83 protein-coding genes, 2 tRNA genes and 2 riboswitches are annotated in these 85,206 nt (G+C 48.2%); of the genes, 35 read left to right on the top strand and 50 right to left on the bottom strand.

Translation table 11 applies throughout. From position 1 onward, the window contains the following. Positions 1-773 precede the first annotated feature (773 nt). From G358_RS0121740 to G358_RS0121720, 4 genes are all read right to left on the bottom strand, one after another. Positions 774-847, bottom strand: a tRNA-Gly gene (locus G358_RS0121740). A gap of 28 nt (positions 848-875) precedes the next feature. After that, a tRNA-Pro gene (locus tag G358_RS0121735) sits at positions 876-952 on the bottom strand. A gap of 150 nt (positions 953-1,102) precedes the next feature. After that, entirely contained in the window at positions 1,103-3,223 is a 2,121-nt protein-coding gene (locus tag G358_RS0121730) for a putative bifunctional diguanylate cyclase/phosphodiesterase (RefSeq protein ID WP_019639374.1), read from the bottom strand. 243 nt (positions 3,224-3,466) lie between these two features. Next, positions 3,467-4,426 (bottom strand): aldolase catalytic domain-containing protein, encoded by a 960-nt coding sequence (locus G358_RS0121720; RefSeq protein WP_205621559.1) that lies wholly within the window; start codon positions 4,424-4,426, stop codon positions 3,467-3,469. Positions 4,427-4,630: 204 nt separating this feature from the next. Between G358_RS0121720 and G358_RS0121715 the strand changes: the two genes are divergently transcribed. The 3 genes from G358_RS0121715 to G358_RS0121705 are packed head-to-tail and all read left to right on the top strand — an operon-like array spanning position 4,631 to position 7,098. After that, positions 4,631-4,885: a FeoA family protein gene (locus G358_RS0121715; protein ID WP_019639371.1), complete on the top strand. Its 255-nt coding sequence runs from the start codon at positions 4,631-4,633 to the stop codon at positions 4,883-4,885. Continuing rightward, a complete protein-coding gene (feoB, locus tag G358_RS0121710) occupies positions 4,882-6,903 on the top strand; it encodes a ferrous iron transport protein B (protein WP_019639370.1) in 2,022 nt (673 codons plus the stop codon). Before G358_RS0121715 ends, feoB begins: the two co-directional genes overlap by 4 nt. A 30-nt stretch (positions 6,904-6,933) precedes the next feature. Next, positions 6,934-7,098, top strand: a complete 165-nt coding sequence (locus tag G358_RS0121705; RefSeq protein ID WP_019639369.1) for a FeoB-associated Cys-rich membrane protein — start codon at positions 6,934-6,936, stop codon at positions 7,096-7,098. Positions 7,099-7,143: 45 nt separating this feature from the next. Here the strand turns inward: G358_RS0121705 and G358_RS30645 are convergent, their stop codons facing one another. The 7 genes from G358_RS30645 to ilvB all read right to left on the bottom strand — a co-directional run bounded on the left by G358_RS30645 (position 7,144) and on the right by ilvB (position 15,493). After that, entirely contained in the window at positions 7,144-8,283 is a 1,140-nt protein-coding gene (locus G358_RS30645) for an ATP-binding protein (protein ID WP_033404310.1), read from the bottom strand. A gap of 308 nt (positions 8,284-8,591) precedes the next feature. Next, positions 8,592-8,999 (bottom strand): hypothetical protein, encoded by a 408-nt coding sequence (locus G358_RS0121695; RefSeq protein WP_019639367.1) that lies wholly within the window; start codon positions 8,997-8,999, stop codon positions 8,592-8,594. A 241-nt stretch (positions 9,000-9,240) separates the two neighbouring features. Beyond that, on the bottom strand, positions 9,241-10,320 hold the full coding sequence (gene leuB, locus G358_RS0121690; protein WP_019639366.1) for a 3-isopropylmalate dehydrogenase: 1,080 nt from the start codon (positions 10,318-10,320) through the stop codon (positions 9,241-9,243). Between the two features lie 290 nt (positions 10,321-10,610). Next, entirely contained in the window at positions 10,611-11,714 is a 1,104-nt protein-coding gene (locus G358_RS0121685; protein ID WP_019639365.1) for a glycerol dehydrogenase, read from the bottom strand. Between the two features lie 358 nt (positions 11,715-12,072). Beyond that, the gene (ilvC, locus tag G358_RS0121680; protein ID WP_019639364.1) at positions 12,073-13,065 is read right to left on the bottom strand and encodes a ketol-acid reductoisomerase; all 993 of its coding nucleotides are present in this window, start codon (positions 13,063-13,065) and stop codon (positions 12,073-12,075) included. 188 nt (positions 13,066-13,253) lie between these two features. Further along, entirely contained in the window at positions 13,254-13,748 is a 495-nt protein-coding gene (gene ilvN / locus G358_RS0121675) for an acetolactate synthase small subunit (RefSeq protein WP_019639363.1), read from the bottom strand. Further along, positions 13,748-15,493 (bottom strand): biosynthetic-type acetolactate synthase large subunit, encoded by a 1,746-nt coding sequence (gene ilvB / locus G358_RS0121670; RefSeq protein WP_019639362.1) that lies wholly within the window; start codon positions 15,491-15,493, stop codon positions 13,748-13,750. The genes ilvN and ilvB overlap by 1 nt, the downstream gene beginning before the upstream one ends. 1,242 nt (positions 15,494-16,735) lie before the next feature. Between ilvB and G358_RS0121655 the strand changes: the two genes are divergently transcribed. Next, on the top strand, positions 16,736-17,191 hold the full coding sequence (locus G358_RS0121655) for a GNAT family N-acetyltransferase (protein ID WP_019639359.1): 456 nt from the start codon (positions 16,736-16,738) through the stop codon (positions 17,189-17,191). A gap of 8 nt (positions 17,192-17,199) precedes the next feature. On the opposite strand, the gene G358_RS0121650 is transcribed toward G358_RS0121655, so the two are convergent. The 5 genes from G358_RS0121650 to G358_RS0121630 form a co-directional block, all read right to left on the bottom strand. Beyond that, on the bottom strand, positions 17,200-17,508 hold the full coding sequence (locus tag G358_RS0121650; protein WP_019639358.1) for a hypothetical protein: 309 nt from the start codon (positions 17,506-17,508) through the stop codon (positions 17,200-17,202). Positions 17,509-17,707: 199 nt separating this feature from the next. Further along, positions 17,708-18,067, bottom strand: a complete 360-nt coding sequence (gene rplT / locus G358_RS0121645; protein WP_019639357.1) for a 50S ribosomal protein L20 — start codon at positions 18,065-18,067, stop codon at positions 17,708-17,710. A 31-nt stretch (positions 18,068-18,098) separates the two neighbouring features. After that, on the bottom strand, positions 18,099-18,299 hold the full coding sequence (gene rpmI / locus G358_RS0121640; protein ID WP_019639356.1) for a 50S ribosomal protein L35: 201 nt from the start codon (positions 18,297-18,299) through the stop codon (positions 18,099-18,101). Between the two features lie 81 nt (positions 18,300-18,380). Next, a complete protein-coding gene (gene infC / locus G358_RS0121635; RefSeq protein WP_019639355.1) occupies positions 18,381-18,875 on the bottom strand; it encodes a translation initiation factor IF-3 in 495 nt (164 codons plus the stop codon). Between the two features lie 257 nt (positions 18,876-19,132). Continuing rightward, positions 19,133-20,371 carry a glycosyltransferase family 2 protein gene (locus tag G358_RS0121630; protein WP_019639354.1) on the bottom strand — a complete coding sequence of 413 codons (1,239 nt, stop codon included), beginning with the start codon at positions 20,369-20,371 and terminating at the stop codon, positions 19,133-19,135. A gap of 621 nt (positions 20,372-20,992) precedes the next feature. On the opposite strand from G358_RS0121630, the gene G358_RS0121625 reads away from it, so the two are divergent. Both G358_RS0121625 and G358_RS0121620 read left to right on the top strand, forming a co-directional pair. Continuing rightward, the gene (locus tag G358_RS0121625; protein ID WP_019639353.1) at positions 20,993-21,520 is read left to right on the top strand and encodes a phosphatase PAP2 family protein; all 528 of its coding nucleotides are present in this window, start codon (positions 20,993-20,995) and stop codon (positions 21,518-21,520) included. A 51-nt stretch (positions 21,521-21,571) separates the two neighbouring features. Next, positions 21,572-22,705, top strand: a complete 1,134-nt coding sequence (locus tag G358_RS0121620) for a UDP-N-acetylglucosamine--LPS N-acetylglucosamine transferase (RefSeq protein ID WP_019639352.1) — start codon at positions 21,572-21,574, stop codon at positions 22,703-22,705. Positions 22,706-22,811: 106 nt separating this feature from the next. Here G358_RS0121620 and trmB read toward each other — a convergent pair whose 3' ends face one another. After that, the gene (gene trmB, locus G358_RS0121615) at positions 22,812-23,519 is read right to left on the bottom strand and encodes a tRNA (guanosine(46)-N7)-methyltransferase TrmB (RefSeq protein WP_019639351.1); all 708 of its coding nucleotides are present in this window, start codon (positions 23,517-23,519) and stop codon (positions 22,812-22,814) included. 438 nt (positions 23,520-23,957) lie between these two features. Here trmB and mnmL point away from each other — a divergent pair, with 438 nt between their 5' ends. The 4 genes from mnmL (at position 23,958) to G358_RS0121595 (ending at position 27,389) form a co-directional block, all read left to right on the top strand. Further along, a complete protein-coding gene (mnmL, locus tag G358_RS0121610) occupies positions 23,958-24,908 on the top strand; it encodes a tRNA modification radical SAM protein MnmL/YtqA (RefSeq protein ID WP_026342403.1) in 951 nt (316 codons plus the stop codon). Position 24,909: 1 nt separating this feature from the next. Then, positions 24,910-25,491, top strand: a complete 582-nt coding sequence (mnmM, locus tag G358_RS0121605) for a tRNA 5-(aminomethyl)-2-thiouridylate-methyltransferase MnmM (protein ID WP_019639349.1) — start codon at positions 24,910-24,912, stop codon at positions 25,489-25,491. A 56-nt stretch (positions 25,492-25,547) separates the two neighbouring features. Next, positions 25,548-25,952: a VOC family protein gene (locus G358_RS0121600; RefSeq protein WP_019639348.1), complete on the top strand. Its 405-nt coding sequence runs from the start codon at positions 25,548-25,550 to the stop codon at positions 25,950-25,952. Positions 25,953-26,456: 504 nt separating this feature from the next. Then, positions 26,457-27,389: an alpha/beta hydrolase gene (locus tag G358_RS0121595; protein WP_019639347.1), complete on the top strand. Its 933-nt coding sequence runs from the start codon at positions 26,457-26,459 to the stop codon at positions 27,387-27,389. Between the two features lie 569 nt (positions 27,390-27,958). Here the strand turns inward: G358_RS0121595 and G358_RS0121590 are convergent. Both G358_RS0121590 and recQ read right to left on the bottom strand, forming a co-directional pair. Next, positions 27,959-29,806, bottom strand: coding sequence for a B12-binding domain-containing radical SAM protein (locus tag G358_RS0121590; protein WP_019639346.1), 1,848 nt, complete (start codon positions 29,804-29,806; stop codon positions 27,959-27,961). Between the two features lie 12 nt (positions 29,807-29,818). Continuing rightward, positions 29,819-31,654, bottom strand: coding sequence for a DNA helicase RecQ (recQ, locus tag G358_RS0121585; protein WP_019639345.1), 1,836 nt, complete (start codon positions 31,652-31,654; stop codon positions 29,819-29,821). Between the two features lie 351 nt (positions 31,655-32,005). On the opposite strand from recQ, the gene rlmD reads away from it, so the two are divergent. Continuing rightward, positions 32,006-33,655: a 23S rRNA (uracil(1939)-C(5))-methyltransferase RlmD gene (gene rlmD, locus G358_RS0121580; RefSeq protein WP_019639344.1), complete on the top strand. Its 1,650-nt coding sequence runs from the start codon at positions 32,006-32,008 to the stop codon at positions 33,653-33,655. A 221-nt stretch (positions 33,656-33,876) separates the two neighbouring features. On the opposite strand, the gene G358_RS0121575 is transcribed toward rlmD, so the two are convergent. From G358_RS0121575 to G358_RS0121565, 3 genes are all read right to left on the bottom strand, one after another. Beyond that, a complete protein-coding gene (locus G358_RS0121575) occupies positions 33,877-34,935 on the bottom strand; it encodes an LLM class flavin-dependent oxidoreductase (RefSeq protein WP_019639343.1) in 1,059 nt (352 codons plus the stop codon). A 136-nt stretch (positions 34,936-35,071) separates the two neighbouring features. Then, on the bottom strand, positions 35,072-35,518 hold the full coding sequence (locus G358_RS0121570; protein WP_019639342.1) for a MarR family winged helix-turn-helix transcriptional regulator: 447 nt from the start codon (positions 35,516-35,518) through the stop codon (positions 35,072-35,074). A gap of 197 nt (positions 35,519-35,715) precedes the next feature. Continuing rightward, the gene (locus G358_RS0121565; protein ID WP_019639341.1) at positions 35,716-36,267 is read right to left on the bottom strand and encodes a TetR/AcrR family transcriptional regulator; all 552 of its coding nucleotides are present in this window, start codon (positions 36,265-36,267) and stop codon (positions 35,716-35,718) included. Positions 36,268-36,473: 206 nt separating this feature from the next. On the opposite strand from G358_RS0121565, the gene G358_RS0121560 reads away from it, so the two are divergent. After that, positions 36,474-37,517: an LLM class flavin-dependent oxidoreductase gene (locus G358_RS0121560; RefSeq protein ID WP_019639340.1), complete on the top strand. Its 1,044-nt coding sequence runs from the start codon at positions 36,474-36,476 to the stop codon at positions 37,515-37,517. A 53-nt stretch (positions 37,518-37,570) separates the two neighbouring features. Then, entirely contained in the window at positions 37,571-37,918 is a 348-nt protein-coding gene (locus G358_RS0121555) for a DoxX family protein (RefSeq protein ID WP_019639339.1), read from the top strand. 367 nt (positions 37,919-38,285) lie between these two features. Here G358_RS0121555 and G358_RS0121550 read toward each other — a convergent pair whose 3' ends face one another. The 6 genes from G358_RS0121550 to G358_RS0121525 form a co-directional block, all read right to left on the bottom strand. Next, entirely contained in the window at positions 38,286-38,747 is a 462-nt protein-coding gene (locus G358_RS0121550) for a GNAT family N-acetyltransferase (protein WP_019639338.1), read from the bottom strand. 158 nt (positions 38,748-38,905) lie between these two features. Next, on the bottom strand, positions 38,906-40,936 hold the full coding sequence (locus G358_RS0121545) for a methyl-accepting chemotaxis protein (RefSeq protein ID WP_019639337.1): 2,031 nt from the start codon (positions 40,934-40,936) through the stop codon (positions 38,906-38,908). 501 nt (positions 40,937-41,437) lie between these two features. Continuing rightward, positions 41,438-41,644, bottom strand: coding sequence for a hypothetical protein (locus G358_RS0121540; protein ID WP_019639336.1), 207 nt, complete (start codon positions 41,642-41,644; stop codon positions 41,438-41,440). A gap of 19 nt (positions 41,645-41,663) precedes the next feature. Next, positions 41,664-42,248, bottom strand: a complete 585-nt coding sequence (gene clpP, locus G358_RS0121535) for an ATP-dependent Clp endopeptidase proteolytic subunit ClpP (RefSeq protein WP_019639335.1) — start codon at positions 42,246-42,248, stop codon at positions 41,664-41,666. Positions 42,249-42,266: 18 nt separating this feature from the next. Further along, positions 42,267-42,773 (bottom strand): hypothetical protein, encoded by a 507-nt coding sequence (locus tag G358_RS0121530; protein WP_019639334.1) that lies wholly within the window; start codon positions 42,771-42,773, stop codon positions 42,267-42,269. Beyond that, positions 42,773-43,189 carry a MerR family transcriptional regulator gene (locus G358_RS0121525; RefSeq protein WP_019639333.1) on the bottom strand — a complete coding sequence of 139 codons (417 nt, stop codon included), beginning with the start codon at positions 43,187-43,189 and terminating at the stop codon, positions 42,773-42,775. Before G358_RS0121525 ends, G358_RS0121530 begins: the two co-directional genes overlap by 1 nt. Before the next feature lie 603 nt (positions 43,190-43,792). Here G358_RS0121525 and G358_RS0121520 point away from each other — a divergent pair. Then, positions 43,793-44,359, top strand: a complete 567-nt coding sequence (locus G358_RS0121520) for a DUF4256 domain-containing protein (protein ID WP_019639332.1) — start codon at positions 43,793-43,795, stop codon at positions 44,357-44,359. Between the two features lie 220 nt (positions 44,360-44,579). Here G358_RS0121520 and G358_RS0121515 read toward each other — a convergent pair whose 3' ends face one another. Together G358_RS0121515 and G358_RS0121510 are read right to left on the bottom strand one after the other, a co-directional pair. Beyond that, positions 44,580-45,005: a hypothetical protein gene (locus G358_RS0121515; RefSeq protein ID WP_019639331.1), complete on the bottom strand. Its 426-nt coding sequence runs from the start codon at positions 45,003-45,005 to the stop codon at positions 44,580-44,582. 101 nt (positions 45,006-45,106) lie between these two features. Further along, positions 45,107-45,568 (bottom strand): ferritin-like domain-containing protein, encoded by a 462-nt coding sequence (locus tag G358_RS0121510; RefSeq protein WP_420836069.1) that lies wholly within the window; start codon positions 45,566-45,568, stop codon positions 45,107-45,109. A 235-nt stretch (positions 45,569-45,803) separates the two neighbouring features. Beyond that, a riboswitch (ZMP/ZTP riboswitch) is annotated at positions 45,804-45,886 on the top strand. A gap of 59 nt (positions 45,887-45,945) precedes the next feature. On the opposite strand from G358_RS0121510, the gene G358_RS0121505 reads away from it, so the two are divergent. Next, the gene (locus tag G358_RS0121505) at positions 45,946-46,518 is read left to right on the top strand and encodes a DJ-1/PfpI family protein (protein ID WP_019639329.1); all 573 of its coding nucleotides are present in this window, start codon (positions 45,946-45,948) and stop codon (positions 46,516-46,518) included. 80 nt (positions 46,519-46,598) lie between these two features. On the opposite strand, the gene G358_RS0121500 is transcribed toward G358_RS0121505, so the two are convergent. After that, on the bottom strand, positions 46,599-46,982 hold the full coding sequence (locus tag G358_RS0121500; RefSeq protein WP_019639328.1) for a VOC family protein: 384 nt from the start codon (positions 46,980-46,982) through the stop codon (positions 46,599-46,601). Positions 46,983-47,108: 126 nt separating this feature from the next. Here G358_RS0121500 and G358_RS0121495 point away from each other — a divergent pair, with 126 nt between their 5' ends. From G358_RS0121495 to G358_RS0121485, 3 genes are all read left to right on the top strand, one after another. Beyond that, positions 47,109-47,642 (top strand): DUF4269 domain-containing protein, encoded by a 534-nt coding sequence (locus tag G358_RS0121495; protein WP_026342402.1) that lies wholly within the window; start codon positions 47,109-47,111, stop codon positions 47,640-47,642. Positions 47,643-47,781: 139 nt separating this feature from the next. Then, entirely contained in the window at positions 47,782-48,210 is a 429-nt protein-coding gene (locus G358_RS0121490; RefSeq protein WP_019639326.1) for a MarR family winged helix-turn-helix transcriptional regulator, read from the top strand. Between the two features lie 21 nt (positions 48,211-48,231). Then, on the top strand, positions 48,232-48,867 hold the full coding sequence (locus tag G358_RS0121485) for a nitroreductase family protein (protein WP_019639325.1): 636 nt from the start codon (positions 48,232-48,234) through the stop codon (positions 48,865-48,867). 74 nt (positions 48,868-48,941) lie between these two features. Here the strand turns inward: G358_RS0121485 and G358_RS0121480 are convergent, their stop codons facing one another. Both G358_RS0121480 and G358_RS0121475 read right to left on the bottom strand, forming a co-directional pair. Further along, positions 48,942-49,769, bottom strand: coding sequence for a methyltransferase domain-containing protein (locus tag G358_RS0121480; protein ID WP_019639324.1), 828 nt, complete (start codon positions 49,767-49,769; stop codon positions 48,942-48,944). Positions 49,770-49,901: 132 nt separating this feature from the next. Continuing rightward, positions 49,902-51,257, bottom strand: a complete 1,356-nt coding sequence (locus G358_RS0121475) for a hypothetical protein (protein WP_019639323.1) — start codon at positions 51,255-51,257, stop codon at positions 49,902-49,904. 191 nt (positions 51,258-51,448) lie between these two features. On the opposite strand from G358_RS0121475, the gene G358_RS0121470 reads away from it, so the two are divergent. Then, positions 51,449-51,946 carry a hypothetical protein gene (locus G358_RS0121470; protein WP_019639322.1) on the top strand — a complete coding sequence of 166 codons (498 nt, stop codon included), beginning with the start codon at positions 51,449-51,451 and terminating at the stop codon, positions 51,944-51,946. 62 nt (positions 51,947-52,008) lie between these two features. Beyond that, positions 52,009-52,641: an NAD(P)-dependent oxidoreductase gene (locus G358_RS0121465; RefSeq protein WP_019639321.1), complete on the top strand. Its 633-nt coding sequence runs from the start codon at positions 52,009-52,011 to the stop codon at positions 52,639-52,641. A gap of 113 nt (positions 52,642-52,754) precedes the next feature. Here G358_RS0121465 and G358_RS0121460 read toward each other — a convergent pair whose 3' ends face one another. Next, entirely contained in the window at positions 52,755-53,360 is a 606-nt protein-coding gene (locus G358_RS0121460; protein WP_019639320.1) for a hypothetical protein, read from the bottom strand. Positions 53,361-53,511: 151 nt separating this feature from the next. On the opposite strand from G358_RS0121460, the gene G358_RS0121455 reads away from it, so the two are divergent. The 3 genes from G358_RS0121455 (at position 53,512) to G358_RS0121445 (ending at position 55,109) form a co-directional block, all read left to right on the top strand. Next, positions 53,512-53,898: an iron chaperone gene (locus tag G358_RS0121455; protein WP_019639319.1), complete on the top strand. Its 387-nt coding sequence runs from the start codon at positions 53,512-53,514 to the stop codon at positions 53,896-53,898. A gap of 239 nt (positions 53,899-54,137) precedes the next feature. Then, complete coding sequence (locus G358_RS0121450) at positions 54,138-54,737, top strand: DUF2087 domain-containing protein (protein ID WP_019639318.1); 600 nt, start codon at positions 54,138-54,140, stop codon at positions 54,735-54,737. 117 nt (positions 54,738-54,854) lie between these two features. Beyond that, positions 54,855-55,109: a hypothetical protein gene (locus G358_RS0121445; RefSeq protein ID WP_019639317.1), complete on the top strand. Its 255-nt coding sequence runs from the start codon at positions 54,855-54,857 to the stop codon at positions 55,107-55,109. Between the two features lie 331 nt (positions 55,110-55,440). Here G358_RS0121445 and G358_RS0121440 read toward each other — a convergent pair whose 3' ends face one another. Next, a complete protein-coding gene (locus G358_RS0121440; RefSeq protein ID WP_019639316.1) occupies positions 55,441-56,358 on the bottom strand; it encodes an aldo/keto reductase in 918 nt (305 codons plus the stop codon). 124 nt (positions 56,359-56,482) lie between these two features. Here G358_RS0121440 and G358_RS0121435 point away from each other — a divergent pair, with 124 nt between their 5' ends. After that, the gene (locus tag G358_RS0121435) at positions 56,483-56,863 is read left to right on the top strand and encodes a MerR family transcriptional regulator (RefSeq protein ID WP_019639315.1); all 381 of its coding nucleotides are present in this window, start codon (positions 56,483-56,485) and stop codon (positions 56,861-56,863) included. Between the two features lie 523 nt (positions 56,864-57,386). On the opposite strand, the gene G358_RS0121430 is transcribed toward G358_RS0121435, so the two are convergent. From G358_RS0121430 to G358_RS0121420, 3 genes are all read right to left on the bottom strand, one after another. Further along, positions 57,387-58,373, bottom strand: a complete 987-nt coding sequence (locus G358_RS0121430) for a zinc-dependent alcohol dehydrogenase family protein (RefSeq protein WP_026342399.1) — start codon at positions 58,371-58,373, stop codon at positions 57,387-57,389. A gap of 266 nt (positions 58,374-58,639) precedes the next feature. Then, positions 58,640-60,616, bottom strand: a complete 1,977-nt coding sequence (locus G358_RS0121425; RefSeq protein WP_019639313.1) for a serine hydrolase domain-containing protein — start codon at positions 60,614-60,616, stop codon at positions 58,640-58,642. Positions 60,617-60,680: 64 nt separating this feature from the next. Beyond that, positions 60,681-61,259, bottom strand: a complete 579-nt coding sequence (locus G358_RS0121420) for a TetR/AcrR family transcriptional regulator (protein ID WP_019639312.1) — start codon at positions 61,257-61,259, stop codon at positions 60,681-60,683. A gap of 404 nt (positions 61,260-61,663) precedes the next feature. Between G358_RS0121420 and G358_RS0121415 the strand changes: the two genes are divergently transcribed. Together G358_RS0121415 and speD are read left to right on the top strand one after the other, a co-directional pair. Continuing rightward, positions 61,664-62,257 carry a 50S ribosomal protein L25 gene (locus G358_RS0121415; protein ID WP_019639311.1) on the top strand — a complete coding sequence of 198 codons (594 nt, stop codon included), beginning with the start codon at positions 61,664-61,666 and terminating at the stop codon, positions 62,255-62,257. A 213-nt stretch (positions 62,258-62,470) separates the two neighbouring features. Continuing rightward, positions 62,471-63,280, top strand: a complete 810-nt coding sequence (gene speD, locus G358_RS0121410) for an adenosylmethionine decarboxylase (RefSeq protein WP_019639310.1) — start codon at positions 62,471-62,473, stop codon at positions 63,278-63,280. Between the two features lie 4 nt (positions 63,281-63,284). On the opposite strand, the gene G358_RS0121405 is transcribed toward speD, so the two are convergent. From G358_RS0121405 to G358_RS0121385, 5 genes are all read right to left on the bottom strand, one after another. Further along, the gene (locus G358_RS0121405) at positions 63,285-64,529 is read right to left on the bottom strand and encodes a metal ABC transporter substrate-binding protein (RefSeq protein WP_019639309.1); all 1,245 of its coding nucleotides are present in this window, start codon (positions 64,527-64,529) and stop codon (positions 63,285-63,287) included. A gap of 32 nt (positions 64,530-64,561) precedes the next feature. Next, a complete protein-coding gene (locus tag G358_RS0121400; RefSeq protein ID WP_019639308.1) occupies positions 64,562-65,443 on the bottom strand; it encodes a metal ABC transporter permease in 882 nt (293 codons plus the stop codon). Next, positions 65,380-66,096, bottom strand: coding sequence for a metal ABC transporter ATP-binding protein (locus G358_RS0121395; RefSeq protein ID WP_019639307.1), 717 nt, complete (start codon positions 66,094-66,096; stop codon positions 65,380-65,382). Before G358_RS0121395 ends, G358_RS0121400 begins: the two co-directional genes overlap by 64 nt. Positions 66,097-66,256: 160 nt before the next feature. Continuing rightward, entirely contained in the window at positions 66,257-66,406 is a 150-nt protein-coding gene (gene rpmG, locus G358_RS0121390; RefSeq protein ID WP_084662861.1) for a 50S ribosomal protein L33, read from the bottom strand. A gap of 53 nt (positions 66,407-66,459) precedes the next feature. Next, complete coding sequence (locus G358_RS0121385; RefSeq protein WP_019639305.1) at positions 66,460-67,677, bottom strand: GTP-binding protein; 1,218 nt, start codon at positions 67,675-67,677, stop codon at positions 66,460-66,462. A 213-nt stretch (positions 67,678-67,890) separates the two neighbouring features. Here G358_RS0121385 and G358_RS0121380 point away from each other — a divergent pair, with 213 nt between their 5' ends. Together G358_RS0121380 and G358_RS0121375 are read left to right on the top strand one after the other, a co-directional pair. After that, positions 67,891-69,054, top strand: coding sequence for a permease (locus tag G358_RS0121380; RefSeq protein ID WP_019639304.1), 1,164 nt, complete (start codon positions 67,891-67,893; stop codon positions 69,052-69,054). Between the two features lie 38 nt (positions 69,055-69,092). Then, the gene (locus G358_RS0121375; RefSeq protein WP_019639303.1) at positions 69,093-69,953 is read left to right on the top strand and encodes a TIGR03943 family putative permease subunit; all 861 of its coding nucleotides are present in this window, start codon (positions 69,093-69,095) and stop codon (positions 69,951-69,953) included. A 122-nt stretch (positions 69,954-70,075) separates the two neighbouring features. On the opposite strand, the gene G358_RS0121370 is transcribed toward G358_RS0121375, so the two are convergent. Beyond that, positions 70,076-71,572, bottom strand: a complete 1,497-nt coding sequence (locus tag G358_RS0121370; RefSeq protein ID WP_019639302.1) for a copper amine oxidase N-terminal domain-containing protein — start codon at positions 71,570-71,572, stop codon at positions 70,076-70,078. 169 nt (positions 71,573-71,741) lie between these two features. Further along, positions 71,742-71,785, top strand: a riboswitch (PreQ1 riboswitch). 137 nt (positions 71,786-71,922) lie between these two features. Here G358_RS0121370 and queC point away from each other — a divergent pair. From queC to G358_RS0121345, 5 genes are all read left to right on the top strand, one after another. Beyond that, entirely contained in the window at positions 71,923-72,591 is a 669-nt protein-coding gene (queC, locus tag G358_RS0121365; RefSeq protein WP_019639301.1) for a 7-cyano-7-deazaguanine synthase QueC, read from the top strand. Continuing rightward, positions 72,588-73,082, top strand: coding sequence for a 6-carboxytetrahydropterin synthase QueD (gene queD, locus G358_RS0121360; RefSeq protein ID WP_019639300.1), 495 nt, complete (start codon positions 72,588-72,590; stop codon positions 73,080-73,082). The genes queC and queD overlap by 4 nt, the downstream gene beginning before the upstream one ends. Beyond that, entirely contained in the window at positions 73,075-73,815 is a 741-nt protein-coding gene (gene queE, locus G358_RS0121355; RefSeq protein ID WP_019639299.1) for a 7-carboxy-7-deazaguanine synthase QueE, read from the top strand. The genes queD and queE overlap by 8 nt, the downstream gene beginning before the upstream one ends. Positions 73,816-73,889: 74 nt before the next feature. Beyond that, complete coding sequence (queF, locus tag G358_RS0121350; protein ID WP_019639298.1) at positions 73,890-74,387, top strand: preQ(1) synthase; 498 nt, start codon at positions 73,890-73,892, stop codon at positions 74,385-74,387. A 77-nt stretch (positions 74,388-74,464) separates the two neighbouring features. Continuing rightward, positions 74,465-75,436, top strand: a complete 972-nt coding sequence (locus G358_RS0121345) for a 2-hydroxyacid dehydrogenase (protein WP_019639297.1) — start codon at positions 74,465-74,467, stop codon at positions 75,434-75,436. A 165-nt stretch (positions 75,437-75,601) separates the two neighbouring features. Here G358_RS0121345 and G358_RS0121340 read toward each other — a convergent pair whose 3' ends face one another. Together G358_RS0121340 and G358_RS0121335 are read right to left on the bottom strand one after the other, a co-directional pair. After that, positions 75,602-75,844 (bottom strand): hypothetical protein, encoded by a 243-nt coding sequence (locus G358_RS0121340; RefSeq protein WP_019639296.1) that lies wholly within the window; start codon positions 75,842-75,844, stop codon positions 75,602-75,604. 63 nt (positions 75,845-75,907) lie between these two features. Next, positions 75,908-77,437, bottom strand: a complete 1,530-nt coding sequence (locus tag G358_RS0121335) for an MDR family MFS transporter (protein WP_019639295.1) — start codon at positions 77,435-77,437, stop codon at positions 75,908-75,910. Positions 77,438-77,992: 555 nt separating this feature from the next. Between G358_RS0121335 and G358_RS0121325 the strand changes: the two genes are divergently transcribed. Next, the gene (locus tag G358_RS0121325) at positions 77,993-79,078 is read left to right on the top strand and encodes a M24 family metallopeptidase (RefSeq protein ID WP_019639293.1); all 1,086 of its coding nucleotides are present in this window, start codon (positions 77,993-77,995) and stop codon (positions 79,076-79,078) included. A gap of 484 nt (positions 79,079-79,562) precedes the next feature. On the opposite strand, the gene G358_RS0121320 is transcribed toward G358_RS0121325, so the two are convergent. Further along, on the bottom strand, positions 79,563-80,261 hold the full coding sequence (locus G358_RS0121320) for a queuosine precursor transporter (RefSeq protein ID WP_019639292.1): 699 nt from the start codon (positions 80,259-80,261) through the stop codon (positions 79,563-79,565). Positions 80,262-80,478: 217 nt separating this feature from the next. Here G358_RS0121320 and G358_RS0121315 point away from each other — a divergent pair, with 217 nt between their 5' ends. Further along, positions 80,479-82,167, top strand: a complete 1,689-nt coding sequence (locus tag G358_RS0121315; RefSeq protein WP_019639291.1) for a methyl-accepting chemotaxis protein — start codon at positions 80,479-80,481, stop codon at positions 82,165-82,167. Between the two features lie 100 nt (positions 82,168-82,267). On the opposite strand, the gene cobS is transcribed toward G358_RS0121315, so the two are convergent. The 3 genes from cobS to cobT are packed head-to-tail and all read right to left on the bottom strand — an operon-like array spanning position 82,268 to position 84,938. Further along, positions 82,268-83,275, bottom strand: coding sequence for an adenosylcobinamide-GDP ribazoletransferase (cobS, locus tag G358_RS0121310; protein ID WP_019639290.1), 1,008 nt, complete (start codon positions 83,273-83,275; stop codon positions 82,268-82,270). After that, a complete protein-coding gene (gene cobU, locus G358_RS0121305) occupies positions 83,272-83,862 on the bottom strand; it encodes a bifunctional adenosylcobinamide kinase/adenosylcobinamide-phosphate guanylyltransferase (RefSeq protein WP_019639289.1) in 591 nt (196 codons plus the stop codon). Before cobU ends, cobS begins: the two co-directional genes overlap by 4 nt. Next, positions 83,859-84,938, bottom strand: coding sequence for a nicotinate-nucleotide--dimethylbenzimidazole phosphoribosyltransferase (gene cobT / locus G358_RS0121300; RefSeq protein WP_019639288.1), 1,080 nt, complete (start codon positions 84,936-84,938; stop codon positions 83,859-83,861). The genes cobU and cobT overlap by 4 nt, the downstream gene beginning before the upstream one ends. Positions 84,939-85,206: the final 268 nt, after the last annotated feature.

The following is an 85,206-nucleotide window of genomic DNA, read 5'->3' as shown; positions in this document are numbered from 1 at the left end:
AAGGGGATCGGCTGGCCCCAGTTCTTTGATGAGTTTACGAAGTGCCGCCGCCGAATGTGGAATGCTCCCGTAATAGCGAGGGGCTTCCCCGGTTGAATCCGCAATGGCCACCGAAATTTTTTCTTTGGATACATCTAAACCGACGAATTTTGTGATAGACTGCATAGTATCAGCTCTCCTTTGCTATGTAGCTCTGAAATGGTTGGTCTTTCCACTTTCCATTTTAACCTACGAGATGTAGCAATGTGGAGGGCTGTCTTTTGTTTACGTTCATCATAGCTAGAATCAAACAACAGAATCCAATCTTTGTAAGGAATAACATTCTCCAAAACCGAAGTTACGTGGTTTTCCAGCGTGACTGCGTGGCCATTCGTAAATACTTCGTATAGGATGCAGAAATCTGTAAATGTTCTGCAGGGTGAAGGGCAATATAGGCGGTATTTTCAGGACTGGGGCTTTCACTGTAATTTTCGGGTAATTAAATCATGACCACCCGTTCAAAGGGTGGTTTGCTCTTGGGATATAGCCCCCTGTTGCCAAACTGCGCCTAAAGACGCTAGCCTGACCACAAATCTGTTCAGACTCAGTGTTATCTGTCACTTTCACTTTTTCGATTCCCATATTTATACTTTAACTTCGCATGCTTCTCAAAGATCATTAACGAACCCTCCACCCGCATAGCGGGTCGTTTTTTGTTTCGCGCGTTTCACGCACTCAACTGGCTAAAGCCTAAAAAATCAAAAAAACTGCCAGAGGCAGTTATTGTTTACATATGGAGCGGGTGATGGGAATCGAACCCACGCTATTAGCTTGGAAGGCTAAAGTTCTACCATTGAACTACACCCGCATTTATAGCTGCATTGTAAAATGAAATATGGTCGGGACGACACGATTTGAACATGCGACCCCCTGGTCCCAAACCAGGTGCTCTACCAAGCTGAGCTACGTCCCGAAGCTTCAACAGAGTTTGTTACTCACTTGTGAAGACAAAAATAAATATACCACTTCTGATAGATCAATGCAACAGCAAATTTATTACAAACAGCATTCCAATCAGCCATTCTCCTGCGTGATAAAAACTAAAATTAAAAGCTCCGCCGCCTTACCCGGCAAACCGGGTAAGGAAGCGACGCTCGAACAGCCTGGCAGGAACAGGTTTACTGAATAAGTACCCTTGCCCCTCATGACAGTTCTGGAGCTTGAGAAATTCAAGCTGCTCCTGACTTTCCACACCTTCAGCCGTCACTTTCAGTTTGAGGTGATGAGCCATCGTTGTAATCGTTGAAACAATTGCCGCGCCGTTTCCGTCGAGCATCACTTCTTTTACGAAGGAACGATCGATTTTAAGCCGGTCGATCGGCAGTGTCTTTAAATAATTCAATGAGCTGTAGCCTGTACCGAAATCATCAATGCTAATATGAACGCCCAACCGCTTCAGCCTGTGCAGTTGATCAAAGGCGGTGTCGATATCAAAGGTCATGCTTTCGGTAACCTCTAGCTCCAAATATTTGGCATCCAAGCCCACTTCCTGCAAAATACAATCCACCTTCTCGGCCAGGTTATGCTGCCGGAATTGCCGCATGGATAAATTAACCGAAATACATACAGGCTCATACCCGTCCATCTGCCATTTTTTATTATATTGGCATGCTGTACGAAGCACCCATTCCCCGAGCGGAACTATAAGTCCGCTATCTTCAGCAACCGGAATGAACTCTCCAGGGGAGAGCAGGCCCTTTCGCGGATGATTCCACCGTACCAGCGCTTCCATCCCGACCACACGTCCGGTTTCAAGGCTGACCTGGGGCTGGAACTCAAGAAAAAATTCCTCCCGATCCAATCCTTTGCGCATATCATTTTCCAGCTCTATTCTGGATTGAGTCCGTTTTTTAATCGAAGCGGTATAGCGAGCGAACTCCATTCCCTGCTCCTTGCCGTTATGCACCGCCATATCCGCATTTTGAATGATCTGATCCACGGAGCTACCATCATGAGGATAAATAGAAAGCCCCATGCTTAGGGAAATATGATACTCCGTTTCTTCTATCGTCATCAAAGGATTTATCGATTTAAGAAGCTGAAGCGCTCTGATCTCAATAGCCCGATGGTCCAAATATTCTGGAATCGTTACAGCAAACTCATCTTCCCCCATGCGATAGACGCCTTCCTCGGGCAAACAGCGCCGGCTTAGGCGCGCGCCTACCTCTGTAAGCAGCTTGTCCCCGGCCCGATAACCAAACGAATCATTAATCGCCTTAAAACGATTTATATTGATGACAGCAACTCCGGTACAAAGCCCTGCTTTTCCTTCAGGAGACAAATGAAGCTCCAACTGCTCCTTTAAACGGCGGAGATTCGGCAAATTCGTTAAGTCATCGTGATAAGCCATATGCATCATTTGCGCCTCAGCAAGCTGCTGGCCCCGAAACGGCTCCTCAATCGTCAGGCGGTACACCCCTTTTAACACGTAATAATAAGCCAGTCCCTTGAGCCACTCCCCTGATAAATGCGCAATCCCGTTACCGAAAGGATCAGCAGCCGTTAATAAAATATGCCCTATCGTCAAAAATAAAAGCGCGCAGACGATCGTCAACGCCGCAGGCGGACGCTCCTTCCGATATCTGTACAGTATCGCGAATATTCCTAGGCCATATAAAAATGGCACCACGATCCATACCGCCTGCTTGACCGTTTCCTGCGCCTGAGCGCCAAGCAGCTGAGGGAGCTCATACTGGAACATCTCTAAGACTCCGATTCCGGCAACCAATACAATAGCTGCCGAAGCGAAAGCGGCTGCTTTATGGATTCTGGACACGCGCTTGTCTGGAACGCTGAATATTAAGAGCATTCCTACTGCGCCAATCAGATGGGATATGAACAAAAACCATACGGAGAGCTCATATCCAGGCATAAAGCCAAACAAAGACACACCGCAAAAAGAAGCGATATGCATCATATCCAATACGCCCACCATAAAGAATAATACCGCTGAGTACAAACGCTGTTTCGACAACTTGTCCGTGAATAGCATCCAGCCTTGCGCGAATATAGCAAATGCAACGGCCCCATTAATTAGCCCGGCCAGTAAATACATCCCCTCGCGCCCAACCGTTGAAGAAAAAGGGGACTGAACAACCGTAGAAAGATAAACGACACCCAGCAGCAATAATAAACCGAGTGTCCCCATGATGATTGTTATTTTTTCTTCTTTCCTTATTCGCATTAGCGCTCAACCCCCGGAAATAGTATATACGGTGTCCAGTCATGATGTACTTGGCGGAACTAAGTATTATCCCGATGGTTAATATATTTCTGAATAAGAAATATTTCTACATTTTTCGTTTCATTTCCTGCTCCTCTCACAAAAAAACTGCTCAAAATACGATGTTTGCCGGGAGGGATAAAAAAAAGCACCCCCGGCATGTCTTTTTGTAATAAAAAGAGCAGCCGAGTGGTGCTTACAAATTTATTTTTTCTCAAAGCTCACTTCCGGTGTGGTCAGCTTATCATAAAAGTCAACCGCCTTATCCTTATCCGCTGAAGCCCGAAGCGCCATGGCGGATCGTGGATGCTCATCCAAAGTACCCGTAATCATGTACGGGATCAAATATCCCCACTCTTCCTTCTCGCGGAGTGGAATCATCAGTTGCTCCAAAATATCGAGAACTGGCCGAAGCTTATATTTCGTATTCTTCAAATGAGTGACAAGCAGCTCCGTAGGGCAGTTCCCTGCCGCCCGGCCCATGCCGTATACGGAAGCATCCAGCAATTCTACGCCCTGATCGGCGGCAACTAACGTGTTGGAGAAGGCCAGCTGCATATTGTTGTGCGTATGAACTCCTAGGCGCTTGTTAGGCAAGTGCGTCTTAAACTTCGTAATCAGATGCTCCATGTCCTTGTAATCCAGACTGCCGTACGAGTCAACGATATATACGACATCCACGACGCTTTCCTTGATCATCTCGAACGCTTCCAGTAATTCATGCTCCATCACATTGGACAAGGCCATAATATTAATGGTCGTTTCATAACCGCGATCATGGAATACCTGCACCAGTTGCAGAGCCTTATCCACGTCTTTAACATAGCAAGCGACACGAATCAAATCGAGGAGACTTTCACTGCGAGGCAAGATGTCGTTCTCATCAACACGGCCGATATCAACGAGAGCGGATAGCTTGGTGTTCCCCTTTTGCGGGATGACAGTCCGTAAAAATTCATCGTCCAGAAAACGCCAAGGCCCTGCCTCATCTGCCCCTTTCAGCAGTTTTGGCGAGTTTTTATAACCGATTTCCATATAATCAACGCCAGCTTCGTTTAAGCCAGCATACAGCTTCTGCACAAATTCAACGCTAAAGTCCCAGTTATTTACTAATCCTCCATCCCTAATTGTACAATCCACAATTTTACACTGATTAACCTTCATCATTACCGATTCCCTTCCTCATATGTTTTACTATCCATCTTACTTTAATAGAAATAAAAAAGTAAAGTAATTATTGTCATGATATAAATCACAGTGAGTAAGTGATACGTCATGATATATTAGCTTCATATTCTAATTGAGATTGATTCTCAATACCTATTGGTTGAATATAATGAATCAGCCATTCTAACAAAGGAGCTGAAAATGGTGCTATATGGCAACACTAGCTGCAGCTGCCTGCTAAAGCTTCAACCTGGCGAGTCGGGATGCATACGGCATTTCGGACATATGGATCCTATTTTAAAACAGCGTCTCGCCGATCTCGGTGTGACTGAAGGTGCTGACATTACAATAATGAGATACAGCTTTTGGGGAGGTCCCGTTACTTTAGAGTGCGGCGGTCAACTGATTGGCATTCGTAAACATCAGGCCGCACATATCGAGGTGGCGATATCATGATCCAGGCTGCTCTAATAGGCAATCCGAATACCGGAAAGACGTCTTTATTCAACAAGCTAACCAGTTCATATGAATATGTAGGCAACTGGTCTGGTGTTACCGTCGAAAAAAAAGTAGGCCAACTTCGCGACAAAACAGGCCAGCTCACAGATCTTCCTGGAATTTATACCTTGCTTCCCATTACCCGGGATGAAGGAGTGGCCGTCTCTTACCTAGTAAATGAATCTCCAGAGCTGCTCGTCAATATCGTCGATGCTTCCCAACTGGAACGTAACTTACAGCTTACAATTCAAATATTGGAATACGGCAAACCGGTCATTTTGGGCTTGAATATGATCGATGTGGCCAAATCTAACGGCCTTGCCGTTACCCCTGAAGTGCTGGCTGAACGGCTGGGTATTACCGTTATCCCTTTAGTTGCCCGCACAGGGGCCGGCACAGACTTTTTATTAGAACAAATCAGTTTGCCCCATCATGATTCTCCGCAATTTAATTTAAACTACGGCGACCGGCTGGAGAAGGCGATTTCACTTATTTCCCGGGAATTGATGACTTCACCTCCGCAAAACACAGATATCTCCTCGTACCGCTGGTTAGCTATACAAATACTAGAGAATAACCCCGTTGTGATTTCATCTCTTTCTTCCTACGCCAATCTGAATCAATTACTCGCCATACAGAAGAACGTAAGAGAAGAGTTCATAAGTGAGGGAATGACGGAGTCACTTCATGATCATATACGTTCAATACGGGCTGAGTACATTCACCAGGTTTGTTCAGAAGCTGTTGACGCTTCCGGCAAAAAACCTCATAGCTTGACCGAAAAAATCGACGCGATCGCAGCACATCCCTTCTGGGGAATTCCGCTTTTTCTATTTACGATGCTGATTGCCTTCAAGCTGACCTTCGACTGGCTGGGGGACCCTTTATCGGATTTGCTGGATGGGTTTATTAGCGGGGCATTCAGTCAATCTGCAACACAACTGCTTATTGCTGTCGGCGCTTCTTCCTTCACCCAATCACTTATTATTGATGGGATCATTGCCGGAGTCGGAGGTGTACTCGTCTTCCTCCCGCAAATATTCATATTATTTTTAATGATCTCTTTTATTGAAGATTCCGGTTATATGGCCCGCATCACGGTAATGATGGACAGATTAATGCAGCTAGCAGGCTTGAACGGGAAGGCGATGATTCCTTTTATCATTGGATTTGGCTGCAACGTTCCCGCCATAATGGCTTCGCGCAGCATTGAACAACCCAAAGAGCGCACCTTGACCATGCTGCTGATTCCGCTCATGTCCTGCTCAGCCCGGCTGCCTGTATATGCTTTATTTGCGGGGATTTTTTTTGTTAGGCAGCAGGCGGTCGTAGTTCTGTCCCTCTACGTACTCGGGATCGCTCTCACTTTGCTTCTGGCCAAGTTATTCTCTTTAACTCTGTTTAAGGATAAACACTCCTTCTTCCTCATTGAGCTTCCGCCCTACCGTATGCCGCAGTCCGCCACATTGCTGCGCAGCACATGGGAGAAAGGGAAAGGCTTCCTGCGAAAGGCGGGGACATTCATTCTCGGGGGAACCGTACTCATCTGGCTGCTGACATATTTCGGACCGGGCGGCAGCAACGTAGACATGGATCAAAGTTATCTTGCAGTGCTAGGCGGCTGGTTCGCAGCGATTCTTCAGCCTATCGGCTTCGGAACCTGGCAGTCGGGAGCCTCGCTCGTTACCGGATTTATGGCTAAGGAAGTTGTTGTATCCACCATGAACATCATTTATCATGTGCCGGATATGCCAGGCCTGCAGCATCAAATCGCACAGTTCTTCACACCGCTTCAAGCTTACAGCTTCATGACATTCGTGCTCCTCTACACGCCATGTCTTGCCACTGTCGGGGTACTGCGCAAAGAGACTTCATCGTGGAAATGGACGCTATTCTCCGTTGCCTATTCACTCCTGCTCGCCTACACGATCTCCTTCATCATCTACCAAGGGGGCAGGCTAATCGGATTTGTCTAAATCTGATAGCATGGAAAGGAGTTTTTTATATTGATCGATATTATCATCATTGCAATTGTGTTTGGATATGCCGGCTGGGCCATTTATAAAGGTGTGAAAAAAAGCAAAAAAGGCGCCTGTGCCTCCTGCTCCCAGCAGAAATCCTGCTCGGCAGTCTGCGATAATTCTACAGCACCTTCTTCAGAACAAAAATAATTATTCATTGCACAATTGCGTTGTATTCTTTAGGAGATCAGCTTGCTACGGCCGGTCTCCTAAAGATTGAACAAATTGATGTGAGACAATTGGAAGCGCTATCACAAAAACTGTCCCCACCCCCTTCATACTATCCACCAGAATGTTTCCTTTATGATTTCTAATAATTCGGTAACTTACAGACAAACCTAGACCAGTTCCCTTTTCTTTTGTCGTAAAAAATGGATCGAACAGCCGGCTTAACAGCCCTTTATCCATGCCCTTACCGTTATCCTGTATGGAAATATGAACATAGTTGCCTGACAGCTTGGAATTAATATGAATAGCTCCGGCGTGCTCAACATCTACTTCCTCAATAGCATCCATCGCATTTTTGATAATATTCAGGAGGACTTGCTTAATTTGCTTCATATCAATCGATACATACATTTCTGCGTCTGAAACCTCCAGATGGATTTCGCATCCTTTCATAAGCGCCTCACTTTCGGTAAGCAGCACGACTTCCTTTAATAAGGACGATACGCCGATCACGCTCTTCTGCGGAGCCGAAGGCTTAGAGGAATTAAGAAATTCATGAATAATATCATTAGCACGATCGATTTCCGCCAAAATAATCCGTGCATACTCGTCGCGGCCAAGTTGAATAAGATGGGGACGTAAAAGCTGAATAAATCCACGGATTGCCGTTAATGGATTACGAATTTCATGGGCAATTGCCGCCGAAATTTTACCGAGCATAGCAAGCTTGTCATTCTGATATGCGGTTTGTTCAATTTGCTTGTAATCAGATACATCCTTCACACTAAGCAAATAATCTCCGTCCATCTCATCGCTGTAGGTAATCGTAATTAACCAGTGACGGCCGTATTCATCAATGAGCTCATGGTATTTTTTGCGGTGAAAAATAGTTTCCCTATAGATTCGCAATATCTTTCTCTTCTTGAATCGACTTAGGTGCGGGTGACGCAGCATCTGCAGCAAATTACATCCGATCAATGATTGGCGAGGCATCTCCAGCAGTTTGGCCATTTGTACATTGATAAACGTTAATACTCCTTCGCTATCAAACAGCATGATTCCGCTATCGAGATTTTGCAGGACATTCTCATACTTGTTCTTTACAAGCTGCGTCGACTGAAATGCTTTGACAGACTGCAGCAAAGTTTCTTGAAACTCACTTAACAAGTTGATTCCCCCTTTTCCTACAATGGTATTCCTGCCAATTCGACATCTTTCAACCGCTAACAGGCCTTCCTTGCTCTCTGGATTAAGGAGCACACTTTCCCTCTTACTCTCCCTGCCTTGATGAAGCCTGTCCAACTGTTGGCACAATTTTTAATCCGAGGCGACTGATAACTTAATCACTATAATCATAGTAAACTTTTCCAATTTGCGTCAATCAGAGATACTGTCGAAAAAGGATAGATCAGCGCTAAAGTTCACAAATAGAAAATAAAATAGTCCCCCCCAGGAGACTATTTCATACTTTAGTCCTATTTGTTATAATGGAGCCTGGCCTTGCGTCGGCTCATCACTGCAAGCCGCTTTTTCAGCTCGCCTTCCCATTTCGTATCCTTAATCCCTTTTGCAACCGCAAGAAGGTCCAGTGCCATGTCAATCTGACTCTGTACGATATCAAGAGGATCTTCATCCTCCACATTTACGCAGTTCCCAAAAATCGTCTCTTCATCCTCCATAATAAAGTCGCCAAAGTCGATTTCTGATACACCATCACCATGTGCATATTCCGCCAATATCTCGTACTCATGTTCCACTTTATAATGAACCTCGACCCTATGGCATACCGGACAAAGCAGCAGGGGAACATTATGAACCTGCGTACGATAATGCTTCAATGTCCCTTTAGTACCAACCATGCTGGCCCCACAGCAAAAACTCATTCCCCATCACCCTTTCCCGATCAGATTTCGGTTATATTAAGGTATCACTTATAATACGTGAAGCTTCCTATAATTTATTCGTGATCAGTTCTGTAGATTCCTTCGAATGAATCAAAATTATAATTTATTGTCCCCATCAATTATAAAATATGCTATTGGGTAAGGCCAGTTCAGTAAAGAAAAAGCCCCCCGTCATTTGGCAAGCCAGACAAGGGGCATAAATTATGCTGCAGAAAACTTATTATTTACGAATCGCCGCTACAATCAGGTCGCCCATTTCTTTGGTTCCGACCGCTTTGCTCTTGTCGACCGCGATGTCTCCGGTGCGATGTCCAGCGTCCAGCACCTCGGCTACCGCTGCCTCAATGGCGTCCGCAGCTTCAGCATAGCCGAAAGTCAAGCGGAACATCAAGGCCAGGGACAGAATCGTAGCGATTGGGTTGGCCAGGTTCTGTCCAGCGATGTCAGGCGCAGATCCATGTACCGGCTCATACAGCCCGAAGCTCCCTTCTCCAAGGGATGCAGACGAGAGCATGCCGATGGATCCGGTTAACATCGCCGCTTCATCGCTCAGAATGTCGCCGAACATATTCTCTGTGACGATTACGTCAAAGCTGGAAGGGCGGCGCAGCAGCTGCATTGCGCAGTTGTCAACAAGCACATGCTCTAGTTCAACGTCCGGGTACTCTGGAGCAACCCGGTTAACGACTTCACGCCATAAGCGAGAAGTTTCCAGAACGTTAGCCTTATCGACGGAAGCCAGTTTCTTCCGGCGCTTCTGGGCTATTTCAAACGCCTGACGCACGATGCGTTCCACTTCGTTCACATTGTAAGCGCAAGTGTCTACAGCTTCCTGTCCGTTCTCGGTCTCGCGGCGGAACTTCTCACCGAAATAAATGCCGCCCGTCAGTTCGCGGACAACCATCAGATCGGTTCCTTCGAGCACTTCCGGCTTCAGCGTGGAGGCATCTTTCAAGCAGTCGAATACGACTGCCGGACGAAGGTTTGAGAACAGCCCGAGCGCTTTGCGGATGCCAAGCAGCCCTGTCTCCGGACGCAGCTCCTTCGGATTGTTATCCCATTTCGGTCCTCCAACCGCACCAAGCAAAACCGCGTCTGCACGCTGACAAATTTCCAAAGTCTCCTGCGGCAGCGGAGTTCCTTTCTCATCAATCGCAATCCCTCCGAAAAGAGCATGCTCTGTTTCAAAACGATATCCGAACAGTTCCTCAGTACGTTTTAATACTTTCTCTGCTTCAGCTACGACTTCCGGGCCAATTCCATCGCCTGCGATGACGGCAATTTTCTTCACTTCTGTCATGACTTACAACTCCCTCTCATTCTCTATGCTCTTCCGTCAATACGAACATTCCTCTACTTCAGTTGTAACATAACGACTGAAGATAGACCAAGATATAGAATCTATTAATGCTATAGGTTTTAACTATAACAGATATTATCTAATTATATAATGGCAAAAGGGATTAACTGGGCTCTGGGCTTTGCCTCGTTAATCCCTGCTCGATCTTTTTTTCGCTTCAGCGCTGCATAGTCTGGTTAAATCGCTTTGGCGCTAAATATTCCGGTAGTACCCCCATAGTCCGGTAAAAATTAGTCATGATATGTCTCGGCTATAGCGTTCGCTGCCACAATCGCCTGATAAACTTCGTCCGGTGTTACCGGAAATGGCATATTGCCCATTGTATCCCCTTCGGCACAGGCGTCAACCGCTACTTGCCGCCATTCTGCTTCCACGAATTTCGAGACGCCAAGATCTTTTAATGTCAACGGCAGCCCTACCTCTTTTACGATGTGAATAACTGTTTCAAGCTCTTCCTCAGGGGCATTCTCAAGCACAAGCTGAGTTAGCAGGCCGAAGGTGACCTTCTCCCCATGCTGTGCCTTATGCAATGAGGGAACGGCCGTCATCCCGTTATGAATCGCGTGAGCCGCCGCCAAGCCGCCCGACTCCGCACCGACACCGCTCAAATAAATCGTTGCTTCAATCGTATCCTCGACCGCTCTGGTCGCCACGCCTTGTTCCACCGCGCGCTGTGCTTTGACTGCGTTCTCGATCAATGTTTCATAGCATAACCGGGCCAAACCCAACCCTGTCGTCGATGGCTTCATCAATGCAAGGTTGTCGCCATAGGCCTGATAACAAGCCCGTGCCTCAAAATATGTTGCCAGCGCATCTCCAATTCCGGCCGCGAAAAAACGCGGAGGGGCTGCGGCCAATAAGCCGATATCCGCTAATACGATATCCGGATTGCTTGGCAGAAACAAATATTCATCGAAAGAACCATCCTTCTTGTAAATGACTGCCAAAGCGGTGCACGGCGCATCCGTCGAGGCGATTGTAGGGAATATGACGACTGGCAGATGCTCATAATATGCCGTCGCCTTCGCGGTATCGAGCGTCTTCCCGCCGCCAATGCCGACGATGATGTTAGCTTCGGACCCGCGAGCCAGTTGGCGATGGCGGTTAATCTCTTCCTTCGTGCATTCGTAGTTAAATTTTTCGAATACCGCTTTATTGCCGCCTTCCTGGATCGATTTTCCCGCCTCCTGCCGGGCACGCTCCAGAATAAACTCGTCGCATATAATATAGGCGCTGTCACCGAAAAACTTCATGTACTCGTTAAAGCTGGAAAGGAGCTCTCTGCCAGAAATATATTTTTTAGGGGAAGTGACTGATTTAACGTTGTTCTTCATGCTTGTCTGATCTCCTTTGGTTAAATTGCTGCTGCGATTCCTCCTTAAGATAAACTATTCAGCGTAGATTTAATCATGCGCCCGCTAATTGCGGTAATTTCGAGGCACTTATGAGGCATTTATGCGGGATTGGTGAGCGTTGCTGAGGCGGTCATAAAGTTAATAGGTCACTTTAGAAAAACATGGCGCTGTAGGATGCAGAATATGTTGCAGCAGGATGCAGTTTACGCTGCGTGATTCATTTTTATGGAGGTGTAGTGAAAGGAAGTTGCAGTGATCGAGTTCCCCTGCTTTTAAGACGAACAAAAAAAGCTGCAGAGATTGCTCTCCGCAGCTTGATTCAAATACGTATGAATAATTACTTCTTGATCCAGTGCATCAGACCGCGAAGCTCCTCACCAACCACTTCGATCGGATGGTTAGCTTCGTTGCGGCGGGTAGCCGTCAAGAATGCACGATTGGATTGGTTCTCCAGGATGAAGTCACGTGCGAATTTACCTTGCTGGATATCGGACAGTACTTCTTTCATCGCTTTCTTCGTTTCTTCGGTTACGATGCGAGGTCCTGTAACATAGTCACCGTACTCAGCTGTATTGGAGATGGAGTCGCGCATTGTCGCAAGGCCGCCTTCATAGATCAGGTCAACGATCAATTTCAGCTCATGCAAGCACTCGAAGTAGGCCATTTCTGGAGCATAGCCAGCTTCTGTTAACGTTTCGAAGCCTGCTTTGATCAGGGCGCTTACGCCGCCGCACAGAACCGCTTGTTCACCAAACAGATCCGTTTCCGTCTCTTCGCGGAAGGAAGTTTCGATAACCCCTGCACGAGTACAGCCGATGCCTTTAGCATAAGCAAGACCGATTTCTTTCGCTTTGCCAGTCGCATCTTGGTGGATAGCGATCAAGCCAGGAACGCCGAAGCCTTCAACATACGTACGGCGAACCATGTGGCCTGGCGACTTAGGAGCAACCAGAAGCACGTCGTTGTCTTTGGAAGGCACGATTTGTCCGAAATGAACGTTGAAGCCGTGCGCGAACAAGAGTGCAGCACCTTTCTTCAAGTTCGGAGCGATTTCACTATTGTATACAGCCGCTTGAGTCTCATCCGGCATCAAAATTTGAACGACGTCAGCACGGCTTGTCGCTTCAGCAACGGACAATACTTCAAAGCCGTCCTCTTTCGCTTTGTCGAAGGACTTGCCTTCGCGAAGACCAATAACGACGTTCAGTCCGCTGTCACGCAGGTTTTGAGCGTGAGCATGACCTTGGCTTCCGTAGCCGATAATCGCAATTGTTTTTCCTTTCAATACGCTAAGCTCTGCATCTTTTTCATAGTACAAAGTAACTGCCATTTGTTATAGCCCTCCTAAAATTTACGGGTCCGCCGTTAGCGGGCTCCCTTATATTAGTTCTATCCCCATGGTGAGCGGGTGCTTCAAAGGACCGCCAACTGCTGCCGGGCTGATCCTCTCAAACCCCCGCTCACCGAAGTGGAAATAAAGTTGAAGCTAAGTCGTTGTTTGTTACTGCTTAGTGCTGCCTAAGCGTTCCCGCGAACCATCGCGGTTACTCCTGTACGGGACAGCTCCTTGATTCCATACGGATGAAGCAGCTCAATCATGGCGTCGATTTTCTCCGTGTCGCCTACAACCTGTACAATCATGCTGTTAGTGCCGATATCGACAACCGCGGCGCGGAATGTCTCAACGACCCCCATAATCTCCGGACGCTCCGCCGGCTCTGACTTTACTTTAATCAGTGCCAGTTCACGGCCAACCATCGGCTTGGAGCTAAGGTTAACCACTTTAATAACATCGATGAGTTTATACAATTGTTTCTCAATTTGTTCCAGCGTCTTGTCGTCGCCCTGGGTCACGATGACCATCCGGGACAATCCTTCTTCCTCGGACTGGCCCACAGTGATGCTCTCGATATTGTAGCCGCGCCGACCGAAGAGGCCGGAAACGCGCTGCAGAACGCCTGGCTGATCATTCACTAATACGGCTATTGTATGGCTTGTCATTGTCGTCGTCATTATTCACAGTCCCCCATCAGCATTTGATCAATGGTGGAACCCTGGGTAACCATCGGATATACGTTTTCCTCTTTGCTGACCACGAATTCCACCAGCACAGGTCCCGGCGTCTCCATCGCTTCCTTCCAGGCTTGCTTGGCTTCTTCCTTGTTCGAAGCACGCAATCCCTTCACGCCGTATGCCTCTGCCAATTTCACAAAATCCGGGCTGCCGGCCAGATCGATATGGCTGTAACGGTTCTCGTAAATGAGCTCTTGCCACTGGCGCACCATGCCAAGCACCTGGTTGTTGATCACGACAACCTTGACTGGAATGTTGTGAATCGCGCAAATCGCAAGCTCCTGAGCGCACATTTGCATACCGCCATCACCGTTAATGGAAATGACCAGACGGTCCGGGTGCGCCATTTGCGCCCCGATGGCTGACGGGAATCCAAAGCCCATTGTGCCCAGCCCCCCGGAGGTGATCCAGGAGCGCGGATGATTGAACTTGTAATACTGGGCCGCCCACATTTGATGCTGGCCTACGTCCGTCGTTACGATTGCGTCGCCCTTTGTCGTATCATTCAGCAGTTCGATTACCCATTGCGGCTTCAGCTCCGTATCGGAATCCTTGTACTTGTAAGGCTTATCGGCCTTCCACTGGCTGATCTGGCTTCTCCAGGCATCCGCTTTGTCGCTGCGACTCACTAACGGGTTGAGGAGTTCGAGTACCGTCTTCACATCGCCTACGACCGGAATTTCTGTTTTCACGTTCTTGCCAATTTCCGCCGGATCGATATCGATGTGTACTACTTTAGCATGAGGAGCAAATCCGTCAAGCCGTCCGGTAACGCGGTCATCGAACCGGGCCCCGATATTGATCAGCAAATCGGATTTTTGGATGGCCTGGTTAGCTGTATACGTGCCGTGCATTCCCGGCATGCCCATCCACAAGGAGTTGCCGCTTGGGAATGCGCCCAAGCCGAGAAGCGTTGTCGTGATCGGGATTTCCGTCCGGGTAACGAACTCAAGCAGTTCTTCATGGCCACCGGAATAGACGACCCCGCCGCCGGCGAGAATGACCGGACGCTCCGCTTCTTTGATCGCAGCCGCTACCTTCTCCAATTGATGATGGTTCGGAACGACCTTTGGATTGTAGCCGCGAAGATCAATGGTCTGAACCGGTTCGAACAAGGTCTTGTTCGCGGACACGTCCTTCGGAATGTCGATCAATACCGGCCCTTTGCGTCCCGTGTTGGCGATATGGAACGCTTCGTGAATGACGCGCGGCAGCTCTTCTACACTGCGCACCAAGTAGCTGTGCTTCGTAATCGGCATCGTGATCCCGGTAATATCCGCTTCTTGGAAGGCATCCGTTCCGATCAGGCTGGATACGACGTTTCCGGTAATGACCACGAGAGGAACCGAGTCCATAAACGCCGTCGCAATACCGGTGACTGTGTTCGTCGCCCCCGGTCCCGAGGTTGCAATACATACGCCTACTTTGCCGCTTGCCCGTGCATAGCCGTCGGCCGCATGAATCGCTCCCTGCTCGTGTCTTGTCAGCAAGTGATGGAAATCCTTAAAACCATACAGCGCGTCGTAGATATACAATACGGCCCCGCCCGGGTAACCGAAGACGCATTCGACACCTTCTAGCACCAAGCTCCGAAGCAATATTTCTGATCCCGTAATGACTTCAGGTTTCATCCATTTCTCTCGTAATTGTTCTGTAGACTGCACTGCTGGTATTTGCGCACTCATCAGTCATCCTCCTTCCAAAATTTAAGTATTTCTAAAGAAATACAACAAAAAAACCTTCCGCCCGCCAGAACAGTCTCCTGTTCCGAGGGACGAAAGGTTATCGCTTCCGTGGTACCACCCATTTTCACCTGACACTTCACAGTGCCAAGCCTTGACGAGTAGGGACAACTATGGCCCTTACCCGTGGTCTCTAACGCAGACCTGACGATTTTCCCTAATAGGCTTGCGACGGACACATTGTCTTGATTTGGTCGTTCCGTTGCTTCGCTTTTCAGGAAAACAGCTCCGAGGTGAGCTCGCATTTAAGGGATATTGGTGGGTGGTCGCAGCAAATCCATCCACTCTCTGAGCAAAGAGCCCCTAAACCTTCGTCCTCTTCATCGCCGATACACTATAAATGTTAAAAATGTTTAGACACATTATATGATTAGTTCACACGTGGAGTCAATACCCTTTTGCCACTTGTTTTGACTTCGACTTCAAAAAAGGCCCCGCCGCTATGCTAAATTGCAACATAACAGCAGAATATATAACCTGGAAATCCAGCCCTTTCCGTTAGTTTAATTATACTCCTATACTCAACTTTCGCATATACTCAATTTTCGCAGGTTTCACAGCTTTCTCAGATTGAAATCTGCAAACAAGACTAATAAAACCGGGCAGAGTTGGGATCTGTTGCTTGACTTTACGTTATAAGGATGCCCAAGGCTCATTACCTGCTTTTATCGTGTGCGCTGTGATTTGGTCATCCGATCATCGAGCAATTGTGCCAAGTAGTTGCTGCTTCAACAGCCGTCTGGTCCAGTGTGAGGGTGTAGCAGCTTGATGTAGGGATTCTGTATGAAAACAGTCAGCACCCTCTCTTTTCACGGGCGTGGAATAGCCTTATGCAGAGAATGTATATGAAAAATCAAACATAAACACGCTCGTGACAGCCACATGCAGGACTTTGTATGAAATATCGTACATAAACACTCGCGTCGCGTCCAGCTCTAGGAATTGTATATGGAAAATCATGCACAATCACGCGCATAGCAGCTTAACCCAAGCAGGACAGAACTGAAATCCTGTGAGCTATGTTCGCCGGCATTTACGGGCACGGCTGAATTACCCAACAAAACTTCGTCCAGCGGCTCGTCATTATGAATCATTGTATAGCTACTTGGAACCCATTTCCCCTCCCTGTTCATATGATATACTATTATGCCCTAAAATACGCAGCGCAAGGAGGATTGCGAGTGAATGATCCGATATCGAAGACCCAAACAAGATGATCCTGTTATTCACAGTCTGATCAAAAAGGAGCTTGTCCCTCATTCGAGCTTATCTCGTCATGAATTGGAAAGAGCAATCAAAGATATTCCTAAGAGGCTTTCGCGTGGTGTAACGCTTGTCGCATCGCCCTATTATGAAGCCGATCCCGTAGCATTCATCCATTTTATGCTGCACGGCAAGCTGCTGTGCATTGATATGATGGCCGTTACATCCCAGCAGCAGCGCAAACGTCATGGGAAGACACTAATGGCGCATGCTGAAAACTTCGCCGGATCCCGAGGCTGCACCAGGGCCAAAGTTTTAGTGGACCAGGACAACGTCCGGGCCCACCTTTTCTACCAAAAACTAGGCTATGAAACTGTTCGTTATGTTCCCGTATCCAGATGCTTTGAACTGGAAAAAAAGCTGTTTCTTCGTACCTGACCAAGTTATTAAAAGTAGCCGCCGTATGGGTAGCCGAATCCTCCGTACCCTCCGTACCCCCCATACCCATAACCATAGCCGTATGGGTAGCCGCCATAACCGTAGCCATAAGGACCTGTTCCGATGGCCAGCAGGTCAAACAAAACAAGCGGGACAATGGCCTTCGTCTTCACTTTTTTACCAGGCTGGCGAACAAGAAGGCGGTTGCCGCTTATTTTTACCAGCTTGCCGGTAACGATGGTTCCATCTTTTTTAACAGCGGTAATGGATTTGCCAAGCCATTTTTCGGCTTCTTTTTTCGTAACCGATCTGCTCATCCGTATCTACCTCCTTGAATACAGTTTGCTGATGCACACGAGACAATACGAGCGTGACTCGCCCCTAAAGACATTTGCTTTGTCTTCATGCCAGTGTATTCAATATGGCCCCTGTTCGCTTCCACCATTGCCTGATGAGAATAAAAAAACAGGCACCCCAAATGGGACACCTGTTGTGCGTTATGCTGAGTACTATAGTTTAGGCATTGATTTTCTCTTTAGCTACTGCAGCCAAAGAGTTAAATGCGTTCAGATCATTTACTGCAAGATCAGCCAGCATTTTCCGGTTGATGTTCACCTCAGCCAGTCTCAATCCATGCATCAATTTGCTGTAGGACAGTCCGTTCAGACGAGCTGCAGCATTAATACGTACGATCCACAATCTGCGGAAATCGCGTTTTTTCGTGCGACGGTCACGGTATGCATACAGCAGGGATTTCATAACCTGCTCGTTAGCTGTTTTGAAAATACGGTGTTTCGAGCCAAAGTAACCTTTAGCAAGCTTCAATACTTTTTTATGACGACGACGAACAACGAATCCGCCTTTTACTCTTGCCATATCAATAAACCTCCCAGAAAAGTTGTGTTAATTATTTCAGATTTGCAAGTTGCTGTTTCAAACGTCTTACGTCCCCAGCATAAGCTACAGGGCTGTTCGCCAGAACGCGTTTACGACGGTTTGACTTGTGGGACAGCAGGTGGTTGCGGTTCGCTTTGTAGCGTCTAACTTTACCCGATCCTGTAATTTTAAAGCGGCCCTTCAGGCTGCTGTGGGTTTTCATTTTAGGCATGGTACTTCCCCCTCAGAGTTTATAGGTACAAGCTTCCCGGCCGTTCCAAATAGCTGGAACACCTTTGCAAGAAGCGAGCTTTTAGCTTTTCGGTGCCAAAATCATAATCATGCTGCGGCCTTCCAGCTTCGGAATCCGCTCGATCGATGAAATTTCTGCAACCTCATCTTTGACACGGTCCAGAATTTTCCTTCCGATGTCGGCATGAGCAATTTCACGACCGCGGAAACGCACCGAGCATTTCACTTTGTCGCCTTCTTTTAAAAATTTGATCACATTGCGCAGTTTAGTCTGGAAGTCATGCTCGTCAATGTTTGCACGGAACCATACTTCCTTAATATCCACTGTCTTTTGATTCTTACGGGCTTCTTTCTCTTTCTTCTGCTGCTCGTAACGGAATTTGCCGTAATCCATAATCCGGCATACCGGCGGTTTAGCCGTCGGCGCCACGTTCACCAAATCCAGATTCAGATCGATGGCCATTTGCAGTGCCTCACGGATCGGCTTGATGCCGATTTGTTCACCTTCAGCGCCTACCAAACGGACTTCTTTCGCACGTATCTCATCATTGATCAAATGTTCCTTACTGATAATTCTACACCTCCAAAATAAATCTTCGGTCAGTATGACCTGCTAAAAATAAATAAGGGATGCAGGCTGACACCCGCATCCCAAATTGATCATCAATTCATCATGAACACAAAGCATTCATAAATCATTGGATCAAAACCAGCCGACAGGATCGGACAGGTGAGAAGCAAGCGCCTCTGCTTACAATCCATTTTTATTGCATGCTTAAATAATTTAACACATATAGCGCCACTAGTCAAGTACTATCCCTGTTTGCTCTGAACTTCTTCCAGACGAACAACGCGTGTGTGCTCGGTATGGCTCCACTGCTTGTTGTTCTGCGTGAAGAACGCATAAAAAGTAATCGGCCACCATGAAAGAAGATAAACAGGAAACAACACGAGATAAGCATAAACTTTCTTGGACTTAACATCTTCCAGGATCATCGCCGCCAGGAATACAAAAACATTGGCCGCAATGGCGATGAACGAAATCCATAACGGCAAATATCCATAGAGCGTAGCGATATTCGGGCCATTAAAAAAGGATTGGTCCATCCAAATCAGCGCAGTGAGCAAAAAGGTAATGAGCACGATGTATACGTTAGCCCCGTAAAGAGCCATATCCAGCTTCACCATGCTGCGCTCTTTAATGCTCTGCCACAGAAGCGGGAAGAAATAACGGCGGGCCACCGTAAAGTGCCCCTGCATCCAGCGCAGGCGCTGACGAGCCGACGCTTTAAAAGTCAGCGGCTTCTCGTCAAACAACTTCGCGTCGTAATTGAAGACGGGGTGAACCCCTTTCTCAACACAACGCATCGTGAACTCCAAGTCCTCGACCAGGCTCGTAGCGCCCCAGCCGATCTCCTTCAGGAGCTCGGTCTCAAAGCACATGCCCGTACCGCCCAGGAAGTTTGCCAGGCCTAAATTGTGCCTCGAGAGCTGCCACAAACGGTTGCAGTACCAGTATGAAATGCCGTAAGCGGCGGTAATCCAAGAATCCTCCGGATTTTTCGTATCGATATACCCTTGAATAACGCGGGCGCCGGAGCATAAATCATTATTCATTTCGCTGAGAAAATCCGGATGGGCCAGGTTATCGGCGTCGAACATAACGACCGCATCATACTGGCGCGGCATTTTCCATAGCTGCTTCAGCATCCATTCGATCGCGTAGCCTTTGCCCCGCAAGTTCTCGTTCGTGCGGATACAGGCGGTCATGCCATGGCTGCGAACGATCTCTACCGTTCTGTCGGTACAGTTGTCACAAATGACAAATACATCATAAAGCTCTTTCGGATAATTAAGCTGCTTCAGGTTCTCCATCAACGCCCCTACAACTGTTTCCTCGTTATGGGCTGCCACGAGAACCGCAAATGATTTTGTTGGCGGGAAGTGCACTTTTTTCTTTTTTCTGTACATTCCAAACAGCGCCAAACCAAACTGATACACCCCGATCACTGCAAGTACAACCTGCAACGATATCAAAATGGTGTCCAACATGATTTCATGTACCCCCTTCGACCCCTTTAATTTTAAAACTCTTTTTTTCTCTAAGCGGGTTTTCTTTTTCTCTTGGGATGACCCTGCCCGTACTCATCGTTTTTGGTAAAATTTTATTTCTTTACTCGGCGCATTAAGATTTTCTATGACTTTGCCTCATTTGTCAAAGCCGATCTTATGCCCTTGTATCGCAAATATAAGCAAAGTAAGTCTATATTTGCATACCAGACTACCGCAATCCTGCACTGAGTGCGGTTATTTCTTATTTTCATCATTTTTGGCGATTTTTATTTCATCTGCACCTCTATTTATGAGTGTCAGCAGCTGGATGTCGATGCCTTTTGTTAACGAAAACGAGAAATGGATCATAAAAGTTTACTAAATTGCTCATTTTTCTTTAAACTTTTTTGCTATGATTTGAATCATTGTATAAGGGAAATAGGCGTAAAGTCAAAATTAGGGTAATAACTCTAAACAAAAAAAGGGCCTCCATCCTTGAAATGATCACGGAATAAAAATATGATAAGTCTAACCTGAAAATGCCTCGCTGCGTTTGACGGATTGGACCCATACCAGCTTACTGGGCCGTACTCGCGGTCAACTATAACGCGGAGGGATATTATGACTCGATTGTTACAAAAATTGAAACAGCTGGATCAGCAGCTCTTTGTAGGGATTAATGGCCGCTTACATCGCAGCTTTCTGAATTTCTGGCTCTACTACCTGACCCACTTGGGAGGGGCTACATTTACGATCTCTTCTTCGCTTCTCGTGTGGATTTTAGCGCCGAAGCCCTGGAGTACAGTAGGCCTTCAATCCTGCGTAGCCTTGGCCGCAAGCCACATTCCCGTAGCGCTAGTCAAAAAGACCTATCCGCGGGTTCGCCCTTATTTGACCCTTCCGGGTACAAAAACTTTTCGTAATCCGCTGACGGATCATTCTTTTCCTTCAGGGCATACGACCGCTATTTTTTCTGTGACGATGCCGTTTATGTTAATTGAACCACGACTTGCGTTTATTCTGGGCCCCATCGCATTTCTAGTCGGGATATCCAGAATCTACCTGGGCTTGCACTACCCTTCGGATGTGCTGGCAGGTGCTGCCGTCGGTACATTAACCGTCTTTGGCACGGTTGCATTATGGCCCTAAAGAAGATATTGTTAAGTCGTGGGAAAACCTTCCGAGAAAAGGTGAAACTAAGTGTCTAAACAAAGAGTCTTGCTTTTATCTGAAGGATTTGGAGCCGGACATACACAGGCGGCCTATGCCCTTTCCAGCAGTTTGCGCAAATTAGCACCCAACATTCAGACAAAGGTGCTGGAGCTCGGCAGCTTCCTGAATCCGAGAATGGCTCCAATCATTATTACTGCATACAAAAAAACGGTATCATCGCAGCCCCGCCTCGTCCGGATGATGTACCGGAGCAATTATAAGAAATCCTTGAATCGGCTGACTACCGCGGCGCTGCACCGGATATTTTATACCCGGACTATACAGATCATAAGGCAGCTTCATCCCGATGTCATCGTTTGTACTCATCCGATTCCAAGTGCCGTCATTTCACGGATGAAGCGGTTGGGGCTCGACGTTCCGCTCTGTACTGTAATTACAGATTATGACGCACATGGCACATGGGTCAGCCGGGAAGTAAACTGCTATCTCGTGTCTACCGTTCAAGTCAAGGAGAAACTGCTTGAACGAGGGGTAGATGAGGGCAAAATTCGGATTACCGGCATTCCTGTTCATCCAAATTTTTGGGAAAGACACAGCAAAGAGGATATCCGCCGTCACTTCGATTTGAAAGATATGCCTACAGTCCTAGTGATGGGCGGTGGCTGGGGATTCATGAAGGATGAAGCGGTCAATTCGCTGCTCGCTAAACATCGAGACAAAATTCAAATTATTTTCTGTTTTGGCAGCAATCAGAAATCATTGGACAAAATGAGGAAGGATCCCCGATTTATACATCCGAACATCCGCCTTCTAGGATTTACGAGGGAAATTGACAAACTGATGGAAGTATCCGACCTGCTGATTACGAAGCCGGGGGGCATGACCTGTACCGAAGGACTGGCTAAAGGAATTCCGATGTTATTCCACAAGCCTCTTCCCGGACAAGAGGAAGAAAACTCCCATTATTTCGAATCGCAGGGCTGGGGAACCTCAATTAATTCTCTGGATGACATTACGAAATGGATTAATCGTCTTACCGTTCACTATGAAGAGGTTGTTTTGACCAGGGAGAAAGTGCTGGAGCAAATCGCCAGCTATCACCCGATGCAAAGCGCCCAAGTAATTATGGATCTGTTGGAACAAAATGCAGTATCTTCTTAAATGGATCAAGGGAAGAGGAACTATGAAGCTGCTTGCGGCCGCTTCCCTTAGCAAGAAATCAGGCCACCGGTTTAGCCCGGTGGCCTGATTTCTTCGCTAAAACAATTTAGAACTGATCCATCTTATGCTCATGATACCGCGCCAGGGCCGCTTTCCCTACGATGACCTCGCAGCGATGAATGTTCACGCCTTGATTGACGAATTTTGTCTCATATTCGGTCATCACATGCTCTTCATTGATGCCGCCGTGATGCAAATCCAGCGAAATGTTATTCATCTGCAGCCCGCAAGCCGCAAAGGCGTTCAAAGAGAACTGGAACAGCTCCTGCGAATCCGTTTTGAAATGAATCTCTCCATTTTCGTTTAACAGTGTGCGGTATTTGTCGAGAAAGCGCGGATGCGTCAATCTGCGGCGCCCGTGTTTCTTCTTGGGCCATGGATCACTGAAGTTCAAATAAATCCGCTCTACTTCACCCGGCGCGAAAAACTCCTCGATCGACTCAATGTTGCCAAGCGCCAGCCTGACGCTCTGCGGCTCCTCCTGCCCCTGTTCCTGCCAAACCGACCGTACCTTCTCGCTGGCTCTGCGGATCAGTTCATCATACATATCCATACCTATAAAGTTAACGTCAGGATGCTTCACACTCATCCCGCTAATAAACTGTCCCTTACCCATCCCGAGCTCGATATGAATCGGGCGTGAGCTGCCAAACACTTCCGACCAGCGCCCTTTGTACTCCCGTGGTTCCAATATGACGAGATGCTGCTGCTGTTCGAGGTTTTCCCGAATTCCTTTTCTCCCGCGTAAACGCATGTCATTCCTCCGCTTTCTATAATCCATAGCTATAGCTGTGGCTTGACCACAAAGATTTGTATTACTGCAACCATTGTGCCGAAGTTCATCCCTGTTGTAAAGAGGATGTTAAGGTTGTTGGGCGACCTCTAATTGATTGTAAAATAAAATGAAGAAGGAATCTCGCAGCCGCCGGGGAGACGGTTCACAAGATTCCTTCCTCGATATATTTGGAATTGGGGTCCAAACCTAATTTTGTATTACATACAAAATAACATAATCTGTAATCCACCGCAAGAAAGTACTGCGCATTTACTTCCCATTATTCCACAAATTTTGATACAATGAATCAATGGAAGACTCAATCTGGTGCGGCTCTATGGGGCTTAACCGGGAATGATGGGAATGAGCGAAAATTTCTTCTTGCAGGCATTTTTTATGATCTATAAAGGAGTTATGATGAATATAGAACTGAGTTCTTCGCCCAAGCTATGGGCAGACAAACGCTTTCACACCTGGAATTTCGAGATGCGGGAGCAGTTTGGTGAAAAAGCATTTAAAGTAATGTTGGATGCAGGCTTCACCTGTCCGAACCGCGATGGATCGATCGCCAAGGGCGGCTGCACGTTCTGCAGCGCTCGTGGATCAGGTGATTTTGCAGGCAGCAGACGTGACGATCTTGTGACACAATTCAACAAAATTCGTGACAGGCAGCATTTAAAATGGCCGCAGGCCAAATACATCGGCTATTTCCAGGCGTACACAAATACGTATGCCCCTGTTGAAGTACTCAAAGAATATTATGAAGCCATTCTGGAGCAGCCCGGCGTGGTCGGCCTGTCCATCGCTACGCGCCCGGATTGCCTTCCAGATGATGTAGTCGATTATTTGGCTGAGCTGAACGAAAGAACCTATTTGTGGGTAGAGATGGGGCTTCAGAGCATTCATGAATCTACATCGGAACTGATCAACCGCGCTCATGATACGGCGTGTTATCTCGAAGCCGTTGAGAAGCTGCGGAAGCGGGGCATCCGCGTATGCACACATATTATTTATGGGCTGCCGCAGGAAACGCACGAGATGATGCTTGACACAGGGCGGGCCGTAGCGGCTATGGATGTGCAGGGCATCAAAATCCACCTGCTGCATTTGATGCGCAAAACGCCGATGGTCAAGCAGTATGAAGCCGGCTTGCTCCGTTTTCTGGAGAAGGATGAATACGTGAAACTGATCGCCGATACGCTGGAGCTCCTCCCTCCGGAAATGATCGTTCACCGACTCACCGGAGACGCACCGCGAGAGCTTCTCCTTGGGCCGATGTGGAGCCTGAACAAATGGGAAGTGCTTAACGCCATCGATAATGAGCTCAAGCAAAGAGACACTTGGCAGGGGAAATATTGGAGGGGGTAGCATGGGCTTTATGTCCGTACTAAGTTTTGCTCACAAGCTGGTGAGCGAGCGGCTGCAGCCGGGTAACAGCGCAATCGATGCCACGGCGGGAACAGGCCAAGACACCTTATTCCTCGCCGGGATCTGCGGACCCCGCGGCCATGTGTATGCGTTCGATATTCAAGCGAGGGCGCTCGCGCTCACCCGGCAGCGGCTCGATCAAGCGAAGCAGGACCGGCTTGCCGGGGTAACTCTGGTGCAGCGAAGCCATGCGGAGATGGAGGACGCGCTGCCGCAGCAGCTGCACGGAATGATCGGCGCGGTCATGTTCAATCTCGGCTATCTTCCTGCCGAAGGAGCTGATTCCGCCCTGATCACGCTGACGGAGAGCACCCTGCATGCGCTGCAGTCTGCCCTTCGAGTGCTGCGGTCCAAAGGGATTGTCACCGTCGTCCTCTACCCGGGACATCCGGGAGGCGATGGTGAAGCGCGCGCGGTAGAGAACTGGGCGGCTTCTCTCTCTTCTGCGGAGGGACAAGCCGTCATCTACCGGCAAATCCAGAAGCCTGCTGCGCCCTATTTGATCGCGATCGAGAAAAGGTAGACGCAGCTGCCGCCATCTTTTTGTGCAAAAAATATACTTTAAAGGGGCTTATTACTATGACTATTCGTAAAATTGAGCACGTCGGTATCCGCGTATCCGCACTGGAAGATTCCATCGAGTTCTATGAGCGTGTAATCGGTCTTAAACTTCTGAATACGATCGGTGATGTCAATGACGACCTGCGCCTGGCCTTTCTCGCTTTCCCTGGCCAGGACAACGTTGAGATTGAATTGGTTTATGTCCGGGGCGGCGAGGAGCTGCCAAGTGAAGGACGCGTCCATCATATCGCCTTTACGGTGAGTCACATAGAGGAGGAATACAAGCGTATTGCCGGGTTAGGTCTGTCGGGATTAGATGCGGGAATTCGCTCTATCGCAAACGGCAGCCGCCTCTTTTTCTTCAACGGCCCGGATGGGGAACGGATTGAATTTTTAGAACCCGTCCATTTATCTGAAGAATAATTATCGTTTGAATTTTCCTTCTGGGATTTTTGGTTTGGAGTTTGGGTTTGGCTTTTGGTTTGGATTTTGGGTTTGGATTTTGGGTTTGGATTTTGGGTTTGGATTTTGGGTTTGGATTTTGGGTTTGGGGTTAAATTCCGGACTATCAGTTTGGATTTGTCGATTGGCTGTATCAGTTGGATGTATCAGTGTAAGTACTAATTAGCTGTATCAGTTTGGATATATCAGTGTAAGTACTAATTAGCTGTATCAGTTTGGATATATCAGTGTAAGTACTAATTAGCTGTATCAGTTGGATGCATCAGTGTAAGTACTATCAGTTTGGATGTATCAGTTAGTGGATAACAGTGTGGAGTATCAGGTTTGCCAGTCGATAAGTCTGGATGTATCAGTTTAGATCTACCAGTGTGGAAGTAATAGTTGGTCAGTCTAGCTAGATGTATCAGTTTGGGAGTATCAGTCTGAGCTTTAAGTCTGGAATCATTCAAATAAGGGGTGTGTCGGTTGCTGGAGCAAACTTTTACGTTCACAAATGATGTGCAGAACGAAGTATTTGTTTATCAATGGTCCTCTCCTGCAAGTTATCCGGCCGTCCCGCTAAAAGGTATTTTACAAATTGCCCACGGTATGGCTGAGACGGCCAAGCGTTACGAACGCCTGGCTGAAATGCTTACCCCACGCGGCTGGATCGTCTTCGCAGGCGATCATAGGGGCCATGGCAAAACGGCTGGTTCCGACGCCGACCTCGGTTGCATTGGCAAAGATGGCTTTGGCGGCATGGTGAGGGACATGAGCGCGCTCAGCCGGATTATTCGAGAACGCTACCCGAATTTGCCCCTTTTTCTGTTGGGTCACAGCATGGGATCATTCCTGACGCAAAAAATGATGTATACTGCGCCGGAGCCCTATTCCGGCTTCATCCTGTCCGGAACCAACGGTCCGCGCGGAATGATTGGGTTTGGCGAAAAGCTGGCCCGGCTGCAATGCCTGGTCCAGGGTGAACGCCATCCCAGCTTAATGTTGAACGCACTAGTTTTCGGGGCCTACAACAAACATTTCCTTCCGCCACGCACGCCGTTTGACTGGCTCTCCCGGGATGATGCGGAAGTGGATAAATACGTCAACGATCCGCAATGCGGATTTCTGTGCAGCGCCGGTTTCTTCCGGGGGTTCTTCTCGCTACTGCAGGAAATCCATCGCCCTAGGTTGATGCGGAAAATACCTAAAGAAAAGCCAATTTACATCTTCGGCGGCGACGAAGATCCGGTCGGCTTACGGGGCGACGGCATAAAGAAGCTTGACGCGCTATATAATCTGCTGCTAATCCGGGACGTTGAGGTCAAACTCTATCCGGGAGGCCGGCATGAGATGCTGAACGAGACAAACCGGGACGAGGTCATGCGCGATCTCGCCGACTGGCTGGAGAGGCACGTCTAGTAAACGCAAACACCCGTCCGGAGAGTCGCCGGACGGGTGTTTGCGTTTGCGGGTTTGCGCTTACGGGTTTCGCCTGCAGATTTGCGCTTGCAGATTTTGCAGTTGCGGAGGTAACTTGCGGCGCTTGCAGATTTTGCACTTGCTGGTTTAACTTGCGTCATGCGGATTTTGCACTTGCGGAGGTAACTTGAAGCTTGACTTGCTCTCAAATTGTCACGTTGTTAGCAGCCCTTGATTGTTCCAGTAGAAACGATTAAGGGCTTTATTTAAGCGGATTTCTTGTATTTATTTTAGCTTTCTGAGGCAGATACGTGAAATAGCTGTATTACGTGTATCTAAAGCATCGTTTTAGCGTCTGCTTGCATTAAAGCTGCGATTTAACAACAAGAAATCCAGCTAATTGTGATTTTAGTAATAAAGTTCAGCTTTTAAGTACAATGAATCCATTTGTTTTGTGTTTTCAATGGTCAACGAGGGGTTACAGAGGCCCGAACCGACCGCCGTTATGCAGCGAAGCACAGCGCTGGGAGCTGCGCACGGTGCGAAAAGAGGCACCTTACTGCATATGTTCAAATCCGTGCTAACGGCTGCGAAAAATACAGCGGTCTCTCATCCTCTGTCTGCTGATAGAGCACCACGAGCAAGCTAGGTTCCATGCTCTCCGCGGAAAGCTCCTTGCCCTGCAGTACATCGTCCAGCCGGAACGGCAGCTCCTCGAGAACGGCGAACTTCTGCAGCTCCCGCTCGCTCAAACTCCGTCCGGCGAGATGGGATGCCAGGCCCCCCGGCTGTGGGACAACCTGCTTGAGCTGGCCCATGCCCATCAGTCGCCCGGCAAGCCGCCCAGGCTGCAGATCCATCTCCTGCCCAACAACCTGCTCAGCCAGCATGCTAAGGTACCTTCCGCGCGTATCCTTCCCAATGCGGTCTTCCCACCAGATTTTTCGCGGCTTGTACTTGTGCCCGAGGAAGTAATCGAGCTTCATAAGGCCGAGCACGACGTCCGGCGTCTTCAGCTTGCGCTGGCCGAGAAACTCATGCAGGCGGAGAAACAAATCCTCAAGCTGGTGCCCAATGCGCTGCCAGCCCTGTTCTTCCCAGTAATCGCCGAATTCCTGAAAGAAATCGAACGGGGAATCGAATTCGACCCTCATCAAATAGTTCAGCGTATGATCCATCCGGTGCGCGTTCCAGTATTTTTCCAGCACGTCCTCCAGCCGTTTCAGGCGGACGACGTCGGCAAAGGACAGCACATCGTTGCTGAGCATTTCGTAAGGCGCGTGCTCCATATACACGTAGTTGTATTTCGCTGCGTCGTTCCGCAGACCGGTGCCTCGCAGCATTTTCAAGAACCCGAGCTGCAGTTCCTCCGGCGCCATCGCAAACACATCGTTAAAAGTTTTGCGGAACGTAGCGTAATCTTCCTGCGGCAGGCCGGCGATCAGATCCAGATGCTGCGCGATTTTGCCGCTTTCCTTAACCTTGGTCACGGTGCGGGTCAGTTTCGTGAAGTTCTGCCGCCGCTTCACCAGCTCATTCGTCGGATCGTTCGTCGACTGCACCCCGATCTCGAAGCGGAAGATGCCGGGAGGCGCATTCTCGGAGAGATAATCCAGCACCTCCGGCCGCATGATGTCAGCGGTGATCTCAAACTGGAACACGCAGCCGCGATGGTTCTCGATTAGAAATTCGAACATCTCCATCGCATAGCTGCGGTTGATGTTAAACGTCCGGTCGAGGAACTTGATGATTTTGGCGCCGTTGTCGATCAGATACAAGATATCCGACTTTACGCGCTCGATGTCATAGTACCGGACTCCGACCTCGATGCTGGAAAGGCAGAACTGGCAGCTGAACGGGCAGCCCCGGCTTGTCTCGAAATAGACGATGCGTTTACTGAGATTCGGGATATCCTCGGGAAAACGGTGTGGCGAAGGCAGTGTGTTCAGATCCGATTTTGGCCGTCCCGGATTGATGATCACCTCGTCTCCTTTGCGGTAGGCGGTGCCGAATACATAGTGAAACTTCCGGTCCCCGGACAGCTCCTGCAGCAGATGGTGGAATGTCTCCTCCCCATCCCCCATCACGATGAAGTCCACGCTCTTAACGCGTTCCATCCAGTACTGCGTATCGTAAGATACCTCAGGCCCGCCGAGGACGATGGTCGTCTCGGGCATGACTTTTTTGAGCACGTCAATAACACGGATTGTCTCTTCGATGTTCCAGATGTAGCAGGAGAACCCAATCACGTCGGGCCTGCGCTGGAATAAGTCGGACACGATGTTCATCGTCGGGTCTTTGATCGTATATTCAGTGAGCTCGATGTCAAAATCGTTCCCGCTATAAGCCTTCAACAGGCGGATCGCCAGAGAGGTATGAATAAATTTCGCATTCAGCGTAGATAGTATAACCTTCATGATTTCACAGCCCTATTCCATATTTTGAAAAAATTCGAGAAATACCCGTCCATATTTGCGGTATTTCACTTCCCCGACCCCTTTTATCTTCAGCATATCCGCTTCGCTCGCCGGGCAAACGACGCTCATCTCACGAAGGGTCGCATCGTTGAAAATAATGTACGATGGTACGCGCTCCTTCTCAGCCAAATCCCGGCGGATCAGGCGGAGCTGCTCAAATACCGTTTCATTGACGGCAGACGGCCCGTCGTCGTACGCCCCTCTGCGGCGGCGGCTGCTTCCGGCGGCCTGAGATGTAGCCGGCTCCGGCTCGCGCATCATCACCTGATGCTGCCCCTTCAGCACATCAACCGCCAAAGGCTGAAGCCGGACGACCGGGTACTGCCCCTCGGACAAGGCCAGATAGCCTTCGGCAATAAACACGTTGATCAGTTCGGAAATCTCCTTCTCCGTACGTCTTGGCATCATGCCGTACGTGGGTAGGCTGTCGAAGCCGTATTGCAGCACCTTTTTGTTGCGCGAGCCCTTGAGCACGGAAGCGACCATCGTAACGCCAAAGCGCTCCCTCATCCGGTGGATGCAGGAGAAAACGATTTGCGCGTCGCGGGTCATGTCCACGAGTTCGCGCTCGTCCGTGCAGGAACTGCAAATGCCGCAGGGCTTCCGGTCGTGGTTCTCCCCGAAGTAATCGAGCATTCCCCAGCGCAGGCAGCTAGTCGAATAGCAATATTCGATCATCTGCTGCAGCTTCCGGTATTCGTTGCGCTTGCGCCCTTCATCCTGAGGGTTCTGCTCGATCAGAAATTTCTGCGTCATAATGTCCTGCGGACTAAACAGCAGAATGCATTCACTCGGCTCACCGTCCCGTCCGGCGCGGCCGGCTTCCTGGACATAAGCCTCCATATTCTTCGGCATATTAAAGTGAATCACGTAACGGACGTTGGACTTGTCGATCCCCATGCCAAAAGCATTCGTCGCAACCATGACGCGGATGTCGTCATAGAGAAACGCTTCCTGACTCTCCTCCCGCTCTTTGTCAGGCAGCCCGGCGTGATACCTTCCCGCCGGAATACCGCTCTGGCGCAGCCGCTCGTACAGGTCGTCGACCTCCTTGCGGGTAGCGGCATAGACGATGCCCGGCTGATGCCCGTGCGTGTTCGCATAGTTCAGCACGAATTCGCGCTTGTTCTCGCCGCGCAGCACAGACATGGCTAAATTGTCGCGGCCGAGTCCAGTCACGAACACAGCGGGATCGCGCAGTTGCAGCAGCCGAGTCATATCGTCCATGACCTCCGGCGTCGCCGTCGCCGTAAATGCCGCCACGATCGGGCGCTCAGGCAAGCCGTTCACAAACGGCGCGACCGCGAGGTAGCTCGTGCGGAAATCATGGCCCCACTGCGACACGCAGTGGGCCTCGTCGACGGCGACGCAGGAAATCTGCAGGCTGCCCATTTCCTCGCGGAACCAGTCCAGCTCCAGCCGCTCCGGGGCGACGTACAGCAGCTTCAGTTCGCCCCTTCTCGCCGCGCGGATGCGCTCGTTCACTTCCTTGCCGGACAACGTGCTATTAATATAAGCCGCGGATACCCCGGCTGTGGTAAGCGCGTCCACCTGGTCCTTCATAAGCGAGATGAGCGGCGAGACGACGAGCGTAAGGCCAGGCTGCATAAGTGCGGGAATCTGATAACAGATCGACTTTCCGCCGCCCGTCGGCATAATGCCGAGCGTGTCGGCTCCCGACAAGACGCTCTCTACGATTTTGCGCTGGCCTTCCCGGAAATCCGGGTAACCGTAATATTTTTGCAAATAAGACTTGGCTTCTTCCATTAAAGAGGATTGCATATTCATTCGAAAATAAGCTCCTTACTTTTTACCATCGTTCTTTATGTGTTCCTTATTTAGTTTACCGGGAGTGGGCGCGTTGGGCAAACGATTTTGAATTTTTATGGAATGGGTTTGGATAGCTGACAGAATAAAGTCTATGGAGGATTACACACGAGAGTATTATTTATAAGTGCGGCAGCATTTCCAAGACGTCAAGTTTTGTAGTTTTTCCCTTCCGCCTCTGCATGGTGGTTGTCCGTTCAGCATCGTGGTTGCCTGTTCTGCGTGGTCGTTGCCTGTTCAGCATGGTGGTTGCCTGTTCTGCGTGGTATATTGGACTTGTACAATTCACATAAGGATGGAGCTAATTTAATCATGAAGGCATCGTCAAGATCCCACAATAAACATAAAAACAACAACAGTGCTGCAAAAAGTAAACATACTGCAGACAGGAGCAAGCCTGCAGAAGGCGTGAGCAAGCATACCACAAACGAGGATAAGCCTGCCAAGCCTAATGCGCCGGGTGATGCCAGCCAACACACATCCGGCAATGCCAAGCCACATCAATCCCGTGATGGCAAGCGACACCAATCTCATGATGGCAAGCCGTATGCGCCGCGCAATGCCAAGCAGCAGGCTCCTCGCATTTCCGGACGCGAGCATGCTGAGGAACTGCGGATTGGCGACCAAATCGTCGTTACGATCAAGCGGCTCGGCATCAATGGCGAAGGCGTCGGATATTACCGTCGCAAGGCGGCTTTTATCACGGGAGCTCTGCCAGATGAAGTCGTTCACGCCAAGGTGACCCAGGCCCGGGACAAATTCATCAACGCGGAAATGGTGAAAATCGAAAAGCGCTCCCCTCAGCGGGCCGATGCGCCATGTCCGGTATTTGGCATATGCGGCGGCTGCCAAATCCAGCATATCTCCTATCCAGGCCAGTTGAAGGGCAAGGATGAGATCGTTCGCGAAGCGTTCTCTCGCTATGCCGGATTGCAGGAGCTCCGCATGAAGCCGATTCTCGGCATGGAGCACCCTTGGGGCTACCGTAACAAGGCTCAGCTTCAGCTGGGCTTGCAGGAGGAAGGCGTCATCGCCGGATTGTATGCAGCCGATTCGCATAAGTTGATCGATATTACGGGCTGTCCGATCCAGCATCCGAAAGTGAACGAGGCTGTCGACAAGACGCGCAACGTCCTGCAGCGGCTGGGTATTCCTGTATATCAGGAGAAAAGCAATCAGGGAATCGTGCGGACAATCGTCGTGCGCTGGGGCTTCCAGTCCGGGCAGCTGCAGGTGACGCTGGTAGCAGCAAATGACCGCATTCCCCGGCTGGATCAGCTTGTTAAGGAGCTTAGGTTGGCCATGCCGGAGCTTACCAGCATCGCGCTGAACGTCAACCCGAAGAACACCTCACTCGTGTTCGGCAACAAGACAACGATTCTCTGGGGCGGGGATAGCATCGAGGAAGCGCTTGGTGATCTGGAGTTTACCCTTTCCCCTCGCGCGTTCTTCCAGCTCAACCCGCTGCAAACGGTCAAGCTGTATGAATCGGTACGCACAGCGGCCGCACTGACGGGCGAGGAAGTAGTCGTGGACGCTTACTGCGGCACGGGCACGATTGGGCTGTGGCTGGCTCCTTATGCCAGCGAGGTGCGCGGTATAGAGTCGATTCCCGAGGCGGTGGAGGACGCCAAGGCGAACGCAGCCCGCAACGGACGAGATAACGCCTCCTTCTACGAGGGTAACGCCGAGGAATTGCTCCCACGCTGGGTGAAGTCGGGCTTCAAGGCTGACGTCATCATCGCTGACCCGCCGCGTACGGGGCTTGACCCGCGCTTCATCGAAGCGGTGCTGCGCACGAAGCCAAGGCGCTTCGTGTACGTGTCCTGCAATCCGTCGACCTTGGCGAAGGACTGTAAAGAACTGCTCGACGGCGGCTACTCGCTGGAATGGGTGCAGCCGGTGGACATGTTCCCGCAGACGAGCCATGTGGAGTGCTGTGTGTCGCTAGTAAGGAAGTAATAATTCATAGCTGCATTTACCTGTATATTGAAGCCCGAATGTATTTAGTATTCGGGCTTCTGTCTTAGCCGTAGCCAATCGGGTCTAACGAAAGAAGTGGAGGCTATGAGGCCCCCGCAAAATCAGGAGAAACATCTTAAACTTGGGTTTGCACGGTTTCGTCTTGGCACGCATTGAAAAGCCCCGAACCTGTCGGATAAAACCGGTTCGAGGGCAGATGCTTATTTCTTGGCTGTATACTTGCGTATGGCTGGCGCGATTTGCTCGGCGACAAGCTCGATGTTTCTGGCCACCTTGTTGTAAGGCATGCCGCCCAAATCCATCTGAAGCAGCAGCCGCTGATGACCGTATAATTCATATTGATGCAGTATTTTTTCTATGATCAGCTGCGGGCTGCCAACCATCAGGGCATCCTCAACGTTCGCCGACTGCAAATAGCGCTCTTTCGGAAAAGACATGCCGCGCATCACCTTGAACACGTGATTTATATACGGATAAAACTCGTTTCGCGCGTCTTGCGAATTGTCAGCCACATATAGCATCGTCGTTGTCGCCACAGGCAGATTTGCCGGATCGTGACCGGCTTGCGCGGCGGCTTGACGATAAGCGTCTACTGCCGGCTTGAAGTAATCCGATGTACCGCTGAGCGTGGCAAGGGTCATAGGAGCTCCCGCAAGTCCAGCTTTAATCGCGCTTTCCGGCGAACCGCCTACGGCACGCCAGATCGGAAGCTTCCCGTTAAGCGGCCGCGGCAAAATGTGCGCGTCTTTAAGCGGCAACCTGAACTTTCCTTCCCATGTGACTCTTTCCTCGCTATTCAACTTGAGAAGCAGATCGAATTTTTCCTCGAACAATTGCTCATAATCGTTCACATCATAACCCATAGTATAGTAGGTTCCAATCGTGGAGCCCCTGCCGGCGATAATTTCGGTTCGTCCATTCGAGATCAGGTCGATCGTCGCAAAATCCTCATAAATGCGAACGGGATCGTGCACGCTGAGCACCGTCGCTGAGCTGGCGATTTTGATTCTTTGGGTCGCCTGTGCGATGGCACCGATAATGACGGAATGCGCTTGGGTCGCGGCATCGTCTTGATGCCTTTCGCCGACGGCAAATACGTCGAGTCCCGCTTGCTCGGCCAGCTTGCTTGCTTCGATCAGTTCCGCAATCCGTTGCTGCGGGCTGATTTTCCGACCGGCAACCGGATCCGACACATGTTCCCCAACCGAGTAAAATCCGAGCTCCATTCCTTGATCAGTATTCATGCGATATTGTTCCATGAGCGCTCTCTCCTTTTTGATTATTTGGCAACTTCGGCCATAAGTTGCGGTCTTCCGAGATGATGACATCTTTGTGCGGAATAATTGGACCATGCGCCGCCCCCACTTGACTAGTCAAGTGATATGGTAAAAAAAACTATGTCGGCGGCGGAACCATTTTGTTTCGGCTATGCTTCTCGAGGCGCGAGATAAGCGACAACAGCGTTTTTTGCTCCTCCTTAGACAACACCTCGTCAAAGAAAGAGGTTTGAAACGCCACCTGCGCAGGAAACGCCTCGTTCATTACCGATTCTCCCTTTTCCGTCAGGCTGATCATTTTCGTCTTCCACCCCTGCTTGCGCTCGATATATCGTTCCTTTTCCAATCTGGCAAGCATCCGCGAAATCCCGCCTTCGGTCACCGTGACCTTTTTGGCCAATTCCATCTGGTTCAGCGGCTGGTAGGTTCGAATTTGGACCAGGACGTCGAACTGGGCGGTCGTCAACTCGAAACGCTTCAAAAATTCGTTCGTCATGTGGTCGCTGCGGTTCTTGAACCGGACAAGTCGCAGCCAGGCTAACAAACCCAAAGTGTAATCGTTCATTGTCCCCCAACTCCTTTCGCTGAATTATTGTCACTTTACCACTCAAGTGATGAATCGTCAAGCAGCGGTATGAGAATCGACGATGACCTACCGCCGCTGTTGATGCTTTTTTTATGCAATTATATAAAACTAAATGATAAGAACACCCTAAAACACGTCAAAAAGAAGCTGATTTGCATTTTCTTTCTTCATCTGCATTATTCAAGTTTTATGTTATGCAATATTTGCTTTACGTAATCTTCTGGTTTTGTCGTGCGGTTTTGCATCCAATACATTGCAGCCCCATAAAGTGACCAGCTTAACATCACCGCAAAAGTCTCAATTTCTAATCGATCTTGGTTAGACCATTGTCTTTGTGCCCACGCTGAAAAAAAGGCTTGAAGTTCCTTTTTAAAGATCGTTTCTATTTGGGGTGTAAAAGCTTCATAACTTCGCTGACACTGGTTACCAACCGATGTGTGGAATTTAATAATCGAGATAAAAATCGACTTTATCGTCTCTTCGTTAATGACCTCATGCATACTTACTTCTTGAAGGACTTCTCTCATCACGCTTTCACTTAACACTTTTTCAAGCAAGTCATATTTGTCAATGAAATGATTATAAAAAGTTGCGCGATTAACCGTTGCAGCAGATGTAATATCCCCGATTGTGATGTCATTAAAATCTGTTTTCTTTGTTAACTCAATAAATGCGTCCATAATGAGCTTACGAGTGCGAAGGATACGGGGATCGATTTGTTTTTCCATAACATTCTCACCTACTTTTTAGACATTTTTACCATTATGTTGGTTAAGCGATAGATCTGAAATACTGTCGATTGCTCATAGTTATTCAAGTTGTTATATTGATTTTACTACAAGTGTTGCATAAGCGAAAGTTGTTGGGTCGGGAAAATCATGATTCGGGAGCACATTATAAAAAATGTAGTCTTAGGTGACTAGGAGGTAAGAAAATGGTCGAATTTGAATTCGGAGTGTATTCATTAGGAGAACGAATACCTGATGCAAGTGGAAATAGCACTAACGCACAATCCAGAGTCGAAGCTATTATTCAAATGGCAAAAATGGCGGATGAAGCAGGCCTCGATATATTTGGTGTTGGCGAACATCATCGTCTGGATTTTGTAACATCTTCTTATGCCATGCTGCTCGCAGCGATTGCACGAGAAACGAAAAATATTAAACTAACCAGTACCCTATCCGTTATTAGCACAGCGGATCCAGTACGTGTCTATGAAGATTTTGCAACGCTTGATTTATTATCTAACGGACGAACTGAAATTATTGTAGGACGAGGGGCATTTTTAGAATCATTCCCTCTCTTTGGAGAAAGTTTAGATAACTATGATGAATTGTTTGATGAAAAGCTGCATCTGTTTATGAAACTGCAAGAACAGGAAGTTGTTAGCTGGCAAGGAAAGTTTCGTTCTTCTCTTCAAAATGCACAAATAGCACCTAGACCCGTTCAGAAGAAACTCCCCCTTTGGATTGGGGTGGGAGGCACACCTGCAAGTGCCATTCGTGCAGGAAGACTTGGAGTAAATATGGCACTTGCCTTGCTAAGCGGTCGTCCAGAATCCAGCAAGCCATTAGTAGACCTTTATTGGCAAGCTGCAAGAGAAGCAGGTCATGACTTAAGCAAGCTGAGGGTTTCAGTGACGGGGCATTCGTATATCGCGCAAACTGGAGAACAAGCGGTTACCGAATTTGTTTCGCACTATAATCAATATTTCGGATACTTTTTAAAGGAGCGTGGTCAACAATTTCGAACGACGGAAGAGGAATTGATGCCTCAGAGAGCAGCAGGACAAATATTGGCAATCGGTAGTGCAGAAGAATTAGCAGAGAAAATCCTGCATCAGCATGAGCTATTCGGGCATTCACGCTTCATGGGACAATTCGATCTGGGTGGTCAGCCATTATCTCGGGTAGAAAAAGCAATGGATCTACTAGCGAACAAAGTAGCACCAATGGTACGCAGGGCTTTATCTAAGTAACATATAGTAACACGAATAGTAACACGAAATAGAAGAAGGAAGTGAGACGTGTCGTGGAAATATTAACTTATATCTTACAAGGAATCCTTGCAATCATGTTTCTATTTGCAGGATTCGGAAAAGTTACGGGTATCCAAATGCATGTGGAAGCATTTAATCATTTGAGATTGCCCCAATGGTTTCGATTTGTAACTGGGATTGTTGAATTAGCAGGGGCAGCACTTTTAATTGTTGGATATTGGGCTTCAACTTTTGCGACGGCAGGTGCGCTTGTATTTGCAATCACAGGTATAGGCGGCATCCTTTCACATATTCGCGTTAAGGATTCTTTTAAAGATACAGCGATGATTATTTTCTTAACCATTCTATCGTTTGTTGTATTTATTCATTATGTTTTGTAAATGATTTTCCAGTCTGTCAACCGTATTTCATTAATCTACTCTTTTTCCAGGAGGGAAAACCTGTCCTTCTCAACCAATCATCTTTGACTCAGCCAGGCTGAATGGGCGATTGCTCCAGCGCCTGGCCCCTCCTGTTAAACTACGGCCTTTACTTTCGCAGAAAAACCTGCTCTCACATTTCTTTCAAATCATCACGCGCCATCTAAAAGCGGCTGATTACACTTTTCTTATCTATATGATCAGTTCCGATATAGAGAGTGCCTGCTGATCAGAGGCCTTCAGCTCTGATCCAGGAAAAACGAGATCAGCAAAATGAATACAAGCAGCCGTGCCAATCTTCTGACCGCCATCTCTCCTTGATTGCTCTTTACTTAACAGCATCCTTGATATGCCATAAGGAGCAATAACCGTCTTCATCGGGAGTCTCGCTTTCCATAACAAAGCCGGTGGACTGAAAGCACCTCAAACAGGCCGTGTTGTCGGCTTCAATCCCCGCGTACCATTTACGGATTGTTGCCAGCTCCGGCAGCTGCATCGCACGTTCAATCAAGGCTCTCCCATATCCTAGGCCGCGAAACGCCGGCCTGACAACGAGAGCAACGCTTCCTGTCTCTTGTTCCTCCCGCTCAATCATAATTACGCCTACGACGTTGTCTTCGAAACTTGCTGCCCATACACTATAATCCAGTTGCTGTTCGACATGCCCGTACCATTCCCCAAGTGGAAGCATTCCCTCCAGACGCCGATAAACCTCTCTATCTTCAAACCATTCCTCCAGTATTGCCAGATCGCGCTCCGTAAACGGCCGCAAGTTGTCAATCCATGCCACCTTCCTTCACCTCTTATCTATGCTTATTGTACAGTTCGCATATCCGGCTTCATTCGCTAAGAAATAATTATCATCCTTGAATATAGTATAATAATAGACAGGCAAAACAAAAGGCAATTTCCACAATGCGGATAAATTGCCTTTTGTATTTCAGTTAATTAAATTTTAAATTTCCCGGTTTCTTTTTGTAAACTTTGAGCAAGTTTCGCAAGATGTTCCGACGCAATGGCCATTTCATTCATTGTTGAAGATTGTTCTTCTGTAATAGCTGATACATTTAACGTGTGTTCGTTTGTTGTTCTTGTTTGTTCATTGATTTCTTCTACCGTTACCGTGACATTTTTTAATTTTTCGTAAGCATTTGATGTATTTTGGCTAGTTGTTCCTATCATTCGTTTTAAATCTTGAATAGCGCCTGCAATCGTATCGAACGCTTCTCCCGCTTGTTTTACGGAAACAATACCGTTTTGAGCAATGGAACGGCTTTGTTCCATCATAAAAACAGCTTGATTCATTTCATCTTGAATAGTCCGAACAAGGTCTTCAATATCTTTAGAAGCAACTCCCGTTTGTTCCGCAAGCTTCTTCACTTCATTTGCGACTACGGCAAATCCTTTACCATGTTCTCCTGCTCGTGCTGCTTCAATAGCTGCATTTAAAGACAATAAATTCGTTTGTTCAGAAATCGATGAAATGAATTGACTCATGCTTTCAATTTGTTCCGATTGTTCTTTTAGTTTACCCATTAAACTTGCACTTTCTTCTACTTGGGTATGTAACTGTGTTATATCATCAATAAAAGTTCGAATATTTTTCGAGCCGCCTGTGGCAACTTCAGATGTTGAAACAGATTGTTGAACGGCCCCGTTCAACGTTGCTACGACCTGCTGCATATCTTCCGATAATAATGTTGTTACCGATTGTAATTGTTCACTAACGGATTGTTGCTTACTAGTATTTTCCGCGACATCTTGCATTGAAACGGCTACTGCCATTACCGATTGATTTACCTCCTGTACACTCGCTGTTAATTCTTCCGCCGTTGATGCAACCACTTCCGATTCTGCTGAAACCGCTTTCAACATATCTCCTAATGCTTGGACAGAACCGTTATAGTAGTTGGCCATCTCTCCAAATTCATCTTTTGTCTCAACGGATAATGTTTTCGTTAAATCCCCGTTTGCAAGATTACCTAAATTCTCATTAATATTTCTTACTTCACTGCGAATGTATCTCGCAATGACAAGTACGAACAAAGACATTAAAACGACTAATACCGTACTTACAGCAAACTGTTGATAAGTCATCTTTTGTTGCGCACTAAACAGTTCTTTCGTTGGCACAAGTAATACTACTTTCCATGGCATACCGTTAACTTGCTGATATTGCATGAAATGACCTTCACCATCAATCTTTGTCTGGATCAAGGCTGAAACATTTCCTAATTGTTCGAGTGGAATATTTAAATAGTCTTGAATCGTTTCCGTATTGACTTTTTCTTTATCTGGATGAGTTAAGAAAGTACCTTTGTCATCAATTAAAAAAGCATATCCACTTTCTCTAATTTTGATATCTGAGACTATGGACTGGATTGAATTAAGGATATAATCACCCGTAATGACTCCGATTGGCTTCGAATCATCTACCACTTGTACACTAAATGAAATGAACATTTCCCCTGATGCTTCATCAAAATAAGGTTCCGTATGGTACACTTGATTAGAAGTTATTCCTTTTGTATACCATTCTTGTGCATAAAAATCATAGGAAGGTTCTTCATAAATATCGGTGTAAACCGCTTTCTCCTCGTCTTTATATAAATAGGGGCCAAATATTTCTCCATTTGCAGCTTCCTTTTCAAGCCATAGTCCCATTCCGTAGGTTTCTTTATTTAATGGAAGTATCTGCTCTACTAAACTGGCGAATTTTTCTCTAGTCAAAATAGTATCTGAAGTTTCCACAGCTGACTTTACACTGTAAATCAGTTGATTATGTGCATTAACTTTGTTTTCAACGGTACCGGTTACGTTGTCAGCTAATAAAGACATTTCATTTTCAACCATTTTTTTAATTTCATTTGAAGTAATCTGATGATTCATGATTGCCATGCCGATTAAGAAGACTGCAACAATTGGGATTAAAATTCCGATTTTCGCAAAGATTTTCAAATTACCTAACACCTTTTTCATAAATCGTCCTGACCTCCCTTAGTTGTAAATGATTAATGTTGCTTATCTACTAGTATATAAAAAACAAAGAGCAAAAGGTAACTAATTAACTATAAACAATAAAAATGTTAAGTTCCTTAATATCCATCAGAATCTCAAAAGAAAAGAAATCTTCAGTTAAGTTTAGCGGCATGAATGACAAGCTCATTCTAGTCGAATATTCATATATAAACTCACTCAGGAGGGGGGGAATATGTAAATGTATGTGAAAATTCATATATAATCGATCGTTTAGTCGTAATTAGGCTTATTACATTCGAAATATCGAATACATTCACAGAAGAGCAACAAGATAACGCATGAATCAGCAGAGTAACCAGGAGTATTAAATCTTTATTACATCTGGAGAAAATCATGAATTGTAGCAAATTTTATTATATCGAGACAATATTGCTCCAGCTCCAAGCAGTGAACCCTATTCATTATCGTGTCTGGCATATCACTGCATCTGTTTAGGCAAGTTTATAGTAATAGAGAAGCTGCGAAAGGATCCGGCTCATCTCCATTATCGTGCGGAACAATTGTAACTGCTCTAATATTTACATCAGGGAACCTCTGGCGAACCTGCATCTTTGCATCAGACAGGTTAGACGCTTTGATATTTTCAAAGTAAAGCACTCCGTTCGAATCTTGGTACTCAACGGTAAATTCAATTTGATCATTCTCCACGCACTTCACCGCCTATTCTTTATTGTGCCACCTCAATCACTTTGTCAATTAACCCGTAGGCCTTCGCTTCGTAAGCGTCCATAAAGTTGTCTCTGTCGGTATCTCTTTCAATCTTCTCAAGTTCCTGACCAGTTTGTTGCGACAATATGTTGTTTATTTTGTCACGTAATCGAATAATGCGTTTGGCGCTTATCTCAATATCAGTTGCTTGACCTCGCGCTCCGCCAAGAGGCTGGTGAATCATGATTTCACTGTTAGGAAGTGCAAGCCGTTTGCCTTTCGCTCCATTCGCCAGTAAAAAGGCACCCATTGAAGCCGCCATACCAACACAATATGTTGTGACGTCTGCCTTAACTAAATGCATGGCATCATAAATTCCCATGCCTGCTGTAATTGAACCGCCTGGTGAATTGATATACATGTGGATGTCTTTTGCCGAATCCACAGCATCTAAATAGAGAAGTTGTGCTATGACGCTGTTGGCAACATCGTCAGTAATTTCACCGGACACAAATAGGATACGGTCTTGCAGAAGCCTTGAGTAAATATCGTAGGCTCTTTCCCCCCTAGAGGAATGCTCGACAACATAAGGAATCAAATTCATGGTACGCTCCCTTCATCTTCAATAATCTACACGATACTTCTTTTCTAAGTACGAAAATTCATTATTCTTTATTTCCAATATCCTTGGTGGAATTGATACAATATTTGTTCCTTCATCGTTGGGTGGATCTGCATTGCTTAACTCTTTGGTCCGTTCGACAACTTGTTCGTCAATCTCAACCATATCCATTTCATCTTCTTCGACTACTTGAATCGAAATTTCTTTGCTTACCGTGGTCTCGGCTGTCAATAAGCTTACTACGATTGTCTTTTCACCACATTGAATCGCATCCTGGGTAAAGATTTCTATAATAACATCTTGACCGAGGGCATCAACTACAATGTGTGCTCGTTCATTTTCAACAAAACCACTGAGGTTATGCGAGCGGTGGATACCTTTCGGCAGCCGTATTTGGAGTTCGGACATATGGCGTCCAAAGGTTTTATCCTTGTGTATGTGAATCCACAAATGATTCATTCCTTCTTCGTTCTCCATTTTTGACTTGGCTAATTTGATGTCAAGCATTATTGATCTTCCCCCTTTAACGCCTGAGAAACCGAATCAATCACTCTTTGCTTTAACTCCGCAGAAATTCGAGGGCTAATCGTTATAATGACATCATCTGTTATCTTCAATGTTTCATTTTCAATAATTCGGCTAGGTTCATACAATGCTAATTGCTGACTTATCTTTTCTATATCCTCCAGGGAAAGCTCTTTCAACGTCTCTTGTATAGAAGCCAATGTCTCACCGGTTCTTGATAAGGTCATAATAGCGCGAAAATAGTGGATGTGATGCTCCGTGTAGACTCTCTTGTTCCCCATTAATTCAAGAGGCGGTACCATTCCAATTTGTGTGTAGTACCTTACCGTTCGCAGATTCATGCGTGGGTCATCTTGTTGGAGAATTTCAGCGATTTGTTTAGCAGTATAGCTATTCATGGCACACCTCCGAAACATTAGTTGTTATACAACACAGTGTTAGTTCTACATTACAGTGTTTATGCTCCATTGTAGCGCTTATGCTACACTTCAGTGTTTATGTTGTGCTTTAACTTTTGCGTTACACTTCAATGTTCATGTCACACTTCTATGTATCCATTACACTTTAGTGTATTATTTACAGTTTACTGTAACTATATTCGTTTGTCAAAATAAAAAAGTCCACCTTAACGGGCCTCATGCCGCCCATGCAGTATCCGGAACCTGCGAATTCATTCACGACCTATAGCGCGGCCAATAGAAGCGGCGAAATTTAAATGGTGGTGCGAAATTTGTTATACTGTACAAAGATTGGGATCTCAGCGGAGGTGGTCGAGGTATAACGAGTATTTGTCCTGGGAGAATTGTCAGCCAACGCGGATAACCGCAAAAAGGCGGCTGTTCCAGGAAAATCTACGAGTTAAATCTGTATGAAAATCTTCGGTCATTGAAGAATCGTGTCAGAAGCGGAAATTCAATGGGTCCTAGATGAGATTGAGCCTATTTCAAGCGAATAACATCCGGAACTATAATTAAAAACCTAGTATTGTGGGAGGCTTAGCTATGAGCAATGAAACAAGGGATTTGTCCCCCGAACAACGGGAGGAACTGCTCCGCATCCTAAAGGCCCGATTTGAGAAGCACATGAATCGCCATGAAGGACTAGAATGGTCCAAAGTACAAGCAAAGCTGGAAGCCAACGCTGAAAAGCTGTGGTCGCTAGGTGAAATGGAAAAAACCGGCGGCGAGCCGGATGTGGTTGCTCATGATCCCGAGACGGATGCATACATTTTTTACGATTGCGCAGCCGAAAGTCCTAAAGGCCGTCGAAGTGTCTGCTATGACCGCGAAGCACTGGAATCCAGGAAAGAACACAAGCCGAAGAACAACGCCATGGATATGGCCGCAGACATGGGAATCGAGATGCTGACGGAAGAACAATACCGGGCGCTGCAAAGACTTGGAAATTTCGATACAAAAACATCGAGCTGGGTGATCACGCCCACCCCTATCCGTAAACTCGGCGGGGCGATCTTCTGCGACCGCCGCTACGATACGGTCTTTATGTATCACAATGGAGCGGAATCCTACTACGCTTCCAGAGGGTTCCGCGGCTCGCTAAGGGTATAGATGATGGGGTCGACGGATATTAGGCCGGCCAATTTACTGAGAAGAATTTTGTTTCCGTCAATGGAAAAGCTTGAACCGCTCTTTCGCTGGCTCTGTCTCTTTCGGAACTGGCGGAGACTCAGTAAGACGTTGCGAGGGACTAATGTCCCTCGCTTTTTTGTGCCCTCAAGGATACGGGACTGTTCATATCAGTCGTTAATTTGGAACGCGAGAGCTGATGTTAGTTTCTAGTTTTAACAGCTAACCCACTAAACGATATTGGTCCTACCACATCCACTCTTGTGTTTGCAGTCAGGTTTTCTGCTGTGACTGTGTAACCATGGGTACCTGCTCTTACATTTCTATCTTCAGCCTGGAAGGTAACAACATAATTTTGTTCTGAACCCATAGATTCGATACCTTGCTGTGTGTTGTAAATTTCTTTTCCATCACGGAAGATTCTAAAGCGAATTTGTCCAATACCTCTAACTCCTCTGACACCAACAGATACTACCAAATCTACCCGATTCGGTTGAGAATTCACTGGAATCCGTATCGCGATCGCTGCTATGCCGGATTTTGCCGGGGAACGCCGGATCGTAAACGATTTAGCCGGGTTGAAGCTGCGGCGTGGCTGTACGGCCGCTTTATCAAGAATACGTACCAAAATATCCACTCCTTTCTATTGATACTCCAATATATGTAAGAGATAAATAGAATGATTGGACAATCATATAACTTTGGTATCCAAAAAAAAACCGCGCTTCATCAGCGCGGACCATGTCCTGATGTAATAAAGTAAAGGAACCATACCGCATGATTTTGTTCGTCGGCCGAGGCACGTTTGAAACGATCTTTGATATAGGGGTCAGTAGCTTTATCTGCGACATCTAAGTAAAAATCTACCGTTTCTTGCTCATCGTTAAAAGCAAAGTGAAGTCCGGCAGTATATTCCGAGGGGCACTTTTCAGTAACATGAGGCGTAGGCTGTCTGCCGGTTAACGAGGTATAAATTTGTGAGAAGGTTTGGAAATGCCGGATCTCGTCATTCCGGATCTCCAGAATTTTGTTACGTACTTGATCATTTGGAGCCAGGCCTGCCAGTTGCTCATAGCATGTAATTGCTGAATACTCCCCATTGATTGCACGTTCAATGTCTGAGACCAGACCGGTATCCGTTCGATAATAATTCGTGTAATACACCTGTATTAAGCCACCCTTCCCAATCATTTTATTCAGCATATGCCGTACATTAGGCGATGGTGTATATTCGTGAGGCTATGGTGTATTATTTGCAGATGCAACTAAAAAAGTTGACTTGGAAAAATTATTTTCCCCAAGTCAACTGTTCTTATGCCGCCAAATTATTTGCGAAACATATCGTTTGCAAAAAGGACGGGGATATCTTGCGGCACTGAACCTATTGTAAGATTAAGGGATATTTGATATAAATGTAGTAGGTATCAAATGTATGTGCGACTGGCGTAAACGTGGAGAACCACGAGGGAGCACATATGTTCATATTAGCCGTACGCCTGGGCAAAGTATTTGGTTTATTGACCAGATGCTTTTTTTTTATTTCATGCGAAAGATCAGGTGTTGTTTTAATGAGAATAGCTTTCATTTTGTTTGACCAGATGACTTCGCTTGATTTGGTTGGCTTCTATGATGCTGTAACCCGAATGAGAATTCTAAACGCCATGGACAATGTGCAATGGGATTTTTGTGCCAACAAAGAAGAAATCACAGATGACCGGGGGTTAACGGTCAAAGTTGAACTTGTATCCCCAGACCTTTCGGCCTATGATTTGATTTTTGTCCCAGGAGGCTTCTCCACCAGGCAGCTTAGGTATGATTCCAAATTTATTTCATGGATTCAAACCGCAAGAGAGGTAGAATATAAAGTGTCTGTTTGTACGGGGGCTTTGATTTTAGGGGCAGCAGGATTTTTGGAAGGCAAAAGAGCAACCACGAATCCCTCCGCATACGAGCTGCTCGTTCCTTACTGCTCTGAAGTCGTGAAGGAACGTTTCATCAGAGACGGAAACATATTTACAGGCGGCGGAGTATCGGCTTCCCTCGACTTGGGATTGTACGTAGTAGAATCACTTACGGGCAAAGAGGTTGCCCGGGAAATTCAAGAACAAATGCATTATCCGTACTACAATTCGCCATTTTGATACATGCGGCGGCGGCTGAGTGAAATAGCATTCAGCCGCCGAACATTTTTTATTCACTGTTCAGCTAAACTGAAGCAAATTTACTTGCTTTTTTCCATTACGGCAAAGTAATTTTCTTCATAATCCGCAAAATTGAATACCCGGCCAGACGGCATATTTACGATCTCTCCGACCTTGATATTTTTATTAGCCAAGTCTTTGTGCAATTCATCGAGATTTGCCGTGAAAAACATTAAAGACGGCGTTCCGAGATTCAAGCCGGGCGACATCTTGGCAACGAACTCCTTATCGTGCAGAATGATGCTGGTGTCTGCATCCTGGGCCGGGGCAATTTCGATCCATCTCATGCCTTGGCCGTTATTTTCTTCGGAAATAATATGAAAACCCAATGCTTCTGTCCAAAAACGCACGGCTTCATCCTGGTTGTTGACGTACAGCATAATTTGACCTACCTTATTAATCATCGATCGCTCACTCCCTTTTCAATGTTCATCACTAATCATAGACAAGTTCAATTTTTGACGGGAACTTCCTTTTAAATTTTAACAAAAATGTAGGATCCAATTCAAACGAACAAGGAGGATATCGGCATCTTTAAGACGATAAGCTATTTGCAGATGGGCAGCCCTATTCAGCGTCAAGCCTTCAAGGCTATAAATGAATTGAATATTATCGACGATATGGCCAAATATCATCCCATTTTATGCGGGACGATCCCCATTTCCATAAATGTAAACCATTCGGATCTGGATATGATTATGGAAGTTCATGAGCCCGATATTTTCAAGCAAGAGGTCCAGCTTCTGTATGGCCATTTGGAAGGATTTGTTCTCAACGAATTGACTGTCAGGAATACTCCGGTGGTTACAACCAACTTTCGCTTTGGCGGCTTTGAATTCGAATTATTTGGACAGCCTAAACCGGTCGATCAGCAAAACGCCTATCTGCACATGATTGTTGAACACCACCTTCTCACTGCAAATCCCCATATAAGAGTAGAAATCATCCGCTTAAAAGAACTGGGCATGAAGACGGAACCGGCTTTCGCTCAAGTACTTGGCCTGGATGGCGATCCTTATGACGAGCTTCTGATGTATGGAAGAACATTAGGGATCATCAGTTAAAAAATATGTTATTGCATTTCTTGCTGTTTTGTAATAAATTAATTGATAGGTCAATGATTGACCCGTCAATTAATTTAATGACCTTGCAAAATTAACACCAAGGCGAGCCCATTATTAACGACAGCTAGGAGGTCATGATGTGGGATGTTCGGTTACAGATCAAGAACGCGTTTTGTTCCTGCTTAGAGAACTTTGCAATCAGTTTGGCCCAAAGTTTGAGCGCAACACCAATATGAGCTTGTCCCGGTTTGAGCTGCTGCATCAATTGTTTGAGACGGACGAGATGACGCAGTCCACGCTGCAGAAATCGGTCAACATCGACAACGCGGCCGTCACCCGGCATTTGAAGCAGCTGGAGTCCCAGGGAATGGTGGCCAGACGGAGAAACCCTTCCGATCAGCGGGAAACCTTTGTCAGCCTGACCAAAGAAGGACGGGAGCAACTCCAAAGCTGCAGTACTGAAAAACGCTGCTTTGTCGAGCAAATGCTGCAGGGATTCAGCTCAGAGGAGCTCCATGCATTCACAGCCATGTTAATGCGGATTCAAAGCAATATCAGCAAATATTAAATAGATAGGAGAGAGACACATATGGGTACAATTACTGCTAAAGATTTTAAAGAAATCGTCCTAGGACGCCGTTCCGTAAAAAATTATGACCCAACCGTAAAAATCAGCCGCGAGGAAATGACCGAGATTCTGGCGGAAGCGACTACCGCCCCTTCCTCGATCAATATGCAGCCTTGGCGCTTCGTTGTCATCGATACGCCGGAGGGCAAGGCAAAGTTGGCTGAACTGGCAATGTACAATACGAATCAGGTCAACACTTCAGCAGCTGTGATCGCCGTCTTCGGCGACATGAAGTGCATTGAAAATGCCGACGAGATCTATGGAAAATCGGCAGAGCTTGGCTATATGCCCGAAGATGTTAAAGAGAAGCTTCTCGCTTCCTTCAAGCCGCTGTATGAAAATTTGCCCGAACAAAATATGCGGGACATCGTGCTCATTGATGCCAGTCTTGTATCGATGCAGCTAATGCTGGTCGCCCGTGCCCATGGCTACGATACGAATCCGATCGGCGGATATGACAAGCAGCGGATTGCTGAAGTCTTTGGCCTGGAGAAGGAGCGCTATGTTCCTATCATGCTTATTTCCATCGGCAAGGCAGCTACCGAAGGCCGCCCTTCCTATCGTTTACCGGTTGAAGCAGTAACGACCTGGAAATAATCAAGCTTGTATATAATTGAATCGAAGCTTGTCGGTAACTATAACAACCCGCCCACTTGGGCGGGTTGTTATAGTTACGTCGAGGTGACTTTTTGTGCAATCATTGTAGTCATGGCATGCTTGTGAGGAATACCTGAAGAATTGCAGTCGAATACTACTTCCGCGCTATCTTGAATTAACCAATCGTAATAATGCGTTAACAGTTCCCCGGAATGCCACTTAAACGCATTAGGCTCTTTTTCCGGAGGCGGCGCAATAAACGGCTTATTTACAAACACATTGAAGATATGTAAGCCGTTCGGATGGGTGAACCGCTTATAATTCTCAATTATCTCCTCTCGAAATTCCGGTTTTATGTAATGCAGAACACCGCTTGAAAAAATAACGTCAAAATGCGCATCCAAACGATAATCCACTATGTCTGCCTTAAACACATTAACATGTACACCGGTCTGATCAGCGAGTTTTTTCGTTTTTTCGATGCCCGCGTCAGAAACATCAAAGGCTGTAACATCATACCCGTTTCTTGCAAAGAAAACGGCATCTTTTCCTTCCCCGCAGCCGATATCCAACAATTTCAAGCGTTTAGTTGGCGGCATTATTTGCAGAACTTGATAGCATACTTTGTTTGGCTCTGTTCCCCAGTAATAGTCCTGTGTTCTATATTCTTCCTCGTAAATCGTAATCGGTCTATTCTGCGAGGCATATCCGAGAAGCTTGTCAACGCTCACTTCTAACGTTCTTGAAAGTTGAGGCAGCAAAGATATATCAGGCATGGTCTGCGCATTTTCCCACTTGGATACTGCTTGAAAAGACAGCCCAAGTATTTGCCCAAGCTCTTCTTGCGTAAGTCCTCTTTCTTTGCGGTATATGCTTATGTTTCTTGCTAATTTTTCTTTCATCTTTATCACGCCCTTTCATGTAATCCCATTTTATTGGAATTACATGGGGCGGACAATAACTTCATATTTGAATTTTCATCCTATTCAACCACCCGTTGAATTAACATTACAGCCTTAGTAAAAAGACCGGACTTACTGCTTTCTTTTTTTATAGGCGATAACAAAATCGCTATCTATGCGTGCAGGGCCGATCAAAGAACCTTCACTATCGATTAAATACTTGTCCTCAACGTTTAGGGTCAACTTTCCCCCTTCAAGTTGTTGAACTAGAAATACTTCATCGATGCCTTGCTCAACGATGCTCTTACTTATTTTTAACGCAATAGGATCGCTCCAATACACCTCGCGTCCATCGAATTCTTTTTGGGCGTAAGAAACACGATAAATTTGATCGTTCAATAAACCATATTCATAGATGTCATCCAGATCTTTATCTAAAGCTTTGATATCAGCTGCATGGAAGCGATCGCTCTCGGAAAGAGAAGCAATCGAGTATGTGAAGTCATTTTTGTTCGTAAACTCAACATTGTCCAGCATCGAAGCCACGCTGATGCCATGATCGATTTCGACATAGTTGAAACTGTTCTCCTTCACCTCCAGCTCTTTCAGTTTGCTGTACGGATTCGCTTTCTTGGCATACTCTATGTATTCAACATTATTAGTTCCACCTGTAATTGTACAGTAATTGTATACAGGTCCATAAATAACAGGATCTATGTTCTGCCCGTTGTCCGCCCTTTCCAATACTTCCTGCATTTTTTCGTTCATGAACATGTCTTCTTTACTGACATATACAAATATTTCACTATTGCCACGACCGAAAAGATCGGTCATCTTGTTGAAGAAAGCCTTGGTCTCAGAGGAGCAGTGCTGTTTATTTTGTTCCTCCCCTTTGAAAAAAATCTCTAACTGCACACTGTAGTCATTTTCCTGCAGAAATTGATGTATATCCCCGTCATATTTTTGATGTAATGTAAAATAGCTCTTTTCCCCTCGACCATCAGTCCCAAATATATATCGATATAACCAGTTATACCCTATCGTATCGCTATCACCGATAATGCTTGACACCTCAAACTGCCGAATATGATAGTTATCCGCAACGCCATATTGTTCAATAATTTTCTCTTGTATGCCAGCTTTGATATCTTCTGCTTGGAAGTTATCGGCGATAATGTTATCAAATTTGTCGGTAAATTTATTCCATCCTGTACTGACCAACACATTAAAAGAAACATCATTATAAGTGATACGAGCAATTCCGCTTCGTGACACCTCGCGCTTCAAGCTGGGAATCGGCCCATTAGGCGAAGAACTTAAGGAGACATCCTCGACTTTCGCAGACTCCATATTATATTTTTCCTGGACATAACTAAGGGCCAGTTCGCTTATTTTCTTTTTTTGTGCTTTAATGCCTCCGTACTCCACATTTGAACATCCCGTCAACAATAAGCTAATCGACAACAGTGCTACAAAGAACTTCCCCAAAATGATTCTCCCTTCAAAAAGACCTATCCTGCCGCAACGACGGCTCATCTGATATCTTAACAAAACCTGCCAATGATGAGTAGGTCATAAAGACGCATGAATGTATGTATGAATGTACCGGGGAAATAACATGATTATCCTTTTCGACCGATATAGATAGAGATTCCAATTAAATTACAGGTGGTGCAGTAATGGGCTTTTTCGGAAAATTATTTAAAAGGCAGCAGCCGCAAATTCCATCGCAAGATCGCGAAAACGAGCTGAATACAATCATTGACCTCGCCATTGAGGTCATGGCAAATCCCGAATATGAAAGCACGGAAGAAATCATACGACAAATTGCAGGAATCACTAAGGACGAAACCTTAGCATGGGAGCTTTATTGCTTTATCCCAGCGGTATATTGCCGATTTATCATTAAAAAAGTGACTTATTCTGACGAATTTATCACCATGTTCCCGGACGGGTCGCGAGTCACGAATTTATTGTCCAACCAGCGGACATATCAGGCAATCCAGGACACAGTGCGGAGTAAATTTCGTGGAAATATGTCTGATGAGCAAATTCAACATATTATGTATCAAAGCGCTGAACTTAATGCTATTAATAACGCCCTGCATAACGGCAGCGCTTTGGGGGATCTAATGTTGGGTCCAATGGTGCTTATCGCCCCGGAGAAGGACTCTTAACATCTTCTTCGTGATACAATAAGCGAAGTGAACTTATAACCTGTTCCGAAAGGGGGGCCCTTATGAACATTGCAATATTAGGCGCAACAGGCCGGGTAGGCCGAGAGCTTACAGCGCTTGCCCTTCAAGACGGCCATCGGGTGACCGCACTGGTTCGCGATCCGGACAAAATGACGGTTACAAGCGGGCGGCTAGGCGAGCGGCTAATTCTCGTGAAAGGGAATGCTCTGAATAAGGAGGATATCGCCCGCGTCCTGCATGGCCAGGATGTTGTGCTCAGCGCGCTGAGCACGGATGGTGCGACGACGTTATCCGCCGCGATGCCGCTCATTATCGATGCGATGCACAAGGAAGGCATTAAGCGGATTGTTACGATCGGTACGGCGGGAATTTTGCAGAGTAGAATCCAGCCTCATCTGCTGCGTTACGAGTCTGCTGAATCCAGGCGCAAGCTTACCCGTGCTGCCGAGGAGCATCACAAGGCGTACGACTTGCTTCGGCAATCAGGGCTGGATTGGACGATTGTTTGTCCTACTTATTTACCTGACGGAAAGCATGTGGGGATGTACCGAGTGGAGCGCGATTTCCTGCCTGAAGGCGGCTCTGAAATATCGGTTGCGGACACGGCACAATTCGCTTACCGGCAAATCGAGGATAAGACCTATATCCAGGTACGCGCCGGCATCGCTTATTAATATGATGAGAAAAAGAGACGAGAAAAAGGATAGAGCCTTTAGCAATTTGCTAGGCGGACTCTATCCTTTTTTTATACCCAAACCATTTAATGCACGGCCAGCTTCCCAATCTGTTACCTGAATAAAAGAAACGTTAGTATAATCGCCCCGCCAATGAACAACGACATCAGCACAAACGGCAGCGCTGTCAGCGTAATCCCGGCGATCGCCATCCCCCTGCCATTGGCCGAGCGTCTGGCCCGGATTCCCAAAATAAAACCAGCGGTATTCACGATATAAGCAATAACAATGGTAACCATCGTGCCCGGTGAGGTTGTATACGAATACTGTGAATCTATGTTCATCTTGATGCAGGACAATAGAAATAAAAATATCCCGAAAATGCCGAAAATGAGTGACACGACAGCTTGTCCCAGCCGGTCAACGGGCTGCTTCTTACTAGCTTTGTTGCTGGTTTTCTTCCTCGTCTTCCTCCCAGCCTTCTTCGCCTGCCCCTGCACTTGGCTTGCTGCTGCTTGGCCTGCAGCTGTTTGGCTTCCGCGTGCTCTGTTCATTTGACTCCCTGCTGTCCCGGATGAATTGCCAGCCATTCTGCGAGCCTGCGTCTGATTGGCGCCTGTTCCTGTTCCTGCTCCTGCCCCTGCTTCTGATCCTGGCCCTGATCCTGGCTTTGTCCTTGATCCTTGCGGCTGATGTGGTGTCCTGTTGTTTTGCTGCACTCTTAAGCAACTCCTTTGCTGACTGTAAATGTATGTAGGAATAAAGAACTATGTTTGATTCGACAAAGCTCAATGAAATCCTCTTTTTGGGGATTGTCTGTTTACGGTGATATACTGATAACAGAGCTTATGAAAGGAGAAATCATGAATCATGGAAGGAAACAAAATCACTTTTGATTCGATTGATGATTATATTTCCAAGTTCCCTCCTCATGTTCAGGAAATACTTGAAACAGTGAGAATGGTTATAAAAGAAGCTGCACCGGACGCAAAGGAAAAAATAAGTTATCAAATGCCTACTTTTGCACTGCATGGAAATTTGGTGCATTTTGCCGCCTTCAAAAATCATATCGGATTTTATCCAGGACCAAATGGAATCAGTGAATTTGAACATGAATTATCAGCATATAAACATGCCAAAGGATCAGTGCAATTCCCTATAGAAAAATCACCGCCTTATGATTTAATAAGCAGGATCGTTAAATTTAGAGTTGCCGAAAATACAGAACGTGCAGCAGCCAAAAAGAACAAGAATTGATAAGTCGTTCCCGATAGGGGCGGCTTTTTTTCTTCAGTGTTCCTGTCAGTCAAATAGCTGCACAATTGCATCTAAGGATAATATGGCTTTCTTGATCTACCAATTGACAGCGCGTTTCTATTCCAGTAATATGTAATTTAATATATGTCTAATTTGATAATCATCTAATTTAGTATTTGTTAAACTATAATTCTGGAACAACCAGATTGAAATCATCTTTATTAAGGAGGGATTAGGTTTTGCAATTAGACAAGGTCGTCAACTATCATAAGGCACTCGCGGATCCCACAAGAATTAAAATTTTAATTTTGCTCGCTGATGGTGAACTGAATGGTCAAGTATTAGCCAAGAAGCTGGGCGTAACCCCAGCCACCATTACGCATCACGCCGCAAAGCTGCGAGAAGCGAGCCTGATTAAAGAACGCAGGGATAAGAATACGATCTTTTTCTCGCTGAACCACTATTTTTTGAAAAATAACGCCGACGCCACAATCAACCTCATTTACCGGGCGTCCGAAGGAGGAACAAGTATGCTGGATGAACAGCAGCAGCGCATCAAAGAGTCCGTCATTAAGAACTTTTTTACCGCCGAGGGCAAGTTGAAGAGCATTCCCGTCCAACTGAAGAAGAAGCTGATCGTACTCGAGCATCTCGTATCCGAGCTGGAGCTTGGCCGCAAATACAGCGAGCCGGAAATCAATGCGTTCATCAAAAATTACCATGAGGATTTTGCCACGATCCGCCGGGAATTCATCATGCACCAATTTATGTTTAGAGAGAACGATATTTATGAGCTGAATCCACAGGAAATGTGGGCGAAGTGGGAGAAGCTTACATAGGCAGGAATGATCTTCGTAAGACTTTCAAAAGACCTTCGTAATATTCATAACTAGGCTAACGATAGCTAAGTTATGGTATAATAAATCTATCGATAATCTCCAAATGGAGGTGTATTTATGTCAGTGAGCAAAGATCGTATTTGGCAAATCTTCGAACGTTTACCTGAGACCGCACAGCAATCAGCTTACGATTATTTACAATATCTTTCTATAAAGCATAACCAACTGGATTGGGATGAGATTAAGCAATTAGCACCTGATGAAGTTCCATTAAGCGAAGAAGAACAGCGACAGTTAAACAGTGACAGCGGATTTATGTCATGGGAGGAAGCTATGAATGAACTCAACCTACCAACTGACACTAAGCCGTGACGCTGTAAAGTTTGTTGGAAAGCAAGAAAAGTTCGTTCAAAGCAGAATAAGGAAAGCATTGCTTGGCTTAATCACCAGACCGCCAGTTGGCGATATTAGGCCGCTAAAGGGTTTTGACAAAAGATTTCGACTTCGGGTAGGCAGTTATCGGATCCTGTTTGAAATTGTCATCAGAAACGGATTGTTTACATTATAGCCATTGATAATCGTGGTGATGTTTATTAAATCTAGCCCCCAGAAGCTTAATATTATCTTGTAAAAAAAGCGGGGGCATGTACGATGCCCCCGCTTTGCTATTGCTAAAACAATAACTTTCCCTTCGCCGCTCCGTTTACGGAAGCACATTCCCCGCAGCACGGTAAATTTCATACCACTCCTCACGCGTCAGCGTGATGTCAGCAGCTTTGCAGCAGTCCAGGATTCTCTCCAGATTCATCGTCCCGGTCACCGGCTGCATTTTGGCCGGATGACGGAGAAGCCATGCAATCGCGATCGTCGTGTTGGAAACCTCGTATTTTGCCGCGATCTCATCGATTTTCTGGTTCAGTTCAGGGAACTTCTCGTTACCAAGGAAAACCCCTTCAAAGAAACCGTATTGGAACGGCGACCATGGCTGAATGGTCATATCATGCAATCGGCTATAATCGAGAATGCTGCCGTCACGGTCAACTGCAGCGTCATTTTCCATGTTGACGTTGATTCCGTTGGAAATCATCGTCGCATTCGTGATGCTCATCTGCAGCTGATTCGCAACTAGCGGCTGCTTCACATGCTTCTTCAACAGCTCGATTTGCATCGGCTTTTGGTTGGAGACCCCAAAATGACGTACCTTGCCTGAGCTCTCCAGCTTGTCGAACGCCTCTGCTACTTCCTCCGGTTCCACCAAGGCGTCAGGACGATGCAGCAGCAGCACGTCGAGATAGTCGGTTTTTAATCTTTTCAGAATACCGTCAACCGAATTTAATATATGCTCTTTGGAAAAATCGAACATGCCCTGGCGAATGCCGCATTTGGACTGCAGGATGATTTTCTCACGGACATCATCATTCATATGGATCGCGTCCGCAAAAATCTCCTCGCATTTGCCGCCGCCGTAAATATCCGCATGGTCAAAGAAATTCGCCCCTGCTTCAAGCGCCGTCTGCACAAATTTCTCCGCCTCGGCTTGTCCGAGCGAATTGATGCGCATGCAGCCAACGGCAATCACCGGCACCTCCAGGTTGCTGGTTCCAAGTTTCATCGTTCTCATGATTCATATCCTCCTTGTCTAAACTTTTGGATCATCTTCTTGTATTGTACAATAGAATCTTAAGGGTTAAAGTTAACTTCAAGTCAAGAGCTGTACACCAAATTATATTCGGGAGAGAATTAAGATGGCGATGATCTACTCCATTAAACAAGTATCGGAAAAAACTAATTTGCCTAGTCACACCTTGCGTTATTATGAAAAAGAAGGACTGCTGCCGTTCGTCAAGCGCAGTGAAGGCGGCATACGCCGCTTTACCGACGACGATTTGGAGTGGCTTGGATTAATTTGCTGCCTGAAGGAAACAGGCATGCCTATTAAGCAGATCAAGGAATTCGTCGATTTAAGCGTACAAGGCGGAGGAACACTGAGGCAGCGCTGCAAGATTTTGATCGAGCATAAGAAGAACGTCGAGAACGAAATCCAAATCATGCAGCAGCATTTGCAAAAAGTAACGACGAAAATCAATCATTTCAGCGCGCAGTATGAGGAGTACGCTGGCCGATAGCGTTGCAATACTGCAATATTGCAATGCTGAAATGAAACCAACGTACTGAATTAAGGTAAGTCGGGAAAACACAATAGAGTTGATCGGAGCCCTGTTATGATATTTAGCAGCAGGGCTCCTTTTTGTTATTCCGCCATCCCTCGCTATGATCCTGTCGCTGAATTTGATACACCTCTCCGCACAAGATGGTGGATTTCCTCCCCCATAATCACATGTGCCTCACCTGTCACACATGCCTCTGTGTTACGGACACAGGTTCCGCTATTTCACGAAAATTTCGGTTTTCAGAAGGCTAACGGACCGTGGTTCCGCTAAGGTGCCCGAAAGTTGGCTTCATACGCAAATTTGGGGCCAATAAGGACGCTGGTGTCCGTTAAGTTGTGTGAACTACGATAACAGGTCAAATAGCGGCTTCTGTGTCCGTAAGCCAGTAGCAACAAGCAAGTTTGATAGCAACCTTAAGCCTGCAACTAGAACAAAAGATGGGCACCCAGCATCGTGATATCGGGAATTTAGTGCCGGGTTACGTAAGGAAGCATTTCCCCGTGTTCCTCCCGGAAGCTTCAGCGGCACGCACCGCGGCACCTGCCTTGCGCAGTTCAAAGCGCGACCTCGGCGGCTGCAGTGCCAGCTTTTTCGACTGGATTAAGGAAATAAGCTCCCTAAAAGTATCCTGCCACATTTGAACGCTAACCGTCTGATTCCAATGCCGCAGATGAAACATCGTCGCCGCTGCGTTCGTGCTGCGCCTGATTTCTGCCCAATCCAGCGGCACCCCTGATAGAAGCCCTAGCGTTACGAACATTCCTTCTGTACGTACGCAGCAAGCCAGCTCCGTACCGGGCCCGCCCCCGATCATATCCACCGCAGCGTCTGCCCCCTTGCCGCCGGTTAGCTCCATGATGGCCAGCTTTAGCGGAGTCTCATCCGTGTTGATCACGGAGGCCGCGCCCAATTCAAGCAGCTCTTTCGTGTGACGGTCATTTCTCGTCACAGCGATGAGCCTTACGCCAAAAATGGTGCACAACTGAGCCAAAATCCGCCCAAGCGCCGAGCCGCACGCATTGACGGCGAGAATTGCACCTGGCTTCAAGCCCAAGATCTCCCGGCAAATAAGCCAGGCAGTCACCGGGTTAATATACAGCTGCGCAGCCTGATCATCCGTTACGGCATCGGGAATCGCAACGGCCCAGGATACTGGCGCCTTCACGAATTGCTGCCAGGTGCCTTCGCCCCGCAGCGGCAGCACCCGCTTGCCAATCAGCTCCTGGGCGACATCCTTCCCCACGTCCTCTACGATGCCAATGCCTTCGTATCCGGGAATGCAGGGAAGCGATATCCGGTGCGAATATGATCCCCGGATCGGAATCAGATCCGAAGGATTGATCGGCCGGGCGATCATTCGTACCAGTATCTCGCCTTGCCCGGGGGCTGTAACGGCCTTGCGCTCGACTTTCAGAACGTCTTCAGGCGTTCCGAATTCATGAAAGACGATATATTGGTTATCCATGCACATGCCTAGCCCCCTCTTGCCGAAGCATACAATGTTTATTTACTTAGAGTTTATTTACGAAGAGTTTATTTCTTAATGCTTATTTACTTAGTGTTTATCTACTTACGATTATTTACTTACTTTTTATTTCCTTAACGTGGTTTACGATTTATTTCCTGCGGTTTAATTCCTCACTATTTATTTCCTTGCGGTTTATTTCATGAATTATCTCCCGCATTTTTCCCCACAGTATCAATTTGTCCCCCGCTTATCCCTGTTCGCCGCTAAATGAGCTGCCAATACATGAACAGCGATAACAGCATCCAGGCCGCGGCGGTAAATAGGACATAGTGGATACGTCCGGATATTCTCCAATACTTTCTCCATACTGCGATGACCGCAAATATAATCATGAATATACCAATGGTAATCAGCAACCACGGAAGCACATCCAGCACAGAATTCCATGAAGGCATTACGCCAAAGGCTGCCTGCGGCAAGCCGTACACAGGGTCAATTTGGCCGTTAATAGCGACTCCGATCAGGATAGCCAGCGTCAGTACACCGAACGCAATGGCAATTCCTGCTGCGGCACGGGCCAATTTTGGAGGTAACGTTGTTCGGGATTTAGACCGTCTAATAAGCCGGAATACCCCTCGAATGCTCCAGAATAAGAGAGAGATTATAATAAACAGTAAAATAGCGATTATAGTTAGAAACGTAAACGAACTGGACGCATACCAGGGAGCCTTCGAATACGTCATCGGACCGTCGGACATGAGCATCGTGTTGCCGTAAGGGTCAACACCGAACACAATCGTACGGAAGCCGCCATAATAATCCTGTGTTCCCTGCTCCCTTAAATTAAGGTAAATGCCAGGTTCTATTTCCACAAAACGGTTCATTTCTCCTGCATGGCTGACGAGCAGGTAGCCCTCTTTGTCCAGCTGTACTTGAATCAGTCCCATCGTTAAGCTTAAAAACCGTTCGGAAGTCGTGAAGCTGCGCCTGTTCTGCTGATATTCCCCGACATATTGGCGGGAACGTTCAATCGTCCCTTCAGGCGGCAGCGGATGATCTGCAGGAGGGGCAGGATAGTAATGATCCATTAATGCTTGAAACAAGCCGAGATGGGCCAAATAGCTGCCCCCGCTGTAGGAAACGAACAAGCCGAGATTTCGCTCAGGAACCAAATACAGCCCCGTATCGAACAGCATCGTACTTCCGCCATGAAAAAGCGTCCGTTCTCCATTAAAGACTCCCTCCATAAATCCGAACGCTGTGCCGGACAGCAAGGGATGCTGTGTAAATTGCTGATTCCGCATGGAACGGATCGTTTCTTCACGAAGGATGCGCCCTCCTTGCTCGTTCTCTCCTGAAAAATAAGCCAGCATAAATTTTGACATGTCCGCTGCCGAACTGCTCATGCCGCCAGCTGGACCAGGAACGAATTCAAATCTGCCTTCTTCGTATTCCCCTTGCGCAAGCCGATACGCCCGTGCCATATGCGGCTGCAATCGTTCCGGCAGCGGCTGGCGGAAGCTGCTGTATTCCATCCCAAGCGGTGTAAAAATATGCTGATCTACGTAATCTTCGAATATTTGGTCCGCTACCCTCTCGACAATATAGCCGGCTAATGCCGTACCATAATTGGAGTACGCTACGACCTCGCCAGGAGGAAATGCCCGTTGCGGCATATAAGTACGCACATAATCTGCAAGTGGGAGCATTTGCTGCTCATCCAGCCTGAAAATCATGTCGGGATAGTCCTCAAACCCGGCGGTATGGGTCATGAGGTGGGTTAAGGTAATCGGCGCGGCAGCAGGCTCCTGTGCTGATTGTGTATAGAGCCGGTCCGGCATTTTAAAGTCCAAGTATGTATTGATATCAGCTTCAAGGTCCAATTTCCCCTGTTCGACAAGCTGCATGACGGCGGTCCAAGTCAGCAGCTTGGAGGTTGATCCCATCCGAAACAGCGTATGCTCCGGGTTTACGGGGAGCTCCTTCTCCCGATCGGCATAGCCATATCCATGGCTGAAGATAACCTCCCCATTAGCGACAACGGATACGGCAGCATTCGGGATGTTGAACTTTTGCATCTGTATTTTCATTTCTTGATCCATAAAAGATTCTATATCGGCATAATTCGCTTTGCTTGCCTGATCTGCCGGTTGATTTGCCAGTTGATTGCCAGCCTGAACAGACGCGTTGGAAAGCAGAGTGCCGAACAATAAAACGAATAACATGAACTGAACCCGCATTACTCTCATAACCTCCTCTTTTTTCAAATTGTCTTTTACGTAGTGAAACGACAATCCTCTTTAGCTACAGCGAGCCCTGCTGCCGCAACCGGGCACCTGCGATCACATCGGCAGCAGCATTGTCCAACAGCGCTATGGCCTCTTCCTCGCTAAAGGAATCGGGAAGCAATCCGTTTGCGATCATGACCGAGAGACCGAGCTGGAATATTTTCATTTTCAATAAAATAAGCCGTAGTTCCTCGTCCTCGAAGCCGGCTAAATCAGCATCCCCCTTCATCTGCTCAATAAGGAATGGAGCCATATCCTGATCGTGGCCCTTCATGTGGTCATTCTGCTTCATGACAAGATCCCTGAACAATACGCTGTACTCTTTGGCAAACCGCAAGCTGGCTGCGCCGATATCGTGAAACGGATTCCCCGTATCCATGTCCATCAATATTTCCTTGCTAAGTTCGGATACTTTTCCAATGACGGCCTGGACTAACTCTTCCACGCTTGCAAAGTTAACGTAAATCGGGGCAATGGAGCTGCCGAGCCGGCTGGCTACTTTTCTAATCGTAATGTGGTCCAGTCCTTCAACCCGGGCAATCTCAAAGGCGGCCTGGATAATTTCCTCTCGGGAGAATTTCTTTTGCGGCGGCATTTCAAGTCACTCCTCTCAATCATATAGAACGTATGATACATATCACTTGATATATATTAAACACAGAACCGCGTTATCGTCAATATCTTCTTCATTCAAAAGAATGGCGGGAATTTATAAAATGAGCATAATTATGGTAATTAAGACAAAAGGATGAATAACAGCTGTCAGTTGTCGACAGACCAACAGGTTTATGTTATCGTTATTTTATAAGGCATTTCGCTTCCTACGAAGCGAGGTGCCTTCATGTGTATATACATTTACTAACATTTAATGTTAACCAGGGCGGTGATGTCATGGTGCTCTTTATATCCCCCGCGCAGGGGGCGAAATCAATGTTCACGGACGGATAGCGATTTTGGGAGCACAAAATATATTGTTGAATATTAAGGAGTGTTGTAGTGATGAGAGCATGTTTTGTAGCGGAACAAAGATCACCTATGAATAAGTCTGGCCTTAAGCGCCTGCGCCAAAGCGGACGTCTACCAGGCGTAGTTATGGGATTGAACAAAGAAAGCGACATGATTCATATTTCCTCGCAGGAATTTCAACGTTGGTTCAGAGGCGGAGGATCAGGGCTGTTGGAGGTTCAAGTTGGAGGCTCCGATAAAATTCCTGTACTGCTCGAAGGATTACAGCGGGATGCTGTGACACGCGAATATACTCATGTGGATTTCCTCCGCGTAAAGAAGGATGAACTCGTGCGTACGAGAGTCACGCTTGATTACGTCGGTACCCCGAAAGGTACGAAATTGGGCGGCATCGTGCAGACGCAGAGCACATTCATCGAGGTCGAAGCATTGCCTCACCAGTTGCCGTCATCCATCAGCGTTGATATTAGCGAACTGGATATTGGCGACTCACTTCTCGTCGGAAATGTAGAGCTTCCGCCTGAAGTTACGCTGTTGTCTGCGGAAAACGAGCTGCTCGTTTCTGTCGTGACACCAAGAATCCAAGCCGGGGATCTCGAGTCCGAGGACGAAGCGGCGGAAGAATAACTATAGATATATAAAAACCAAACGGCAGGTCCGGCATTATACCGGGCTTGCCGCTTTTTTTTGAGATTATACATATTCCTACCAATATAATCGTTCCACTTGGCCGGCAAAAGGAAGATGCAAACAGGGTAAGCAAATATTTCAATCCGTTAGGTTCAAAGAAGAATGGGTATAAAGATAACTAAGGCATATCATTTCTTAACGGAGGCTGCTATGACACTGACACCACAACAGCGTGTAGAGCTGCACGAATTCAACAACCTGACCAAATCGCTAAGCTTCAATATGTATGATATCTGTTACACGAAAACTAAAGAAGAGCGGCAGGCTTATATAGAATATATCGACGAGCAGTACAATTCCGACAGGCTGACTCACATTCTGATGGCTGTGTCCGACATCATTGGAGCCCATGTGCTCAATGTGGCCAAGCAGGATTACGTGCCGCAGGGGGCGAGTGTGACCGTGCTAGTATCGGAGGGGCCTGTCGTGGAGGTGCCTACGGAATCTTTTGAGGAATCGCCGGGGCCGCTGCCGGATAACGTAGTGCTGCAGCTCGACAAGAGCCACATTACGGTCCATACGTATCCCGAATATCATCCGGACGAAGGAATCAGCACGTTCCGTGCCGATATCGACGTGTCGACCTGCGGTGAAATTTCGCCGCTCAAAGCGCTGAATTATTTAATCCATTCCTTTGACACGGACATTATGACGATCGATTACCGGGTTCGCGGGTTCACGCGGGATGTCAACGGACATAAGCTATTCATCGATCACGAGATCAGCTCCATTCAGAATTACATCCCGGATGAAGTTATCGATGCGTACCATATGATTGATGTAAACGTCTATCAGGAGCATATTTTCCATACTAAATGCAAACTGAAGGAATTTGACCTGAACAATTATCTGTTCGGCTATACGAAGGACAAGCTAAGCCCGCAGGAGCAGGCGGAAATCACTGAGCTGCTGAAAACGGAAATGGATGAGATTTTCTATGGCAGAAACATCTCATCCTAAGGCTTTAAAGCTTTTCGTTAAGCGCTAATTTCAGCGCCTCTAAGTTTTGCCGCATCAGTACGATGTAATCCCGGCTGCTGCTCAAGTCTTCCTCCGTCAAACCTTCAATCGGGTTAAGAACGGCCGTTTGGGCGCCGATCTCCTTAGAGATGGCTTCGGCTACTTTGGAGGAGACCAGGGTTTCGAAGAAAATCGTTTTCACCTCGTTCTCCTTGGCAAATTTGACGATTTCCGCCATTTGGGCTGCCGACGGCTCCAGCTCCGGAGACAGTCCGGCGATCGGCACCTGCCGGAGCCCGTATTCCCGGGCGAGGTAACCAAATGCGGCGTGCTGCGTAATGAAATCCTTGCGCTTCACGCTAGCAAGCGTATCTCTGAACTCCTGATCCAACGCCTCCAGCTTCGCCACATAGGCGTCCGCATTTTTCTTGAATAACTCTTGATGCTCCGGTGCAGCCTGGGAAAGACCTGCTTCAATATTTCGAACCTCCTGGATCGCAAGGGCCGGAGAGAGCCACACATGCGGATCCAGCCCGCCGTGATCATGATCATGGTGACCGGCTGCTTCATGGTCGGGGTCGTGATTGTGAGCCCCCACATTCGCCTGCTCCTGCTCCTGGTCGTGCTCGTGATTGTGGGCCTCTGCATTCGTCTGCTCGTGATCATGCTCGTGAGCTGCTTCCGCTTTCTCGTGCTCGTGATCGTGCTGATGAACAGCTTCCGCTCCCCCGTGCTCGCTGTCATGCTCATGGTCATGACCATGCTCGGCTTCAGCATTTTGGTTATCATGGCTATGATCATGCGCTTCAGCATCCTCAATGATGTCGAGCCCGTGGCTGGCTTCGATTTTCACGAGTGTCTCGCTGCTAACGGCGGAAAGAACCTGCTCCACCCAGCCCTCCATGCCGGCACCGTTATAGACGAACACATCGGCCTCCTCCAGCTTAGCGATGTCCCGGGGTGTTGGCTCCCAATCATGCGGCTCTACGCCGCTTGGAACAAGCATTTGCACGTTAGCCGCATCTCCCGCTACCTGTTTCGTGAACTCGTACATCGGATAAAAGCTGACCTGAATATTCAGCTTACCCTCTCCTGAGGAATCGGGAGCCGCCGAGGCGGGCGACTCCGCTTCTGCTCCGCCTGAGCCTGCGCCCCCCTTTGCGCCGCATGCCGCAACGACCATGATAACCACAAGCAGCAGTACCGCTGCAGCTAGCCCCTTATTCCCTTTATTCCATATTCTATTCATTCCTGCACTTCCTGATTGAATGCGATGTTTATTCACCTTTCCACTCCCTCTCGAAAATTTGAAGTTCTGCTCCCTTGTCCCATAAGCAGAGCTTGTTGTTTGTACCTGCCCTGTCTTCGCCGCAGCTTCTGCACGAGCATGGCGGACAACAGCATCAACAGCAGCATGAGCGAAATCGTGCCACCAGGCGGCACATTGACGTAATATGAAATGGTCAAACCGCTGAAGATGCCCAGCCATCCGGCCGCGACCGAAACCAGCAGCGCCATCGTGAACCCGCTAGCAACGCGCAAGGCGAGCGAAGCCGGCAGAACCATAAGTGAAGAGACGAGCAGGACGCCGACGATTGGCATCGCCGCGGCCACCGTCAACCCCGTTAATACCGCAAACGAGAACGACAGCCGCTTCACCTGCAAACCGCTAATCTGCGCCGTCTCTTCGTCAAAGGTCATATTATAAAGCGGCCTGTGCAGCACGAACAAATAAATCACGCCTGCCGCCGTCACGCCGCCAATCAACCACAGTCCCGAATCATTCACCGCGACAATCGAGCCGAACAAATAGGAGCTGAAGCTTTTGCTCCAATTGGTACGCAGGCTCATAAGTACGATGGCAAGAGCAAGACCCGAGGTCATAATGATCGCTACAGACATTTCGCTATAGGTCCGATAGGCCCGCCTCAGCCCATCCACAAGAATTCCGCCAATTACGGCGGCAGCAATTCCCGTCATGGTGGGATTCATTCCAACCAAGGAACCAAGCGCCACCCCGGCCAAAGAGACATGGGACAGCGTGTCCGCCATCAGCGCCTGCCGCCTGAGCATCAAATAGACGCCCAAGACGGGAGCGATTATTCCGAGCATAGCTCCGGCCCAAAACGCACGCTGCATGAACTCGTAGTCAAACATTGCCATCCCTCGCTCTCCCGCTGTTCCAATGAAATGATGCGATCCAAGTATTTTCCCGACTCCTGAAGCTCGTGCGTCACCATGATTACGGTCAGCCCGTGTGATGTAACATAATGGCGCATAAGCTGATAGAAGCCCAACCTTCCCTGCTGATCCATTCCCGCCGTAGGCTCATCCAGAACAAGCACGTTCGGCTTCCCTGCCAAAGCCCTGGCAATGCAGATCCGCTGCTTCTGTCCCCCGGACAGCTCCCCGACTTTACGATGTCGGTATTCCCACATACCGACCTGCTTTAAGCTCTGCTCGACGGTCTCGTGCTGCTCCGCCGCAAACCGTTTGAACAGACCCAGCCGGGAATAACAGCCTGACCTGACCAGCTCCAGTACACGGCTGGGAAAACCGCTATTGAAAGACGCCACGTTCTGCGGTACGTATCCGATACTCAAACGTTCTCCTTCCAATGCCTCGGTGTGAATATGCACCGAACCGCTCCATGGCTTCAGCAAGCCGAGCAATAGCTTTAGCAGCGTTGTTTTGGCGGCGCCATTAGGGCCGGTAATCCCGACGAATTCCCCTTGATGAATATCCACGGAAATGCCGCTTAGCACGGGCGTATCCCCATATCCGAATACGACATTCCGCATGGAAGACAAAATCATGCATACCCCCCTCACTTATGCGTAATTATTACGATTAAAGAGAAAGACACTTCGCCCGGTTAATTAGCACGATCACAGGCATCTCAGACATACATGGACTTATTGCTTCTGCACTAAAATATTTCTGACCGTGCATACCGGAACACTGTTCCCTCTTATGCTATCTTGTTTCACGGTGAATCGTATATTTTCTAAGCCTTGGCGAATATTTTCTTAGCTCTAACCGCTCGGGATGCGTCCTTTTGTTCTTCGTTGTTGTATAGTTTCGATCCCCGCATTCTGTGCATGCCAGCGTTATGACTACTCTCATCGTAATCCCCCTTTTTACGAGAAGAAAACTTCCTCCTCTCTAGTGTGTAGCTTCTATTCCACACTTGCTGCCAAATACTCCTCATCGCTCATCCACGGGAGCGGGTTGTGGAAGCTGGCCCAATCCAAGCTCATTTCTTCCTCTGTCAACAGGCATTGATCCAGCGATTTCTCTATCTCGGCACGGTTCATATGTATGCCGATAAAGACGATTTCATTGAGGCGGTCTCCCCATACTTCATCCCATTTTCGCCTCATTTCCGGCTCGCTGCGGAAGACCTCCTCCTGCTGCTCTTGCGGAAAAGACGCCAGCCACTGCCCCGCCGGCCCGAATTGAATCGATGGCCCGGCCTGGCTCAAGCTCGCTGCCAAATCCGTCTTGGCCGCGATCCAGGCCAGGCCTTTCGCCCGCACGACCTCTTCAGGCCAATCGCTCATAAAGTCAGCCAGCCGCTCTGGATGGAACGGCCGCACTCTGCGGTACACGAAGGAGCTGATGCCGTATTCCTCCGTCTCAGGGGTATGGCTCTCCTGCTGAAGCTCCTTGATCCAGCCCGCAGACATGCTCACCTCATCGAAATTGAACAAGCCTGTATTCAATATTTCCGCAGGATCGATGCTGCCATGCTGCGTCCGGATGAACTTGGCAGTGGGCTGCAGCTTCCTGAGTACTCCCTCCAGCTCATCCAGTTCCTCGTCCCCGACCAGGTCGCATTTATTCAGAACCAGCACATTGCAGGTTTCGATTTGATCGATCAGCAGATCCACAACATCCCGTGTATCACTATCACCGCTGGCTTCGCCTCTCTCCAGCAGCGTCTCTCCAGAGGAGAAGTCATGCCAGAAACGATAGGCGTCCACGACAGTTACCATGCAATCCAGCCTAGCCAAACCACGCAAATCAATCCCTGTCTCCGTATCCTCATAAGTGAAAGTCTGGGCAACCGGAATCGGTTCGCTTATGCCGGTAGATTCAATAAGGATATAATCAAATCTCCCTTCCTCCGCCAGCTTCTGCACTTCCTTCAGCAGGTCATCCCGCAGAGTGCAGCAAATGCAGCCGTTGGACATCTCCACCAGCCTCTCCTCCGTCCGCGACAGATTCGTTTCTGCGCTTACCAGCTCTGCATCGATGTTTATCTCGCTCATATCGTTGACAATGACGGCAACTCTCAGCCCTTGGCGATTATTCAGCACATGGTTCAGTACCGTTGTTTTCCCTGAGCCCAAGTAACCGCTAAGCACAGTAACCGGTATTTGCTGATTAGCCATTCGACCAACTCCCTTCACAAAATCGGAATAGTTTCCTACAGTGATAATTAATCGTAATAATTACGATTAACAAAACCTAATATAATGCCAACTCCCCCGTTTGTCAATGCTCGATGACCGGCAAAATTCATGATTTTTTGTTCTGAACCTCGTCCGTTATTAATAGTAATTATTATGATTAAGATAATCCTATGAAAAATAGAGGAGATTGCTATGAACCCATTGCCCCTAAGCCGATGGCTTCCCTTTTTGCTTCCCGCAGCCTTTGTGCTGGCCTGCCTCATCGTCATCGCGCCGGCTCTTCTGCCTTTAGTTTCGCTTGACCTCAATTATGTCCATCTGTTCAAGACAAGCTTTATCGGCATACTGCTGGAGGCGCTCCCTTTCGTGCTGATCGGGGCCTTGCTCTCCTCGCTTGTACATTTGTATATTTCCGAAGACACGTTAAGCAAATGGATTCCGAAGCACCCTGCTGCCGGCATTTTGTTCGCCTGCGTGCTAGGTTTCATATTTCCGGTGTGCGAGTGCGGGATGATTCCCCTGATCCGCAAGCTCATTCAAAAAGGCATGCCCGTATACATTGCCGCCGTATTCATTCTGGCCGGACCGATCGTGAATCCGGTTGTCTATGGGGCGACCTATATGGCGTTTCGGCTGCATCCGGAAATGGTCTATGCCAGAATGGGATTGGCCTTCCTTGTCGCCGCAGCGATCGGCTGGATGATCTACGCCACTTGGAAAGGAAACCCGCTAAGAACCAAACTCCTTCCCGGTGCTGCCTCGAGTCATCACGACCATGAGCATGGACGCCATGCGCAGTATCCTGGGGATCATGAGCAGTATCATAAGGATCATGAGCAGCTTTATGAGCGCAATCATAATCACAGCCATCCCCATGAACATGCCCGTAAGCATGATCACCACCATGAGCACAACCACGTGCATCATCATAACCATCCCAAGCAGGGCGGGAAAATAACAGCTGTACTCGTTCACGCGGCCGACGAGGTATTTGATATGGGAAAATACCTGATCATGGGCTGCCTCATTACGGCCGCGATTCAATCGTTCGTTCCCAGAGAGAGCCTTCTCGCCATCGGCGGGGGTCCTGTTGGCTCCTATGCCTTCATGATGGGCTTCGCTTTTCTATTATCGCTGTGCTCAACCTCCGACGCCTTTGTCGCTGCCGCGTTCACGCATACGTTTTCCGCCGGCTCCCTGCTCGCCTTTCTCGTGTTCGGACCGATGCTGGACCTCAAGAACGTCCTGATGCTCCTGTCCGTCTTCAAAGCCAAATTTGTACTCTACTTCGCTTTTCTCATCTGTACCGTCGTGTTTATCGGCTCTGTCCTTGCAGGCAAGCTCTATTTAAGCTAATGTCCGTTTCTTAAGCGATGGAAGGAGGTTTTACCGTAATGAAAAATTCCCGCACAACGCTGCGGCGGCAGCAGCTTGCACGAAGCTTCATTTTGCTGGCCTTCGCCTTATTTATCGCCCATCTGTCCAGAAGCGGCACGCTGCATTACTACATCGCCCCAAAAATGGAGCCTTGGCTCCGCTACAGTGCGATCCCGCTCACTGCCATGTCCCTCTGCCTCGCCTGGGAGGCACTGTTTCGCAGCACTTCTCCCGCCTGCGGCTGCGAGCACCATGCCGCGCCCGCATCCCCGTTAAAGAACGCCGCTGTTTACGCCCTCTTTCTTATCCCGCTGCTGCTCGGCGTTGTTATGCCAGATCAGGCGCTCGGCAGCATGGCGGCAAATCAAAAGGGCATGCAGTTCTCTTCGCCCGCGCTGAATACGGAGCACCTCAACAACGTCTTCATCGCCCCGGATAAATACAACGAAGAATTCGCCGAGCTCGCCAAAAAATTATACCCTCAAGACATTATCGAGGTTAAACCGGAAATTTACTCCGAAACGATAGGCGCTTTCGAGCTGTTCAAGGATCAATTCCAGGGAAAAACTGTGAAGCTGAGCGGTTTTGTCTATGAAGATCCCGGCTCAAACAGCCCGCGCGAGTTCGTTGTAGGCCGGTTCCTTGTCCAATGCTGCACCGCGGATGCCTATCCGTTCGGCGTTGTCGTTTCCTCTGCGCAGCCTCTTCCCTGGTTCGAACGGGACGCCTGGATCGAAGTACAAGGGACGCTGCAAACGACGCTCCGCAACGGCAGGGAAATCCTCGCTGTCTCGGCAGAGGAAATCCGTGAAATCCCCCGCCCGGCGACCCCTTACGTTTACCCGAATGATCATCCCCTTGAAGCTTTCGACAAATAACAAGGAAAAAAAAGCCGCCATACCCCGCCGCATTGCATGCGTCAAAGGAATGGCAGCTTTTATGTTATGCGCCCGCCGCGGCTATTCTAAAAGCAGAATACGCCGCAGCCTAGTTTCACTTATTAATCGCGCGTTACTGTAATCCAGTCACTTCCACCTGCATGAACCTTCGCTCCCAGAGCTTCTGCGATAAAACGAAGCGGCACATAGGTTTTGCCGTCCGTATGGATGAATGCCGGCTCAGACAGTTCAGCTGCCTTGCCGGCTACTTTTGCCTGCTTAGAGCCGATGGTCAGCACAATCTCCGCTTGCGTGATATCGTCGATGATCGTAATCGTCTTCGTTGCCTCATTCCATTTGATCTCCGCATCGAGTTCAGCGGACATGTAACGCAGCGGCACGAAGCTGGTACCGTTCTTCTTGATCACTTCGTAGTAGTCGCCCGGATACCCGATCATTACGTTTTTGGAAGTGATCTGCATTTTGTCTTTAAGCAGCTTGTAAATGATCGAACCTGGCTCAAAGTTGCGCAAAATTTGCCCCGGAGTCATTTCCTCGTCCGTAACATCCAGTTTGCCTGCATTTACGTTGACTTGATCCACAGCTACGGTCCCGCCAACATTCCACATTTCGGATTCACTGCGTACTGTGAACGTCTTGATAGGCACGCCTGCGCCCTGAGGAATCGCTATCGTCAGTTCCATGTTCTGCTTGCGCGTATTCAGGTCGCCGTCGAAATACAGATCGGTTTTGAGCACGGTATCTTTTCCCAACACCGTGTTCAACTCTGGCATTTCTTCGAACAGGGCGGCTGCCTGTTGATCGTAATCCTTCAAGATCTCGTTCAGCGCTTCCTGAACTACACCGTACATGGCAGCTACGGTGAACTCTTTGGAGGATGCCGGTCCTGCATCGAAAGCGTCGGATCCCGATTGGGTGCTAAGAACCGTATAGTATGCGTCATAGAAAGCGCCGATCAGCTCCTTCAAGCCCGCTTCGTCCTTCGATACGTTCGTCAGCAGCGGCTTGACCAGCTTCACCAGCTCATCACCGCGAATTTCGGCATGCAGATGAGTCAGGCTGAGCGTTTCTTCATTGACTTTCTCCTGCACTTTTTTCACGGAAATCGTGGACGGATTCGGCATATGCTTGAGCAGGAAGCCCGCAGCCTTAACCCCGAATTCCTGAGACTGCTCATCGTATGGCTCGAAGGCAAGATACTCTGAGTATGCATCCTCTAAGGATATGTACAGCGGTTGCTTCGCCCCTTCAAGCTGGACGGTTATGCCTTTGGTATCCAGCGAAATATGATACGGGAGCTTCTCACCGGAAAAGCCGATCGAGCCTTTGAGCGACATCGTCGAAGCATCCTTGATTTTAGCATGGTCAACCGTTAAAGAAATTGAATTGATAAGATCTATAATTTCCTTGTCTACCGCAGACACGTTATCCGCAGGGACAACTTCGATTGTAACCTTCTGCTTGGATTCGCTGGATTGAACTTCCAAGCTCTTCTGCAAAGCCTTGTTGACGTCATAACCTCCTACTGCTTCACAACCAGTAAGAATGACCAATAATAGCACTAACGGCAGCGATAGCCACTTTCCAAATCTTTTCAAAAGATAACCTCCCTAATTTTAATATATTCTATTATCATGTATTAACTTCCTATTGTAAACAGGAGCAATCTATTAGTTGACAAGCATTGGAGCAGCAGAAACCAGTTCATTTATGCTATAATAAGAGCAAATCAACAAAATAATTGAAGAAGATCCATGCTGCTGCGGCATGGGAGAGGTTCGCGAACTCCCTCTATAAAAAACTAACGGCGCTTCGCGCCTTTTTTGCCGTGCCCTTTGGGGCCTTGGCGTGTTTTTTCATAGTGTCAAAGTTCAAGAACTCTCTTTCTTCTATGTAAATGATGCTGCTAGCATCCTTTCACAAAATTCAGAAGAAGAGAGGTTTTTTTATGCTTAAAAACGAAAAAGCCGTCGTCGTTTTCAGCGGCGGCCAAGACAGCACCACCTGTCTATTCTGGGCATTGAAGCAATTCCGTGAAGTAGAGGTCGTCACCTTTGATTACGGCCAGCGCCACAAGCAGGAAATCGAGTGCGCCCGCGGAATCGCCGAAGAGCGCGGGGTCAAATTCCACCTGCTCGACATGGGACTTCTAGCTCAATTAAGTCCGAATGCATTAACGCGTCATGACATGGACATCGTCCACGAGGACGGCGAGCTTCCCAACACGTTCGTAGAAGGACGTAATCATCTGTTCCTCAGCTTCGCAGCTGTTCTTGCCAAAGGAGTCGGGGCAAGGCATATTATTACCGGCGTATGCGAGACGGATTTCAGCGGTTATCCGGATTGCCGGGACGCCTTCGTCAAATCGCTGAACGTTACGCTTAACCTGGCCATGGATCATAACTTCGTCATCCATACCCCGCTCATGTGGCTTGATAAATCTGCTACATGGCAGCTTGCCGACGAGCTTGGCGCCTTCGACTATATCCGGGAGCGTACGCTCACCTGCTATAACGGCGTCATCGGCGACGGCTGCGGAGAATGTCCGGCCTGCAAACTAAGGCTTGCCGGAATGGAAGACTATCTCCAGACGCGAGGAAAGGGGGCGACGTCATGAGCTTCGTACCTGGCGAATTTCGCATCGTCGACAATCTGCAGAAGCTTGGCGAGGATATCCCTCGCTCCAAATTAAGATACCATCAGCGGCGCGTGCTGGTGAGCAAGGAGTTTACGTTCGACGCCGCACACCATTTGCATGCGTATGAGGGCAAGTGTAAAAACTTGCACGGACATACCTATAAAGTCGTTTTTGGAATCAGCGGGATACCTGATGAAATCGGAATTACAATTGATTTCGGAACGATCAAAGCCATATGGAAGCACGAAATCGAAGGATACCTCGACCATCAATATTTAAATGAGTCGCTGCCGCATATGAATACGACCGCAGAGAACATGGTAGTCTGGCTTTATGAGCAGATGGAGCACGCGCTGCAAAAAGACGCCTACCGTTCCCCGGAGCTGCAGGCCCGGACGGAGTTCGTCCGTCTGTACGAGACGCCTACGAGCTACGCTGAAATAAGACGGGAGTGGATGAACGGTGAGTAACACACATCAGCCGATTCCCGTCCTGGAAATATTCGGGCCAACGATTCAAGGGGAAGGAATGGTCATCGGCCAGAAGACGATGTTCGTCCGCACGGCGGGCTGCGACTACCGCTGCTCCTGGTGCGATTCGGCCTTTACCTGGGACGGCAGCGCCAAGGATGACATCCGCCTGATGAGGGCCGAGGATATTTATGCCGAGCTGCAAGCTCTTGGCGGCGGCCGCTTCTCCCATGTGACACTGTCCGGCGGCAACCCTGCCCTCCTCGGCGGGCTCGGCGCATTGGTGAAACTGCTCCATGACAAAGGGATTGCCGTTGCGGTTGAGACGCAGGGCTCCCGCTGGCAGGACTGGCTCGCCGAGATCGACCAGGTGACCCTGTCGCCAAAGCCGCCCAGCTCGGGCATGACGACGGACTGGGGCGCGCTGGACAACGTTGTGTCACGGCTGGCAGCCCGAGCTAATCCTTACAGCCAAAGCCTGAAGGTCGTCGTCTTTGACGAGGCGGATTTGGCCTATGCGAAGAAGGTGCATGCCCGCTATCCAGACATTCCGTTCTTCCTGCAGGTCGGCAACTCGGATGTCAGAAGAATGGATATTCAGCAGCATACCACCGACCTTCTGGAGAGATACGAGCAGCTAATTGATCTGGTCGTCGCTGATCCAGAGCTGAACGATGTCCGCGTTCTGCCCCAGCTTCATGCTCTTGTATGGGGCAACAAACGCGGTGTCTAGCGTTCTCTATTATTACTGAAAATTTCTCTATTATTGCTGAAAACAAGAAACAATCCGCTTAGGAGGAATTATATATGACTGGAAGACAAAACGAAGAGCTTCAGGATTTAACGCTGCTTGGCAATCAAAAGGTGCAGTATTCTTTTGCCTATGATCCGGGCATTCTTGAAAGCTTCGATAACAAGCATCCTTATCGCGATTACTTCGTAAAGTTCAACTGCCCGGAGTTTACGAGCCTGTGCCCGATTACGGGACAGCCCGATTTTGCCACCATTTATATCAGCTATATTCCCGACATCAAAATGGTGGAGAGCAAGTCCTTGAAGCTATACCTCTTCAGCTTCCGCAACCATGGCGATTTCCATGAGGACTGCGTGAACATCATCATGAACGACCTGATTAAACTGATGGACCCGAGATATATTGAGGTCTGGGGCAAATTTACGCCGAGAGGCGGCATTTCGATCGATCCGTACTGCAACTATGGCCGTCCCGGCACGAAATACGAGGCCATGGCCGAGCAGCGCCTCATTCAGCATGACATGTACCCGGAGAAAATCGATAACAGATAATCGAGTTTCAGACGGCTGCAATCTGTTACAATGAATAAATAGAGATTGCAACCTATTCCGGAGGGGAGAGAACTGCCTTGAAGCCGAAAGTATTCATTGCCCGCAACGTTCCTAAGGAAGTCGAAGACTATATCGCCGAGCATTGCACCTATGACAAATGGGACAGCCCTGAGCTGATCCCGCGAGATGCCTTGCTGGCCAGCCTATCCGATGCGGAGGGGCTGCTCACCTTTGGCGGCAAGATCGATGCCGAGCTGCTGGATCGTGCGCCGAAGCTGAAGGTGGTCAGCACGATGAGCGTGGGCTACAACCATTTCGATCTGGAAGCGATGAAAGCCCGCGGGGTCATGGGAACCAATACGCCGGACGTACTCAATGAGACGGTCGCGGATCTGATCTTCGCCTTAATGCTAGCCGCTGCCCGCAGGGTACCAGAGCTTGACCGCTACGTGAAGGAAGGCGAATGGAAGCGCGGCAACAACCAGGAACTGTTCGGTCTGGATGTCCATCATAAGAAGCTGGGGATCATCGGCATGGGCGGCATCGGGGAAGCCGTCGCCCGCCGGGCCAAATGGGGCTTTCAAATGGACGTCCTCTACCATAACCGCAGCCGGAAGCCTGCTGCCGAATCAGAGCTTGGAGCCAAGTACTGCTCCATGGATGAGCTGCTTCAAGAAGCCGATTTCATCGTGCTGATGACGCCGCTGACACCGGAGACAGAACGCCTGATTGGCAAGCGGGAATTCGGGCTGATGAAGCCGACAGCGATCTTTATCAATGCGTCCCGGGGGCAAACTGTCGATGAGCAGGCGCTTATCGCGGCGTTGGAACAACGGACAATTTATGCGGCTGGTCTGGACGTCTTCGAGCGGGAGCCCGTATCTCCGGACAACCCTTTATTGAAGCTGCCGAATGTCGTTACCCTGCCTCATATCGGCTCGGCAACGAGCAAGACGCGCTTCGACATGGCGATGCTGGCCGCTGAGAACCTGGTCGCCGCCCTCAGCGGCAAAGTTCCGCCACAGCTTGTCAAGGAGCTGCGACCGTAAGCTTGAGCAAGCGTTCGTTCCAACAGTAAGCCCAGGCCTCCAGATTGCTCCGCTATGGCGGAATTAAATTACTACAACAAGCGTGGTTTTGCATCACAACAAAGAAGGGATGGATTAGGGTGCACTTCACACCCTGCTCCAGCCCTTCTTTGCGTCTCTTGCCGGCTATTCCTCATCCTCAAAGCCGGTATGATATTTGCCTTCGCTTGAGGAGCGATGCTTGGTCGCTTCCTTGTCCCTTTCCTCCCGCACTTCCATGCGCAAATCCTCCACGGGAATCGGATCGACATGCATCTCGCTCTCATGCATATCAAACAAGCTTGGTTTGCTTGTCGGGTACTGCTCGGGATGGTCCCATCCTCCTGCCCGGTCACCGGGCTTAGTATCACGTCTGGACTTGTCCTCCATAGGTTATCACCTCGCATGAGTTGTAATCTTTTTATACCTCAAAAATATACAAAATAAACGTGCTTATGAGGATTGCTGCGGCTGCTTCTTGCGCTGGCCCTTCGGAGAGATACGGTCATTCGGCATGCATAACACGACGAGCACCGCTAATCCGGCAGGAATCAGAGCCCACATAAACGTATGGGCAATAGAGGAAGAGAGCGCTCCCGTTATTTTTTCCAGCACAGGCGGTGGAATTTCTCCCCGCTTCTCCGGGGACAGCACTTCCTTGAAATCACCGAGCGATTGTCCGGACTCGCCTATTCCCATGCCCCCGAAAGCCCGCTTCATTTCACCCGTGACTAGATTTCTTTGTACAATTCCGAAAATTGTGATCCCCAAAGTCATTCCGAGCGAGCGCAGAAACGAGTTAGTGGACGTAGCCGCGCCGCGCTGGCGCATATCAAAATGATGCACGGCCGCCATGCTCAGCACGGAAAAAGAATAACCGACCCCGAATCCGGTCAGGATGCTGTACAACGTAAGCAAAATACGGGGAGTATCGATGGATATCGTGCTCAAGGCGAATATTCCGCTCACGAAGCAAATGACGGAGATGATCATAATCGTACGGTAGGATAGACGTGTGGATAACATCCCGCCCAGCATGCTGCCTATGACCGAGCCGATCATCATCGGCATCAGATTGAGACCCGAATTCGTCGCCGAACCGCCATATACACCTTGAACGTAGATGGGGATGAATACAGTGGCTACGATGAACACGCTGCCATAGAGCAGTGCCAGGCCACTGCTCGTCGCGTAAAGTCTGTTTTTGAACATGCTGAATGAAATAATCGGCTCCTCCGCCCGCGTTTCGATGAACAGAAAAGCAATAAATAAGACAGCAAATCCGGCGAATAAACTTAGAATGGCCGTGGAATCCCAAGGATAAGTTTCACCCCCCAATTCCAGCGCGAACATCAGGCATACGACAGCACCGACAAGCGTAAATGCACCGCCCCAATCGATACGCTGCTTGGAATGCGACAGCGATTCACGATAGAATAAGATAATCAGGGCAAGGCAAACCAGGCCGAGCGGCACGTTGATAAAGAACACCCAGTGCCAACCAAGCTTATCCGTGATATAGGCGCCAAGCAAAGGGCCGAAGATGCTGGAAGTTCCAAATACCGCTCCAAGAAGTCCGGTCATCTTGCCACGCTTCTCCAGTGGAAAAATATCATAAATAATCGTAAAAGCAATCGGCATCAGCGCCCCGCCGCCAATCCCCTGAATAGCCCGAAAGATACTCAACTGCGCAATGCTCCCAGCGATGCCGCATAGCACCGACCCGACTAAAAACGTAATAATCCCGAAGATGAAAAATCGCTTGCGCCCATACATATCGGACAGTTTGCCGAAAACAGGAGTCCCAGCCATTACGGCAACCATGTAAGCCGAAGTGACCCAAACGAACTGCTTCATGCCGCCAAGCTGCGACACAATGGTTCCCATAGCTGTTGTGACGATCGTGTTATCCATCGCCGACATCAGGATGGCCAGCATCAATCCGATCAAAATGAGGGAAGTGTTGTCCTTCTGTTTGGTCATCAAATAGGTATGCTCCTTTAAACTTATTCAGATTAAAAATAATCACTTCTTTTGTTTATTTTATTGAAAACAGGCGGAAAGTAAAGCAGCCACCTTTATTCTCTGTTATCCACCGCTCATCACCATCACTCATTATTCATTATTCATTATTCATTATTCATTACTCATTACTCATTACTCGTTATTCGTTATTCGTTATTCGTTATTGATCCTCATTCTCTTTTCCTTTTCCTTTTCCTTTTCCTTTTCCTTTTTCCTTTCCCCATTATCCTTCTTTCTTTTGCTCCTCTCCCCGTATGGCTCGACAAAAATTTGTAATACGACAAAGTACGAGTGCCATCTTACAAATATTGTAATAATATGATACAATAATAATGTGATCATAGCCTTACCCATTTCAAGCTTGAATAGGTAAACCTCACATGAGGATGTCCTGGAAGGGGACGTCTTTTTTCATGAAAAACTTATCTCGACGATAGCACCGCCGAACTATATGCAGCGCATCTTTTACCCTATAATAAAGAAATAAGTTTCAAAGAGAGGGAGGCTCACCATATGAACTCCAAATGGACCATACTGGAACAAAAAATGCGGGAAGCAGGCATACAAACTTTAATCATTACCGATCCAAAGCACATCTATTATTTGACTGGCTTCCATAGCAATCCCCACGAACGTTTTCTGGGCGCCATATTTTCCATAGGCAAACCGCCCTTCCTTCTCGTTCCGGAGCTGGATGAAGAGAATGCCCGCGCGGTGGCTGACATTACCGAAGTCGTTACGCACAGCGATACGGATAACCCTTATGAAATATTAAAAAGAAACCTGAAATCCTCGGTCGGTACGATCGGCTTTGAAAAGGATCATATGTCCGTAGCCCGCTTCGAACAGCTCCAGGAATCCTTATCATTCGCCAGATACCTGGATGCCGGGCCATGGCTGCGCCAGCTTCGCAACCGCAAATCGCCAGAGGAAATCGCGAAAATCCGGCGTGCAGTTAATCTCATCGAGCAAGTATTGCTGGACACTTTGCCCCATGTACATACAGGCGTCACCGAATACGAGCTCGTCGCCGAAATTGAATACCTTATCCGCAAAGTAGGCGCCGAAGGCCCAGCCTTCGATTCCATGGTGCTGTCCGGGAAGAAAACCGCCCTTCCCCATGGGGTGCCGGGGAATGAGGCTATAACGAGCGGCGACCTGCTTATGTTTGATATCGGCCTGTATGCCGGCGGTTATGCTTCGGACATTACGCGCACCTATGCCGTCGGCCATTTGGACGAAGGACTGCAGCGCATCTATAATACGGTGCACGCCGCGAATGAAGCCGCGATCCAGGCCATTAAGCCCGGCGTCTCCTATGCCTCGATTGATAAAGCCGCCCGCGACGTCATTACGGATGCCGGGTACGGCTCCTACTTCATTCACCGGCTCGGCCACGGCCTCGGCATTGACGTTCACGAGTTCCCTTCCGTCCACGGCGAGAACGAGCTGCTGCTGGAAGAGGGCAATGTATTTACCGTCGAGCCGGGAATTTACGTTCCAGGACTTGGCGGCGTACGGATCGAAGATGATGTCGCAGTAACGGCTTCAGGCGTCGATGTGTTAACGGCGCTGCCAAAGGAGCTTACTTATTTATAAACCACCTTATTAAGCCATAGCCAACTTGAAATAAGTCCCCAAAATAATAAGTTGGGCGGAAGAACATCATGTTTTCCGTCCAACTTTTTAGTGCGCCCCCCACTTTGAGTAGAATGTGGGCCTTAATGCCACAATCCCGAACTCGCCCGAACTCGCCCCCTCATTTAATGCTTTTATAGTAGTTATTTTCTGCGGTAAAGAAGGGAACGCAGGTTTAAATGGATTTCATGTCGTTAGTGAGAAGGAAGAGGGGCATCCTGGCCTGGATTCTTAATTTTTGATGCATCAAATCCATCTAATCCCTGAAATATTCGTTTCGAGCATAAATAAATACATGATCTCCATTTAGTCAACGTTCCATTTAGTTAACGTTCCAGTAGTTAACGTTCCAGTTTAGCTTCGTATCCGATACTTTTTATGGAGGAGCTGAAAAATAGCATGGCGGTGCTTCGCTGCATGACGGCGGTCGGTCGGCGAACCACGGCTACTTGGCTTGCGCCGCTTCAACCTCGTCTGGATGATAGTTTCGGGCGATATATAGAAATGGGGTGCCCGCAGCGGTGAGAACAAATTTAATGACATAAGTCGTCAGTAAAATCTCCGCCCAAATGCGCAAGCTGTATTGCCCGGCAAAAGCGATCGTACAAAAGATCAGCGTATCCACGAACGAGCTGACCATCGTACTGAAATTGTTGCGAATCCATAACTGACCTCGGCTCGGATAAAACTTCCTGATCCACGCAAATAGCCGCACATCCAGAAATTGACTGATGAAGTAGGCTGTCAGGCTTCCCAGCGCGAGTCTAGGCATCCAGCCAAATATGCTCTTTAATGATTTTTGCGCAAAATCCCCGGGTTGAGGGGTGAAGACCAATGCCATCTGCATCAGGATGGTCGTCATAATCAAAGTAAAGAAACCGAACCACACCGCTTTTTTAGCTTCGCCGCGGCCGTATTTTTCATTGAGCAAATCGCTGGTCAGGTAGAGGCTGACATACATCGTATTACCGAGAGTCATTACGATCCCGAACATCTCAATCGTCTTCACCACTTGTATATTGGCAATGACCGTAGCTACGCCAATCCATGCATAAAGCCCTTTTTTTCCAAACCAGCGATAGCATATCAAGAAAAACGTAAAATTCACGAGCACAAACAGTACGCCCCATCCGAAGTTGAACATAAGACTTCCTTCCTTTTTGCCCCTTATTTGAAAATACAGTGAAAAGTTTATGAAAAAAAGGAGAATATGATCAAACTCCTATTTTCAAATGGGAAAACTTTCTATAATATAAGACTTATGAACCAGTGGTTAATTTTTCGCTTAGGTTAATGGAAAGAGACGAATAGTAACAGCGATCGACCAGAATGGATTAAATAGATTAGGAGGATATTTATGTATGTTCGGAATTAAGCTTTCAATCAGCCGCAAATTCATGACCACCTTTGCCGTTGTCATTGTGTTGTCTTCACTGTTATTCAGCATAAGCTTTTACAACGTATCTATGGGAATTATCAAAAATAACGTTCTGCCCCAGTTTGACAAAGTTCTACATACGAGTACACAGGATATTTACCGCAGACTCGATACTACGATGGCCCTTCAACTGCTCAAGGGAGGAGAAAGTTCCCGATTCGGCGTGGAGGCTTACTTAACAAAAAGTGCCGAGGATTTTCAACTGGATACGGTTTATCTCTTTCACCTGAAGGATGAGCAAGCTACCGTCATTGCAGCGAGTTCCGATTCTATCGTGCAAACTTCCGAACAGATTCCCGTTCAAGATGCGATGAGACAAGCGCCGGCGGGCAAGCTGGCTATTAGCGAGCTGTATTCGGACAAGTTCGGCTACCACAAAACAGCTTATATCCAAATTCCGGGCAGCGAGCTGATGCTGGCTGTTGGAATGGATGCTACCTTCGTCAAAGAGAAGCAATCGGAAATATTCTGGATCTGCTTCGGCATTACCGCCGTCATTATCATTGTTGGATCTGCCGCAGCTTTTTGGATCAGTAAACGCATTACACAGCCGTTAAAAAGCCTGGGCCAGGTGACCGAGGCAATGGCCCGGGGCGATTTTCGCCAATCGATCCAGGTTCAAGGCCAGGACGAACTGGCCCAACTGGCGGCAAGCTTCCGTACGATGACGGAGCAGCTAAAGGGAATGATCTCGAGCGTACACCTTACATCCCAAGCTGTCGTTAGCACTTCGGATAACTTGCTCGGTTCAGCGCAAACCTTCGAGCAATTAATTTACAGCTCCGCTGAAGCGGCACAGCAAGTGGAAGCAGGCAGTACCACACTTGCCTCGACTGCAGCCGAAAATGCACGCGCCATGGAGGAAATCTCCAAAGGCATCCAATATATTGCGTCTTCCTCCGCCGAAATTACCGAAAAAATCGGTGAAGCCTCGCAGAAGGCGATAACAGGCAATGAACTGGCGTACAACGCTGTCAACGGCATGCTTCTTGTGGAAGAGGCCGCCACGGAATCAATGAACCATATTTCTTTGATGAACGAGCGTTCCGAAGCGATCGCCCAAATCGTTGGAACGATCAAGGAAATCAGTAAACAGATTAACATCCTGGCGCTTAATGCCGCCATCGAATCGGCCCGTGCCGGCGAACACGGAAAGGGTTTTGCGGTCGTAGCTGAAGAAGTGCGCAAGCTTGCCGAGCAATCCCGCATCGCAACGGATGAAATCGGCGATTATCTCCTCGCCATCCAGGAGGAGTCCGGCAACTCGGTTCGCGCCATGCAGCGGGTCAGCGAGGAAATCCAGTCAGGGACGGCCCGCGTTAAAAGTGCGGAAGAAGCCTTCTCACAACTGACGGAATGGATTCAATCGATTAATTTGACTATTCAATCGATCTCCTCATCGACCCAGCAGGTTTCGGCCAGCGCGGAAGAGGTGACCGTCTCTGTAGAAGACGCTGCCGACATCACAGCAAAATCGCTGGAGATGATCGAGGAAATTGCCGGCAACTCTACAAGGCAGGCGGAGGAAATCAAGGATCATGCCAACACCGTGCGCAATCTCCATGAAGGCGCGCTGTCCCTGCGTGAATCCGTCAGCAAATTTATCATCTGATAAATCAATGGAAATTATTACAGCCGTAAAGCAGCCGTAAAGCAGCCGTAAAGCCATAAGTAATGCCGTGATACCCAAGGTACCACGGCATTGCTATTTTCTACCCCAGACAAATCACCGCTGTTAACAGTACCGCCGCCTCTAAGCCTTCATTCAAAGCACCGTACACATCTCCCGTTAACCCGCCCAATCGCTTGCTAATCCTGCTTGCTGCCAACGCGCCAACGAGCCAAGCGATGCAGGGCGTGATGAAATACAGCAGCGAAAACGGCAATGAAACTATTCCCTGCTCCAGCCAGGATATTACCGTTAATCCTACAGCCGATAGCAGCAGGGCAGCCACCGTGGAAAATGCGATAGTACCCAGCTTCAGCCCGCGAAATCTGTCCGCAAGCCCTTCGCCCTGCCGCGCCGTCGGCCATGCTTGCATAGCATAGGTCATGAACCAGCGGCTCCATATCGCTGCCGTTAGAAGCGCCGCGCCGGCCTTAGCATAACTAAAGCCGATTAGCGTATAGAGGAGAGACATCTTCAACAGGAGCAGCAGTACGCAAGCGATGACTCCCATGGCGCCGACACGGCTGTCCTTCATAATTTCCAGCATTCTCTCCCTGCTTCGGAAGCTGAGCAGCGCGTCCGCCGAATCCATCCAGCCGTCGAGATGCAGCCCTCCGGTCAACCAGACCCACAAAGCGAGGACAAGCACCGCAGCCGGCATCGGCGGCAGTACCCAAGCAAAGCCAACAGCAGCCAGACCGAGCGCAGCCCCTATAGCGAATCCGACCAGCGGATAGTATTTGGCACTCCGCCGCAGCACCTCCGGCGTAAACTTCACCGCAACCGGCACCGGAAACCGCGACAAAAATTGAAACGCTGCCGCCAGCGGCCAATCCTTGCCGGTACTATTGGGATTGGGAGTGGTGCTGTTGGTATCGGTTGTACTGGTAGTAGCGCTGCTGCCCCCGGGACAGTTGTAACTATTATTACTGGTACAGTCGTTAACGTTGTTGTCAGCGTTGTTGTCAGCGCTGTTGTCAGCGCTGTTGTCGGCGCTGTTGGTACAGTTGTTGTCTATATCGTTTCTGTCGTTAGCGTTGCTCCTGCTCATAACTTGTACTCCCTGCTTTTCAGCTCAATCGGAATTCCCACCGTAACAAGAAATACCTGGTCAGCAATAGCAGCTACACGCCGATTCAAAATCCCAGCCAAATCCCGGTACTGCCGGCCCAGCGCATACGCAGGAACAATTCCGCTCCCCACCTCGTTAGTTACGATAACAAGCGTCCCTTTGTACTTTTTGATCGCTTCAAGAAGCTGATCGATTTCCGTCATTATTTTTGACTCTGCATTATCCTTCTCTCCCACAGCGAGCAGCATGTTGGAGAGCCAAAGCGTTAGGCAATCGACTAGCACAGCCGGGGATGCGGCTCCCCCAACGTTAGCGTGCGCTTCTTCAGGCTGGCTGCTTCCGAGCTCTAAGAGCAAATCGCCCAGTTGAAGCGGCTCCTCGATCGTTTCCCAACCATAACCTGCCACTGCCCGGTCCTGACGATGCAGAGCGATCCTCTGCTCCATTTCCGCATCGAAGGCTTGGGCCGTAGCGATATAGCATGCTTCAGGCGCATGCTTCATACACCATTGCTCGGCAAAGCTGCTCTTCCCGCTGCGGGCGCCTCCGGTCACCATGACGATCATTTCGGATCCTCCACGGCCGCTGGCTCACCCGCTGAAATTCCCACGCTTTCGAAAGTAGCCATTTCCTTCATGATCCGGCAAGCTCCGTCAATCAGGTGCAAAGCAAGCGCGCCGCCCGTGCCTTCACCGAGCCGCATATCCAGCTCCAGCATCGGGGAAAGACCAAGCTCGCGCAGCACTTGAATATGCCCCGGTTCCTGCGAGCGGTGGGAAGCCACCATATAACCCGCTGTCTCCGCACATAGCCTTTGAGCGGCTAAAGCAGCAACGCTCGATATGAATCCATCAATAACGACCGGGCATCGATGGGCCGCTGCGCCAAGTACAACCCCGGTTAAGCCGGCGATCTCCAGCCCCCCTACCTTGGAGAGCACATCGAGCGGATCATTGGCAGCCGGTTGATTTACCGCAATCGCCCTTTCTACCACGGAAGCCTTATGCTTCATCTTCCGTTCGTCAATTCCGGTGCCGCGGCCGACGCATTCGATTGGTGCAATACCCAAAAGTACGCTCATCACCGCAGCGCTGGCCGTTGTGTTGCCGATGCCCATCTCTCCAGTAACGAACAGTGTTGTGCCTTTATTCACAGCCTCCTTCACGATGGCAACCCCGGCCAAAACAGCCGCCTCCGCTTCCGCACGGCTCATCGCTGGGCCAAGGGCCATGTTGGCCGTTCCCATCCTCACCTTCCGCTCCAACAGATCCGGATGACTCAGCTCGGCATTCACGCCGATATCGACACACAACACTTCCGCCGAAGCCTGACGGGCAAATACATTAATCGCCGCTCCGCCAGCCAAAAAATTTAACACCATTTGCGGGGTAACCTCAGCCGGAAAAGCGCTAATCCCTTCCTCGCAGACCCCATGATCCGCAGCCATTACAATAATCGCACGCTGCGGGAAGCTTGGCTTAACCTGGCCGGTAATCCCAGCAAGCTGTACCGCCAGTTCCTCCAGCTTGCCAAGACTGCCCGGCGGCTTAGTCAAACGGTCCAGGTGCTTTGCTGCTAACTCTGCCGCTTTCTTTTGCAGCGGCGCAATTAATCCAATGACGTCCGAAATGGAATAGCTCATCCTGCAGCCCTCTTTTCTAATTAATCTACATATCATAATTTTTGCTAATAACCGGACGAGAAAGTCACCCCCTGGCGTTATTCCTGGGTGACACGATAGACATATTCGTAAGATGCATCTGCTTGACTGGGCAGGCTCATAGGACACGTGCAATCAAGCATGACTTTACTTGTTTACGGACACAGAAGGCGCTATTTGGCCTGTTTGCCTAGTTTACGGCGACCTAACGGACCCCACAGACCTTATTAGCCCCAACTCCGTGCAAAAA

Origin of the sequence: Paenibacillus fonticola DSM 21315 (genome assembly GCF_000381905.1) — a bacterium.
In the GTDB taxonomy this organism is placed as follows: Bacteria; Bacillota; Bacilli; order Paenibacillales; family Paenibacillaceae; genus Fontibacillus; species Fontibacillus fonticola.
This window is presented reverse-complemented; position numbering and strand designations above follow the sequence as displayed.

Excerpts from the sequence above, each read along its gene's own strand:
- G358_RS0121315 (WP_019639291.1), top strand. The coding sequence starts at position 80,479 with ATGTTCGGAATTAAGCTTTCAATCAGCCGCAAATTCATGACCACCTTT.
- cobU (WP_019639289.1), bottom strand. The coding sequence starts at position 83,862 with ATGATCGTCATGGTGACCGGAGGCGCCCGCAGCGGGAAGAGCAGCTTT.
- G358_RS0121335 (WP_019639295.1), bottom strand. The coding sequence starts at position 77,437 with ATGACCAAACAGAAGGACAACACTTCCCTCATTTTGATCGGATTGATG.
- G358_RS0121525 (WP_019639333.1), bottom strand. The coding sequence starts at position 43,189 with ATGAATAGCTATACTGCTAAACAAATCGCTGAAATTCTCCAACAAGAT.
- G358_RS0121445 (WP_019639317.1), top strand. The coding sequence starts at position 54,855 with ATGTCAGTGAGCAAAGATCGTATTTGGCAAATCTTCGAACGTTTACCT.
- ilvN (WP_019639363.1), bottom strand. The coding sequence starts at position 13,748 with ATGACGACGACAATGACAAGCCATACAATAGCCGTATTAGTGAATGAT.
- G358_RS0121600 (WP_019639348.1), top strand. The coding sequence starts at position 25,548 with ATGACTATTCGTAAAATTGAGCACGTCGGTATCCGCGTATCCGCACTG.
- G358_RS0121430 (WP_026342399.1), bottom strand. The coding sequence starts at position 58,373 with ATGGATAACCAATATATCGTCTTTCATGAATTCGGAACGCCTGAAGAC.
- G358_RS0121340 (WP_019639296.1), bottom strand. The coding sequence starts at position 75,844 with ATGGAGGACAAGTCCAGACGTGATACTAAGCCCGGTGACCGGGCAGGA.
- ilvB (WP_019639362.1), bottom strand. The coding sequence starts at position 15,493 with ATGAGTGCGCAAATACCAGCAGTGCAGTCTACAGAACAATTACGAGAG.
- G358_RS0121395 (WP_019639307.1), bottom strand. The coding sequence starts at position 66,096 with ATGATTTTGTCTTCCATGCGGAATGTCGTATTCGGATATGGGGATACG.
- queD (WP_019639300.1), top strand. The coding sequence starts at position 72,588 with ATGAGCTTCGTACCTGGCGAATTTCGCATCGTCGACAATCTGCAGAAG.
- G358_RS0121420 (WP_019639312.1), bottom strand. The coding sequence starts at position 61,259 with ATGCCGCCGCAAAAGAAATTCTCCCGAGAGGAAATTATCCAGGCCGCC.
- G358_RS0121505 (WP_019639329.1), top strand. The coding sequence starts at position 45,946 with ATGAGAATAGCTTTCATTTTGTTTGACCAGATGACTTCGCTTGATTTG.
- leuB (WP_019639366.1), bottom strand. The coding sequence starts at position 10,320 with ATGACAGAAGTGAAGAAAATTGCCGTCATCGCAGGCGATGGAATTGGC.
- G358_RS0121625 (WP_019639353.1), top strand. The coding sequence starts at position 20,993 with ATGACTCGATTGTTACAAAAATTGAAACAGCTGGATCAGCAGCTCTTT.
- rpmI (WP_019639356.1), bottom strand. The coding sequence starts at position 18,299 with ATGCCTAAAATGAAAACCCACAGCAGCCTGAAGGGCCGCTTTAAAATT.
- G358_RS0121470 (WP_019639322.1), top strand. The coding sequence starts at position 51,449 with ATGGGCTTTTTCGGAAAATTATTTAAAAGGCAGCAGCCGCAAATTCCA.
- mnmL (WP_026342403.1), top strand. The coding sequence starts at position 23,958 with ATGAATATAGAACTGAGTTCTTCGCCCAAGCTATGGGCAGACAAACGC.
- G358_RS0121565 (WP_019639341.1), bottom strand. The coding sequence starts at position 36,267 with ATGGAAAAACAAATCGATCCCCGTATCCTTCGCACTCGTAAGCTCATT.
- G358_RS0121720 (WP_205621559.1), bottom strand. The coding sequence starts at position 4,426 with ATGAAGGTTAATCAGTGTAAAATTGTGGATTGTACAATTAGGGATGGA.
- rplT (WP_019639357.1), bottom strand. The coding sequence starts at position 18,067 with ATGGCAAGAGTAAAAGGCGGATTCGTTGTTCGTCGTCGTCATAAAAAA.
- G358_RS0121435 (WP_019639315.1), top strand. The coding sequence starts at position 56,483 with ATGGCGATGATCTACTCCATTAAACAAGTATCGGAAAAAACTAATTTG.
- G358_RS0121380 (WP_019639304.1), top strand. The coding sequence starts at position 67,891 with ATGAACCCATTGCCCCTAAGCCGATGGCTTCCCTTTTTGCTTCCCGCA.
- G358_RS0121415 (WP_019639311.1), top strand. The coding sequence starts at position 61,664 with ATGAGAGCATGTTTTGTAGCGGAACAAAGATCACCTATGAATAAGTCT.
- G358_RS0121560 (WP_019639340.1), top strand. The coding sequence starts at position 36,474 with ATGGTCGAATTTGAATTCGGAGTGTATTCATTAGGAGAACGAATACCT.
- G358_RS0121375 (WP_019639303.1), top strand. The coding sequence starts at position 69,093 with ATGAAAAATTCCCGCACAACGCTGCGGCGGCAGCAGCTTGCACGAAGC.
- rpmG (WP_084662861.1), bottom strand. The coding sequence starts at position 66,406 with ATGAGAGTAGTCATAACGCTGGCATGCACAGAATGCGGGGATCGAAAC.
- G358_RS0121715 (WP_019639371.1), top strand. The coding sequence starts at position 4,631 with ATGGTGCTATATGGCAACACTAGCTGCAGCTGCCTGCTAAAGCTTCAA.
- trmB (WP_019639351.1), bottom strand. The coding sequence starts at position 23,519 with ATGCGTTTACGCGGGAGAAAAGGAATTCGGGAAAACCTCGAACAGCAG.
- G358_RS0121575 (WP_019639343.1), bottom strand. The coding sequence starts at position 34,935 with ATGGAACAATATCGCATGAATACTGATCAAGGAATGGAGCTCGGATTT.
- G358_RS0121570 (WP_019639342.1), bottom strand. The coding sequence starts at position 35,518 with ATGAACGATTACACTTTGGGTTTGTTAGCCTGGCTGCGACTTGTCCGG.
- G358_RS0121325 (WP_019639293.1), top strand. The coding sequence starts at position 77,993 with ATGAACTCCAAATGGACCATACTGGAACAAAAAATGCGGGAAGCAGGC.
- ilvC (WP_019639364.1), bottom strand. The coding sequence starts at position 13,065 with ATGGCAGTTACTTTGTACTATGAAAAAGATGCAGAGCTTAGCGTATTG.
- G358_RS0121405 (WP_019639309.1), bottom strand. The coding sequence starts at position 64,529 with ATGAATAGAATATGGAATAAAGGGAATAAGGGGCTAGCTGCAGCGGTA.
- G358_RS0121530 (WP_019639334.1), bottom strand. The coding sequence starts at position 42,773 with ATGCTTGACATCAAATTAGCCAAGTCAAAAATGGAGAACGAAGAAGGA.
- G358_RS0121425 (WP_019639313.1), bottom strand. The coding sequence starts at position 60,616 with ATGCGGGTTCAGTTCATGTTATTCGTTTTATTGTTCGGCACTCTGCTT.
- speD (WP_019639310.1), top strand. The coding sequence starts at position 62,471 with ATGACACTGACACCACAACAGCGTGTAGAGCTGCACGAATTCAACAAC.
- cobT (WP_019639288.1), bottom strand. The coding sequence starts at position 84,938 with ATGAGCTATTCCATTTCGGACGTCATTGGATTAATTGCGCCGCTGCAA.
- G358_RS0121440 (WP_019639316.1), bottom strand. The coding sequence starts at position 56,358 with ATGAGAACGATGAAACTTGGAACCAGCAACCTGGAGGTGCCGGTGATT.
- G358_RS0121320 (WP_019639292.1), bottom strand. The coding sequence starts at position 80,261 with ATGTTCAACTTCGGATGGGGCGTACTGTTTGTGCTCGTGAATTTTACG.
- G358_RS0121400 (WP_019639308.1), bottom strand. The coding sequence starts at position 65,443 with ATGGCAATGTTTGACTACGAGTTCATGCAGCGTGCGTTTTGGGCCGGA.
- G358_RS0121520 (WP_019639332.1), top strand. The coding sequence starts at position 43,793 with ATGAGCAATGAAACAAGGGATTTGTCCCCCGAACAACGGGAGGAACTG.
- G358_RS0121500 (WP_019639328.1), bottom strand. The coding sequence starts at position 46,982 with ATGATTAATAAGGTAGGTCAAATTATGCTGTACGTCAACAACCAGGAT.
- clpP (WP_019639335.1), bottom strand. The coding sequence starts at position 42,248 with ATGAATTTGATTCCTTATGTTGTCGAGCATTCCTCTAGGGGGGAAAGA.
- G358_RS0121455 (WP_019639319.1), top strand. The coding sequence starts at position 53,512 with ATGGAAGGAAACAAAATCACTTTTGATTCGATTGATGATTATATTTCC.
- G358_RS0121510 (WP_420836069.1), bottom strand. The coding sequence starts at position 45,568 with ATGATTGGGAAGGGTGGCTTAATACAGGTGTATTACACGAATTATTAT.
- recQ (WP_019639345.1), bottom strand. The coding sequence starts at position 31,654 with ATGAATATGCAATCCTCTTTAATGGAAGAAGCCAAGTCTTATTTGCAA.
- feoB (WP_019639370.1), top strand. The coding sequence starts at position 4,882 with ATGATCCAGGCTGCTCTAATAGGCAATCCGAATACCGGAAAGACGTCT.
- G358_RS0121655 (WP_019639359.1), top strand. The coding sequence starts at position 16,736 with ATGATCCGATATCGAAGACCCAAACAAGATGATCCTGTTATTCACAGT.
- G358_RS0121545 (WP_019639337.1), bottom strand. The coding sequence starts at position 40,936 with ATGAAAAAGGTGTTAGGTAATTTGAAAATCTTTGCGAAAATCGGAATT.
- G358_RS0121465 (WP_019639321.1), top strand. The coding sequence starts at position 52,009 with ATGAACATTGCAATATTAGGCGCAACAGGCCGGGTAGGCCGAGAGCTT.
- G358_RS0121685 (WP_019639365.1), bottom strand. The coding sequence starts at position 11,714 with ATGAAGAACAACGTTAAATCAGTCACTTCCCCTAAAAAATATATTTCT.
- queC (WP_019639301.1), top strand. The coding sequence starts at position 71,923 with ATGCTTAAAAACGAAAAAGCCGTCGTCGTTTTCAGCGGCGGCCAAGAC.
- queF (WP_019639298.1), top strand. The coding sequence starts at position 73,890 with ATGACTGGAAGACAAAACGAAGAGCTTCAGGATTTAACGCTGCTTGGC.
- G358_RS0121480 (WP_019639324.1), bottom strand. The coding sequence starts at position 49,769 with ATGAAAGAAAAATTAGCAAGAAACATAAGCATATACCGCAAAGAAAGA.
- G358_RS0121730 (WP_019639374.1), bottom strand. The coding sequence starts at position 3,223 with ATGCGAATAAGGAAAGAAGAAAAAATAACAATCATCATGGGGACACTC.
- mnmM (WP_019639349.1), top strand. The coding sequence starts at position 24,910 with ATGGGCTTTATGTCCGTACTAAGTTTTGCTCACAAGCTGGTGAGCGAG.
- G358_RS0121590 (WP_019639346.1), bottom strand. The coding sequence starts at position 29,806 with ATGAAGGTTATACTATCTACGCTGAATGCGAAATTTATTCATACCTCT.
- cobS (WP_019639290.1), bottom strand. The coding sequence starts at position 83,275 with ATGAGCAGGAGCAACGCTAACGACAGAAACGATATAGACAACAACTGT.
- G358_RS0121630 (WP_019639354.1), bottom strand. The coding sequence starts at position 20,371 with ATGTTGGACACCATTTTGATATCGTTGCAGGTTGTACTTGCAGTGATC.
- G358_RS0121385 (WP_019639305.1), bottom strand. The coding sequence starts at position 67,677 with ATGGCTAATCAGCAAATACCGGTTACTGTGCTTAGCGGTTACTTGGGC.
- G358_RS0121695 (WP_019639367.1), bottom strand. The coding sequence starts at position 8,999 with ATGAGTTTTTGCTGTGGGGCCAGCATGGTTGGTACTAAAGGGACATTG.
- G358_RS0121650 (WP_019639358.1), bottom strand. The coding sequence starts at position 17,508 with ATGAGCAGATCGGTTACGAAAAAAGAAGCCGAAAAATGGCTTGGCAAA.
- rlmD (WP_019639344.1), top strand. The coding sequence starts at position 32,006 with ATGAAGGCATCGTCAAGATCCCACAATAAACATAAAAACAACAACAGT.
- G358_RS0121485 (WP_019639325.1), top strand. The coding sequence starts at position 48,232 with ATGGGTACAATTACTGCTAAAGATTTTAAAGAAATCGTCCTAGGACGC.